This is a genomic window from Bradyrhizobium sp. R2.2-H, assembly GCF_004346455.1.
Classification (GTDB): Bacteria; Pseudomonadota; Alphaproteobacteria; order Rhizobiales; family Xanthobacteraceae; genus Bradyrhizobium; species Bradyrhizobium diversitatis.
Genome location: NZ_SMBR01000002.1, coordinates 337202 through 447600, shown reverse-complemented (window position 1 = coordinate 447600; position 110399 = coordinate 337202). Strand labels below are relative to the sequence as shown.

The 110399-nt window shown below is 65.3% G+C and carries 114 protein-coding genes and 1 tRNA gene (2 of these 115 running past the window's edge); 48 read left to right on the top strand and 67 right to left on the bottom strand.

Features of this window, described 5'->3' with window-relative positions:
• On the top strand, nt 1–175 hold the final stretch of the coding sequence (locus EDE08_RS06220; protein ID WP_131868098.1) for a Bug family tripartite tricarboxylate transporter substrate binding protein. The gene continues 827 nt to the left of window position 1, outside the view; the window shows 175 of its 1002 coding nt (coding positions 828–1002); its start codon lies off the left edge, out of view; its stop codon occupies nt 173–175.
• A 174-nt stretch (nt 176–349) separates the two neighbouring features.
• On the opposite strand, the gene EDE08_RS06215 is transcribed toward EDE08_RS06220, so the two are convergent.
• The 12 genes from EDE08_RS06215 to EDE08_RS06160 all read right to left on the bottom strand — a co-directional run bounded on the left by EDE08_RS06215 (nt 350) and on the right by EDE08_RS06160 (nt 11185).
• Nucleotides 350–2470, bottom strand: coding sequence for a sodium-translocating pyrophosphatase (locus EDE08_RS06215; protein WP_131868097.1), 2121 nt, complete (start codon nt 2468–2470; stop codon nt 350–352).
• Nucleotides 2471–2705: 235 nt separating this feature from the next.
• Nucleotides 2706–3698, bottom strand: coding sequence for a thiamine-phosphate kinase (gene thiL / locus EDE08_RS06210; protein WP_131868096.1), 993 nt, complete (start codon nt 3696–3698; stop codon nt 2706–2708).
• 194 nt (nt 3699–3892) lie between these two features.
• Nucleotides 3893–4390: a transcription antitermination factor NusB gene (nusB, locus tag EDE08_RS06205; RefSeq protein ID WP_131868095.1), complete on the bottom strand. Its 498-nt coding sequence runs from the start codon at nt 4388–4390 to the stop codon at nt 3893–3895.
• 4 nt (nt 4391–4394) lie between these two features.
• Nucleotides 4395–4886, bottom strand: coding sequence for a 6,7-dimethyl-8-ribityllumazine synthase (gene ribH, locus EDE08_RS06200; protein ID WP_131868094.1), 492 nt, complete (start codon nt 4884–4886; stop codon nt 4395–4397).
• A 176-nt stretch (nt 4887–5062) separates the two neighbouring features.
• Complete coding sequence (locus EDE08_RS06195; RefSeq protein WP_061877771.1) at nt 5063–5686, bottom strand: riboflavin synthase; 624 nt, start codon at nt 5684–5686, stop codon at nt 5063–5065.
• The gene (gene ribD, locus EDE08_RS06190) at nt 5686–6834 is read right to left on the bottom strand and encodes a bifunctional diaminohydroxyphosphoribosylaminopyrimidine deaminase/5-amino-6-(5-phosphoribosylamino)uracil reductase RibD (protein ID WP_131868093.1); all 1149 of its coding nucleotides are present in this window, start codon (nt 6832–6834) and stop codon (nt 5686–5688) included. The genes EDE08_RS06195 and ribD overlap by 1 nt, the downstream gene beginning before the upstream one ends.
• Nucleotides 6831–7313 (bottom strand): transcriptional regulator NrdR, encoded by a 483-nt coding sequence (gene nrdR / locus EDE08_RS06185; protein WP_131868092.1) that lies wholly within the window; start codon nt 7311–7313, stop codon nt 6831–6833. The genes ribD and nrdR overlap by 4 nt, the downstream gene beginning before the upstream one ends.
• 71 nt (nt 7314–7384) lie before the next feature.
• Nucleotides 7385–8683, bottom strand: coding sequence for a serine hydroxymethyltransferase (glyA, locus tag EDE08_RS06180; RefSeq protein WP_131868091.1), 1299 nt, complete (start codon nt 8681–8683; stop codon nt 7385–7387).
• A gap of 267 nt (nt 8684–8950) precedes the next feature.
• Entirely contained in the window at nt 8951–9172 is a 222-nt protein-coding gene (locus tag EDE08_RS06175) for a hypothetical protein (protein ID WP_131868090.1), read from the bottom strand.
• A gap of 37 nt (nt 9173–9209) precedes the next feature.
• Entirely contained in the window at nt 9210–9446 is a 237-nt protein-coding gene (locus EDE08_RS06170) for a hypothetical protein (RefSeq protein WP_131868327.1), read from the bottom strand.
• A gap of 200 nt (nt 9447–9646) precedes the next feature.
• Nucleotides 9647–10165 (bottom strand): transcriptional regulator LdtR, encoded by a 519-nt coding sequence (ldtR, locus tag EDE08_RS06165; protein ID WP_025036696.1) that lies wholly within the window; start codon nt 10163–10165, stop codon nt 9647–9649.
• Nucleotides 10166–10681: 516 nt separating this feature from the next.
• Nucleotides 10682–11185 (bottom strand): DUF6163 family protein, encoded by a 504-nt coding sequence (locus tag EDE08_RS06160; RefSeq protein ID WP_131868089.1) that lies wholly within the window; start codon nt 11183–11185, stop codon nt 10682–10684.
• 136 nt (nt 11186–11321) lie between these two features.
• Here EDE08_RS06160 and hemB point away from each other — a divergent pair, with 136 nt between their 5' ends.
• The 6 genes from hemB to EDE08_RS06130 all read left to right on the top strand — a co-directional run bounded on the left by hemB (nt 11322) and on the right by EDE08_RS06130 (nt 15384).
• Nucleotides 11322–12383 carry a porphobilinogen synthase gene (gene hemB, locus EDE08_RS06155; protein WP_131868088.1) on the top strand — a complete coding sequence of 354 codons (1062 nt, stop codon included), beginning with the start codon at nt 11322–11324 and terminating at the stop codon, nt 12381–12383.
• A 318-nt stretch (nt 12384–12701) separates the two neighbouring features.
• The gene (locus tag EDE08_RS06150) at nt 12702–13244 is read left to right on the top strand and encodes an RDD family protein (RefSeq protein ID WP_061877766.1); all 543 of its coding nucleotides are present in this window, start codon (nt 12702–12704) and stop codon (nt 13242–13244) included.
• A 119-nt stretch (nt 13245–13363) separates the two neighbouring features.
• Entirely contained in the window at nt 13364–14140 is a 777-nt protein-coding gene (locus EDE08_RS06145; RefSeq protein ID WP_131868087.1) for an arginyltransferase, read from the top strand.
• 6 nt (nt 14141–14146) lie between these two features.
• A complete protein-coding gene (locus tag EDE08_RS06140) occupies nt 14147–14662 on the top strand; it encodes a hypothetical protein (RefSeq protein WP_131868086.1) in 516 nt (171 codons plus the stop codon).
• A 103-nt stretch (nt 14663–14765) separates the two neighbouring features.
• Nucleotides 14766–14996: an AbrB/MazE/SpoVT family DNA-binding domain-containing protein gene (locus tag EDE08_RS06135; protein ID WP_131868085.1), complete on the top strand. Its 231-nt coding sequence runs from the start codon at nt 14766–14768 to the stop codon at nt 14994–14996.
• A complete protein-coding gene (locus EDE08_RS06130; RefSeq protein WP_131868084.1) occupies nt 14986–15384 on the top strand; it encodes a PIN domain-containing protein in 399 nt (132 codons plus the stop codon). The genes EDE08_RS06135 and EDE08_RS06130 overlap by 11 nt, the downstream gene beginning before the upstream one ends.
• A gap of 39 nt (nt 15385–15423) precedes the next feature.
• Here EDE08_RS06130 and EDE08_RS06125 read toward each other — a convergent pair whose 3' ends face one another.
• Nucleotides 15424–16776 (bottom strand): Nramp family divalent metal transporter, encoded by a 1353-nt coding sequence (locus EDE08_RS06125; protein ID WP_131868083.1) that lies wholly within the window; start codon nt 16774–16776, stop codon nt 15424–15426.
• A 170-nt stretch (nt 16777–16946) separates the two neighbouring features.
• Between EDE08_RS06125 and EDE08_RS06120 the strand changes: the two genes are divergently transcribed.
• Nucleotides 16947–18191, top strand: a complete 1245-nt coding sequence (locus tag EDE08_RS06120) for an MFS transporter (protein WP_131868082.1) — start codon at nt 16947–16949, stop codon at nt 18189–18191.
• 19 nt (nt 18192–18210) lie between these two features.
• Here the strand turns inward: EDE08_RS06120 and EDE08_RS06115 are convergent, their stop codons facing one another.
• Nucleotides 18211–19470: an adenylate/guanylate cyclase domain-containing protein gene (locus tag EDE08_RS06115; RefSeq protein ID WP_131868081.1), complete on the bottom strand. Its 1260-nt coding sequence runs from the start codon at nt 19468–19470 to the stop codon at nt 18211–18213.
• A gap of 171 nt (nt 19471–19641) precedes the next feature.
• Here EDE08_RS06115 and EDE08_RS06110 point away from each other — a divergent pair, with 171 nt between their 5' ends.
• On the top strand, nt 19642–20799 hold the full coding sequence (locus EDE08_RS06110; RefSeq protein WP_131868080.1) for an MFS transporter: 1158 nt from the start codon (nt 19642–19644) through the stop codon (nt 20797–20799).
• Nucleotides 20800–20830: 31 nt separating this feature from the next.
• Nucleotides 20831–21022 (top strand): hypothetical protein, encoded by a 192-nt coding sequence (locus EDE08_RS06105; RefSeq protein ID WP_131868079.1) that lies wholly within the window; start codon nt 20831–20833, stop codon nt 21020–21022.
• Here the strand turns inward: EDE08_RS06105 and EDE08_RS06100 are convergent.
• Nucleotides 21019–21897, bottom strand: coding sequence for a DMT family transporter (locus tag EDE08_RS06100; RefSeq protein WP_131868078.1), 879 nt, complete (start codon nt 21895–21897; stop codon nt 21019–21021). The genes EDE08_RS06105 and EDE08_RS06100 overlap by 4 nt on opposite strands.
• Nucleotides 21898–21996: 99 nt before the next feature.
• Nucleotides 21997–22971, bottom strand: coding sequence for a CDF family Co(II)/Ni(II) efflux transporter DmeF (dmeF, locus tag EDE08_RS06095; RefSeq protein WP_131868077.1), 975 nt, complete (start codon nt 22969–22971; stop codon nt 21997–21999).
• A 196-nt stretch (nt 22972–23167) separates the two neighbouring features.
• Between dmeF and EDE08_RS06090 the strand changes: the two genes are divergently transcribed.
• Nucleotides 23168–23986: a chromate resistance protein ChrB domain-containing protein gene (locus tag EDE08_RS06090; protein ID WP_131868076.1), complete on the top strand. Its 819-nt coding sequence runs from the start codon at nt 23168–23170 to the stop codon at nt 23984–23986.
• Nucleotides 23987–25372: a chromate efflux transporter gene (chrA, locus tag EDE08_RS06085; protein ID WP_131868075.1), complete on the top strand. Its 1386-nt coding sequence runs from the start codon at nt 23987–23989 to the stop codon at nt 25370–25372. It begins immediately after the preceding gene.
• A 57-nt stretch (nt 25373–25429) separates the two neighbouring features.
• On the opposite strand, the gene EDE08_RS06080 is transcribed toward chrA, so the two are convergent.
• Entirely contained in the window at nt 25430–26323 is an 894-nt protein-coding gene (locus tag EDE08_RS06080; protein ID WP_131868326.1) for an AraC family transcriptional regulator, read from the bottom strand.
• A gap of 215 nt (nt 26324–26538) precedes the next feature.
• On the opposite strand from EDE08_RS06080, the gene EDE08_RS06075 reads away from it, so the two are divergent.
• Entirely contained in the window at nt 26539–27294 is a 756-nt protein-coding gene (locus EDE08_RS06075) for an SDR family NAD(P)-dependent oxidoreductase (RefSeq protein ID WP_131868074.1), read from the top strand.
• Between the two features lie 267 nt (nt 27295–27561).
• Here the strand turns inward: EDE08_RS06075 and EDE08_RS06070 are convergent, their stop codons facing one another.
• From EDE08_RS06070 to rpoZ, 13 genes are all read right to left on the bottom strand, one after another.
• Complete coding sequence (locus EDE08_RS06070) at nt 27562–29106, bottom strand: GMC family oxidoreductase (RefSeq protein WP_131868073.1); 1545 nt, start codon at nt 29104–29106, stop codon at nt 27562–27564.
• A gap of 4 nt (nt 29107–29110) precedes the next feature.
• Nucleotides 29111–30661, bottom strand: coding sequence for an ABC transporter substrate-binding protein (locus EDE08_RS06065; RefSeq protein ID WP_131868072.1), 1551 nt, complete (start codon nt 30659–30661; stop codon nt 29111–29113).
• Between the two features lie 403 nt (nt 30662–31064).
• The gene (gene parC, locus EDE08_RS06060) at nt 31065–33323 is read right to left on the bottom strand and encodes a DNA topoisomerase IV subunit A (protein WP_061877339.1); all 2259 of its coding nucleotides are present in this window, start codon (nt 33321–33323) and stop codon (nt 31065–31067) included.
• Between the two features lie 61 nt (nt 33324–33384).
• Nucleotides 33385–33672: a hypothetical protein gene (locus EDE08_RS38995; protein WP_131868071.1), complete on the bottom strand. Its 288-nt coding sequence runs from the start codon at nt 33670–33672 to the stop codon at nt 33385–33387.
• A 99-nt stretch (nt 33673–33771) separates the two neighbouring features.
• Nucleotides 33772–34524 carry a DNA repair protein RecO gene (recO, locus tag EDE08_RS06050; protein ID WP_131868070.1) on the bottom strand — a complete coding sequence of 251 codons (753 nt, stop codon included), beginning with the start codon at nt 34522–34524 and terminating at the stop codon, nt 33772–33774.
• A 169-nt stretch (nt 34525–34693) separates the two neighbouring features.
• Nucleotides 34694–35074, bottom strand: coding sequence for a hypothetical protein (locus EDE08_RS06045; protein WP_061877336.1), 381 nt, complete (start codon nt 35072–35074; stop codon nt 34694–34696).
• A gap of 21 nt (nt 35075–35095) precedes the next feature.
• Nucleotides 35096–36022 (bottom strand): GTPase Era, encoded by a 927-nt coding sequence (gene era, locus EDE08_RS06040; protein WP_131868069.1) that lies wholly within the window; start codon nt 36020–36022, stop codon nt 35096–35098.
• Nucleotides 36012–36848 (bottom strand): ribonuclease III, encoded by an 837-nt coding sequence (gene rnc / locus EDE08_RS06035; RefSeq protein WP_131868068.1) that lies wholly within the window; start codon nt 36846–36848, stop codon nt 36012–36014. Before rnc ends, era begins: the two co-directional genes overlap by 11 nt.
• Nucleotides 36845–37609 (bottom strand): signal peptidase I, encoded by a 765-nt coding sequence (gene lepB, locus EDE08_RS06030; protein WP_061877333.1) that lies wholly within the window; start codon nt 37607–37609, stop codon nt 36845–36847. Before lepB ends, rnc begins: the two co-directional genes overlap by 4 nt.
• A 249-nt stretch (nt 37610–37858) precedes the next feature.
• Nucleotides 37859–38278, bottom strand: a complete 420-nt coding sequence (acpS, locus tag EDE08_RS06025) for a holo-ACP synthase (RefSeq protein ID WP_131868067.1) — start codon at nt 38276–38278, stop codon at nt 37859–37861.
• The gene (locus tag EDE08_RS06020; RefSeq protein ID WP_131868066.1) at nt 38275–39027 is read right to left on the bottom strand and encodes a pyridoxine 5'-phosphate synthase; all 753 of its coding nucleotides are present in this window, start codon (nt 39025–39027) and stop codon (nt 38275–38277) included. Before EDE08_RS06020 ends, acpS begins: the two co-directional genes overlap by 4 nt.
• A gap of 45 nt (nt 39028–39072) precedes the next feature.
• Complete coding sequence (locus EDE08_RS06015; protein WP_131868064.1) at nt 39073–41361, bottom strand: RelA/SpoT family protein; 2289 nt, start codon at nt 41359–41361, stop codon at nt 39073–39075.
• A 205-nt stretch (nt 41362–41566) separates the two neighbouring features.
• Nucleotides 41567–41959 carry a DNA-directed RNA polymerase subunit omega gene (rpoZ, locus tag EDE08_RS06010; protein WP_007603391.1) on the bottom strand — a complete coding sequence of 131 codons (393 nt, stop codon included), beginning with the start codon at nt 41957–41959 and terminating at the stop codon, nt 41567–41569.
• A 328-nt stretch (nt 41960–42287) separates the two neighbouring features.
• Here rpoZ and EDE08_RS06005 point away from each other — a divergent pair, with 328 nt between their 5' ends.
• Nucleotides 42288–42944 carry a LabA-like NYN domain-containing protein gene (locus tag EDE08_RS06005; protein WP_131868062.1) on the top strand — a complete coding sequence of 219 codons (657 nt, stop codon included), beginning with the start codon at nt 42288–42290 and terminating at the stop codon, nt 42942–42944.
• The gene (locus tag EDE08_RS06000; RefSeq protein ID WP_131868060.1) at nt 42925–43599 is read left to right on the top strand and encodes a uracil-DNA glycosylase; all 675 of its coding nucleotides are present in this window, start codon (nt 42925–42927) and stop codon (nt 43597–43599) included. Before EDE08_RS06005 ends, EDE08_RS06000 begins: the two co-directional genes overlap by 20 nt.
• Nucleotides 43600–43664: 65 nt before the next feature.
• Here EDE08_RS06000 and EDE08_RS05995 read toward each other — a convergent pair whose 3' ends face one another.
• From EDE08_RS05995 to dapA, 4 genes are read right to left on the bottom strand one after another with little or no spacing between them, the layout of a single operon-like run.
• On the bottom strand, nt 43665–44264 hold the full coding sequence (locus EDE08_RS05995) for a peroxiredoxin (RefSeq protein WP_131868058.1): 600 nt from the start codon (nt 44262–44264) through the stop codon (nt 43665–43667).
• A 4-nt stretch (nt 44265–44268) separates the two neighbouring features.
• On the bottom strand, nt 44269–44742 hold the full coding sequence (smpB, locus tag EDE08_RS05990) for an SsrA-binding protein SmpB (RefSeq protein ID WP_024341117.1): 474 nt from the start codon (nt 44740–44742) through the stop codon (nt 44269–44271).
• Between the two features lie 60 nt (nt 44743–44802).
• Entirely contained in the window at nt 44803–45216 is a 414-nt protein-coding gene (gene mscL / locus EDE08_RS05985; RefSeq protein WP_165935783.1) for a large conductance mechanosensitive channel protein MscL, read from the bottom strand.
• A 56-nt stretch (nt 45217–45272) separates the two neighbouring features.
• Nucleotides 45273–46163 (bottom strand): 4-hydroxy-tetrahydrodipicolinate synthase, encoded by an 891-nt coding sequence (gene dapA, locus EDE08_RS05980; protein WP_028179703.1) that lies wholly within the window; start codon nt 46161–46163, stop codon nt 45273–45275.
• A 227-nt stretch (nt 46164–46390) separates the two neighbouring features.
• Between dapA and EDE08_RS05975 the strand changes: the two genes are divergently transcribed.
• A complete protein-coding gene (locus EDE08_RS05975) occupies nt 46391–48904 on the top strand; it encodes a lytic transglycosylase domain-containing protein (RefSeq protein ID WP_131868054.1) in 2514 nt (837 codons plus the stop codon).
• 460 nt (nt 48905–49364) lie between these two features.
• Here EDE08_RS05975 and EDE08_RS05970 read toward each other — a convergent pair whose 3' ends face one another.
• A complete protein-coding gene (locus tag EDE08_RS05970) occupies nt 49365–50900 on the bottom strand; it encodes a porin (protein ID WP_131868051.1) in 1536 nt (511 codons plus the stop codon).
• Between the two features lie 833 nt (nt 50901–51733).
• Here EDE08_RS05970 and EDE08_RS05960 point away from each other — a divergent pair.
• Both EDE08_RS05960 and EDE08_RS05955 read left to right on the top strand, forming a co-directional pair.
• Nucleotides 51734–51826, top strand: a tRNA-Ser gene (locus EDE08_RS05960).
• A 168-nt stretch (nt 51827–51994) separates the two neighbouring features.
• Nucleotides 51995–52423: a VOC family protein gene (locus EDE08_RS05955; RefSeq protein WP_131868325.1), complete on the top strand. Its 429-nt coding sequence runs from the start codon at nt 51995–51997 to the stop codon at nt 52421–52423.
• A 481-nt stretch (nt 52424–52904) separates the two neighbouring features.
• Here EDE08_RS05955 and EDE08_RS05945 read toward each other — a convergent pair whose 3' ends face one another.
• The 8 genes from EDE08_RS05945 to EDE08_RS05895 form a co-directional block, all read right to left on the bottom strand.
• The gene (locus tag EDE08_RS05945; protein ID WP_061877321.1) at nt 52905–53171 is read right to left on the bottom strand and encodes a hypothetical protein; all 267 of its coding nucleotides are present in this window, start codon (nt 53169–53171) and stop codon (nt 52905–52907) included.
• 1508 nt (nt 53172–54679) lie between these two features.
• On the bottom strand, nt 54680–56158 hold the full coding sequence (gatB, locus tag EDE08_RS05925; RefSeq protein WP_131868045.1) for an Asp-tRNA(Asn)/Glu-tRNA(Gln) amidotransferase subunit GatB: 1479 nt from the start codon (nt 56156–56158) through the stop codon (nt 54680–54682).
• Complete coding sequence (locus EDE08_RS05920) at nt 56155–56457, bottom strand: hypothetical protein (protein ID WP_131868043.1); 303 nt, start codon at nt 56455–56457, stop codon at nt 56155–56157. The genes gatB and EDE08_RS05920 overlap by 4 nt, the downstream gene beginning before the upstream one ends.
• Complete coding sequence (gene gatA, locus EDE08_RS05915) at nt 56448–57923, bottom strand: Asp-tRNA(Asn)/Glu-tRNA(Gln) amidotransferase subunit GatA (protein WP_131868040.1); 1476 nt, start codon at nt 57921–57923, stop codon at nt 56448–56450. Before gatA ends, EDE08_RS05920 begins: the two co-directional genes overlap by 10 nt.
• Nucleotides 57920–58132, bottom strand: coding sequence for a hypothetical protein (locus EDE08_RS05910; RefSeq protein WP_027547180.1), 213 nt, complete (start codon nt 58130–58132; stop codon nt 57920–57922). Before EDE08_RS05910 ends, gatA begins: the two co-directional genes overlap by 4 nt.
• Before the next feature lie 18 nt (nt 58133–58150).
• On the bottom strand, nt 58151–58438 hold the full coding sequence (gene gatC / locus EDE08_RS05905) for an Asp-tRNA(Asn)/Glu-tRNA(Gln) amidotransferase subunit GatC (RefSeq protein ID WP_128265297.1): 288 nt from the start codon (nt 58436–58438) through the stop codon (nt 58151–58153).
• Between the two features lie 304 nt (nt 58439–58742).
• Nucleotides 58743–59819, bottom strand: coding sequence for an NAD(P)H-dependent flavin oxidoreductase (locus EDE08_RS05900; RefSeq protein ID WP_131868038.1), 1077 nt, complete (start codon nt 59817–59819; stop codon nt 58743–58745).
• 157 nt (nt 59820–59976) lie between these two features.
• Complete coding sequence (locus EDE08_RS05895; protein ID WP_131868036.1) at nt 59977–60999, bottom strand: NAD(P)H-dependent flavin oxidoreductase; 1023 nt, start codon at nt 60997–60999, stop codon at nt 59977–59979.
• 99 nt (nt 61000–61098) lie between these two features.
• Here EDE08_RS05895 and EDE08_RS05890 point away from each other — a divergent pair, with 99 nt between their 5' ends.
• Nucleotides 61099–61989 carry a LysR family transcriptional regulator gene (locus EDE08_RS05890; protein WP_131868034.1) on the top strand — a complete coding sequence of 297 codons (891 nt, stop codon included), beginning with the start codon at nt 61099–61101 and terminating at the stop codon, nt 61987–61989.
• Nucleotides 61990–62175: 186 nt separating this feature from the next.
• Nucleotides 62176–63111, top strand: a complete 936-nt coding sequence (locus tag EDE08_RS05885) for a cyclase family protein (RefSeq protein WP_131868032.1) — start codon at nt 62176–62178, stop codon at nt 63109–63111.
• A gap of 57 nt (nt 63112–63168) precedes the next feature.
• Here the strand turns inward: EDE08_RS05885 and EDE08_RS05880 are convergent, their stop codons facing one another.
• Nucleotides 63169–63384, bottom strand: coding sequence for a hypothetical protein (locus tag EDE08_RS05880; protein ID WP_061877313.1), 216 nt, complete (start codon nt 63382–63384; stop codon nt 63169–63171).
• 46 nt (nt 63385–63430) lie between these two features.
• On the opposite strand from EDE08_RS05880, the gene ruvX reads away from it, so the two are divergent.
• Nucleotides 63431–63922, top strand: coding sequence for a Holliday junction resolvase RuvX (gene ruvX / locus EDE08_RS05875; protein ID WP_061877351.1), 492 nt, complete (start codon nt 63431–63433; stop codon nt 63920–63922).
• A gap of 3 nt (nt 63923–63925) precedes the next feature.
• Nucleotides 63926–64846 (top strand): AEC family transporter, encoded by a 921-nt coding sequence (locus EDE08_RS05870; protein ID WP_131868030.1) that lies wholly within the window; start codon nt 63926–63928, stop codon nt 64844–64846.
• Between the two features lie 45 nt (nt 64847–64891).
• Here EDE08_RS05870 and EDE08_RS05865 read toward each other — a convergent pair whose 3' ends face one another.
• From EDE08_RS05865 to EDE08_RS05855, 3 genes are all read right to left on the bottom strand, one after another.
• Nucleotides 64892–65662 carry a CPBP family intramembrane glutamic endopeptidase gene (locus tag EDE08_RS05865; protein ID WP_131868324.1) on the bottom strand — a complete coding sequence of 257 codons (771 nt, stop codon included), beginning with the start codon at nt 65660–65662 and terminating at the stop codon, nt 64892–64894.
• 115 nt (nt 65663–65777) lie between these two features.
• Nucleotides 65778–67421 (bottom strand): isovaleryl-CoA dehydrogenase, encoded by a 1644-nt coding sequence (locus EDE08_RS05860; protein ID WP_131868027.1) that lies wholly within the window; start codon nt 67419–67421, stop codon nt 65778–65780.
• Between the two features lie 189 nt (nt 67422–67610).
• Nucleotides 67611–68336, bottom strand: a complete 726-nt coding sequence (locus tag EDE08_RS05855) for a M15 family metallopeptidase (RefSeq protein ID WP_165935749.1) — start codon at nt 68334–68336, stop codon at nt 67611–67613.
• 230 nt (nt 68337–68566) lie between these two features.
• On the opposite strand from EDE08_RS05855, the gene EDE08_RS05850 reads away from it, so the two are divergent.
• From EDE08_RS05850 to EDE08_RS05835, 4 genes are all read left to right on the top strand, one after another.
• Nucleotides 68567–69514 (top strand): aspartate carbamoyltransferase catalytic subunit, encoded by a 948-nt coding sequence (locus EDE08_RS05850; RefSeq protein ID WP_061877308.1) that lies wholly within the window; start codon nt 68567–68569, stop codon nt 69512–69514.
• A gap of 5 nt (nt 69515–69519) precedes the next feature.
• Nucleotides 69520–70821: a dihydroorotase gene (locus EDE08_RS05845; protein WP_165935784.1), complete on the top strand. Its 1302-nt coding sequence runs from the start codon at nt 69520–69522 to the stop codon at nt 70819–70821.
• Nucleotides 70822–70868: 47 nt separating this feature from the next.
• Nucleotides 70869–71465 (top strand): glycerol-3-phosphate 1-O-acyltransferase PlsY, encoded by a 597-nt coding sequence (gene plsY / locus EDE08_RS05840; protein WP_131868021.1) that lies wholly within the window; start codon nt 70869–70871, stop codon nt 71463–71465.
• Between the two features lie 313 nt (nt 71466–71778).
• Nucleotides 71779–72969 carry a patatin-like phospholipase family protein gene (locus EDE08_RS05835; RefSeq protein WP_165935750.1) on the top strand — a complete coding sequence of 397 codons (1191 nt, stop codon included), beginning with the start codon at nt 71779–71781 and terminating at the stop codon, nt 72967–72969.
• A 9-nt stretch (nt 72970–72978) separates the two neighbouring features.
• Here EDE08_RS05835 and EDE08_RS05830 read toward each other — a convergent pair whose 3' ends face one another.
• From EDE08_RS05830 to EDE08_RS05820, 3 genes are read right to left on the bottom strand one after another with little or no spacing between them, the layout of a single operon-like run.
• Nucleotides 72979–73575, bottom strand: a complete 597-nt coding sequence (locus EDE08_RS05830; RefSeq protein ID WP_131868018.1) for a cupin domain-containing protein — start codon at nt 73573–73575, stop codon at nt 72979–72981.
• 42 nt (nt 73576–73617) lie between these two features.
• Nucleotides 73618–74505: a helix-turn-helix domain-containing protein gene (locus tag EDE08_RS05825; RefSeq protein WP_131868016.1), complete on the bottom strand. Its 888-nt coding sequence runs from the start codon at nt 74503–74505 to the stop codon at nt 73618–73620.
• 40 nt (nt 74506–74545) lie between these two features.
• On the bottom strand, nt 74546–75787 hold the full coding sequence (locus EDE08_RS05820) for an amidase (RefSeq protein WP_131868014.1): 1242 nt from the start codon (nt 75785–75787) through the stop codon (nt 74546–74548).
• Nucleotides 75788–75878: 91 nt separating this feature from the next.
• Between EDE08_RS05820 and dprA the strand changes: the two genes are divergently transcribed.
• Nucleotides 75879–77021 (top strand): DNA-processing protein DprA, encoded by a 1143-nt coding sequence (dprA, locus tag EDE08_RS05815; RefSeq protein ID WP_131868012.1) that lies wholly within the window; start codon nt 75879–75881, stop codon nt 77019–77021.
• A gap of 162 nt (nt 77022–77183) precedes the next feature.
• Here dprA and EDE08_RS05810 read toward each other — a convergent pair whose 3' ends face one another.
• Nucleotides 77184–77630: a winged helix-turn-helix transcriptional regulator gene (locus EDE08_RS05810; RefSeq protein WP_131868010.1), complete on the bottom strand. Its 447-nt coding sequence runs from the start codon at nt 77628–77630 to the stop codon at nt 77184–77186.
• Nucleotides 77631–77713: 83 nt separating this feature from the next.
• Here EDE08_RS05810 and EDE08_RS05805 point away from each other — a divergent pair, with 83 nt between their 5' ends.
• The gene (locus tag EDE08_RS05805; RefSeq protein ID WP_131868008.1) at nt 77714–78322 is read left to right on the top strand and encodes an FMN-dependent NADH-azoreductase; all 609 of its coding nucleotides are present in this window, start codon (nt 77714–77716) and stop codon (nt 78320–78322) included.
• A 78-nt stretch (nt 78323–78400) separates the two neighbouring features.
• Here the strand turns inward: EDE08_RS05805 and EDE08_RS05800 are convergent, their stop codons facing one another.
• Nucleotides 78401–78568 carry a hypothetical protein gene (locus EDE08_RS05800; RefSeq protein ID WP_131868006.1) on the bottom strand — a complete coding sequence of 56 codons (168 nt, stop codon included), beginning with the start codon at nt 78566–78568 and terminating at the stop codon, nt 78401–78403.
• Between the two features lie 176 nt (nt 78569–78744).
• Nucleotides 78745–79518, bottom strand: a complete 774-nt coding sequence (locus tag EDE08_RS05795; protein WP_165935751.1) for an SDR family oxidoreductase — start codon at nt 79516–79518, stop codon at nt 78745–78747.
• A gap of 121 nt (nt 79519–79639) precedes the next feature.
• On the opposite strand from EDE08_RS05795, the gene EDE08_RS05790 reads away from it, so the two are divergent.
• Entirely contained in the window at nt 79640–80104 is a 465-nt protein-coding gene (locus tag EDE08_RS05790; protein ID WP_131868004.1) for a winged helix-turn-helix transcriptional regulator, read from the top strand.
• Nucleotides 80105–80151: 47 nt separating this feature from the next.
• Here EDE08_RS05790 and EDE08_RS05785 read toward each other — a convergent pair whose 3' ends face one another.
• Nucleotides 80152–80496: a hypothetical protein gene (locus EDE08_RS05785; protein ID WP_131868002.1), complete on the bottom strand. Its 345-nt coding sequence runs from the start codon at nt 80494–80496 to the stop codon at nt 80152–80154.
• A gap of 55 nt (nt 80497–80551) precedes the next feature.
• On the bottom strand, nt 80552–80788 hold the full coding sequence (locus tag EDE08_RS05780; protein WP_165935752.1) for a hypothetical protein: 237 nt from the start codon (nt 80786–80788) through the stop codon (nt 80552–80554).
• 230 nt (nt 80789–81018) lie between these two features.
• Between EDE08_RS05780 and topA the strand changes: the two genes are divergently transcribed.
• From topA to EDE08_RS05755, 5 genes are all read left to right on the top strand, one after another.
• Nucleotides 81019–83790, top strand: coding sequence for a type I DNA topoisomerase (topA, locus tag EDE08_RS05775; RefSeq protein WP_131867998.1), 2772 nt, complete (start codon nt 81019–81021; stop codon nt 83788–83790).
• Nucleotides 83791–83797: 7 nt separating this feature from the next.
• The gene (rnr, locus tag EDE08_RS05770; RefSeq protein WP_131867996.1) at nt 83798–86155 is read left to right on the top strand and encodes a ribonuclease R; all 2358 of its coding nucleotides are present in this window, start codon (nt 83798–83800) and stop codon (nt 86153–86155) included.
• A complete protein-coding gene (locus EDE08_RS05765; protein ID WP_131867994.1) occupies nt 86149–86589 on the top strand; it encodes a DUF983 domain-containing protein in 441 nt (146 codons plus the stop codon). Before rnr ends, EDE08_RS05765 begins: the two co-directional genes overlap by 7 nt.
• Nucleotides 86590–86620: 31 nt before the next feature.
• Nucleotides 86621–87373: an NUDIX hydrolase gene (locus tag EDE08_RS05760; protein WP_131867992.1), complete on the top strand. Its 753-nt coding sequence runs from the start codon at nt 86621–86623 to the stop codon at nt 87371–87373.
• A gap of 264 nt (nt 87374–87637) precedes the next feature.
• Complete coding sequence (locus EDE08_RS05755; protein ID WP_131867990.1) at nt 87638–88963, top strand: LLM class flavin-dependent oxidoreductase; 1326 nt, start codon at nt 87638–87640, stop codon at nt 88961–88963.
• Nucleotides 88964–88994: 31 nt separating this feature from the next.
• Here EDE08_RS05755 and EDE08_RS05750 read toward each other — a convergent pair whose 3' ends face one another.
• Both EDE08_RS05750 and EDE08_RS05745 read right to left on the bottom strand, forming a co-directional pair.
• On the bottom strand, nt 88995–89261 hold the full coding sequence (locus EDE08_RS05750; protein WP_131867988.1) for a Txe/YoeB family addiction module toxin: 267 nt from the start codon (nt 89259–89261) through the stop codon (nt 88995–88997).
• 4 nt (nt 89262–89265) lie between these two features.
• Nucleotides 89266–89532 carry a type II toxin-antitoxin system Phd/YefM family antitoxin gene (locus tag EDE08_RS05745; protein ID WP_131867986.1) on the bottom strand — a complete coding sequence of 89 codons (267 nt, stop codon included), beginning with the start codon at nt 89530–89532 and terminating at the stop codon, nt 89266–89268.
• Nucleotides 89533–89758: 226 nt separating this feature from the next.
• Here EDE08_RS05745 and rpmG point away from each other — a divergent pair, with 226 nt between their 5' ends.
• Nucleotides 89759–89926 (top strand): 50S ribosomal protein L33, encoded by a 168-nt coding sequence (gene rpmG, locus EDE08_RS05740; RefSeq protein WP_007603295.1) that lies wholly within the window; start codon nt 89759–89761, stop codon nt 89924–89926.
• A 948-nt stretch (nt 89927–90874) separates the two neighbouring features.
• Here rpmG and EDE08_RS05735 read toward each other — a convergent pair.
• Nucleotides 90875–92107 (bottom strand): MFS transporter, encoded by a 1233-nt coding sequence (locus tag EDE08_RS05735; RefSeq protein WP_131867984.1) that lies wholly within the window; start codon nt 92105–92107, stop codon nt 90875–90877.
• A 125-nt stretch (nt 92108–92232) separates the two neighbouring features.
• Here EDE08_RS05735 and EDE08_RS05730 point away from each other — a divergent pair, with 125 nt between their 5' ends.
• Nucleotides 92233–92841: a TetR/AcrR family transcriptional regulator gene (locus EDE08_RS05730; RefSeq protein ID WP_131867982.1), complete on the top strand. Its 609-nt coding sequence runs from the start codon at nt 92233–92235 to the stop codon at nt 92839–92841.
• A gap of 327 nt (nt 92842–93168) precedes the next feature.
• Here the strand turns inward: EDE08_RS05730 and EDE08_RS05725 are convergent, their stop codons facing one another.
• Together EDE08_RS05725 and EDE08_RS05720 are read right to left on the bottom strand one after the other, a co-directional pair.
• Nucleotides 93169–94542, bottom strand: coding sequence for a PleD family two-component system response regulator (locus EDE08_RS05725; protein WP_131867980.1), 1374 nt, complete (start codon nt 94540–94542; stop codon nt 93169–93171).
• Nucleotides 94543–94556: 14 nt separating this feature from the next.
• A complete protein-coding gene (locus tag EDE08_RS05720; protein WP_035709808.1) occupies nt 94557–94922 on the bottom strand; it encodes a response regulator in 366 nt (121 codons plus the stop codon).
• A gap of 238 nt (nt 94923–95160) precedes the next feature.
• Here EDE08_RS05720 and EDE08_RS05715 point away from each other — a divergent pair, with 238 nt between their 5' ends.
• Genes EDE08_RS05715 through EDE08_RS05705 form a run of 3 tightly spaced genes read left to right on the top strand, consistent with a single transcriptional unit; the run spans nt 95161 to nt 97174 of the window.
• On the top strand, nt 95161–95472 hold the full coding sequence (locus tag EDE08_RS05715; protein ID WP_061877289.1) for a DUF3572 domain-containing protein: 312 nt from the start codon (nt 95161–95163) through the stop codon (nt 95470–95472).
• A complete protein-coding gene (locus tag EDE08_RS05710; protein ID WP_131867978.1) occupies nt 95469–96758 on the top strand; it encodes a DNA polymerase IV in 1290 nt (429 codons plus the stop codon). The genes EDE08_RS05715 and EDE08_RS05710 overlap by 4 nt, the downstream gene beginning before the upstream one ends.
• Complete coding sequence (locus tag EDE08_RS05705; protein WP_131867976.1) at nt 96758–97174, top strand: ACT domain-containing protein; 417 nt, start codon at nt 96758–96760, stop codon at nt 97172–97174. The genes EDE08_RS05710 and EDE08_RS05705 overlap by 1 nt, the downstream gene beginning before the upstream one ends.
• Nucleotides 97175–97186: 12 nt before the next feature.
• Here the strand turns inward: EDE08_RS05705 and EDE08_RS05700 are convergent, their stop codons facing one another.
• Both EDE08_RS05700 and EDE08_RS05690 read right to left on the bottom strand, forming a co-directional pair.
• The gene (locus tag EDE08_RS05700; RefSeq protein ID WP_131867974.1) at nt 97187–97588 is read right to left on the bottom strand and encodes a RidA family protein; all 402 of its coding nucleotides are present in this window, start codon (nt 97586–97588) and stop codon (nt 97187–97189) included.
• A 287-nt stretch (nt 97589–97875) separates the two neighbouring features.
• Nucleotides 97876–98721 carry a cell envelope integrity EipB family protein gene (locus tag EDE08_RS05690; RefSeq protein ID WP_165935753.1) on the bottom strand — a complete coding sequence of 282 codons (846 nt, stop codon included), beginning with the start codon at nt 98719–98721 and terminating at the stop codon, nt 97876–97878.
• A 222-nt stretch (nt 98722–98943) separates the two neighbouring features.
• Between EDE08_RS05690 and EDE08_RS05685 the strand changes: the two genes are divergently transcribed.
• The 4 genes from EDE08_RS05685 to EDE08_RS05670 all read left to right on the top strand — a co-directional run bounded on the left by EDE08_RS05685 (nt 98944) and on the right by EDE08_RS05670 (nt 102104).
• The gene (locus EDE08_RS05685; protein ID WP_061021329.1) at nt 98944–99411 is read left to right on the top strand and encodes a RidA family protein; all 468 of its coding nucleotides are present in this window, start codon (nt 98944–98946) and stop codon (nt 99409–99411) included.
• 5 nt (nt 99412–99416) lie between these two features.
• A complete protein-coding gene (locus EDE08_RS05680) occupies nt 99417–100163 on the top strand; it encodes a glycerophosphodiester phosphodiesterase (RefSeq protein WP_131867970.1) in 747 nt (248 codons plus the stop codon).
• 213 nt (nt 100164–100376) lie between these two features.
• On the top strand, nt 100377–101618 hold the full coding sequence (locus EDE08_RS05675) for a GNAT family N-acetyltransferase (RefSeq protein WP_131867968.1): 1242 nt from the start codon (nt 100377–100379) through the stop codon (nt 101616–101618).
• 60 nt (nt 101619–101678) lie between these two features.
• Nucleotides 101679–102104 carry an HIT family protein gene (locus EDE08_RS05670; protein WP_131867966.1) on the top strand — a complete coding sequence of 142 codons (426 nt, stop codon included), beginning with the start codon at nt 101679–101681 and terminating at the stop codon, nt 102102–102104.
• A 3-nt stretch (nt 102105–102107) separates the two neighbouring features.
• Here EDE08_RS05670 and tsaA read toward each other — a convergent pair whose 3' ends face one another.
• From tsaA to EDE08_RS05650, 4 genes are all read right to left on the bottom strand, one after another.
• Nucleotides 102108–102599 (bottom strand): tRNA (N6-threonylcarbamoyladenosine(37)-N6)-methyltransferase TrmO, encoded by a 492-nt coding sequence (tsaA, locus tag EDE08_RS05665; protein WP_131867964.1) that lies wholly within the window; start codon nt 102597–102599, stop codon nt 102108–102110.
• Between the two features lie 30 nt (nt 102600–102629).
• On the bottom strand, nt 102630–102980 hold the full coding sequence (locus EDE08_RS05660; protein ID WP_131867962.1) for an AzlD domain-containing protein: 351 nt from the start codon (nt 102978–102980) through the stop codon (nt 102630–102632).
• The gene (locus tag EDE08_RS05655) at nt 102977–103717 is read right to left on the bottom strand and encodes an AzlC family ABC transporter permease (protein WP_131867960.1); all 741 of its coding nucleotides are present in this window, start codon (nt 103715–103717) and stop codon (nt 102977–102979) included. Before EDE08_RS05655 ends, EDE08_RS05660 begins: the two co-directional genes overlap by 4 nt.
• A gap of 261 nt (nt 103718–103978) precedes the next feature.
• Nucleotides 103979–104932, bottom strand: a complete 954-nt coding sequence (locus EDE08_RS05650; protein ID WP_131867958.1) for a lytic transglycosylase domain-containing protein — start codon at nt 104930–104932, stop codon at nt 103979–103981.
• 88 nt (nt 104933–105020) lie between these two features.
• Here EDE08_RS05650 and EDE08_RS05645 point away from each other — a divergent pair, with 88 nt between their 5' ends.
• The gene (locus EDE08_RS05645; RefSeq protein ID WP_131867956.1) at nt 105021–105659 is read left to right on the top strand and encodes an HAD family hydrolase; all 639 of its coding nucleotides are present in this window, start codon (nt 105021–105023) and stop codon (nt 105657–105659) included.
• A gap of 27 nt (nt 105660–105686) precedes the next feature.
• Here EDE08_RS05645 and EDE08_RS05640 read toward each other — a convergent pair whose 3' ends face one another.
• Entirely contained in the window at nt 105687–106703 is a 1017-nt protein-coding gene (locus EDE08_RS05640) for a carbon-nitrogen hydrolase family protein (RefSeq protein ID WP_131867954.1), read from the bottom strand.
• A 190-nt stretch (nt 106704–106893) separates the two neighbouring features.
• Here EDE08_RS05640 and EDE08_RS05635 point away from each other — a divergent pair, with 190 nt between their 5' ends.
• The 4 genes from EDE08_RS05635 to EDE08_RS05620 form a co-directional block, all read left to right on the top strand.
• A complete protein-coding gene (locus EDE08_RS05635; RefSeq protein ID WP_131867952.1) occupies nt 106894–107850 on the top strand; it encodes an AraC-like ligand-binding domain-containing protein in 957 nt (318 codons plus the stop codon).
• 148 nt (nt 107851–107998) lie between these two features.
• Nucleotides 107999–109024: an aldo/keto reductase gene (locus EDE08_RS05630; RefSeq protein ID WP_131867950.1), complete on the top strand. Its 1026-nt coding sequence runs from the start codon at nt 107999–108001 to the stop codon at nt 109022–109024.
• Nucleotides 109025–109139: 115 nt separating this feature from the next.
• Nucleotides 109140–109484: a c-type cytochrome gene (locus tag EDE08_RS05625; RefSeq protein WP_131867948.1), complete on the top strand. Its 345-nt coding sequence runs from the start codon at nt 109140–109142 to the stop codon at nt 109482–109484.
• A gap of 84 nt (nt 109485–109568) precedes the next feature.
• Nucleotides 109569–110399 carry the 5' portion of an MFS transporter gene (locus tag EDE08_RS05620; protein ID WP_131867946.1) on the top strand. 591 nt of this gene lie beyond the right edge of the window, so only the first 831 of its 1422 coding nucleotides appear in the window; its start codon is at nt 109569–109571; the stop codon falls past the right edge of the window.

Genomic DNA, 110399 nt, shown 5'->3' with positions numbered 1-110399 from the left:
CAATCTCCAGGTCAAGGCGATGCTGGAGCGCGACGACGTCAAGAAGCAGATCGCAGCAATGGGCGCCCGCGCCGACTACGGTACGCCGGAGCAGTTCGCCGCCTTCCTGGACGCCGAGACGAAGAAGTTCGCCGGCATCATCCAGAAGGAAGGGCTGCAGATGGACGTGCAGTAGGTCTCTCTTCCGTCATTGCCAGCGTAGCGAAGCAATCCAGTCTCTCTCCGTGGAAAGACCCTGGATCGCTTCGTCGCAAGAACTCTTCGCAATGACGTGGTGAGAGGGTCCGGCCACCAAAACAAAACCCCGCGGCTCGCACCGCGGGGTTCTGTTTTGCAGAGTTGGCGCCGCTCAGTGCGCCAGGATCGCCAGCAGCAGCAGGGCCACGATGTTGGTGATCTTGATCATCGGGTTCACCGCAGGGCCCGCCGTGTCCTTGTAGGGATCGCCGACGGTGTCGCCGGTGACGGCCGACTTGTGGGCGTCAGAGCCCTTGCCGCCGAAATGACCGTCCTCGATGTACTTCTTGGCATTGTCCCAGGCGCCGCCGCCCGAGGTCATCGAGATCGCGACGAACAGGCCCGTCACGATCACGCCGAGCAGCATTGCGCCCACGGCCGAGAACGCCGCCGACTTGCCGGCCGCGCCGCCGCCCGCGATCGCGTAGATCACGAAGTAGACGAAGATCGGTGACAGCACGGGCAACAGCGAGGGGATGATCATCTCCTTGATCGCCGCCTTGGTCAGCAGGTCGACCGCCTTGCCGTAGTCAGGCTTGTCGGTGCCCTGCATGATGCCCGGCTTCTCTCGGAACTGGCGTCGCACCTCCTCGACGATCGCGCTCGCCGCACGGCCCACGGCCGTCATGCCCATCGCGCCGAACAGATACGGCAAGAGGCCGCCGAACAAGAGGCCCACCACCACGTAGGGGTTGTTGAGCGAGAAGTCCGGATTGACGCCGGCGAAGTAGGGATGCTGCGCGGAGCCGGCAACGAAGAACTTGAGGTCCTGGTTGTAGGCCGCGAACAGCACCAGGGCGCCGAGACCGGCGGAGCCGATCGCGTAGCCCTTGGTCACCGCCTTGGTGGTGTTGCCGACCGCGTCGAGCGCATCGGTGGATTTGCGCACCTCCTTCGGCAGGCCCGCCATCTCGGCGATGCCGCCGGCGTTGTCGGTGACGGGACCGAAGGCGTCGAGCGCGACGATCATGCCGGCCAGCGCCAGCATGGTGGCGGTCGCGATCGCGATGCCGAACAGGCCGGCGAGGCTGTAGGTGACCAGGATGCCGGCGATGATCACGATCGCGGGCAGCGCGGTCGCTTCCATCGAGACGGCAAGGCCCTGGATCACGTTGGTGCCGTGACCGGTCACCGAGGCCTGGGCGATCGACTTCACCGGACGGTAGTCGGTGCCCGTGTAGTATTCGGTGATCCAGATGATCAGCGCGGTGACGACGAGGCCGACCACGCCGCATTCGAACAGCGCCATGCCGGTGTAGTCGACGCCCTCGAGCTTGCCGAAGCCGATCAGGTAGTAGATCACCAGCGCGATGCCGATCAGGGACAGGATGCCGGTCGCGATCAGGCCCTTGTAGAGCGCGCCCATGATCGACTGGCTCGGCCCGAGCTTGACGAAGAAGGTGCCGATGATCGAGGTGATGATGCAGATGCCGCCGATCGCGAGCGGCAGCGTCATCATGTTGGAGAGGATCGCCGTCTTGGCGAAGAAGATGGCCGCAAGGACCATGGTGGCGACCGCGGTCACCGCATAGGTCTCGAACAGGTCGGCAGCCATGCCGGCGCAGTCGCCGACATTGTCACCGACATTGTCGGCGATGGTCGCGGGGTTGCGCGGATCGTCCTCGGGAATGCCGGCCTCGACCTTGCCGACGAGGTCGCCGCCGACATCCGCACCCTTGGTGAAGATGCCGCCGCCGAGACGGGCGAAGATCGAGATCAGGGAGGCGCCGAAGCCGAGCGCCACCAGGGCATCGACCACGACGCGGCTATCGGGCGCGAGCTTCAGCGAGTGGACCAAAAAGCCGAAATAGAGGGTCACACCCAGCAGCGCGAGACCCGCCACCAGCATACCGGTGATCGCTCCGGCCTTGAAGGCGAGCTCGAGCCCGCCGGCGAGCGACTTCGTCGCGGCCTGGGCGGTACGCACATTGGCGCGGACCGAGACGTTCATGCCGATGAAGCCGGCAGCGCCGGACAGGATCGCGCCGATCGCAAAACCGATCGCGACATAGAGCCCGAGGAAATAGGCAAGCAGCACGAAGATGACGATGCCGACGAGACCGATCGTGGTGTACTGGCGCCGCAGATAGGCCTGTGCGCCTTCGCGCACGGCTCCTGCGATCTCCTGCATGCGCGGCGACCCCGCATCCGCGCTCAACACCGAAGACGTCGCCCAAATCGCGTAGACGACGGAAAGCACTCCGCAGAGCACTATCAACCATAATGCTGTCATGTGATTTTTGCCTCAGATCCTTGATGTACCCCCGGCGCCTTTTATTGTCCGTCGTGCGGTGCGGCGCCTTGATTTCGAACAAGGCCGCCCCTTGCCCAAAAGGGGCGGCCTTAGTCGGTCGCGAGCTTGCCAAAATCAAATAGAGGGTGCAACGCCGGATAAGGCCGAAACCGTCGATCTCGGCAGGTATTTAGGACCGAGTGCTGAGAACCAAGATGCCGGCTTGGAGCAATTCCTAGAAGTGGCTGTAGGACAGCCGCGTCAAGAGCAGGTCCTGGCCCTTCCCGTCCAGGAAGCGCGGCCGCTCCTGCCCCTCCACGATCATGCCGATCATGGTCACCGCAACGCCCTCGGCCCGCCCAGCGGCCATCAGCGCCTCGCTTTGCGCCGGCGGAACGGTGCACAGCACCTCGTAGTCATCGCCCCCCGCAAGCAGCGTCTCGACGCAAACGACGTTGCTTGCGAGCAGGCCGGCCGCCACGGCCGAGAGCGGCACGCTTGTCACGTCGACCGAAGCCGAGACCCCGGACGCTGCACAGAGTTTGGCCAGATCGCCAGCGAGACCGTCGGAGACGTCCATTGCTGCGGTCGCATGATCGCGCACCGCCTGCGCCAGCACGTTGCGCGGCTGTGGCACCCGATAGCGTGAGACCAGGGCTTCCCTCGCGGCAGGATCGGACGCGACCGCTGCGGCAGCGGCACCGCCTTTGAGCACGTCGAGGCCGAGCGCGGCATCGCCGATCGTTCCCGTCACGAGGATGCAATCCCCTGGCTTTGCACCGGTGCGCCCGACCATCCGCCCCTGCGGCACGCGGCCGAAGGCAGTGATCGAAATCATCTGCGGGCCCGGCGTCGACACCGTATCGCCGCCGAGCAGCGGGCATGCGAATGTCCTGGCGTCCTCGCCCAGCGCGTCCGCAAACGGACGGAGCCAGGCATCCTCATGGCTGCGCAGCGCCAGCGTCAGCACGAAGCCGGCCGGCACCGCGCCCTTGGCGGCGAGATCGGACAGGTTCACCCGCAGCGCCTTGCGCGCGATGGTGTCGGGCGGATCGTCGGCAAGATAATGCACGCCCTCGACGACGGCGTCAGTGGTGACGACGATGTCCTCGCCGGCTGACGACAGGACTGCGGCGTCATCGACGAGCCCGAATGCGCCGGGATCGGTCGCGAGCGGCTTGAAGTAGCGCGCGATGAGGGAGTCTTCGGCGGAGGGATTGTTTGCCATCAGCGCCAGCCACGTCCACCGCTGTCATCGCCCGGCCAGTGCGCAATTGCGCACTAGGACCGCGCGATCCATTATTCCAGAGACTGTCGTGTCAGCCCGATAGGCCGCAGCGTACTGGATCACCCGCCTTCGCGGGTGATGACAGCGGAGTATGGAGCAGTCGTCTCGCATCACTTCACCGCCCTCGCGGGAAACTACCCCCGCCCGAACTCGTCGCCGCGAAACTGCCGGCCGATCTGGTCGAGCACGGCGTTCACCATGCCGGTCTCCTCGCGGTCGACGAAGGCATTTGCGACGTCGACATATTCGGAGACCACCACCCGGCCCGGCACGTCCTTGCGGTGCTGGAGCTCATAGGCTCCGGCCCGCAGCACCGCCCGCAGGATCGCCTCGATCCGCTTCAGGGGCCAGCCTTTCGACAGCGCCTCGTCGATCAGCGGATCGAGCTTCTTCTGGTCGCGCACGACGCCCGAGACCACGTCGCGGAAGAAGGCGGCTTCGGCCGGCAGGTAAGTATCGCCCTCGACCTCGTTGCCGAGCCAATGGCTCTCGAACTCGGCGAAAATGTCGTTGATGCCGGCACCTGCGATATCCATCTGGTACAGCGCCTGCACGGCTGCGAGCCGCGCCGCACCGCGCCGGTTGGCCTTCTTCTCGACAGCTCCTGCCGGCTTTTTTGTGTTATCGGCCATGGCTTCAGGCCTGCGCCAGGCGGCGCTTGATGCGCAGCATCGCCAGCGCGGCGCGCGCGGCGTCGCCGCCCTTGTCGAGTTCGCTGGCGCGCGCCCGCGCCCAGGCCTGCGCCTCGGTGTTGACGGTGAGGATGCCGTTGCCGAGCGGCAGTTTTCGCGCCACTGCGAGGTCCATCAGCGCGCGCGAGGATTCCTGCGACACGATCTCGAAATGAATGGTGTCGCCGCGGATCACGCAGCCGAGCGCGATCACCGCATCATAGGGCTTGCCGTTCGCCGCCGCGGCATCGACCGCGATGGCGACAGCCGCCGGGATTTCCAGCGCACCGGGAACCGTGATCACGTCATGGGTCAGGCCGGCCGCCTTCAGTTCAGTCACCGCGCCATCCAGAAGCGCGTCCTGGAGATCGTCATAGAACCGCGCCTCGACTACAAGCGCGCGCGCGCCGGAAATGTCGGTCTGGTCCTTCAGGGGTGCGCGCCGCGCGTCTGCCATCGTTCAATCCGTTTCGAAAGGGGTCGGCGCTATGTAGTCGCCGGAAGCATGTAAGCCAAGTTAGAAACCGTCATTCCGGGGCGGCTCGAAGAGCCGAACCCGGAATCTCGAGATTCTCTGGTGCGCAATTGCGCACCAGAGTTCGCTTCGCGCCCCGGAATGACCGGCTTTGCCGGTCACTTCATCTCCGTCAGCCGGGCCGCGTAGCGAGCCATCAGGTCGACCTCGATGTTGACCTCGTCCCCCGCCTTCCAGTCGCCGATCGTCGTGACCGTCAGCGTGTGCGGGATGATCAGCACCGAAAAGCTCACGTCCTTGACCGTATTGACCGTGAGCGACACGCCGTCGAGCGTGATCGAGCCCTTGGTGGCGATGAACCGCGCCAGCTCCCGCGTGGTGGAGAGCTCGAACCGCGCCATGTCGGGCAGATCCTCGCGGCTGAGAAGCGTCGCGATGCCGTCGGCATGGCCGGCGACGATATGGCCGCCAAGCTCGTCACCGATCTTGAGCGCGCGCTCGAGATTGAGCCTCGTGCCCAGCTTCCAGTGCTTTGCCGTCGTCAGCGCCAGTGTCTCGGCGGCCGCATCGACGTCGAACCAGGTCCTTTGAGCAGAGCCCTTGCCGCCTTCCACGCCCGAGGCAACCACAGTCAGGCAGACGCCGTTGCAGGCGATCGAGGCGCCGTCGGCAATCGTGCCCTGATCGTAGCGGCAGGCGATGCGCAGGCGATGCAGCTGCCCCTGCGCCGTAGGCGTGAAGCTGACGATCTCGCCGATATCGGTGACAATGCCGGTGAACATTAGGCGCGCTCGTAGATGGTGAGAGTATCCTTACCGAAGGTCTCGCTAGCATGAACCTTGTAGGCCGGCGAATGCGTGATTTTCGACAGGGGCAATGCATCGAGCGCATCGACACCGCCGGGGCCCACCGTTTCCGCCCCGCGGAACAGCCAGATCTCGTCGACGAAATCGGCCGCAACGAAGGACGCGGCGACACGGCTGCCGCCCTCGACCATCAGCCGCGTGATCCCTTTCTCGGCCAGTGCGTGCAGCACGGCCGCAAGATCGAGCCCGGACGTGCCCTTCGGCGACACGCGAATGAGCTGCGCACCGGCCGCGCCGAGCCGCATGGCGGCGGCAGCCTCGGCGAGCTCGGACCCCACCACCCAGAGCGGCGTCTCGCGCGCGGATCGCACGAGCTGGCTCGATGCGGGAATGCGCAGGCTCTGGTCGAGCACCACGCGCACCGGCGAGCGCGCCGCCATGCCCGGCAGGCGGCAGGTGAGGAGCGGATCGTCCGCCAGCACCGTTCCGATGCCGACAAGGATCGCGTCACTGCGCGCGCGGAGGAGATGTACGCGGTCGCGCGCGGCTTCCCCCGTGATCGCGAGCGGCTTGCCGCCGGCCGCGCCGATCTTGCCGTCGGGCGAAACCGCGAGCTTGAGGATCACATGAGGGCGGTGATCCCTGATACGGCGGAAATGGCCGGCATGGTCGAAGGCAGCCTCCGCCGCGCAAAGACCCACATCCACATCGATGCCGGCGGCACGCAGACGCGCATGCCCCTGGCCTGCGACCTCAGGATTGGGATCCTCGATCGCCGCCACCACCCGCTTGATGCCGGCAGCGATCACCGCATCGGCGCAAGGCGGCGACTTGCCGAAATGCGAGCATGGCTCCAGCGTGACATAGAGCGTGGCGCCGGGCGCCGCCTCGCCTGCGCGCCGCAACGCTTCAGGCTCGCCATGCGGCCGTCCTCCCGGCTGCGTCCAGCCGCGGCCGACGATGACGCCGTCCTTGACGATGACGGCACCCACGGCCGGATTGGGCCAGGTCCGCCCCTGCCCGCGCCTGCCCAGCGCGAGCGCCAGCTCCATGAAACGGCGATCGGCGTCCTTGGCCTCGCGGGCCTTCTGCGCGAACTGGTCTTCCAGGATGCGGAAGATCATTTGCGGATCGCGGCGAGCCGCGCTTCCTCCTCACCGGAGAGCTCGCCGAGCACGTTGGCGAAATCCTTGGCTTCGCGGAAGTTGCGGTAGACTGAAGCAAAGCGCACATAGGCGACGTCGTCCAGCGTGCGCAGATGCTCCATCACGGTCTCGCCGATCACCTCCGAGGAGATCTCGGCCTCGCCCCCGGTCTCGAGCTCGCGCACGATGGTGGAGACCATCTTCTCGACCCGCTCCGGCTCGACCTGCCGCTTGCGCAACGAAATCTGCACCGAGCGCATCAGCTTGTCGCGGTCGAACGGCACGCGGCGGCCGTTGCGCTTGATCACCGTGAGCTCGCGCAGCTGCACGCGCTCGAAGGTGGTGAAGCGGAAATTGCAGGCGACGCACACGCGCCGCCTGCGGATCACGGACGAGTCCTCGGTCGGACGCGAGTCCTTTACCTGCGTATCCAGACTGTTGCAGTTCGGGCAGCGCATCCAACGAGACCTCTATTTTCGCATGATCTTTTCGGAAAACCGGAACATACTTTTCCGGATCATGCGGCGCCTTACTGGTAGATCGGGAACCGGTCGGTGAGCGCCTTGACCCGTTCCTTGATCGCAGCTTCCACCAGCGGCGCCTTGCCGTCGGAGGATTGCGCGATCGCGTTGAGGACCTCGGCGATCATGCCGCCGACCTGCTGGAATTCGGCCACCCCGAACCCGCGGCTGGTCGCGGCCGGCGTGCCGAGCCTAATCCCTGACGTGACGAAGGGCGATTCCGGGTCGAACGGAATGCCGTTCTTGTTGCAGGTGATGGCCGCGCGGACCAGTGCCTTCTCCGACACGTTGCCCTTCAGACCCTTCGGCCGGAGATCGACCAGCATCAGATGATTGTCGGTGCCGCCCGAGACGATGTCGAAGCCGTGGCTCTTCATCGCTTCCGCCAGCGCCTTGGCGTTCTCGACGACATTCTTGGCGTAGACCTTGAAGTCCGGCCGCAGCGCCTCGCCGAGAGCGACCGCCTTCGCCGCGATCACATGCATCAGCGGACCGCCCTGCAAGCCCGGGAAGATCGCCGAGTTGAACTTCTTGGTCAGCGTCTCATCATTCCACAGCATGAGGCCGCCGCGCGGACCGCGCAGCGACTTGTGTGTCGTCGTCGTGGTGACGTGCGCATACGGCACCGGCGAAGCATGCACGCCGCCGGCGACGAGGCCGGCGAAGTGGGCCATGTCGACCAGGAGGTACGCCCCGACGCTGTCCGCAATCTCGCGGAAGCGCTTGAAGTCCCAGGCGCGCGAATAGGCCGAGCCGCCGGCGACGATCAGCTTCGGCTTGACCTGCTCGGCCTGCCTGGCGACCGCATCCATGTCGATGATCTGGTCCTCGCGGCGCACGGTGTAGTGCGCGGCCTTGAACCACTTGCCGCTCATGTTGACGGGCGAGCCATGGGTGAGATGGCCGCCGGCGGCGAGATCCAGCCCCATGAAGGTGTCGCCGGGCTGCAGCAGCGCCAGGAACACCGCCTGGTTCATCTGGCTGCCGGAGTTCGGCTGCACATTGGCAAAGCCAGCGCCGAACAGCTTCTTGGCGCGATCGATCGCAAGGTTCTCGGCGACGTCGACCCACTCACAACCGCCGTAGTAGCGCGCGCCCGGATAGCCTTCCGCATACTTGTTGGTCATCACCGAGCCCTGCGCTTCCAGCACGGCCCGGCTGACGATGTTCTCGGAGGCGATCAGCTCGACCTCGTGGCGCTGCCGGCCGAGCTCGCCCTTGATGGCGGCGGCGATTTCCGGATCGGCCTGCTCGAGCGAGGCGGTGAAAAACGAATCGGGCGCGGAGGCGGTTTTGGGTGCGGTCATCTTGCGAATATCTCCACCCCCGCAGCCTTTTGGCGGGCTACGGACGGGTCTGGTGTGGCGATCGGAAGCGGCGAGCGCGATCTACCACATCGCCCGCAACAGGCCAAGTAGTTGCGGGTCGAGCCTGATATTTATGCAAGATGTGGTGGGGGATCGGAGGTTTTCGGCGCGGGAGCGGTTCTATGGAACCATTCCTCTGCAATATCTCGACAGGGCCGATGGGGCCTCATCTCACGCCAAGAGCCACCGGCCCGGCCCAGTGCCGTCTCACAGCCCCGTATAGCCCGCCTTCACCGGGTCCACGCTGCCGTCGAGCTGGCGCAGGTAGGTCAGGCCGCACACCGTCAACCTGTGGGGGTCCTTCTCGCCGGCTTCCATCAGGATGTTGAGGTAGTTCGTGACCTTGACACGCGCCTCCTCGCTGGCCGCGGCGGTGCGGTTGGCGAGCAGGTCATAGGTGTGCATGATGCGGTCGATGGCAGCTTCCATGGCATCCTCTGGTTGGTCGCGATTTTGGGAGTTTCGATCAGGCAACCGCCTTGGCCTCGATCTGCGCCTGGAACCGGGCAATCGCCTTGTTGGCCAGCCTGATCTTGTTGAATTCGCCTTGCTGGAGCAGCTTGACGATGACGCCGAGCAGGCGTTCGTCAGTGACGAGCGTGTCGGGGATCGCGCCGGAACGGCGAAGGTAATTCGCGGCGATGCCATAGGCCTCGCTGACGAGTTCCACGTTCATCGCCCGAAGCCCGCGCTCGACCAGCATCGACATCTCTCCGATCCGAAGGAGATAAGCGCCCAGCCCGGAACTGGTTCCCCACGGCCGGCACATTTTTTCGCAGGTGCGAGAACACAAAACGCACCGGTCCGGAGAATCCGGGCCGGCGCGCTTGGGGAGGTCAGGCACGTTCGGGAAGGCTGCCGGTCTTGTTGCGGGCCGGCTTGACCTTGATCCCTTCGGAAAACTCAGAGGCGATAGAGGATCTGGTCGGTCCAGAACCGCTCGAGGCGGTGCAGCGACTTGTTCAGGGTCGCAAACTCGTCGCCGGAGATGCCGCCGACCTGCTCCACCGTCTTGACGTGCTTCTGGTAGAGCGCATCGACGATGCGGCGGACTTCCTGGCCCTGCGGCGTCAGGCGGATGCGCACCGAGCGGCGATCAACGCGCGAGCGCTGATGATCGAGGAAGCCGAGCTCGACGAGCTTCTTCAGATTGTAGGAGACGTTGGAGCCGAGATAGTAACCGCGCGTGCGCAGCTCGCCCGCGGTCAGCTCCTTGTCGCCGATGTTGTAGAGCAAGAGCGCCTGGACCGAGTTGATGTCCGCACGGCCGCGGCGATCGAATTCATCCTTGATCACGTCGAGGAGCCGGCGATGCAGCCGCTCCACCAGAGTCAAAGCTTCCAGATAGAGCGACTGCACCGAACCCTGCTGGCCGGAGACGCGCTCTGCGGTATCTGCCGCAGTTGCGACGGCTTTCATCATGACACTTCCCCTGTTGTCGTTTTTATCGACACTTATTCGACGAAACTTGTGTCCCGCCTGATAGGTGCAACTTAAGGGGGCCGTTTGAAGATCGGCTTAAATAAGAGAATAAAGAGATCATGAATTTAAGACAGTGAATTGCGGATTAAGCCTGTGCCACAAGGGCTTTTCGCAACCGTCTGTTGACCCTCGCAAGGTCCTGTTCACCCTCCGTCCGCCCCTGTTGTCGCATTCCAGAACAGCCCCGCCCCGTTTCGAAACGCGCGCGTAACGGCTGTGGCGAAAGCGGCTGGTTAGCGAAAACTTACGTCGAATTTTACGCAACCAACGGTCAACCAAACGCGCACAACTCCGCAAGCGCCACTCCCGTGTCCCGGACAAGCGAAGCGAAGATCCGGACCCAGAGCTGCAAGCGAGATGTCGGAGAGATGGGCCCCGGCTCTGCAACGCAGAGCGCCGCAAGTGCGCCGCGCTGCATTGCGTCCGGCGCACGAGAATTTGCGCGCGACGCGACGCCTACGGCGGCCGTTCGCGCGCGGCCATCCAGGCGAGCGCGAGATAGGCGGCGAGCATGAAGACCTCGACGCCGACCACGACGAGGCTGCCGCCGTAGATACCGGGGAACATCAGCTCGATCACGGCCATCGACACCACGGTCGTGAGCCACACCACCGCGCCCCAGGGCGTGGCGAGCCAGAGGCCGACCGCGGCCACGAGCTCGATCACGGCGAAGTAGACGGTCGCGGCCTGCCAGGCCATCGACTGGTTCTCGAACGCCTCGTCCTCGCCGCCGACGAACCCCGTCACCTGGGCCCAGTGATAGAGACCCTTCAGGATCGAGAGCAGCGCCATCACCCGCAGGAACAGCACCAGCCGGCGCGTCCAGACATTGTCATCGGACTGGGTGCGCTCCGAGGAGATCGCCGCCACCGACAACGCGTTCTCTCTGGCATTGTCTCGGGCGGCGTCCCTGGCCTGGGCGCCGTCGCGGGCCGCATCGCGGGTGGAGATCTCGGACATGGCCCCTTCTGGCTGCTTCGCCCCGCAAAATCAATCGGCTGCCAAGTCAGTTCAATTCTGCCTTGCGGCAGGTCAAGCCGCGGTGACGGGAACCGTGCGAGCTGGTATAAGAATAATTCCAGCCGGAGGAAGAGTGATGGCGATCAAATACGGACGTCCGATCGAATTGCGCGAGGTTTCGCGCCGGGATAGCACCGCAGTGCCCCATGCCCTCGATCTGACCGTCCGTCCGCGCCGTAACCGCAAGGCCGAGTGGGCCCGGCGCATGGTGCGCGAGAACGTCCTCACCACCGACGACCTGATCTGGCCGCTGTTCCTGATCGACGGCCACAACAAGCGCGAACAGATCGCCTCGATGCCGGGCGTCGACCGCCTCAGCGTCGACCAGGCCGTGCGGGAGGCCGAGCGCGCGATGAAGTTGACCATCCCCTGCGTCGCGCTGTTTCCCTACACCGACCCCTCCTTGCGCGACGAAGAAGGCTCGGAAGCCACCAACCCGGACAACCTGGTCTGCCAGGCGGTGCGTGCGATCAAGAAGGAGTTTCCGGAGATCGGCATTCTCTGCGACGTCGCGCTCGATCCCTTCACCAGCCACGGCCATGACGGCCTGATTTCCGACGGCAAGATCCTGAACGACGAGACGGTGGCGGTGCTGGTGCGCCAGGCGCTGGTGCAGGCCGAGGCGGGCTGCGACATCATCGCCCCCTCCGACATGATGGACGGCCGTGTCGCCGCGATCCGCGAGGGGCTGGATCGCTCAGGTCTGCTCGACGTGCAGATCATGGCCTATGCAGCCAAATATGCCTCCGCCTTCTACGGCCCGTTCCGCGACGCCATCGGCTCGGCCAAGGCGCTGACCGGCGACAAGCGCACCTACCAGATGGACAGCGCCAACACCGACGAGGCGCTGCGCGAGGTCGAGCTCGATATCGCCGAAGGCGCCGACATGGTGATGGTGAAGCCCGGCATGCCCTATCTCGACGTGGTCCGCCGCGTGAAGGATACGTTTGCGATGCCGACCTTCGCCTACCAGGTCTCCGGCGAATACGCGATGATCGTGGCCGCCGCGAACAACGGCTGGCTCGACGGCGAACGTGCCATGATGGAGAGCCTGCTCGCCTTCAAGCGCGCCGGCGCGGACGGCGTGCTGAGCTATTTCGCGCCGAAGGCAGCGGAGAAGCTGCGGACGCAGGGGTAAGCTCAAGCTCCATCTTCGGTGTCGTCCCTGCGAACGCAGGGATCCATACCGCGTGATCCATCTATGGTACACACTGGTCGTACAGACGAAGGATGAACTGCGAGTCTTCGCCAAACTCCTCCCTGTGGTTATGGATCCCCGCGTTTCGCGGGGACTAGACCGAGGATGTGGCGCCGATGTCAGCCTCCGACCATCAGGCCTTCCCCGCCCCCGAATCGCCGGAATATTTCGGTTTGCTGACGCTCGCGCGCCCTTGGCACGGGCATGGTCTGCTCCCATGTCGTGACACGAGGGGTTTTCCTCCCGGGAGGACGGACGATGTCGTATGACTCGAGTGATTCAGGCGTCTGGCGCAATGACGGCGGGGTGCAGCCGCACGCCTACGACCCCTACCTGCATCCGGAACTGTTCCGCGGCGTGGCGACGCGGCGCGTTTTTGCGTTCCTGATCGACATGGTCGTGATCTCCGTTCCCGTGATCCTCGGCTACGTCTTCATCGCATTGTTCGGCGTGGTCACCCTGGGCATCGGCTGGGCCCTGTTCTGGATCGCCTGGCCCGCCTCCGTCATCTGGGCCATCGTCTATTACGGCGCCTGCATCGGCGGTCCGTCGTCGGCGACGATCGGCATGCGGGTCATGGACCTGGAATTGCGCACCTGGTACGGCGCGCCCGGCTACTTCGTGCTCGGTGCCACCCATGCCGTGCTGTTCTGGATTACGGTCTCGTTCCTGTCGCCCTTGGTGGTGCTGGTTGGCCTCTTCAACGGCCGCCGTCGCCTGCTGCACGATTTCGTGCTGGGCACGGTCGTGATCAACAATTCCGTCCGTGCTCCCGTGCCTCAAGCGGCAAGACCGTACTGATCAAGAACCTATCAACCAGGACCGACTAAGCTGAGTGATCTGACCTGCCGAGCAGACCGATTGACCAGGGGCTTTCGTAGCGCGATGCTGATGCTCAGTTCGGAGGCCCACGACGTCCCTTGACCCAGCACTCGCGCGACACCCCCCAATTTTACCTCACGGCGCCCTCGCCGTGCCCCTATTTGCCCGGCCGGCATGAGCGCAAGGTGTTCACGCACCTCGTCGGCGACCGCGCTGGCGACCTCAACGACCTCCTGACCCACGGCGGCTTCCGCCGCAGCCAGTCGATCGCCTACCGGCCGGCCTGCGACCAGTGCCGCGCCTGCGTCTCGGTCCGGGTGATCGCCAACGAGTTCCGGCCCTCCCGCAGCTTCCGGAAGGTGATGGCGCGCAACGCCGACATCATCGGCGAGCAGCGCAGCGCAGTGCCGACCTCCGAGCAATATTCGGTGTTCCGCGCCTATCTCGACGCCCGCCACCGCCACGGCGGCATGGCCGACATGACCGTGCTCGACTACGCCATGATGGTCGAGGACAGCCACGTCGAGACCCGCATCATTGAGTACCGCAAGCGCGGCCCCGACAGCGGCATCACCGGCCGCGGCGAGGAACTGATCGCGGTCGCCCTGACCGACGTGCTCAGCGATGGTTTGTCGATGGTCTATTCGTTCTTCGAGCCGGGCCAGGTGGGCCGCTCGATGGGCACCTTCATGATCCTCGACCACATCGCGCGCGCCCGCCGGCAAGGCCTGCCTTACGTCTATCTCGGCTACTGGATCGAAGGCTCCAAGAAGATGGACTACAAGGCCCGCTTCCTGCCGCAGCAGCGCCTCGCCCCCTCAGGCTGGCTGCGCATCGACGCGCAGGGGGATGCGGCGTCCGAGCCGCAGGATTAAGAAGCGGTGGTCGTCGGGGTGCCGGCAAGCACAGGCATGCGTTTCCCATCTGCACTTCCTGCCATCTTCGCACTGTCGTTGATCGTCCCGTCGAGCATCGACGCTCACGCCTGTGAAGCCGGCCGCAAAGAGTATTTTGGCCGCTGCATTGCGGTGACACCTCCGCCCCCGAAGCTTCGAACGTTCCTCAACGACTACGGCCAGCCAATCAGCAAGATCGGCGAGATCGCCGATCTCTTCGCAGCGGACGTTCCCCTGTTCGACAAGCCCGAGCCTGGCGGCAAGATCATTCACACATGGCGGCACCCGAACGCCGACGTCGAATCCGAAGCCCGGATAGACGGCGTTCTTCCCGATTTTTATCTCGTGACCGTGAGTGTGTACGAGGGCCCGACATCATGCGGGATCGAGGAGTTCAAGCAGAAGGGACCGAAGACGACGTTGCGGGGCTACGTGCCAAAAACCAGCCCCCAGGACCTGCCGTCCCTCTGGAAGTTCAAGCACATGAGCGGGCTCTGCTAGCTAGCGGCCACGCCCCGCAAGCTCCGCACGGTTGCCGGCATCAATCTTGACATCCTGCGCGCTAGATATACATATTCGTTTGCGTATATCTAACGGAGGTCACATGCAGGTCGCCAAGTGGGGAAATAGCCTTGCGGTCCGCCTTCCCGCCACCGTCGTCGAGGCGCTTCAGCTGAAGGAAGGCGACGAGATCGAGATTCACGTTGCGGGGGAGCGGGAGTTCGGCGTGGCGCGCAAGCCGGACCGTGCCGAGTTGCTAAAGCGTATTCGTGCCCTTCGCGGCAGCCTTCCTGTCGACTTCAAGTTCGACAGAGATGAAGCGAATGCCCGTTAGCTTCTTCGACACGAACGTCCTCATCTATCTCCTGTCAGGCGACGCGGCGAAGGCTGATCGAACCGAGCAAGCACTTTTGGGCGGAGGCGTGATCAGCGTTCAGGTGCTCAACGAACTTGCCAACGTAGCCCGCCGCAAAATGCGATTGTCATGGCAGGAGACCCACACCCTCCTGGACTCATTGCGCGGTCTGCTTACAGTTTATCCTGTCACGCTGGATATCCACGATACCGGCCTGGGGCTCGCCGAACGCTATGGAATGCAGACCTACGACGCGATGATCGCTGCCTCTGCGCTCCACGCGGGATGCCAGACATTGCTATCCGAAGACTTCCAGCATGGAATGGTCCTGAAGGAAGGCCTTCGCATCACCAATCCGTTCGTGTGAGACACTCTCCCAGGCCAAACCGCCCGCAAAGCGACCGTCTCACCCGAACAGCGTATCGGCGAGCAGCTTCATATTCAAAACCACAATGACGCCCGCCACGATCCAGGCGATCGCGGCGACGGATTTGGGTATCGCGAACTGACCCATCTTGCGGCGGTCGGAGACGAAGCGAACCAGCGGGATCACCGCGAAGGGCAGCTGCATCGACAGCACGACCTGGCTGAACACCAGCAGGTCTGCCGTGCCGCGCTCGCCATAGATGGCCGTGACGATGATCACGGGAATGATGGCGATGCCGCGCGTCAGCAGGCGGCGCGCCCAGCTCGGCAGGCGCAGGTCGAGGAAACCTTCCATCACGATCTGGCCGGCGAGGGTCGCGGTCACCGTCGAGTTCAGGCCGGAGGCAAGCAGCGCCACCGCGAACAGCGTCGAGGCGATGCCGAGGCCGAGCAGCGGCGACAAGAGCTCGAAGGCCTGTCCGATCTCGGCGACATCGGAATGACCGCTCTTGTGGAAGGTCGCGGCAGCGACGACGAGGATCGCGGCGTTGATGAACAGCGCAAGCATCAGGGCGATGGTGGAGTCCGTCGTCGCCCATTTGATCGCCTCGCGCCGGCCGGTGTCGTTGCGCTCGTAGGCACGCGTCTGCACGATCGAGGAGTGCAGGTAGAGATTATGCGGCATCACGGTCGCGCCGATGATGCCGATCGCGATGTAGAGCATGTCGGAATTGGTGAAGATCTCGGTCTTCGGCACGAAGCCGCGCAGAACCTCCGCCACCGGCGGGGCCGCAGCCACGATCTGGATCGCGAAGCAGACCGCGATCACCGCCAGCAGCGCGATGACGAAGGCTTCCAGGAAACGGAAGCCGCGGTTCATCAGGAGCAGCAGCAGGAAGGCATCGAGCGCGGCGAGCAAGGCGCCGCCGATCAGGGGAATGCCGAACAGCAGTTTCAGCGCGATCGCGGTGCCGATCACCTCGGCGAGATCGCAGGCGATGATCGCCGCCTCGCAGGCGATCCAGAGCAGGAAGTTCACCGCCGGTGAATAGGTGGCGCGGCAGGCCTGCGCGAGGTCGCGGTCGGTGACGATGCCGAGCCGCGCGGCCAGCGACTGCAGCAGGATCGCCATCAGGTTCGAGAGCAGGATGACCGAGAGCAGCGTGTAGCCGAACTTCGACCCGCCGGCGAGGTCGGTCGCCCAATTGCCGGGGTCCATGTAGCCGACCGAGACGAGATAGCCCGGACCGACAAAGGCGAGCAGCCGCCGCGACCAGTGGCCGGCTCGCGGAACCGCGACCGTGGCATTGACCTCGGCGAGGCTCTTGGTGGTGGGCGCGTCGGCACGCCAACCGGCGGATTCGGGGTTCAGGTGGGGCGATAGGGCATCCATGCCGGCACAATACTCAAGTTCTTTCTTATTGCAACTCATTTGCAACTGCATCTAGCCGCACCGTTCACGCCCAGGCCTGTTGCCGGTCGCGCCTGTTGTCGGGAAGCGGGTGGGCCCAGTGGTCGTCAGGGTGAACATTGGCGCCAATTCGCCTTTGCAGGATATGAGCCATGTCAACGCCCCCTCGCCTCCCTGACACCTTCAGTCGCCTCGCCTGGTCGAATCTCGCGGCGCAATCGGCCGAGCAGATCGCGCTCGCCGCGGCGCCCATCGTCGCCGTGCTGACGCTCGGGGTGGCCGAAGGCCAGACCGGCCTGCTGCAGACCGCGCTCACCCTGCCCTTCGTCCTGTTCGCCATCCCTGCCGGCGTGCTCGCCGACCGCATGTCCCGCCGCAGGCTGATGGCGAGTGCCGAGGCGTTGCGGGCCGCAGCGCTCGCCGCCATCGTGCTCCTGCTGGCGCTGGGGGCCCTCGACCTGCCGCTGCTGGCCCTGCTCGGCTTCGCTGCCGTGTGCGGCACCGTCGTCTACAGCGTCGCCGCTCCGGCGCTGGTGCCCTCGCTGGTGAGCTCGGAGCTGTTGCCCGCGGCGAATGCGCGGATCGAGCTCGCGCGCACCATCGCCTTCGCCAGCGGCCCTGCGCTCGGCGGCGCGCTGGTGGGATGGTGGGGCGCCAGCCCGGCCTTCGGCTTTGCTGCGGCACTCTCGGCGATCGCGGTCGTGCTGCTCTCCGGCATCTACGAGCCCGCGCGCGGGCCGGCGCCGCGACGCCATCCGCTCCAGGAGATCCGCGAAGGCGCGGCCTTCGTGTTCCACCATCCGCTGCTGCGGCCGGTGTTCATCACCCAGTTCATCTTCAACACCGGCTGGTTCCTGCAGATCGCCGTGTTCGTGCCCTATGCCGTGCGCCATCTCGGATTGACGGCGGCCGGTGTGGGCGCGGTGCTGACGATGTACGGTGTCGGCATGGTGATCGGCGCGCTCCTCGCCACCCGCGTGATGCAGCGCATTGCCTTCGGCACCGTGGTCGGACTCGGCCCCGTCACCGGCTTCGTCGCCGCATTGGTGATGGCGCTGACGGTGTTGCTTCCCTCGCCGTGGCTCGCGGCCTTGAGCTTCTTCCTGCTCGGCGTCGGTCCGATCCTGTGGGTGATCTCGACCACGACGCTGCGCCAGTCGGTGACGCCGCCGCGCCTCCTGGGACGCGTCTCCGCCATCAACATCATGAGCTATGGCGCCCGTCCGCTCGGCTCGGCGCTGGGCGCTATCGTCGGCGGCCTCTGGAGCGCGGAAGCGTGCCTCTATCTCGCCGCCGCCGTCTTCGGCCTGCAGGCGCTCGTGATCCTGCTGTCACCGGCGGTCGCGCTGGACCGGCAGCCGGACATGGTGGGGGACGAAGTAGCGGCGCGGTGCTAGCTAGATCGTCGCCGCGAGCTCAATTCGCCAGGTAGCGCTCGTAGCTCCCCGTCACCGGCTCGTTCGCGTCGACCTCCGGATCGAGCGTATAGAGATCCTGCGCGCGTCCGATGCCGCGCAGGGCGTAGCGGCCGGTGGAGACGAGATAGCGGCGGCCGGCGGCATCGAGGCCACCATAGAACTCGGATGAGGCCAGCAGCTCGCGGTCGACCGAGCGGCTCATCGAGGCGATGCGGCTGACCTCGTTGACGGTCGGGCCGACCACGGTGAAATCGAGCCGGTCCTCGCTGCCGATATTGCCGTAGAAGACCTCGCCGACGTGCAGGCCGACATAGGCCGACGTGGTCGGACGGCCCTCCGCCGCCCGCCGCTTGTTCAGCGCAGCGACATTCTTGCGGAACAGGTGCTCGGCCCGCAGCGCGGCCCGCCGCGCATCCGCCATATCCTCGCCCCAGAACATCGCCAGCACGCCATCGCCGATCAGTTTCAGCACGTCGCCGCCGGCGTGGTGGATCGCGTCGATCACGGTCTGCGCATAGTCGTTCAGGAACGGAATGATCTCATCGGGGCCGATGCTCTCGCTGATCCCGGTCGAGCCGCGCAGGTCCGAATACCACAGCACGGCATTGATGCGCTCGGTGACGCCGCGGGAGATGCGCCCGCGCAGCACCTGCTCGGAGGCATCGCGGCCGAGATAGACCCGGCCGAGCGTGCGCACGATGTCGACCTGCTGGGCCGACTTGATCGCGAGACCCAACACCGGCACGAGATCGCGCAGAGCCTCAAGCTCCAGTCCGGAGAACCCGCTCTCGCGGCGGGTGGTCCAGCAGGAGTAGAGGCAGTCCATCAGGCCGAGCGCGCCATTCTCGCCGAACCGATGCACGAAGGCGAGATAGTGCTTGTGGCCCTTCTCGGCGAGTTCGCTGATCTGCGAAAAATCCATCGACGGCGCATCGGCGAGATCGATCACCATCTCGTCGTGGCCATTCTCGAGCATGTGGAAGAACACCGAGCGGCGCCAGCTCCTGGCGGCGTCGCCGTCTGCGGTCGAGCCGTATTCGAAGGCATCGCTCTCGTTGCTGGGCCGGTCGCTCCAGCGAAAGCCGCGGCCCTCATAGATCGGATGCAGCGTGTCGATGACGACGAGGCCACGCGACAGTTCCAGCCCCTCGGCGCAGCAGCGCTCGCAGAAGCCGCGGAGCAGCTCGTTTTCGGGCAGGCCAGTCAGCCCCTGGCCGGTCAGCCAGTTCATCAGCCCAAGGCGGGAGGTCAATTGCATACGCCATTATGGCGTGCATTCGTGACGAGCGAAAGGCGCAGGCCCGCATGTGCACCAGGCTCCCGTCCCCCGCAGGTCGAATATGTCGCAGCGCCGGTTGACGCCCTCGCCGCGCGAACGGCAAATGTCGGCGATGATGACTTCGTCGGCCGAAATCGGAAGCCCGCGCGGATGACCCGGCGCCAGCTTCCGGTCATCCTGGCGCTCGGCACCACGCAGACGCTGGCTTGGGCCTCGAGCTATTATGTGCCGGCGCTGCTCGCCGATCCCATGGCACACGACCTCGGCGTCTCCTCCAACTGGATCTTCGGCGCGTTTTCGGCCGCGCTGGTGATCTCGGCCATGCTCGGCCCGCGCATCGGGCGGCAGATCGATCTCGTCGGCGGCCGTCAGGTGCTGTCGGCCTCGAACCTGATCATCGCTGCCGGCCTCGTGCTCCTTGGGTTCTCGCAATCGATCGCGGTGATGGCGATCGCCTGGCTCGTGCTCGGCATCGGCATGGCGATGGGGCTCTATGACGCCGCCTTCGCAGCTTTGGGGCGCATCTACGGCACCGAGGCTCGCCGGCCCATCACCGGCATCACGCTGATGGCGGGCTTCGCTTCCACCGTCGGCTGGCCGCTCACCGCCTGGGGCATCGCCCATATCGGCTGGCGCGACACCTGTTTTGCATGGGCCGCCGCCAACGTCCTGATCGGCCTGCCGCTCAATTTCTTCATGCTGCCGGCGATCAAGGGCGCGAAGCAGGCCGCGGCCACGGCCGCGAAGCCGCATTTGCCGCTCGACCGCACCATGATCCTGCTGGGCTTCATCTTCGCGGCGGTCTGGACCGTCACCGGTGCGATGGCCGCGCATTTCCCGCGCATCCTGGAGGCGACGGGGGCGACGCCGGCCGAAGCCATCGCGGCCGGCGCACTGATCGGCCCGGCGCAAGTCGGGGCGCGCATGCTCGAGGCCGGCTTCCTCAGCCGCTTCCATCCGCTGTGGTCGACGCGCCTCGCCTGCGTCACCCACCCGCTCGGGGCCGTGATCGTTGCGATCTTCGGCGGCGCTGCGGCAAGCGCGTTCGCGCTGTTTCACGGCTCCGGCAACGGCATCCTGACGATCGCGCGCGGCACGTTGCCGCTGTCGATCTTCGGCCCGAAGGATTTCGGCTATCGTCTCGGCATCATCGGCGCCCCGGCACGGATGGCGCAGGCCGTGGCGCCGCTCGCCTTCGGCCTGCTGATCGACCTCATGGGCGCCAAGGTGCTGATCGTCTCGTCTGCGCTCAGCCTCTCGGCGCTCGTGGCGCTGTTTCTGATCCGCCCCGAGCGGCCACCGGATTGACGGCGCAGCCGCTTTCGCGCAGAAGCGAGCCATGAGCGACGATGCCGGCCCGCCCCGCACATTCAAAGGCCTTCTGCGCTGGGCGACCACGCCGCCACAGGCCTGGGGCGTCTATCTCCTCGCCCTCCTACTGGTCTGGCTGCTGTCGTTCTATGCCGGCACGCTGAAACCGAAGAAGACGCCGGAGGCGAGCCCGCCGACGGCGACCGCGCCGTGGAGCTAGGCCGCTTTTGCCTCGCTGGTCGCAATCCAGATACCGGCGAACACCGCGACCAGCCCGACCAGAAGATTTCCCGTGATCGGCTCGCCGATCAGCAGCGTTGCCAGCAGAGCCGCGGCGATCGGATTGACCGTCATCGTATTGGCGACCCGGGCCGGCGTCGCCCGCGCCAGCGCCATGACCCAGAGGATGAAGGCGAGAGCGCCGCCGCCAATGCCCAGATAGACGCCGGCAATCCACTGCGCCGCCGTGAAGTGCGAGAGCGCCGCAAAGCTGCCGTTCACCAGGCCAACAAGCACCAGCATCCCGGCGCCCGCGCCCATACCGACGGTGAGAAAGCCGAGCGTGCTGGAGCGCTGCATCAGCGGACGCGACAACACGTTGTAGAACGCCATGCAGAACACGGCGCCGGTCATGATCAACTCGCCGCGCCAGGCGCCGGGCGGGCTCTGCGCGAGGCCCGCGGCAAGGGCCGCCGCCACACCGAGCACGGCGATGCCGACGCCCGTGATCTTGCGCGCGGACAGGCGCTCCACGCCGAGCAGCGCGCCGACCATCATGGTGTGGAGCGGCAACGTCGCCAGCGCGAGACTGGCGCGCGCGGCGGTCGTGTAGGAGACCGCGATGTTATAGAGGATGAAGAACAGGCCGAAGAAGCAGAAGCCAAGCAGCATCACCACCGGCCAGTCGGGCCGTTGCGGCCACCGCACGCCGAGCAGAAGCGCGCAAGGCAACAAGCAGAGGAAGCCGATCCCCCAGCGCAGGATCGCGAGCAGGATTGGATCGGCGCTGTCGACGAGATAGCGCGTAATGGCCGCAGCGCTCCCGCCGAAGCTGCTCGACGCCAGCGCGATCGCAACTCCGGCCCACTCGCCCACCGCCATCTCCCGTCACGGAGTTCCTCCGGAGCGTTAGCACGTCGCTGCTGCCAGCCTGGTGGCAGCAGCACAACGCGGCGGGTCCGTTCGCGCGGCCCGTCAATGCGGGCAGGTCTCGACCTCGACCGTGACGTGGCTGAGGCCCTTCAGCCCCGCGAGCCGCCGCTTGTAGACGGCCGGCTGCTTCGGCTTGTCCGACACCACCGAGAGCAGCACGGCACAATGGCCGGGGCCGACCTGCCAGAGATGGAGGTCGGTCACGCGGTCGTCGCCGACCTCCATGCGGGCCCGGATCACCCGCTCCAGCTTCTCGTCGGCGCGCACGTCGAGGAGCACCGCCCCCGATGACTTGATCAGGCCGAACGCCCAGCTCGCGATCACGACGCTGCCGATCAGGCCCACCGCCGGATCGGCCCAGACCCAGCCCGAATACATGGCGACGGCGAGCGCTGCGATCGCCAGCACGGAGGTCGCCGCATCGGTCATGACATGGACATAGGCTGCGCGAAGGTTGTTGTCGTGGTGATGATGATGGCCGTGATGATCGTGGTCGTGGCCATGATCGTCGTGGTCATCATGTGCATGGCTATGGTCGTGACCGTGATGGTGATGATCGTGGCTATCGCGCAGCAACCACACGCTTGCGAGATTGACGCACAGGCCGAGGGCAGCCACGGCCATGGCTTCGCCATAGACGATCGGCACCGGCGTGAACAGCCGCAGCACGCTCTCATAGGCGATCTCGACTGCGATCAGACCCAGGATGATCGCGCTGGCGAAGGCGGCAAGATCCCCGAACTTCCCGGTGCCGAAGGCGAAATGCGCATTCCCCAGGTGGCGGCGCGCGAAACGATAGGCGAAGGCGGCAATGCCGAGCGCCGCCGCATGTGTGCCCATGTGCCAGCCGTCGGCCAGCAGCGCCATCGAGCCGAACAGCGAGCCTGCCACGATCTCGCCGACCATCATGACCAGCGTCAGCACGACCACGAACCAGGTGCGGCGTTCGTTCTCGTCATGCTTCTCGCCCAGGAACGCATGGTCATGGGTCCATTGTTCGATGGAATGGGAATGCATCGAATTCTCCCGAAGATTCAGCTCAGTCGGGGCGCAATATAGACGGCGGGCACCAATTTTCTAAGGTCCAATCGTCCCGCGGATTGACAGTGCAATTTAGTTTCGCTGTAATCTGTGCCATGGGGATTTGAGCGATCTCCCCACGAGGCGACAGGCCCAAGCATCGCGTCCCGTTCGTTTCTTGCGAGGACGCATCATGTCAACATTCACGACCATCTCATCTGACAAACTGGCACGGCTGATCGGCACGGCGAACGCGCCTGCACTGATCGATGTGCGCACCGAGGAGGATTTTGCCGCCGACCGGCGGCTGATCCCCGGCTCCATCAAGCTCAGCCACGACGATGTGACGGACTGGGGCCGCGCCTTCGCGGGCCGCCGCGCCGTCGTTTCCTGCTTCCGCGGCGAGAAGCTCGCGCAAGGCACTGCGGCCTGGCTGCGCCAACTCGGCGTCGAGGCCGAGACGCTGGAGGGCGGCTTCGAGGGCTGGAAGGCGGCCGGGCTGCCGCTGGTCGATGCCCGCAAGCTGCCGCCACGCGATGCCGAGGGCCGCACCGTCTGGGTCACGCGGGCGCGTCCGAAGGTCGATCGCATCGCCTGCCCATGGCTGATCCGCCGCTTCGTCGATCCCAGCGCCGTGTTCCTGTACGTAGCGCCGTCGGAAGTGGTGGGGGTGGGCGAGCGCTTTGGTGCCGCCCCCTTCGACATCGAGAACGTGTTCTGGAGCCACCGTGGCGAGCTCTGCACCTTCGACGTGATGATCGAGGAATTCGGGATCGCAACGCCGGCCCTGCTTCGCCTCGCGACGCTGGTGCGCGGCGCCGACACCGCGCGGCCGGATCTGGCGCCGGAGGCACCGGGCCTGCTCGCGGCCTCGCTCGGGTTGTCCCGGATGTACGACGACGACATCGAACAGCTCGAAGCCGGCATGCTGCTCTACGACGCCTTCTACCGCTGGTGCCGCGACGCCACCACCGAGACGCACAACTGGCCGACCAACAAGGTGAAGGCGTAAATGGACATCCGTAACGTTCAAGCAGGAGCTGACGCCGGTCACGGCGTCAGCTTCAACGAGGCCTTTCGCGTCTGGCTGCGCGTCGCCTGTCTGAGCTTTGGCGGGCCTGCGGGCCAGATCGCGGTGATGCACCGCATCCTGGTCGAGGAGAAGAAGTGGATCTCCGAGGGCCGGTTCCTGCATGCGCTGAATTACTGCATGTTGCTGCCGGGACCTGAGGCGCAGCAGCTCGCGACCTATGTCGGCTGGCTGATGCATCGCACCGCCGGCGGCCTGATGGCGGGCGGGCTGTTCATCCTGCCCGGCATCATCGCCATCATGGGCCTCAGCTACATCTATGCCGCGTTCGGCAATGTCAGCTTCGTCGAGGCACTGTTCTTCGGCCTCAAGGCGGCCGTGCTCGCCATCGTCGTCGAGGCCGTGGTGCGCGTCGGCAAGCGCGCGCTGAAGAATCGCGTCATGATCGCGCTCGCGGCCGCGGCCTTTGTCGCGATCTTCTTCTTCGCGGTCGCCTTCCCCATCATCATCTTTGCCGCCGGCCTCATCGGCTATGCCGGCGCGCGAGCTGGCCGTCCGGAATTCGCGCCGGCCGGTCACGGCCCTGGCGGCAGCACCGCTGCGATCGACAGCATGCTCGGCGAGGCCGTGCCCGATCACGTCCGCCCCAACACGGCGCGCGCGATCCGCGTCGGTGCACTGTGGCTTGCGCTCTGGCTTGTCCCGGTGATCGCGCTGCTGCTGGCCTTCGGCCAGGCCAACGTATTTAGCCAGATCGCCTTGTTCTTCTCGAAGATGGCGCTGGTCACCTTCGGCGGCGCCTACGCCGTTCTGGCCTACGTGGCCCAGCAGGCGGTCGAGCACTATCACTGGCTGAAGCCGCACGAGATGCTGGACGGCCTCGGCATGGCCGAGACCACGCCGGGCCCGCTGATCATGGTGCTGCAATTCGTGGGCTTCATGGCGGCCTATCGCGACCCGAGCGGCCTGTCGCCGATGCTCGCGGCCACGCTCGGCGGCCTGCTCGCGACCTGGGTCACCTTCACGCCCTGCTTCCTCTGGATCTTCGTCGGCGCGCCCTATATCGAGCGCCTGCGCGGCAACACGGGCCTCGCCGGCGCGCTCAGTGCGATCACCGCCGCCGTGGTCGGCGTGATCCTCAACCTCTCGATCTGGTTCGCGCTGCACATCCTGTTCCGCGAGACCGTGCCGGTGCATGCGTTTCCGCTGAACTTCGACATGCCGGTGCTGACGAGCGTGGACATTCCCGCGCTAGTGCTGGCGATCGCGGCGGCGACGGCGATCTTCCGGTTCAAGCTGGGCATGCTGACGGTGCTGGCGGGAAGCTGCGCGGCGGGGGTGGCGCTGCGGCTGGCGGGAATGATCTAGTGAGAGGAGAGCGCCGTTACCTTGCATGTTCCGGGTGGTCGATGATCCGGCTTAGCGTCAGGCTGCGGTGTCCAGTTGACCGAGCGCGGCCTTGACATCCTTGGCAGGCGACAGCCCGAACAAGCGCCCATATTCCCTCGTGAATTGCGAGACGCTTTCGTAACCTACCCCGAAGGCCGCGCTGCTCACGTCAGAGCCCTCCGACAACATCATCCGACGCGCCTCGATGAGCCGCAACTGCTTCTGAAATTGCAGGGGACTGAGTGATGTAATCGTGCGGAAGTGCTGGTGAAACGAGGAAGGACTCATGGCAGCCGCTTCCGCCAGGCGCTCGATCCGCAGCGGCTTTGCATAGTCAGAACGAATGATCGCCACGGCGCGCGCGATGCGTTGCGCGTGGCTGTCGGCGACCCCGAGGGCCCTTATCGCCGCGCCGTGTCGCCCAGCCAGCAGCCAATAGTGGATTTCGCGAACGAACTGAGACTGCAGAACCGGCAAGGATGACGGACGTTCGAGCAGCCGCATCAAGCGAAGCGCGGCATCGGCAACCTCGGATTCGGTCGGATCGACGCGGACGGGAATGCCTTGCTGCTCGGGAGCAAGGTTCATCTCCACGATCAGGCTCGCGATCACCGCCGGGTCGAGCTCAACGACCAGGGAATAATATGGGAGCTGCGCACTGGCGCGGGTAATCTGGCTCACCGTCGGCACATCCGCCGAGATCAGGAGCGACTCTCCCGCGCCGAAATCGAAGGTATGCGCTCCCATCGTCACGCGTTTTCGGCCCTGCAGGACAAGCGCAACGAGCGGCCGATTGATTGCGTATTGGAGCTGGCCCCGCGTCGCTGCCCGTATGGCCGTAAGGCCCGGAATCGGCGTCCTGGCCGTGCCGTTCTGGTCGGAATGCAAGTCCGCATAGCGGCGAACAGTTTCGAGCAAAGTCGTCGTCATTTCCGCGAATTTATACCAGCCGCGGGCCACGGCAACCGGACATGGCCGGACTGCTTCAACTTTGGGCATGTGAATTGATCGTTCAACGCAGCGTCGGCCCCGCCTGAGCGACGCTCGCGGCCATTTGGAGGAATAGGCAAGAAGGCTCAAGGATCCGGCAACTCGAATGCTGCGGTGTCTGCCACCTTCGCCGTGTCAAACGAAGGAGACATCACATGGCAAAAATTGCAATCGTCACCGGTGCGAGCCGCGGCCTTGGCCGCAACATGGCCGTCAACATCGCGCGCAAGGGCAGCGATGTCATCATCACATACCGGAGCCGTGCGGACCTCGCGGAGAGTGCCGTTTCCGAGATCGAGGCGCTGGGACGCCGGGCCGTGGCCTTTCAATTGGACAGCGCCGACGTCGCCAAATTTCCCTCCTTCGCGCGAAGACTGGGCCAGACGCTGAAGGAGACATTTGGTCGCGAGAGCTTCGACCACCTCGTGCACAATGCCGGCGACGGCCTCTTCGCTCCGCTCGGCGAGACCACCGAGGCTCAGTTCGATCAGCAGATGAACCTGCACGTCAAAGGCGTATTCTTCCTCACCCAGGCCTTGTTGCCGCTGATGGCAGACGGTGGCTCGATCGTCACCATCGGCAGCGGCTTGACGCGTGTCACCTATCCGGGCTTCGCCGTCTACACCATGGCGAAAGCCGCCGCCGACATGATGGCGGTCTGCATGGCCAGGGAACTTGGGCCGCGTGGCATCCGCGTCAACAGCGTTGCGCCCGGCGCGATCGAAACCGACTTCGGTGGTGGCCTGGTACGTGACAATCCCGACGTGAACAAGCAATTCGCCGCCATGACTGCGCTGGGCCGCGTTGGCGTCCCGGATGATATCGGTCCGATGGTCGCGAGCTTGCTGAGTGAGGACAATCGCTGGGTTACGGGGCAACGGATCGAAGTATCAGGCGGCCAGACGATCTGAACGCCGAACATTGCCTTTGCGACATGCAAGGGTCGCTGTTTGAAGTGTGAACTGGAGAGCGATGGCCTCCCCGTTTGCGCCGTCGCTGCGAGCCAACGGGCGGACCCGTTGGCTCGCAATGACGTGGGAGCCGCTCGCCCCACACTCGGTGTCATCGCCCGGCTTGACCGGGTGATCCAGTACTCCGAGACGGGCGTGATCGAGAAGAAAGGCCGCGGCGCACTGGATGCCCCGGTCGAGCCGGGGCATGACACCGTTGTTGTCGCACTACCGCATCATCATCCGCGCGACCGCTTCGCCGATCACCACAGTGGTGAAATGCGTATTGGCGCGGCAGTCGGACGGCATGATCGAGGCGTCGGCGACGCGCAGGCCCGTGATGCCCTTCACCGTGCCATCGGGGTTGACCACGCCGTCGGGGTTGCCAACGCCGCTCATCCGGCAGCTGCCGGCGGCGTGCTGGATGTCGCCGGTCTCACGACGCAGCACCGCGTCGAGTTCGTGATCCGGCAGGCTAGCTGCCTGCGGCAGCGTCAGGTCGGTGTCGGTCAGCCGGATCCAGTCGGCGATGCCTGACAGCGCCGGCTGGGTGGTGATCACGGCGAGGCGCCTCACCGCATCCATCATCCGCAGCATGTCACGGGGATCGGCCAGCATGTTCTCCTCGACGACGGGATCGATTGTGGGATCGGTCGAGGCGAGCTTAAGCGTTCCGCGAGAATACGCGTTGAACAGCCCGGCGCCGATCGCCCCTGCTACCCCGATGCCGCGGTGATTGAACGCGATCAGGATCATGTCGCGCTTGCCGCCGTTGGCGAGGCCCGACGAGTAGGTCACGCAGCAATTGGTGTGGCGCGTATCGGGATCGGTGGGACGAAGCTCCTCCCGGAGCTGGATGGTGGCACGAAACAGCGGGTGGTCGAAGAAATGGCGGCCGACCGGCAGATCGCGCGCGACCGCGATCCCCATCGCCCGCAACTCCTCGGCGGGGCCAATGCCCGAGCGCAGCAGGATCGCCGGACTGTGAATGGCGCCGGCACACAGCACGATCTGCCGCGCGCTGATCTCGCTTGTGCCCTGCCCCTCGATATGAACGCGAACACCGGTCGCGCGGCCGTCGCTGATCAGCACGCGATCGACCAGCGCATGGCCGCGGATCTCCAGATTGGCGCGACCGCGCGCGGGCTCGAGATAGCCCTCATTGGTGGTGATGCGGCGGCTGTCGCGGCTGTTGATGGGATAGCAGGCGACGCCCTCGCCGCCCGGGCCGTTGACATCGGCACACCAGGGATACCCGGCCGCGAGCGCCGCGTCGCGCAGGCCGCGATCGATCGGGCCCCATGTCTCCGGCGGCGCGCGATAGACCGGCAACGGCCCGCCGCGTCCGTGGCCGTCGGCATCGCCGAATTCCAGATCATCCTCGATCACGGAGAACAGCGGCATCACCTCCTTCGCCGACCAGCCGATGCAGCCATTGGCCGCCCATTCGTCGAAGGCATCGGCAACGCCGCGGATGGCGATCTGGCCGTTCATCATCGATGAGCCGCCGAGCCCCTTGCCGCGCCAGTAGAAGCGAGGCTCCTGCCCCGCCACCCGGCGCGTCAGAAGGTCAGGCCATTGCCATTTCTCCTGGTATTCGCGCTTGTGGATGATCGGGATGGGATTGGGCGTCCGCACCTCCCATGGCGCCTCATCGGCGCGCCAGTCGCGCCCCGCTTCGAGCAGCAGGACGCGCCGGGCGGGATCCTCGGACAGCCGTGCCGCAACGGCGGCGCCGGCGGAGCCGCCGCCGACAACAATGACATCGTACATCGCGTTACTTCTCAACGTTCCAGAACACCGGGATGGCGGACGGTATCAGACCGCGCAACGTCGCGCGATAGGCAGCCGGCTGCGCGAACTGGCCCCAGGGAATCGCGGGTGCCTGATCGTACATGACGGCCTGGATCTCGCCCGCGATCTTCTTGCGGTCCTCCTCGGCCGGCGCCTTGGCGAAGGCTTCCAGCAACGGCGTGATGCGCGCATCGCATTGCCAGCCGGTGAAGTCGGCGCAGTTGAAGGCAACCATGACGTTGGTCAGCGGCGAACCCAGATCGAAACCGCCGGCGTGAACGCCGTAGACGCTCCAGCCCTCCTTCTTGGCGCGGCGCGCCAGCACGCTCGCCCAGTCCATCACCTGCAGATCGACGTTGAAGCCGGCTGCCTTGAGCCGTTCCGCAAGCACCTGCGCCGAGACGCGCGGGGCTTCGAGATCGTTGGCCTCCATGACGACGACGGGCTCGCCGGCATATTTGGTCGCCTTCAGCGCGGCTTTCGCCGCTTCGATCGAGGGCTTCGCCGCGGCCTCGGTGCCGGCCTTGCTTTCATAGGTGGTGCCGCACGTGAAGAACGTCGCGCAAGGCGTGGCGTATTTGGCATCGAGCCCGAGCGCATCCAGCACCTCGCGCTGGTCGACCAGCTTCCACAGCACGCGCCGGATCGCGGGATCGTCGAACGGTTTGGACGCGGCGTTGAGGCGGTAGGCGCCTGCGAACATGTTGCCGCCGGTGAAGTTGACGAGCTTGACGCGGGAGTTCTTCTCCAGCTGCGGCAACAGATCGAACGGGGCGTATTGCATGAAGTCGACTTCGCCGGCCTGCAGCGCGGAGGCTGCGGTCGCACCGTCAGGAATGACGCGGACCTCCAGCGTGTCGACATTGACTCGCTTGCCGCCGGCGAGGAAGTCAGCGGGCTCGGGGCGCGGCACATAATCGGCGAACTTCTTCAGGATCATGCGATCGCCGGTGCGGTGATCGGCCTTGCTGTAGACGAAGGGACCCGAGCCGACGATCTCGGTGATGCGCTGGTCGCCGGGCGTCTTGGCGATGCGCTCGGGCATCATGAAGGCGACGGGGCTGACGGGATTGCCGAGCGCGTCGATGACGAGACCCGACGGCTCCTTCAACGTCAGCACGAAAGTCTTGGCGTCGGTGGGCTCGAGCGACGCGGTGATCGCGAAGATGCGGCGGCCGAGCGCGCTGCGGGTGCCCCAGCGGCGCAGCGAGGCCACGCAATCGGCGGCCGTAACCGGCTGGCCGTCGTGCCACTTCAGGCCGTCGCGCAGCGTGAATGTGTAGGTCAAGTTGTCGGGCGAGACCTTCCAGTCCTGCACCATCTGCGGTTTGATGTCGCCCTTGGAATCCTTCGCAAACAGCGTATCGAACACCATGTAGCCAAACGTGCGCGTAATATAGGCCGTGGAGAAATGCGGATCGAGGGTGACGATTTCCGCCTCGAGCACCGCGACGAGATTCCCCGCCGCATGCGCCGGCGCCGCGGCCAGCGCGAGGCCGAACAGCGCGGGAATCATAGACTTGAGTTTGAACATTGGTTTCTTCTTGCCTTGGCGAAACGGTTACGGTCGCCAGCAAAAAGCAATGTTCGTGCCCACACGGCAGAAGCACGTATGCGCACACGGCTATCAGCCGCGCGTTTGCGGGATGCGCACTTCTGGGTTGGAGCGCGACTCCATCGCATCCCGTCATTGCGAGCGCAGCGACGCAATCCAGACTGCCGCCACGGCAAGACTCTGGATTGCGTCGCTGCGCTCGCAATGATGATGTGGATGCAGTTGCGCACCAATCTCGTGCCCCGGACGCAGCGCAGCGCTTCTTCAGCGGTGCGTTGCTGAGCCGGGGCCCATGCCGCCGAACATCGTCCGCGCAACATGGGTCCCGGCTCTGCGCGGCAATGCAAGCGCGTTGCAGCGCGTCCGGGACACGGGACCGTCCCTACCCGATGCCCCGGCCGAACTTGTTCGACTTCGGAAAACCCTTCGGAGGCAGGCGGCCGGCGTCAGCGCGGGTGCCTTGCCACTCGGCGAGCTCCTTCATGGTCGCGGAGAATTCGCGACCGGCGGAGTCCTTCCAGGTCAGGCCGGCCTTGGCGTCGAACACGGCAATATCCGAGAGGCCGCCATCCTTGTACTTCTGCAGGCGAACGCCGCGGCCGCGCGCCATTTCCGGCACCTGGTCGAGCGGGAAAACCAGCATCTTGCGGTTGTCGCCGATGACCGCGACGGTGTCGCCGAGCACTTCGGTGATCGCGCGCGCCTCGTTCGGCATGTCGACGTTGAGGACCTGCTTGCCCTTCTTGGTGGTGCCGACGCAATCGTCCTCGTTGACGACGAAACCCTGGCCCTCGTGGCTCGCGACCAGGAATTTGCGACCGCCCTTGTTGACGAACAGCGCGACGGGCGCCGCCTCCTGCTCGAGGTCGATGAACAGGCGGATCGGCTCGCCGTGTCCGCGGCCGCCCGGCAGCTTCGCGACGTCGAGCGAGTAGAACTTGCCGTTGGTCGCGAACAGCAGCAGCTTCGAGGTCGTCTCGGCGAAGAACGCAAAGCCGAGCTTGTCGTCCTGCTTGAAGGCAAGGCCCGAGAGATCCTCGACATGGCCCTTCATGGTGCGGATCCAGCCCTTGTCGGAGACGACGACCGTCACCGGCTCGCGCTCGACGAAGGCCTCCTCGATCGCGGCGAGATCGTGCTCGGGCGCGTCGGCAAAGGTGGTGCGGCGCTTGCCGAGCGGCGTCTTCGGCCCGAACATGTCGCGGACCTTGCCGACCTGCTCGCTGACCTTCTTCCACTGCTCAGGCTCGGAGGCCAGCACCGCATTGATGCCCTTGAGCTCGCCGCGGAGGTTCTTGTCCTCGGTGCGGATCTCCATCTCCTCGAGCTTGCGCAAGGAGCGCAGGCGCATGTTGAGGATGGCTTCGGCCTGCACCTCGGTGAGCTTGAACGCCTTCATCAGCTCGGGCTTGGGCTCATCCTCGGTGCGGATGATCTTGATCACCTTGTCGATGTTCAGATAGGCGATCAGGAACCCGCCCAGGACCTCCAGCCGGTGCTCGATCTGCGCCTTGCGATAATTGCTGCGCCGGATCAGCACGTCGCGCAGATGGTCGAGCCATTCGCGCAAGCACTCGGCCAGGCCGACCACCTTGGGCACCTTGCCCTTGATCAGCACGTTGAGGTTCAGCGGAATCTTGTTTTCGAGCTCGGTCAGCCGGAACAGCGATTCCATCATCAGCGCGGGATCGACGTTCTTCGACTTCGGCTCGATCACGATGCGGACGTCTTCGGCCGACTCGTCCCTGATGTCGCCGACCAGCGGCAGCTTCTTCTGGTCGAGCAGCTCGGCGACTTTCTCAATCAGGCGCGACTTCTGCACCAGGAACGGGATCTCGGTGACGACGACGACCCAGGTGCCGCGCGCGCCCTCCTCCTGCGTCCACCGCGCACGGACACGGAACGAGCCGCGGCCGGTGGAGTAGGCTTCGGCAATGGCCTGCTTGGAATCGACGCAGATGCCACCGGTCGGGAAGTCCGGGCCCTTCACCCACTTCATCAGCGCCTTGGATTTCGCGTCGGGCTTCTCGATCAGATGCAGCGCGGCGTCGCAAAGCTCGGCGGCGTTGTGCGGCGGGATCGAGGTCGCCATGCCGACCGCGATGCCCTGCGCGCCGTTGGCGAGCAGGTTCGGGAAGCCGCCGGGCAGCACGACGGGCTCTTTCGACTGGCCGTCATAATTGGCGCGGAATTCGACACCGTCCTCGTCGATGCCGTCGAGCAGAAGCCGCGCGACGTCGGTCATGCGCGCTTCGGTGTAGCGGTAGGCGGCGGGGTTATCGCCGTCGATATTGCCGAAATTGCCCTGGCCGTCGACCAGCGGATAGCGCGAGGAGAAATCCTGCGCGAGGCGCACCATGGCGTCGTAGATCGCCTGGTCGCCGTGCGGATGGAACGAGCCCATCACGTCGCCGACGATCTTGGCGGATTTCTTGAAGGCTGTGCCGGGGTCGAGCCTGAGCAGTCGCATGCCGTAGAGGATGCGCCGGTGCACCGGCTTCAGGCCGTCGCGTGCGTCCGGGAGCGCGCGGTGCATGATGGTGGAGAGCGCGTAGGCGAGATAACGCTCTTCCAGCGCCTCGCGCAGCGGCACCTCATGGATCTCGGCCGGTTCTTCCGGCGGAACGATTCGTTTTCCCATGCCGCCCGGTTAAACCGTGGAAGCGAATCGGGCAAGGATCGAATGGTTCCCTGTGGGCGGCCTAGTGGCCTGCCCAGCCGGCCGTGAATGTCTGGGTTTTGGCTTGACCAGGCGTTTGGGCGGGTGCCGGCGCATTGCTCACGCAGCGGCGGGCGGCCTCGATCTCAGCCTCGGTCGCGCCATGGGCCCGCGCCCATGTCTCTGCGGCGGCAGCAGAATATTTTGCCACATAATACCGGACGACCGTGCAGGAAGCCCGGCGAAACAAGCCGGGTTGCGGCTCGCCGGCCATTGCATCGGGCGCAAACGCAAACAGCGCCGCGGAGAAGGCGAATCCCCTGATCAACATTTAGGCTGTCCCCGTTATGGAACCTGAAGGCGAACTCGACCGGCCCGATTTGGTTCCTGGGAACTTCATGCCATCTGGCAATGCAGAGTCCCGATGAGCTCATGGCGCGGGAATCGCCGCCCTCGCCTGCTGCCGTATCAGGGCGTTGATGAAGCCGGCCCGCGCATCGGAATGGCCCTGCCCGCGCGGCTCCAGCACGTGACGCAGCAGGAACAGGCCGGTGAGCCGGAAGCCGTCCTGGAGATCCTGATCGGTGAGATCGCTCGCGGTCTCGCCATGGCGCAGAAAGGCCGGCAGCCGCAACAGCCGGTCGCGCCACGGCTCGCCCGCGCCGCGCGACACCGCGCCGCCGGATTTCGGCGAGACGTAGATCAGGTCCGCGGTCTCGCCGGTCACCGCGCAATTGTCCAGCGCCAGGCCGAAACCCAGCTCGGCGAGCATCGCCAGCTCGAAATGGATCAGATGCACGGCGGCGCTGCCGATGTCGTCGAAATCGTCGAGCGAATGTTCGAGCAACGCAAAGATCTCTTCGTGCGGATCGCGCTCCGGCAAGAGCCGCGCAACCGAGGCGAGATGGGTGACGCCATAGACCCCATGGGACGATGCCAGCAACGTCGCCGCACGCAGCTTCAATCCCTCGACGGCATAGGTCCCGAGATGCTCGTCGAGCCGCGCCCGCCACACCGCGCTGACGCTGTTGCCGGGCTGCAAGAGGGGTCGCATCCGCGAGCCGGCGCCGCCGCGGACGAGGCCGAGATGCCGGCCATGGGCGCGCGTCAAGAGCTCGACGATGGCGCTGCTCTCGCCATGCCGCCGCACCCCCAGCACGATGCCCTCGTCGGTCCATTCCATGGGAGAAGCCTACAGGATTCCAGAGCCACTCGCACGCACTCGTGCCCCGGACGCAACGCGGCGCGCAATCGACGCGTTGCCGAGCCGAGGTCCATTTCTCCGCACATTCCTGGGTCCCGGCTCTGCGGCACAGCGCTTGCGCGCCGTACCTTGTCCGGGACACGGCGATTCACGCGTTGAACCAGCCCTGCGCATCGCCGGTGAAGGAGAAATAAAGGCCGATCGCGGTCAGCGCGCAGGAGACGATCTCGATGGCGCTGTCGAGTTCCAGGCCCCTCTCCCCGATGATCTGGCCGAGCGAGATCACCGACAACACCAGGGCCGCCGCCAGCACCCAGCGCGGCCAGTTCTTGCGCCGATGCGCGGCCAGCCAGACGAAATAGACCAGCAGCAGGATCATGCCGCCGGCGAGCAAGGTCGCCGTCATGATCATCTGCTCGGTCATCTCGGTGTTGGGCGTGCGGTCCTGCGCCGCGACCGAGAGGGCATCCAGCATCAACGATGCATAGAGCAGCGCTTCGAAGCGCCGGACGTTGCTGGGCACGCTCATCGGATACCGATCTTTTCTTGGTTATTCCCTGGGGAAGTCCAGGCCCATCTCGCGGTAGCGATCGGGGTCGTCACCCCAGTTCTCGCGTACCTTGACGAACAGGAACAGATGCACCGGCACGTCGAGGATCTGCATCAGTTCCTTCCGCGAATCCGCGCCGATCGACTTGATGGTTGCGCCGCCCTTGCCGAGCACGATCTTGCGCTGGCTTTCGCGCTCGACGAAGATCGTCTGCTCGATCCGCACCGAATGATCCTTGCGCTCCTCCCACTTGTCGGTCTCGACCGTGGACTGGTAGGGCAATTCCTGGTGCAGCTTCTGATAGATCTTTTCGCGCGTGATCTCGGCCGCGAGTTGCCGCATCGGCGCGTCCGACATCTGGTCCTCGGGATAGAGGAACGGGCCCGGCGGCACCATTTCCGCGAGCGTCTTGCGGATGTCGTCGACGCCGTCGCCCGAGATCGCCGAGATCATGAAGGTCCGCGCGAACTTCATGCGCTCGTTGGCGGCTTGCGCCAGCGCCAGCAGCTTCTCGCGCTGGACCAGATCGACCTTGTTGATCACCAGGATCTTCTCGTGATTGACGCCGGCGGCCTTGGCGAGGATCGCCTCCGCTTCCTCGTCGATCCCGGTCTTGGCATCCAGCAGCACGCAGACGAGGTCGGCATCATGCGCCCCGCTCCAGGCGGTCGAGACCATGGCGCGGTCGAGCCGGCGCTTGGGCGAGAAGATGCCGGGCGTGTCGACCAGGATCACTTGCGCATTGTTCTCGATGACGATGCCGCGGATCAGCGCGCGCGTGGTCTGCACCTTGCGCGAGACGATCGTGACCTTGGCCCCGACCAGCGCGTTGACCAGCGTGGACTTGCCGACATTCGGCGCGCCGATCAGCGCAACGAAGCCGCAGCGCGTACCAGTGGGCGCCTCGCCGCTTGCTTCAGCCGTCATTGCCGCCGCCAACGCCTTCGCGTTCGATCATCACTGAAGCTGCCACCTTCTCTGCCGCGCGTTTGCTGCCGCCGATGCCTTCCGCCGGCGCCAGCCCCGGCAGATCGACTGCCACGCGGAACTGCGGGTCGTGATGCGGGCCGGTGCGCTCGACCTCGCGGTAAACAGGCGTCGGCAGCCCCTTCCCTTGCGCCCATTCCTGCAGCACGGTCTTGGGGTCGCGCAAGGGACGGCGCGGCTTGTGCATGCGCTCGGTCCAGTTGCGCTTGACGAATTCGGCTGCCGCCACATGGCCGCCGTCGAGGAAGATGGCGCCGATCACGGCCTCGCAGATGTCCCCCAGCACGCTCTTGCGCAGGCGCGCATCGGCGCTGGATCCGACCGATCCCAGCTTGATGTCGTCGACCAGACCGAGCGACTTGGCGACGTCGGCGCAGCTTTCCTTGCGCACGAGCTCGGCCAGACGCTTGGACAGCTCGCCTTCGTCGGCGTTCGGGAAGGCGTGATAGAGCATGTCGGAGACGACGAGCCCGAGCACGTGGTCGCCAAGGAATTCCAGCCGCTGATAGCTGTCGCCGCGCTTGCGTCCGGACTTCAGCGCCGAGACATGCGTGATCGCCTGCATCAGGAGGTTCGGGTCAGCGAAGCTGTGGCCGATGCGCGCCTCGAGCGCCGCGTTCGCATCCGTGGCCTTGGCCTTGCTGCTCCGCGCCCGCTTCTTCTTCGCAGGCGCCTTGTCTGCAGCCGTCTTGGTCGCAGCTTCCCCTTCGGGGCCCGCTTGCGCCTCGGTCGGTTGGGTCGCGATGTCCTTGGCTTCGTCTTTCATCGGACGATTTTGAAGAAACGATTCCAGCGTACCGCCCACGGCCAGCGCCAGAACATCCAGGCATGCTCGCCTTCGGCGATGGAGAAGAAGATCATCTGGGCGCGGCCGATCAGATTTTCCTGCGGCACGTAGCCGACCTGGCCGAGGAAGCGGCTGTCGGTGGAGTTGTCGCGATTGTCGCCCATCATGAAGAAGTGGCCGGGCGGCACCGTGTAGACGTTGGTGTTGTCCATGTAGCCGTTGTCGGCGCAGTCCAGCGTCTCATAGGACACGCCGTTCGGCAGCGTCTCCTTCCAGCGCTTCACCCGGGAGATGCCGCCGCCTTCCGAGCCGCAGGGGTCTTCGCCGACATATTCGCTCATGCGCTGCCGCTCGACCGGCGTGTCGTTGATGTAGAGCAGCCCGTCGCGCATCTGGACGCGGTCACCGGGAAGGCCGATCACGCGCTTGATGTAGTCCGTGGAATCGTCCTTCGGCAGGCGGAACACGACGATGTCGCCGCGATTCGGATCCGAGCCCCAGATTCTCCCCGAGAACAGCGGCGGCGAGAACGGAATCGAATAGTGACTATAGCCGTAGGAATATTTCGAGACGAACAGATAGTCGCCGACCAGCAGCGTCGCCTTCATCGAGCCCGACGGGATGTTGAAAGGCTGAAACAGGAAGGTGCGGATCACCAGCGCGATCAGGAGAGCATGAATGACGACCCGGATCGTTTCACCGACGCCGCTCTCAGTTTTCGTTCCTGAAGTCACGCTCATTGCTCTCTCAATTCCGGCCGGCGGTCACAGAGCGCCCTCCTGGCGCGAACAGCCCTTTGCTTCGCGGCCCATGGAGATTGTCCTGATTCTGATAGTGAGGGCCAATTCCGGCGTAAAGCCGAATTCGCCCAAGCTGATTTGCGACGGCGGACTTTTAGACGGTTGTCGGAGGCCACGCAATCAAGGATCGCATCAAAACTGAGTAAGATATTGATTTCACGTATGAATTATAAAATGAAGCGGATATCCTCACGGCTTCGCAGGCGGCACGGCGGAAATGATGACAAAGGCCTGCGCCAGCGGCCAGTCGTCGGTGATCGAAACGTCGATCCGCGCCTCGAATCCGTCCGGCGTCAGGGCCTGAAGCCGGGCCAGCGCGCCGCCGGTCAGCTGCATGGTCGGCCGCCCCCCCGGCAGGTTGACCACCCCCATGTCGCGCCACCAGACGCCGCGCCTGATGCCGGTGCCGAGCGCCTTGGAGCAGGCCTCCTTGGCGGCGAAGCGCTTGGCGTAGGTCGCCACCACCATCTTCTCGTTCTTGGCGCGCCGCTCCGCCTTGGCCCGCTCGGCCGCGGTGAAGATGCGGTCGAGGAAGCGCTCGCCATGACGTTCGATCACCTTGGCCACGCGGGTGATGTCGATCAGGTCGGACCCGATGCCGATGATCATGCCCGGCTCCGGCCACGGTCCATCGCCGCGCGCATGTTGCGCACGGTTTCGGCCAGACCCACGAACAGCGCCTCGCCGATCATGTAGTAGCCGATATTGAGCTCCATGATCTCAGGCAGGGCCGCGATCGTCTCCGCCGTGGCATAGTCGAGCCCGTGACCGGCATGGACCTCCAGACCGGCGGCCTTGGCCAGTTTCACCCCCGCCACGATCCGCCGCCATTCGGCCTCGGCCTTGTCGGCGTGGCCGTCGACGACGGCGTCGCACCATGCGCCAGTGTGGATCTCGATCACGGGCGCGCGCAGCCGTGCCGCCGTTTCGATCTGGGCGGGGTCGGCGGCGATGAACAGCGAGACCCGGATGCCGGCATCGTTCAGCCGCGCGATATAGGGCGCGAGCGCGTTGTGCTGGCCGACCACATCCAGCCCGCCTTCCGTCGTCACCTCCTGGCGCCGCTCCGGAACCAGGCAGACCGCATGCGGCTTGGTGGCGAGCGAGATGCGCAACATGTCGTCGGTTGCCGCCATCTCGAAATTGAGCGGCTTGGAGATCTCCGCCTTCAGCCGCGCCATGTCCTCGTCGCGGATGTGCCGGCGATCCTCGCGCAGATGCGCGGTGATGCCGTCGGCGCCGGCCTCGATCGCGAGCAGCGCCGCGCGCACCGGATCCGGATTGCGGCCACCGCGCGCGTTACGCAGAGTCGCGACATGGTCGACATTGACGCCGAGGCGGAGCGGAGTTGCGGGCATTTCAGGACTCACGAAATCAGGGCGACAGGCGCATATGCAAGGCGCCTATCCATTAACACGTTCGACTTTGGCGACGACCGCCTTCGCGCGCAACTGAGCCAGGATCGCGCTCAGGTGCTTCAGATCGTAGACTTCGAGATCGATCGTCGTCTCCGTGAAGTCCGGCGAGCGGCGCTGCATGCTGATGTTGTCGATGTTGCCGTCGTGCTCGGCGATCACGGTTGCGATCTGCGCCAGCGCGCCGGGCTCGTTGACGTTCTCGACCCTGATGCGGGCCGGGAAGCGCTGCGGCGCGGAGTCCTCGATGTCCCAGCGGACGTCGAGCCAGCGCTCCGGCTCCTCCTCGAAATCCTTCAGCGCCGGCGCCTGGATCGGATAGATCGTGATGCCCTCGCCCGGCGTGACGATGCCGACGATGCGGTCGCCGGGCACGGCGCCGCCATTGGGAGCAAACTTGATCGGCAAGTCGGAGTTGATGCCGCGGATCGGGATCGCGACCGGGCTGCGCGGCGGCTCCGAGGCGCCCTTTTCCTTGAGCTTGGCGGCGAGGCCCTTCTTGACGCCGTAGCGTGCGATGCGCTCCTCCTTGTAGTCCGGATACATCGCGCGCGCGACGTGGGAGGCCTTGATCTCGCCGCGACCGACCGCCGCCATGACGTCCTCGATCGAGGTGCGCGCGAGCCGCGGCAGCGCGCCCTTGAGCTTGTCGTCGGCATATTCGATCTTGGCGCGCTCGAACAGGCGCTCGACGATGCGCCGGCCGAGGCCGACATACTGGTCGCGCACGGCGGTGCGCGTGGCGCGGCGGATCGCGGCGCGCGCCTTGCCGGTGACTGCGAGCGTCTCCCAGGCCGACGGCGGCGCGGATTGCGCTTCCGAGGTCAGCACCTCGACCTCGTCACCGTTCTGGAGTTCCGAGGACAGCGGCGCGAACTTGCCGTTGATCTTGCAGCCCACCGCGCTGTTGCCGACGTCGGTGTGCACCGCATAGGCGAAGTCGATCACGTTGGCGTGTCGCGGCAGCGCGATCAGCTTGCCCTTCGGGGTGAAGCAGAACACCTGGTCGTGGAACAGCTCGAGCTTGGTGTGCTCGAGGAATTCCTCGGGATTGGCGCTCTCGGAGAGGATTCCGATGGTGTGGCGCAGCCAGGCGAACGCGTTGGACTCGCGCTTGAGGTATTCGGTCGGCGAGCCCACGCCTTCCTTGTAGAAGACATGCGCGGCGATGCCGCGCTCGGCGATCTGGTCCATCGCCTCGGTGCGGATCTGGAGCTCGACGCGCTGGTTGCCGGGGCCGATCACGGTGGTGTGGATCGAGCGGTAGTCGTTCTGCTTCGGCGTCGAGATGTAGTCCTTGAAGCGCCCCGGCACGACCGGCCAGGTGGTGTGGACGATCCCGAGCGCGCGATAGCAGGCCTCGATGTCGTTGACGACGAGGCGGAAGCCGAAGATGTCGGACAATTGCTCGAAGCCGACCGACTTGCGCTCCATCTTGGTCCAGATCGAGAACGGCTTCTTGCGGCGGCCATAGACCCTCGCGCCGAGGCCCCGGTGCCGCAGATTGTTGGAGAGCTGGTCCTCGATCTCGCCGATCAAATTGCGGTTGCGCTCGGCAAGCGCGTCGAGCCGCTGCATCACCACCAAATAGGCTTCGGGATCGAGGGTGCGGAAGGACAGATCCTCCAGCTCCTCGCGCATTTCCTGCATGCCCATGCGTCCCGCCAGCGGCGCGTAGATGTCGAGCGTCTCCTCGGCGATGCGCCGGCGCGATTCCGTCGGCACGAATTCCAGCGTGCGCATGTTGTGCAGGCGGTCGGCGAGCTTGACCAGAAGCACACGGACATCATCAGCAATGGCCAGCAACAATTTGCGCAGGTTCTCGGCCTGCTTGGCCTCGCGTGACACCAGCTCGAGCCGCTTCAGCTTGGTCAGGCCCTCGACCAGCGCACCGATCTCCGGCCCGAAGATCTGGTCGATCTCGGCCCGCGTCGCCTCGGTGTCCTCGATCGTATCGTGCAGCAGTGCTGCCACGATGGTGGCGTCGTCGAGCTTCAGGTCGGTGAGAATGGCCGCCACTTCGAGCGGGTGCGAGAAATACGGATCGCCCGAGGCGCGGGTCTGCGAACCATGCGCCTTCATGGCGTAGACATAGGCGCGGTTCAGCAGGTCTTCGTTGGTGTTGGGATTGTAGGATCTGACGCGCTCGACGAGGTCATATTGACGCATCATGCGCGCGCGGGGCCTGGCGGGGCGCGCGACCGGCGCAGTCGGGGCCACGGCAACCGATTCGGTTGCGGCCTGCATCTGCGTGGATCTGCGGCGCCGATATACCATTCCGTCCTGCTTTCAAACGGGCCCGAGGCGGTCCGTTGTATACATCCTAGCTCCGATCGCGCGTGTGTCCGATCAATTCAGTGACAGGCGCAGCGCCAACCGGCAACGCTATGGTAACCACGAAAACGTCAACAAAAGCAAAGGCCCGAACAAGGGTTCGGGCCTTTGATAAGATCACAAGCAGTCGATGATCACGATGGAGGAATTACTCGTCTTCCTCGGGCTGCTCCTCGGGAGGCGCGAGGCCTTCCAGGCCCTTCAGCAGCTCTTCTTCGGTCATGCGCTCCACGGCGACCTCGGTATCGTCCGCATCGACGCTCGCGCCTGCGGAACCGATCAGCGGCACCGTATCCGGCTCGGGCTCGTCCACCTCGACGAACTTCTGGAGCGAGTGCACCAGCTCCTCGCGGAGATCCTCCGGCGAGATCGTCGTCTCGGCAATTTCACGCAAAGACACAACTGGGTTCTTGTCGTTATCGCGGTCAACCGTTAGTTGTGAACCGGACGAAATCATGCGGGCTCGGTGGGCGGCCAGCAGGACCAAGTCAAACCGGTTGTCGACCTTGTCGATACAATCTTCTACGGTGACGCGAGCCATGGACTGTCGCTCCGTTGTGGGTGGGACGAAATATGTGGATGATTGGGGCTAGTTATAGGGGCCGGGACGATTTCGCAAGGCTAATTTGTGATTTGGTCTCGCCAAACGGCTCTGCTAACGCCACATTGGGGCTGGGACGGGGTTTTCTGGGCTGCCATCGAGGGCAGCCCCGGGTGTATGCAAGTCCGCCATAACTATACCTTGATTGCCCCGACTTCTCCGGACTTGCGGTTTCGACGGGTCTCAGCGGCACTTTAGAACTGCGCGGCTTGCTGTCGCCGCGCCAACAAAAAAACGATCAATCACGAACACTACGCGAGCAAACTGAATGTCACCTTCTCCTACCAACAAGATCGCGCTCTTCATCGATGGGGCCAATCTCTACGCGACCGCGAAAACGCTGGGCTTCGACATCGATTACAAGCGTCTACTGAAGGAGTTTCAGGGCCGCGGCACGTTGTTGCGGGCGTTCTATTACACCGCCATCATCGAAGACCAGGAATACTCCTCGATCCGCCCGTTGATCGACTGGCTGGATTACAACGGCTACACCGTCGTCACCAAGGCGACCAAGGAATTCATCGACGCCTCCGGCCGCCGCAAGGTCAAGGGCAACATGGACATCGAGCTTGCCGTGGACGCCATGGAGCTCGCCGAGCATATCGACCAGATGGTGCTGTTCTCGGGTGACGGCGACTTTCGCTCCCTGGTCGAGGCCGTGCAGCGCCGCGGCGTGCGGGTCACGGTGATCTCCACCATCGCCAGCCAGCCGCCGATGATCGCCGACGAGCTGCGCCGCCAGGCCGACGTCTTTACCGACCTCGTCGAGCTGCAATCCAAGCTCGGCCGCGATCCGTCCGAGCGCCCCGCCCCGCGTGACCGCGGCGAGCGCGGCGAGCGCGGCGAACGCCACCACGCCCCGCAATTCCTCCAGCGCGCAACCACGATTTCGCCGAGGGGCGGCGATGAAGACTTCGAGGAGTGAGGCGGCCCGGTCAAGCCGCCAGCCTCTCGCCGTCGTTCCCGACCGTGACTGTCCGCTCTGTCCGCGCCTGGTCGCCTTTCGCGAGGCGAACCGCACACGCGAGCCGTCGTGGCACAATGCGCCGGTTGCGCCCTTCGGCGACCTCGAAGCACGCCTCCTGATCGTGGGCCTCGCGCCTGGAATGCAGGGCGCCAACCGCACGGGACGGCCCTTCACCGGCGATTATGCCGGCGACCTGCTCTACAGCACGCTGATCGAATACGGCTTTGCCAGGGGGACCTATCAGGCGCGTCCCGACGACGGCCTGAAACTGGTCGACTGCCGGATCGCCAATGCGGTGCATTGCGTGCCGCCGCAGAACAAGCCGCTGCCGGTCGAGATCAACACCTGCCGCCAGTTTCTCGTGGCGAATCTGGCGTCGATGCCGAACCTGCGCGCGATCGTCGCGCTCGGGCGGATTGCGCACGACAGCGTGCTCAAGCCGCTGAATCTGAAGGGCTCGCAAGCCCCCTTCGGCCACGGCGCAGTGCATCAGGCAGGCCGGTTCAAGCTCTACGACAGCTATCATTGCTCGCGCTACAACACGAACACCGGCGTGCTGACGCCGGACATGTTTCGAAGCGTGTTCGCGAAGGTGAAGGCCGGTCTCGATTAGGGCCGGATGGAGTCAGGCGGTTGCGATCCCCGCAGCTGGCTCGCATCGATTCGACCGAAATCATTTCACCCTGGGCGGGCGATCTGGGACTTGGTGGGATTGGCCTTCAGCCAGCCGAGCACGTCGCCGGCGTTCCGGTCGGGCGGGAACACCGGGTAGAACACATGCGTGATCCTGGCGTCGTCGATGACAAGCGCGAGACGCTTGATCAGCGTCAGGCCCGCGACCTCCATGGTCGGCAGGTTCAAGGCGCGCGTCAGCGCCAGCTTCTCGTCCGAGAGCACCGGGAACGGCAGATGCAGCCGCGAAGCCATCTCGGTCTGGTAGGCGTTGCTCTGGGTCGAGAGGCCGAACACGTGCGCGGCGCCGGCGGCCTTGAGCTCGGCGAACAGATCGCGAAATGCGCAAGTCTGCGGCGTACAACCGCGCGCGCCGGGGATCATGTCCCAATCGTCGACCAGCGCGATTTTGCCGGGCTCGCCGGTGCGGGGATAGGCGAACACCACGGTGCGGCCGCGCAACGCCGACAGCGTGACCGACGTGTCGTCGGTCGCGAGCAGGCCGATCGCCGGCAACGTCATGCCCTCGAGATGCGCGGCGCCGCCGTCGTCGGCAGGCGCGGGAATCTGGCTCCAGTCGACCTCGAGCAGGTTCCGTTGGTTCATCTCCTCATCCCCTCGCCCGCATCAGCCGGCCCTTCTCCCGGCTCCAGTCGCGCTTCTTCTCGGACTCGCGCTTGTCGTGCAGCTTCTTTCCCTTTGCAACCGCCAGCTGCAATTTGGCGCGACCACGCTCGTTGAAATAGAGCTTGAGCGGGATCAGCGTCATGCCCTCGCGGTCGACCGCGCCCATCAGCTTGTTGATCTGACGGCGGTGCAGTAGCAGCTTCCGCGGCCGCTTGGGCTCGTGATTGAACCGGTTTCCTTGCAGATATTCGGGAATGGTGGCGTTGATCAGCCAGATCTCGCCGTTCTTGGAATCGGCATAGGATTCCGCGATCGTGCTCTTGCCGTTGCGGATCGACTTGACCTCGGTCCCCGTCAGCGCAATGCCCGCCTCGATCGTGTCCTCGATGGCGTAGTTGAAGCGGGCCTTGCGATTTTCCGCCATGACCTTGATCGGACGTTCGTTCTTGTCGGCCATGACGGATAAAACCTGATTGAGATGCGCGCGGAATCTAACAGTTCGGATGAAGCGCGCGCGTCACTTCTTGAGGAGATCGCGGATCTCGGTCAGCAGCTCGACCTCGGCCGACGGCTTCGGGGGAGCGGCCGGCGCCGCTTCTTCCTTGCGCTTCAGCGTGTTGATGGCGCGGATCACCAGGAACAGCACGAAGGCGATGATCATGAAGTTGATCGTCAGCGTGAGAAAGCTGCCCCAAGCCAGCACGGCGCCTTGCTTTTTCGCGTCAGCTAAGTTGGTGGCTGTGACCTTCGCCGACAAGGGGGTAAAGTAGTTCGAGAAGTCGAGGCCGCCGGTGACGGCACCGATGATCGGCATGATCACGTCGCCGACCAGCGAGTTGACGATGGCGCCGAAGGCCGCACCGATGATGACGCCGACCGCGAGGTCAACGACGTTGCCTTTCATGGCGAACTCGCGGAACTCCTTGAGCATCCGCCTGCCCCTTTCCTCGACCGCGCTCATGAACGCTCCCCGGACAAGCTAGCGCCTCAGTTGATCAGACCCGCGTGCACCATCGCGCTGCGCACGGCAACGCGGGTCGGCTCGGAGACCGGCACCATCGGCAGCCGCAGCGTCTCGTCCAGCTTGCCGAGCAGCGACATCGCGTACTTGATCGGCGCCGGATTGCTCTCGATGAAGAGGTTGTTGTGCAGCGGCATCAGCTTGTCGTGGATCGCGAGCGCCGCCTTGGTGTCGCCCTTCTGCCAGGCGGCGTGGAACTCCGAGCACAGGCGCGGCGCGACGTTCGAGGTCACCGAGATGCAGCCATGGCCACCATGGGCCATGTAGCCGATGATGGTGGCGTCCTCGCCCGAGAGCTGATTGAAGTCCTCGCCCATCGCAGCGCGCTGCTGCGACACGCGAACCATGCTGGCGGTGGCATCCTTGACGCCGGCGATGTTCTTCAGCTCCCACAGCCGCTTCATGGTGTCGACCGACATGTCGATCACCGAGCGCGGCGGGATGTTGTAGATGATGATCGGAATGCCGATCGCGTCGTTGATCGCCTTGAAGTGCTGGTACATCCCTTCCTGGGTCGGCTTGTTATAGTAGGGCGTGACGATCAGCACGGCGTCCGCACCCGCCTTTTCGGCGTGCTGGGAGAGCTCGATCGCTTCCTTGGTCGAGTTGGAGCCGGCGCCCGCGATGACCGGCACGCGGCCCTTGGCTTCAGCGATGCACCATTCGACGACCTTCTTGTGCTCGTCATGGCTCAGCGTCGGGCTCTCGCCGGTGGTGCCGACCGGGACCAGGCCGTTGGTCCCCTCCGAAATCTGCCAATTGACCAGGGAGCGGAACGCCGCCTCGTCCAGCGAGCCGTTTTTGAACGGTGTGACCAAGGCGGTGAACGACCCCCGGAACTTCGTCTTGGCTGCCATGGACTTCCTCCGTACGCGGCTATCTCTTGAGCAAGCCCCATTCATATCGGGTCTATACTGCCGGTAAAAGGCCCGCTTCCGGCCGAGGGCAACGTTTAGGCCGCGATTTTGCCGCGGTGATGGTGCAAATTGGCCCGAGGTAAGCGGCTGTTGGTATTTTGTCCGCATATTCAATCAAACTTAGCTAGGTCTTGAGCCACTTCACTGATTCGGGGCGACGAAACGCCGTGACCTCCTTTGCACGTGCCGCATGGCGATCCACCGGTCTGGTCGTGTGCCTGACGGCAGGGCTGTCGCTGGGTTGCGCCGCCCTCGCCAAGTCCAATGAGACGACCGCGGAGACCGGCAGCAAGGAGACCGCGAAGCCAGCCGCCAAGGACGCCGCGAAGGGACCGGCCAAGGACTTGAGCAAGGGCTCGAACAAGGGCGCGGCGAAGGAAACAACGAAGGAAACAACGAAGGAAACAACCAAGGGCACGGTCCAGGGAGCCGGCAAGGACGCAGCGAAGGGCGCGAGCAAGGGTGGCACCCCGGCCAAGGAAGGCGCGAAGACGCCTGCCAAGGATGCTGCCGCCAAGGATGCTGCCGCCAAGGAACCGGCGAAGGACAAGCCGAAACCCGCGACAGCGGTCTCCTCGCCGAAATCACACCCGGCGAGCAACGGATCGCCGCCAAAATCCGCAAAGCCCGCAAAGTCCACACCCGTGACGGCCACCGACAGGCCCACCGCTCTGGCCGCCGCCAGACCGCTCGCAGCTCCCGTCCTGGCCCCCGCGACCCGCCAGCATGCGGCGCCACGCAAGCCGGTCATCCCGGCCGCGATCGCGGCGACATCGTCGACGTCGCAAGCCGACAAGGACACGCTCGAGAGCGTCATCGAGCTCGTACGCAAACGCAAGGCCGGCGACGCCACCGATGCCGCCGCCCGCATCTCGGATCCGGTTGCGCGAAAGCTCGCCGAATGGATCATCCTGCGCAGCGAGGACAACGGCGCGACCGTGGAACGCTATCGCGCCTTCATCTCCGCCAATCCGACCTGGCCGTCGCAGACCTTCCTGCGCCGGCGCCTCGAGGCCGCGATGTGGGACGACAGGCGCGACGATTCGGTCGCGTGGTCGTGGTTCGAGAACGAGTCTCCGATCTCCGCCAAAGGCCGCTTCACGCTCGCCAAGGCGATGTTGGCGCGCGGTGACCGCGCCAATGCCGAGCGGCTGGTGCGCGAGGCCTGGCGCAGCGATCCGATGTCGGAGGACACCGAGAACAACGCGCTCGACCAGTTCGGTGCCCTGCTGACGCCGGGCGACCAGAAGGCGCGGATGGACACCCTGCTCTACGGCAGCGAGACCGAGGCGGCGCTCCGCGCCGCAAGGCGCCTCGGCGCCGGCTATGTCGCGCTCGCCAAGGCCCGCATCGCCGCCGTCAAGAAAGCGCCGAACGCGCGGGCGCTGCTCGACGCCGTGCCGCGCGAGCTGCACAATGACCCCGGCTACACCTTCAGCAAGATCCAGCTCCTGCGCCGCGAGGAGAAGTTCGCTGAAGCCGCCCAGCTGATGCTGTCGGCGCCCAAGGATCCGGGGCGCCTTCACAATCTCGACGAATGGTGGATCGAGCGGCGCCTCCTGGCGCGCAAGATGATCGACACCGAGGAATTCCGCACGGCCTATCTGATCGCGCGCGATGCCGCCCTGCCCTCGCGCGACATCTACAAGACCGAGCAGGAGTTCACCGCCGGGTGGATCGCGCTGCGATTCCTCAACGACCCCGCCACCGCCACCCAGCATTTTGCCCGCATCGGCGTCGGCAGCGTCAATCCGACCGCGCTGGCGCGCGCCGGCTATTGGCAGGGCCGCGCGGCCGAAGCGATGGGGCGTCAGCAGGAGGCGCGCAACGCCTATGCACGCGCCGCCGAACAGTCGACCAGCTATTACGGCCAGCTCGCCCGGGCCAAACTCGGCCTGCCGCAGATCGAGCTCAACAGCCAGCCGCGCGGGCGCGGCGCCGAGCGGCTTGAGATCGTGCGCGCTGCGCATCTGCTCTACGAGCTCGACGAGCGCGAGCTCGCGGTGCCCATGCTCGCCGACATGGGCGAGAACGGCGATCCCGAAGCGGTTGCGGGCCTCGGCGAGCTCGCCCAGCGCTATAGCGACGCGCGCGGCATGCTGCTGGTCGGCAAGGGTGCGCTCAACCGCGGCCTGCCGTTCGACTTCTACGCCTATCCCGTCAACGGCATTCCGCAGTTCACGCCGATCGGCCCCGACGTCGAGCGCAGCATCATCTATGCGATCGCGCGACAGGAGAGCGCGTTCAATCCGCGCGTGGTTTCGCCGGCGCAGGCCTATGGACTGATGCAGGTGACGCCGGACGCCGCCCGCTACGTCTGCAAACGCCACGGCGCGACCTACGACCTGGGGCGGCTGAAGAACGATTCGGTCTACAACGCCACGCTCGGCTCGGCCGAGCTCGGCGGATTGCTCGAGGATTATCGCGGCTCCTACATCATGACTTTCGCCGCCTACAATGCGGGCCGCGGCAGCGTGAGGAAGTGGGTCGCGCGTTACGGCGATCCGCGCGACCCGAAGGTCGACGCGGTCGACTGGGTCGAGCTGATTCCGTTCTCCGAGACGCGCAACTACGTGCAGCGGATCATGGAGAACCTTCAGGTCTACCGCGCCCGTTTCGGGGGCGGCACGCGGTTGCAGATCGAGGCCGACCTGCGGCGGGGCGTCGGAAGCGTGGAATGACGCCTCCCCTTTCCGACTCGCGGCCGAGCATGGGGGCGAGCGCCGCCCTCGTCAGGACCTGAGTCGCCGAGGCATAGCCGGCGACCGAGCACGATCCTCAGCGAGCCCTTCCGACGCGCACCGTGAGCGCTACGACGGTTGCGTCCTGGTCGGCACGCTCGCCGGTGCCGCGGCTGGCAGATGAAGGCGCTCTGGCTCCTGCTTCATGAGCCAGAGCGACGGGGCGCTTGTACGGCTGGGCCGGGCACCGGCAGGCCTTCACTGCACGCTTCTGTCGGAGACGGCTTGCAGCGCCCTCCCCTGCACAGTGGCTTCCATCAGGTCGCAATAAAGAACGACGAAATCAACGGAGAGCGGCGCACCAGCTCAGCCCAATACGCGGAGAGAACCGGCACGACAGCCAAAAGAAAAACCCCGGCGGTTGCCCGCCGGGGTTCTCTGTCAGGTCGTTAGACCGAACTTACCAGTTGCGCTGAGCGCGGAGGAGCAGGGTGAACGAGTCCTGGTCCTTCATCTCATACACTGCAGCCGGCTTGGCGACAGATGCGGTGCCCGGGGACGCAATCAGGCCCGAGTACTTCTGGTCCAGACGGGTCCAGTTGAAGTCGCCCGAGAAGGTCAGGTTCTTCACCGGGGTCCAGCGGGTGATCAAGCCCACTTGGCCAATGTTGAAGTTCGGGTCGCAATTGCCAGTCAGCCCGACCAATCCCACCATGCCAGCGCAGATGGTTGCCTTGCCCAGTGTGCCGTAGTTGACAGCCGCGTACGCACCGTAGATCGCGGTGTTCCAGTAGGGATTCCAGTTGTGGGTGTAAGCACCGCGGAAGCCCCAGGTCTTGACGCTTTCCTGCGAACCGCCGGTCACGAACACCGTATCAGGAGCATTGGCGATGCCAAGGCTCTGATAGCCGAAGCCCGAGTTGCCGTACATGGCGTAGTTCGTTGCCGCCAGGCTCTGGAAGTTGTAGCGGGTCGCACCGTCGGTGTAGACGCCCGAAATGTTGATCGTGTCACCCGCGCCGGTCGGGATGTTCTTGATCGACAGAGCGAGCTGAACCGCCCAACCCCACTTGTCGTCGGGGTGGCCAGTGACCTCGGTCGGGCCGTAATAGGCGACATGGTTGTCATGCGCAGCAACCGACGCCTGGAACAGACCCCAAGCCTGGTCGACACGGACCATACCGACGAGGTTCGGCGAACGCGAGCCGCCGATGGCGTTGGAGCCGTAGCCTCCACCAACCAGACCAGCAGCGGTAATGCCGCTCATGTTCAGATTGCCGGCCTGATAGTAGGCCGTCGCATCTTCCGCCGAGAACGACGCCGTGATGCCCTGACCGAAGTCAGCGGTGTAGGTGAACTGGTTGACACCAGTGACCGTGCCGCTGCCACCGACGAGACCGTCGAAGTTGTTGCCGGGATAGTTGGTCCAGGGCGCGTCGAACTGCGACACGGCCTTACCCATGGTGAAGCCGGCGAACTGGATGAAGGCGTAGTACACGCCGAGCGAACCGCCAGCGACGCCGCCGTCAGACGGATTGCCGACGCCACCGACGCCACCGGCTTGGCCCGCGCCGGAGTAGACCGTGCTGCCCGTGCCGGAGCCGGTGCCGGCGTAGCCGCCCGTCGTCCAGGAGAACGTCGCATCGAAGAAGGTGCGGACGACGCCGTATTCGGTCGCGGTGCGCGTGTCGATGTTGAGATCTTCACGAGCGCGCATCGTGTAGTAGTTGCTGAGGCGGTTGTGCGCCCCACCGACGCTATTGAACTGGCCGTTGTAGACGCTGTTGGTGTTCAGCGCGACTTCAGCACGCAGATAACCACCCAGCTTGATGCAGGTGTCGGTGCCCGGGATGTAGTAGAATCCGGCTCCGTACAGGGAGCAGATCTTCACGTATTCGACCGCCTTGGCCTTCACGGGGAGATCGGCTGCCTGCGCTCCGCCCACGGCGATCAGACCCGCCGCTGAGCCGAGCAAAAGGCTCTTAACCAACTTCATGTTAAACCTCCAAGTTGCTCTTCAGGGAAGGTCACTGACCGGACGGCCAATTCCCAAACCCCCTCTAAATCACCGCTTTCAGATCCCTTCGCGCCTTCGGACACACCCGCATGAACGCGAGGGACTTAAGCGAAAGACCTAAACGGGACGACCTCGGGATGCCCCCCTCCGTCGCTCAGCCACAATTACCGAACGCCCTTGCACACACAACAAGAGAACGCTCCGAAACGGGCCGATGAAGCGTGTTTTCCAACGGGTGTTGCACAAATAACACGCAGATGTGATCAAAGCGCCCTCGCAACCTATTGTTTACATTAGCATTTTTTCGACGGTTCCATCTGCCATCAAAGTTCCCCACATGAGGCGCCCAGCCGAGACGTCGGCCTGGAGGGGCTTTGACGACCTCGAATCGTGGAATCAGAAACGAGACTCAATGAGAGGGTATCGACCGCCCCGCGGCGGCCAGTCGGATGCAAGTTGGGGCACCTGCTACGCCTGAGACGGCCGGCAGACACTCTCTGTAGGGGCGGGATTATTGGGAATCGGGCCGACAGCTGGGCGAGCCAAGATGCGGGCTGCCAAGTCTCTATAGCTCCTTCTCGCGAGCCATTGAATTTGCAAGCAAATCGGCTTCCGACGTGAGCAAGGACGTTTCCATGCGGGGAACACCCTTGCAATGTGCCCGAGGTTCAAGCCTCGCGTCCGCTCTCGCAGCGCCACACTCTCGCCGCGACGACAGCCGCCTTGCGGCGAAGATCACTGGGAATATTCGAGCGAAATCACACGCTTCTAAATTGACCGGCCCAAGTAATTAGAGGCATAAGGCTCGCACCGGAGAGGTGGCCGAGTGGCTGAAGGCAACGCTTTGCTAAAGCGTCATACGGTCTCAAGCTGTATCGAGGGTTCGAATCCCTCCCTCTCCGCCACCCCGCCGATTCCCCTCTACAGCGCGATATTGCCGCATGAAACCATGTGGACTGGCGAGCAGTGTAGAAGGCGTCCTTGTCAGAGGCTGAGGAATGACCTGACCGTCATCGGCCGGACTGATGCTCAGCAATGAATTTTATCAGCCAGCTTTGACAAGGAGAGAGATCATCGAAATTCGCCAATTGCATCGAGGTCGGCTTATCGACCACATCCAGCTCGTGGTGCAGGATCTCAAGGCCAGCCGGGATTTCTACACTGCCATTCTGGCTGTGCTGGAGATTCCAGTTATCGACACCGCCGATGGATATTTCTGGGCTGACGAACTCGTCGTGTCTTCGGCAGAAAGCCCGGCGGCGCTGGGTGTTCTGACAGGACGACACCACCTTGCCTTCCAGGCGAGGGACCGCGCGACAGTGGATGCCTTCCACAACGCGGCGCTGACCCATGGCGGGCGCGACAACGGTGCGCCCGGCGAGAGAGCCTATCATCCCGGATATTATGCGGCTTTCGTGCTCGACCCTGATGGTAACAACATCGAGGCCGTTTTCCACGGCGAGGCGAAGCGCAGTGCGCCGTCGGTGGTGGTGGATTTTTAGGGTTTAGTCCGGCGCACTGCTCTGCGTTGCGGGATTGGATCGCTGCCGGATATCCTGTGATATTCAACCCGGACTGGATATACGGTGGCGAACAGCACGCCGGCGAGAGCCCGGCCCACGGACGAGCATCGGGAGTTCAGCTCGATTCGCGTGCTCCTTAATATATGTGTGCGCGCACCTAGATGCCGGATCGCCATACCCGCCAATGCGAGGGCGATATCAGCACAGCCTCGCCGGCCCAGACGTTGAACCAGACGCCGCCCTTGCGCCGGCACGGGAAGGACCAGGACACAATTCCCGTCTTGTGCAGACGCCCTAGTTCCAGATCGCACTCGTCGGGAGCGATCTGGATCGGAAGCCATCGTCCATTCGTGTCTTGGTCGCCCATGCCGTCGGGTCTTATGCGGCGGCACGACAAGCACAATTGATTCAGCGCAACCGGGCCCACCCGTGCAAACACGGGTCGGAGGCGGTTCTCATCTCAGTGCGCGGAGACCCAGGCCCTCGCCTCGCGCTGGGCGATGGAGATCTCGGCATCCGACATCTGTCCGGCGACCTCCTGGCGCAGCGCCACCGCGTCCTTGCGGCCCTTCAACGCTGCGAGGTTGAACCATTTGTGCGCGGCGACGAGATCGACGATCCCGGAGCGACCGCTCGCCCAATAGATCCCGCGCTCGAACAGCACGTCCGACAGCGCGCTCGCGTCGATCGGCGTCGCCGTCTCGAGATCGAAAGTACCCTGAAACATCACGCATCCCCTTTGTTCTTATGCCGCCTCGTCCCCCGAGCGCGGCTCCCGTCCGAAATACTGCTCAACTCTTCCCCGAGTCTTCTTGCCCATGCCGTTTGCCGGCTTGTTGGAGGTGATGATGGCGGGCAAATTTGAATGGCAGTTTAAGTATCGCGATGAAGCAGGCGTAAACGCGAGCGCGCGAGGCGCGTACGGGAAATTCAAAAAGTCGCTGATTTGCAGGCACTTCTGCAATTCGTCAGATTCGGTTTACCCTGGGATTTTGGCAGATCGATAACCATCGCGCGCGGTGGCGCGTGCTACGGCTCCAATTCATGGAGCGGCGCGCCGTCGTGGCCGCACCCACCTGTCATTCCTCGCGCAGGCGGGGAATCCGATACGCTGCGGCCCATCGTTTCAACCACGACCGTCTCGGCGTATTAAATCGCCCGGTCGGAGCCGGGCGATGACACCGCGCCTGGAGAAGCGGCACGCAGACGGCGTGCAATCATGCACGGCCCTCGCCTGCACCAAGGCGGCGCGGCCACGTCGCGGTCAGATCAGCAATGTCGGGGGGAAAGGAATGCCGGCAATACCCCGGCCTCATGAGAACGAGGGCGTCGGCGAACACGTCAGGACCAGATTCCACTTCGGCCCGAAGGCCTCTCGTGAAATTGCGGAGCTCCTTGCCGGAGAACCGCACCGAACGAAGAAAACTCGTTTCTTCTGCCGGACCGCGAAAGAGAACGGTCCGACCGTTGACCTGATGTCTCGCCGACACCCTCTATCGTCGACCAGAACCCTCTAGGAGGCGCTGATGACGTGCCGGCTATCTGGAGCCGGCAACTTCAGAAGCGAAGTTACTTCTTCTTCTTCGCGACCTTGCGGGTCTTCTTCGCAGTCTTCTTCACTGCGCTCTTCGCCTTCTTCGCCTTCGCCTTCTTCGCTTTCTTGGCCATGTTGCCCTCCGATGTGTGAGATGGCTTTAATCGCTGCGTGCACTCGGGGATCGAATGCACTTCATCCCGAATACACCAACACGAAGAAAAAAACAGCGTCTCGCTTAAAGAAGTGTTGACGGCGCAACGCGCGTGCGCTTGGCGAGCGCGACGCAAACGCACCGCACGAGGTGTACCTGCGATCGAGGAGAACACGCGTAGCGCCGACCTTCGCGACTGATGCGATTGCAGAAAAACACTATGCAGCAAGTATTTTTCTGCACGCGCGCATCGCACGCGATCGACGCGATGATGTGCATCGCCATTCCCCCCACTGTCTCGCAGAGGCACTTCGCGGACTCTGAGTCGCGAATTTTGGCAACGAAAATATTTTCATCCTTAACGGCGCAAACGCTCGTCTGAGCGAGTGCAAGCCGCCGTTTTGCGCGAATCGCGTGACGGCGATTCGGTGGCTGCGGCACTGTCGATCGGGATGAAGTTTGCCGCCGAGGATGCGCGCGAGCGTCGCACCGAGAGCAGAAAGCGAGGCGGCGAAGCATGTCCGCCACCTCGTTAGAACGCGTGAGGCTAGAGGCCGAGCTTGGACTTGAGCAGGTCGTTGACGCTCTGCGGGTTGGCCTTGCCGCCGGACGCCTTCATCACCTGGCCGACGAACCAGCCGAGCGACTGCGGCTTGTCCTTGACCTGCGCCGCCTTGTCCGGATTGGCCGCGATGATGTCGTCGACAACCTTTTCGATCGCGGAAAGATCCGTCACCTGCTTCATGCCGCGGCTTTCCACCAGCGCGCGGGGATCGCCGCCTTCCTGCCAGACGATCTCGAACAGATCCTTGGCGATCTTGCCGGAGATCGTTCCCTCGCCGATCAGGTCGATGATCGCTGCCAGCTGCTCCGCATTGACCGGAGAGCCCGTAATGTCCCGTCCTTCCTTGTTGAGACGGCCGAACAGCTCGTTGATCACCCAGTTCGCCGCCAGCTTGCCGTCGCGGGCGCGATTGGCGAGCTTGTCGAGCACCGTCTCGTAGAACACCGCACTCTCGCGCTCTGCGACCAGCACGCTCGCGTCGTAAGCCGACAGGCCGAAATCGGCGACGAAGCGCGTCTTCTTCTGGTCCGGCAGCTCCGGCAACTTCGCCTTCAACGCGTCGACGAATTCCTGGCTGAACTCCAGCGGCAGCAGGTCGGGATCGGGGAAGTAGCGGTAGTCATGCGCCTCTTCCTTCGACCGCATCGAGCGCGTCTCGCCCTTGTTGGGATCATAGAGCCGCGTTTCCTGGTCGATCCGGCCGCCGTCCTCGAGGATTTCGATCTGGCGCCGCGCTTCGTAATCGATCGCCTGGCCGATGAAGGTGATCGAGTTCATGTTCTTGATCTCGCACCGGGTGCCGAGCGGCCCACCCGGCTTGCGCACCGAGACGTTGACGTCGGCACGCAAGGAGCCCTTCTCCATGTCGCCATCACAGGTGCCGAGATAGCGCAGGATCGAGCGCAGCTTGGTGACATAGGCCTTGGCCTGCTCGGCGTCGCGGATGTCCGGCTTTGACACGATCTCCATCAGCGCCACGCCGCAGCGGTTGAGATCGACATTGGACATGGTCGGCGACCGGTCGTGCAGCAGCTTGCCGGCGTCCTGCTCCAGATGCAGCCGCTCGATGCCGATGCTGACGCTGCGGCCGCCGTCGAGCTCGACCAGCACCTCTCCCTCGCCCACGACCGGCGACTTGTACTGGCTGATCTGGTAGCCCTGCGGCGAGTCCGGATAGAAATAGTTCTTCCGGTCGAACACCGAACGCAGATTGATCTTCGCGTTGAGACCGAGCCCGGTCCGGACAGCCTGCCTGACGCATTCCTCGTTGATGACGGGCAGCATCCCCGGCATCGCGGCATCGACCAGCGACACGTGCGTGTTCGGCTCGCCGCCGAATTCCGTGGAGGCGCCGGAGAACAGCTTCGCGTTCGAGGTCACCTGGGCGTGGATCTCCATGCCGATGACCATCTCCCAGTCACCCGTGGCGCCCTTGAGAAGCTTGTGCGTGGCCGTGCTCATGTCCTGCTCCCGAGCAGCGTGGCAGCGATCCGCTCCCACTCTGCCTCCAATGAATCCTTTGCCGTGGGCTGGCCAGCCTGGCGGTACCAGTAGCCGGCATTGCCGAGGTCGCCTTCGACGCGGTGCAAGTAAGCGTGCACCCAGGCGGCGTCACGGCCATTATCGTCCTGAACGATCTTGTGCGCGCGGTCCCAGTCCCCCTTCGCAGCCCACCAGAGGCCGGCGAGCGGCGCGTTCAGATCCGGCGCGGGCGCCGCGCCGCCGAGGCTCGCGATGAAATCAGCGACATTCACCACCACCTCGCGGGCGTGAAGCGGCCGGCGGCCTGCTCGATCACCTCGCCGAGCGAGAACAGCGTCTCCTCGTCGAACGGACGGCCGATCAATTGGAGGCCGAGCGGCAGGCCCTGCGCGTCCTTGCCGGCGGGCACGGCGATGCCCGGAAGGCCCGCCATGTTCACGGTCACCGTGAAGATGTCGTTGAGGTACATCTCGACCGGATCGGCGCCGCCCTTCTCGCCGACGCCGAAGGCTGCCGACGGCGTTGCGGGGGTGAGGATCGCGTCGACGCCCCTCGCGAAGCAGTCCTCGAAATCCTTCTTGATCAGCGTCCGCACTTTTTGCGCGCGCAGATAATAGGCGTCGTAATAGCCGGCCGAGAGCACATAGGTGCCGATCATGACCCGGCGCTTCACCTCGGCGCCAAAGCCCGACGCGCGGGTATTCTCGTAGAGTTCGATGATGTTCTTGGCCGGCTCGCGCAGGCCGTAGCGGACGCCGTCATAGCGCGCGAGGTTGGAGGAGGCCTCCGCCGGCGCCACGATGTAATAGGCCGGCAGCGCATATTTGGTGTGCGGCAGCGAAACTTCGACCAGCTCGGCGCCGGCCGCCTTCAGCCAGGCCGCGCCCTCGCTCCAGAGTTTCTCGATCTCGGCCGGCATGCCGTCGAGACGATACTCCCGGGGGATGCCGATCTTCATGCCCTTCACGGACTTGCCGATCGCGGCCTCGTAATCCGGCACGGGAATGTCGACTGACGTCGTATCCATGGGGTCATGGCCGGCCATCGAGCGCAGCAGCATCGCGGCATCGCGCACGCTGCGCGCGATCGGACCGGCCTGGTCGAGCGACGACGCGAAGGCGACGATGCCCCAACGCGAGCAGCGGCCATAGGTCGGCTTGATGCCGACGGTCGCGGTGAACGCCGCCGGCTGGCGGATCGAGCCGCCGGTGTCGGTCGCGGTCGCGCCCATGCACAGCAGCGCCGCCACGGCCGAGGCCGAGCCGCCGGACGAGCCGCCCGGCACCAGCGTGGTGTTGCTGCCGTCGCGCCGCCAGGGATTGCCGACGGGGCCGAAGCAGGAGGTCTCGTTCGACGAGCCCATCGCGAACTCGTCATTGTTGAGCTTGCCGAGCATCACCGCGCCGTCGCGCCAGAGCTGCGAGGTGACGGTGGACTCATAAGTCGGCACGAAATTGCCGAGGATCTTCGAGCACGCCGTGGTGCGCACGCCCTTGGTCGCGAACAGGTCCTTGATGCCGAGCGGGATGCCCGCGAGCGGGCCGCCCTCCCCCTTGGCGATCTTCTCGTCCACGGCCTTCGCCATGTCGCGCGCGCGATCCGGCGTCTCCATCACGAAGGCGTTGAGCACGCGCGCGGCTTCGATCGCGGAAAGATGCGCGTCGGTCAGCTCGAGCGACGTGAAAGTCTTGTCGGCGAGACCCTTGCGGGCCTCGGCGAGCGTCAGCGATGTCAAATCGGTCATTTATTGATCGGGCTGCAGAAGAACGGAGACAGGGTCTTGTCGTTGGCCGGGTCGTCTTTCTTGGCGGCGGCTTTCGCAGCGGCCTCGATCTCGTCGAGCACGGCATTGACGGCGACATTGGGGTCGGCGGCCTTGCCCTGCCGCTCCATCTTGTCGAGATAATTCATGTAGGCCTGATAGGCCTTCTCATCGTCGCATAGCAGGCACATCGGACAAGGTCCTAAAAGTTACTCGACAACCTTCGGCACCAGGAAGAAGTGCCCCTCGGTCGCGGGCGCGTTGGCAACGATATCGTCGGCGATCTCGCCGTCATCGACCACGTCCTGCCGCTTCTTCATCTGCATCGGGGTGACCGAGGTCATCGGCTCCACGCCCTCGACATTGACCTCCGAGAGCTGCTCGACGAAAGCGAGCATGGCGTTGAGTTCGCCCTGCAGATGCGGAACCTCGTCCTCGGAAACCGCAATGCGCGCCAGATGCGCGATGCGGCGGACGGTAGCGGCGTCGACGGACATTATATAAGGCCTCTCACGGCAAAACCCAGCACGGTAAAACCTGAGTGCCGTATAGCAGAGGCCGGTTTTGCGCCGCAACCGGCGAAGGCCGGGATGGGCATTGGTTGAATCGGTGCGCGCCCAGAACCCGACTCACCTCTCCCGTAGGGAGAGGTCGGATCGCATCGAAGATGCGAGCCGGGTGAGGGGCTTAGGTCTCACTGAGCGCCGCGGCCCCTCACCCGGATTGCTGCGCAATCCGACCTCTCCCCGTTGGGGAGAGGTGAACCACGGTCCAGCCGGCTCGCCTGATTTCACGCCCGCTTCAGCCGGCCAGCGCTTTCAGGCGAGCCAAGGCCGATTTGGCGAGATCCCGGGTCAACTCGGCGGCGGGGACCTCGCGGCCGAGCGCGATGGCCTGCCCCGCCCAGAGATTGGTAAAATCCACCCTGCCCTGCTTTTCGGCAGCCGCCTTCAGCGGCCCAAGCGCGGTCGCGGCATGGGGAAACGGCGGCGCATCCGGCGAGACCGGGCCGGCCTCGCGCATCAGGCGGTTCTGGACGCCGCGCGCCGGCCGGCCGGTCATGACATTGGTGATGACGGTGGAATCGTCCCGCGCCTCCGCGAGCGCCTTGCGGCCGCCCGCGCTGACCCTGGATTCCGGACAGCGCAGATAAGCGCTGCCGATCTGCACGCCGGATGCGCCGAGTGCGAAGGCCGCGGCGATGCCGCGTCCATCGGCGATGCCGCCCGCCGCGATCACCGGCACCTTCACGGCATCGGCAACCTGCGGCACCAGCGCGAACGTGCCGGGCTGTTCTGCGATCCTGTCGGTGAGGAACATGCCACGATGACCGCCCGCCTCGGCGCCTTGCGCGATCACGGCGTCGACGCCGCGCTCCTCCAGCCAGACCGCTTCCTTCACCGTCGTGGCGGAGGAGATGACGCGGCAGCCGGCCGCCTTGACGCGCTTGAGCAGCGCCTGCTCCGGCAGGCCGAAATGGAAGCTGACGACCTCCGGCTTCAGCTCCTCGACAACCTCGCAGAACGCCGCGTCGAATGGCGCGCGGTTGGCCGCGGCGATCGGTGCTGCGGGATCGAGACCATGCTCGGTGTAATAGCTCGCGAGCCGCTGCTTCCAGCGCGCTTCGGCCTCGGCTGTCAGCTCGACCGGCGTGTGGCAGAAGAAGTTCATGTTGACCGGCGCCTTCACGCGCTGGCGGATGAGACCGACCTGCTCGCGCGCCTTCTCGGCCGACAGCATCGCGCATGGCAGCGAGCCCAGCGCGCCGCCTTGCGCGGCCGCAATCACCAGCTCCGCATCCATGGCGCCGGCCATCGGCGCCAGCACGATCGGGAATTCGGTCTTGAACAGATCGATCAGTCGACGGTCAGGCCACATGGTTTGTTCTCCCGCGTTCTTTCTTACCCTCCCCTGGAGGGACCCTGGAGGGGGAGGGTCGATCGCGCAAAGCGCGAGCGGGGTGGGGTGACAGTCCCTCCACGGAGAAGCTGCCCGTGTGGAGAGATCACCCCACCCCGCTCCGCATTTCGCTTCGCTACATGCGCAGCGACCCTCCCCCTCCAGTGGAGGGTGAGGAATTCCGGGCCGCTGTCACCGAATTGCGTTTTCCCTCTAGCAACTGCTCGGTCTCCACGACAATCCGCTCGACGATCTCGGCCGCCGGTGGGATATCATGAATCAGCCCCACGGCCTCGCCCGCGATCACGGCCGCGGTGTCGAAGTCGCCGGCGGCTTTTGCCGCGGCATAGTCCACCGCAACTGCGGCGACATTCTGCATCAGCTCGACCTCGCGGCCGATCCAGCGCCGGGCGTGATCATTGATCAGGCACCGCCCGGTGAAGGGCGCCGGCCAGACATTGTTGCGCGAGAGATCGAAGATGATGCCGCGCACCGTGGAGCCGCTGTTCGCCGCACAGATGCGCCGCTTCGCCTCCTCAGCGCCGTCGGCCTCCCGGCTCGCATAGAAGCGCGTGCCGAGCAGCACGCCGCTCGCGCCCAGCATCATCATGGCGGCGAGCCCGCGCCCGTCGGCGATGCCGCCGGCCGCGACCACCGGCACGCGGCCGGCGGCAAGATCGACGATCGCCGGCACGAGATCGACGGTGGTGCGCGAGGAACCATGCCCGCCCGCCTCCGTTCCCTGCGCGATCAGGACATCGGCGCCGGCATCGAGCGCCTGTCGCGCCATCGCCTCGTCCTGGACCTGGCAGATCAGGCGTGCACCGGCGGACTTGATCTTCGCTGCGAACGGCGCGGGATCGCCGAACGACAACATGATCGCATCTGGTTTTGCAGCGAGCGCGACATCGAGAAGCTCGGGCCGCTTGGCGAGGCTCCAGGTGATGAAGCCGATCCCGAACGGCGCCCGCAGTTCGGCGAGCTTCGCAGTCTCCTGCTCCAGCCACGCTCGCTCGCCATAGCCACCGCCGAGAATGCCGAACCCGCCGGCGCGGCTCACAGCCGCGACCAGGCGACTGCCGGCGACGACATCCATCGGCGCCAGCAAGATCGGATGCGCGATCTCCAGCAGCGTGGTTAGCGACGTCGTCATCGGCATGGCTTCTCCCCGATCTCTGGACAGCGAGACTAGGCGCGACTAGCATTCTCCAGAAATGAATTGTTGCGAACGCTGCCATCTCGAAAGCGGAACGGCGCCATGGAACTCAGCGATATCAAGACCTTCGCCGCCGTCGCCCGCACGGGCGGCATCACCCGCGCCGCCGAAGAGCTCAACACGGTGCAGTCGAACGTCACCCAGCGCGTGAAGGCGCTGGAGGCGGAGATCGGCACGGCGCTGTTCGAGCGCCACAGCCGCGGCATGACGCTGACCGGCGCCGGCAAGCGCTTTCTCCCCTACGCGCAAAAGATGGCAGCGCTCTCGCGCGAGGCCTTGCTCGCCGCTCGCGACGATGGCGCGCCGAAAGGACCGCTCGCGATCGGATCGATGGAGACGACGGCGGCCGTGCGTCTGCCGCCGCTGCTCGCCGACTTCCACCGCCGCTTCCCCGCCGTGCGCCTTTCCTTGCGTACCGCGCCGACGGCCGACCTCGTCACCGGCGTGCTTGAAGGCTCGCTCGACGGCGCCTTCGTCGCGGGTCCCATCACGCATGCCGATCTCATCGCGACGAGCGCCTTCCGCGAGGAGCTGGTGCTGGTCAGCGCACGGCGCTGGGCCTCGATGACCGAGCTGCGCGCGGGAACGCCGGAGTCCGGGCCGACCGCGCTGGTTTTCCGCACCGGCTGCACCTACCGCCAGCGGCTCGAACAGGTATTCGTCGAGTACGGCTGGCCATCGGCCGCGCGCTTCGAGCTCGGCACGCTCGACGGCATGATCGGCTGCGTCGCCGCCGACATGGGCGTAACGTTGCTGCCGCGCGCGGTCGTCGAGCGCAGCGCGATGAACGGCAGCATCGCGATCCACGCGCTGAGCCCGGCGCACGCGCGCGTCGAGACACTTTTCATCCACCGCCGCGCGGGCCATCAAACCAGCGCGCTGAGCGGCTTTGCCGACTGCCTGAAGAAGGACGACGACGTCATCGCGGCCTGACGCGACGCAGCGTTCCACTGCACGAAATTCGTCACAAATCCATCGCGTTTCCACGCTGCCCTACGCGGCAACGCAGCACATCAAAAAGCTTTGAAGCCCGCGATCATTCTACGTTAGGATGACTGACTGGCCAGCGCAAAACCATAACGAAGCCAAACATCGGCAAGAACATCGGGAGGACTATCGATGCGCAATACGCTCGTGTTGTGCTGTGTCGCTGTGTTGTCGGCGATATCAGGAACTGCAAGCGCACAGGACTGGACCAAATCGAAATGGGGGCCGAACGACGAGGTCGGCGCCGCCAACTACATGACGCCCGAGCTCGTGATGAAGGCGGCATCGCTGGTGAAGACCGGCAAGACCTACGCCCTCGGCATTCCCGTCACGCCGCAGACGCCCGCCTATCCGCCGCGCGCATTCAAGCTCACCATCGTGCAGCCCGGACAGGCCGGCAGCCCGGGTCTCGGTCCCAACAAGGCCACCTACAACGATGACATCCTCGACAGCTGGGTCGGCATCGGCAGCCAGCTCGACGGGCTCGGCCATCTCGGCATCGAACACGTCTATTACAACGGCAACAAGCTCGCCGACTTCGCCGATCCCAACGGTCTGAGGAAGCTCGGCATCGAGAAGGTGCCGCCGATGGTCACCCGCGGCGTGCTGCTCGACATGGCCGCCTATTTCAAGACCGACGTGGTCAAGGAAGGCACCGCCTTCAACGTCAAGGAGATCGAGGAAGCCGCCAAGCAGCAGAATGTCGAGATCCGCCAGGGCGACGTCGTCATCTTCCACACCGGCTGGCTCAGCCTGATCGGCAAGGACGACAAGCGCTACTCGGCCGGCGAGCCCGGGCTCGGCGTCGAGGGTGCAAAATATCTGACTGGCAAGGGTGTCGTCGCGGTCGGTGCCGACACCTGGGGACTCGAGGTGCTGCCGTTCGAATCCAAGAACGTGTTCGAGGTGCACCAGATCCTGCTCGCGATGAACGGGACCTACATCCTCGAAAACATGGATACCGCCGCGCTGGCCCGCGACAAGGGCTATGAGTTCCTATTCGTGCTGGGACAGCCGCGCTGGACCGGCGGCGTGCAGGCGATGATCAACCCGATTGCGATCCGCTGAGTTGAGATCGGGCGAGGAGCCGCTTGCCGCGCGGCAGGCCCCTCGCCCACCCCTCCGTCACCGCGGCTTCAAATGCCACCGCCGCAATGCCACCACCGCCCAGATCGCCTCGACGAGGCCGAACGGCCAGGCGCCTTGCAGGAAGCCATAGGCCGACCCCAGTGCGCAGGACGCCGCGAACAGCAGCACGAACCAGTGGCTGCGATCCTCCAGGGCATAGCAGACCAGCATCGCCGTCACGGCAAACAGGCCGAATAGTGTCAGTGCATCCATGGTTACCAGTTCACCCCCCAGCGCGACGCGTGATATGCGCTAAGCCATGCCGGCTCTTATCCTGTCCCTCGTCGATGCTGCAACCCACTGGCCCGCGCGCGGCGCGCTGGTCGGGCTCGATCTCGGCACCAAGACCATCGGTGTTGCCGTGTCCGATCCGGACCGGCGGCTGGCGACCGGCGTCGAGACGATCCAGCGCAAGCAGTTCAAGCAGGATGCCGCCAGGCTGCTGGCCATCGCCACCGAGCGCAAGGCGGTCGGCTTCGTGCTCGGCCTGCCCATCAACATGGACGGCAGCGAGGGCCCGCGCGCGCAATCCACCCGCGCCTTCGCCCGCAATCTCGCCGGACTGACTCAGCTGCCCATCGGCCTCTGGGACGAGCGCCTCTCGACCGCGGCGGTCGAGCGCGAGCTGATCGGCATGGACGTCAGCCGCGCCAAGCGCGCCGAGGTGATCGACGAGCATGCCGCGATCTTCATCCTGCAGGGCGCGCTCGACCGTCTGGCAAATCTGCGCTCGGCGCCGGGGACGGACTGATCCATGCCGGTCGTGATCGCGGCGCTGCTGCCGGTCTTCATCCTCATCGTGCTCGGTGTCGTGCTGAAGCACAGCCTGATGCGTCTCGACACGCAATGGCACGGGCTGGAGCAGCTGACCTATTTCGTGCTGTTCCCGATGCTGCTGATCCAGACCCTGGTCAAGGCCGACCTCTCCAGGGTGCCGGTCGCCGGCGTCGGCGGCGCGCTGCTGCTGTCGGCGCTCGCGATGTCGCTGCTCTGTCTCGCGCTGCGGCCGGCGCTGGCGCGGCTCGGTATCGATGGCCCCGCCTTCACCTCGATCTTCCAGGGCGCAACGCGCTGGCAGACCTTCGTTGCGCTGTCGATCGCCGCCAACATGTTCGGCGATCTCGGGCTGGCGCTCGCCTCCGTGGCCATGGTCGCGATCATCCCGCTCGTCAACGTGTTCAGCGTCTCGGTGCTCGCTCGTTACGCCGCACAGGAGAAGCGATCCCCGCGCACCATCGCCATGACGGTGATCCGCAATCCACTGATCTGGGCCTGCGCGATCGGCCTTGCCGTCAATCTGATGCACCTGCCGCTGCCAAAAATCTGGCACGAGGTGGCGGACGCGCTGAGCCGGTCCTCGCTCGCCATCGGCCTGCTCGTCACCGGCGCGGGCCTGCATCTGAAGGGCCTGTTGCGCCCCAGCCTGGGCGCAGCCATCGGCGTCGGCCTGAAGCTGGTGCTGATGCCCGCGCTCGCGCTGGGGCTCGCGGCCTGGTTCGGCATTACCGGCAACAGCCTCGCAATCGTCGCGATCTGCGCGGCCGTGCCGACCTCGCCCAGCGCCTATGTGCTGGCCCGCCAGATGGGCGGCGACGCGCCGCTGCTCGCGCAGATCATCACGCTGCAGACCATCCTGGCGGCAATCACGATGCCGATCGCGATCGCGCTGGCCTAGGATTCTGGGTTGCTTTGCTGCCCTCGCAACGACGGAGTATGAGGCCTAGCTCCCCAGCCACATCGTCAGCACCACCGCGGTCAGATTGTTCAGCGCGTGGAGCACGATGGTGAGCCAGAGCGAGCCGGAGCGATAGCGCATGTAGCCGAACCACAGGCCGATGGCGAGGACTTCGGTGAGGAAGTACAGGTCGTATTGCAGATGCACGACCGTCCAGATCAGCGACGACAGCAGGATCGCGCCGGGCACGCGCAGGAAGCTCGCCGACCAGCCGCGATAGAGGAAGCCTCGCGCCAGAATCTCTTCCGACATCGGCGCGGCCACGCTGAAGGCGAACAGGAGCAACAGGGCAGCGCCCTTGTCGCGTCCCGATTTCAACAGATCGGTCATGAAGCCTGGCGTCGCCTCGCGGCCCAGCGCGCGCGACATCGTCTCCCAGACCAGCACGATCAGGATGAGGCCGACGGCGCCGAAAAGCAGCTGCTTCCAGGACGGCCAATGCAGCGCGAGATAGTCGACAAAGGACGCCTTCTTGATGCGAATGGCGAGCCAGACCGCAAGAAGCGTCGCGGGCAGCCCCATGATGACCGAGAGCGCGAGTGTCTGGGGCTCGCGGCCGATGATTTGGAGCGAAGACAGGTCCATCGGAAGACCGCGCTGCAACGCCAGCAGAACGACGGCGCCGATCTGCCCGACGAACATCGCGACGAAGATGAAGACGCCCCACAGCGCGGTTCCCCAGAACTTCCAGACACGTGGCGCGAGGTCCGCAGGCGCCGCTGTGATCGGCGGATGGTCGGGATTGAGGGAGTCCATCAGGAGGCTTTCGTTGGAGAGCACCGTCATTCCGGGGCGGTCCGAAGGACCGAACCCGGAATCTCGAGATTCCGAGGTCGCCCTTCGGACCGTCCCGGAATGACGGAATAAACAATCACGGCAGCGCCCGCTCCAGCAGCGCGCGCACGTCGCCGCTCTTCAGCTCCACCGCGCCGTACATGCTGGCGTGATTGGCGGCAAGACGCGTGCTCGCGAACAATTCGGCATTGTGCGGCGACACGCCACTGAGGGCCGCGGCGGCGGCAAGCAGCGCCAGCTTCTCGACGGCAAGGCGCGCGACGCGCTCGCCGTCGGCGCGACGGAAGGTCTGGCCGATGAAGGTGGCCGCCTCACCGGCCCCCGGCAGGCCCTTGGTCTCCGCCGCAAGCGCTTGCAGCACCGCCATCGCCGCCTCCGGCTCGCGTGAGAGCGCGCGGAGCACGTCGAGGCACATGACGTTGCCCGAACCTTCCCAGATCGCGTTGACCGGCGACTCCCGATAGTGGCGGGCCAGGATGCCGTCCTCGACATAGCCATTGCCGCCCAGGCACTCCATCGCCTCGTAGAGAAACGGCGGCGCGCTCTTGCAGGTCCAGTATTTGATCGCGGGCGTCAGCAGCCGCATATAGGCCGCCTCCGCCGCATCATGCGGCGTGCGGTCGAAGGCGCGGCAGAGCCGCATCACCAGCGCCGTGCTCGCCTCGACATGCAGCGCCATATCCGACAGCACGGCCTGCATCAGGGGCTGATCGGCAAGATGCTTCTGGAACACGCTGCGGTGCCGCGCGTGATGCAGCGCATGTGCGAGCCCCGAGCGCATCAGGCCGACGGAGGCAATCGCGCAATCCTGCCGCGTCAGCTGCACCATCTGGATGATGGTGCGGATGCCCTTGCCCTCCTCGCCGACCCTTTCGGCATAGGCGCCGACGAACTCGACCTCGGACGAGGCATTGGAGCGGTTGCCGAGCTTGTCCTTCAGCCGCTGGAACTGGATGGCGTTGACCGAGCCGTCCGGCGCAAAGCGCGGCATGAAGAAGCAGGTCAGCCCGCCATCCGCCTGCGCCAGCACCAGGAACGCGTCGCACATCGGCGCCGACATGAACCATTTGTGACCGGTGATGCGATAGCCGTCCCCGTCACGCACGGCCCGCGTCATGTTGGCACGCACGTCGGTGCCGCCCTGCTTCTCGGTCATGCCCATGCCGAGCGTCATGCCGCGCTTCTGCCACCACGGCGCAAAGCTGGGATCATAGCTCTTCGTCGACAGCACCGGCATCACGCGCGCGAGCAAGTCAGGCTGCATCGCCAGCGCACCGACCGAGGCGCGCGTCATCGTGATCGGACAGAGATGGCCGGTCTCGACCTGCGCGGCCATGTAGAATTTCGCGGCACGAATGACCTCGGCGGCATCGCCCGCTGGCCTTCCGTCCGCCGTCCAGGTCGAATTGTGCACGCCCGCATGCGCACTGTGCGCCATCAGCTCGTGATAGGCGGGATGAAACTCGACCTGGTCGCGGCGATTGCCTTTGGCATCGAAGCTGCGCAGCTTCGGTGTGTTCTCGTTCGCGAGGCGCCCGCGATCGGCCATCGCGGCCGAGCCCCATTGCTTGCCGAACGCCGACAGCTCGCACTCCGCCGCCGCGCCGCCATTGGCCCTGACCGCTTCCACCAGCGGCCGGTCCGTGGCGAACAGGTCGACGTCCTCGAACGGCGGCGACTGGTTGAAGACCTCGTGGGTCGCAAAGCTCGGCTGGGTCATGGCGCTTCCATCGAATTTATCTCGGCTCGGGCGGTGCCACCTCTCCCGAACGGGAGAGGTCGCGCCGGAGGCGCGGGTGAGGGATTACGCTCCACCGAGGGACCTGATCCCCTCACCCGGCGCTTCGCGCCGACCTCTCCCCTCGGGAGAGGTAACTCTGCTCGCGGCTGCTTCCGTTCCAATCGAACTCTACCTTATCCGCGGCTGGATCGGGAAATCATAGGCCGCCCCGCCCGCCCCCGGCAGGGAAAAATGCCACCACTCCTTCGAATAGTTCACAAAGCCTTGCCTGGCCATCGCAGCGACCAGCCGCTTGCGCCAGGTGCGTTGCTCCGGATTGATCGACGTTACAGCGGTATGCCCCTTCGCGTCGGTACAGTCGTAGCCTGTGCCCATGTCGACGCTGCCCTCCGGCGCGCGCATCGCGACCGGCGCCGTGCAGTCGGCATAGGTCTTCGATGGATCGTATTTGGCGGAGTTGTCGGCCTTGAGATCGACCAGCGTGAGGTCGAGCGCTGCGCCCGTGGAATGCTGCGATCGGCTCGCAATATAGCCGAGGCGGAACAGCTCGGTCTTCGGAATGTTCGGGTTGTAGCGCCGCTCGGCCGCCGTCTCGTGACCGTTCTGCGACCACTTGACCATGTCGAGCGAGGCCCGCGCAGGCCGGTAGCAGTCGAACATTTTCAGCGACAGGTTCTGCGCGGCCAGTTCCTGCTGGACCGCCTTCAGCCGCAGCCCGACCTCGCGCTTCACCACGCATTCGCCCGCGCCATAGCCGGCGAGCGGACGGCCGACGAAATTGTTCGACGTGGCGTAGCGGATGTCCTGGATGATGCTGGGATCGATATCGCGCAGGTACACGAAGCCGCCGGGGAGCGATTGGGCGTGGGCCGGTGAGATTATGGTTATGGCCATGGCTATGGCCGCAATTGGAATTGACTTCACGAGATGCCTCCGCGTCGTCATGGCCGGGCTTGTCCCGGCCATCCACGCCCCTTTTTCCGGCGAGCGTGCAAGAACGTGGATGCCCGGGACAAGCCCGGGCATGACGGTGATGAGCCACCATCGACAGATCGGGGGATAACTCCCATCCCCGCCTTTGCCCCTTGCTCCCCCCGCCATCCGCCCCTATAGCTCTGCTTTTAATGACATCGAAATCGACCTTCGTCCTCGGCCACCGGCATTTGCTGGGCATCGAGGGCCTTTCCGCGGCCGACATCAGCGGCCTCCTCGACCTGTCCGAAGAATATGTCGAGGTCAACCGCCAGGTTGACAAGAAGCGCACCGTCCTGCGTGGACGGACGCAGGTGAACCTCTTCTTCGAGGCGTCCACCCGGACCCAGTCCTCGTTCGAGCTCGCAGGCAAGCGGCTCGGCGCCGACGTCATGAACATGTCGGTATCCTCGTCCTCGATCCGCAAGGGCGAGACCCTGATCGACACTGCCGTGACGCTGAATGCGATGCACCCGGACATCCTGGTGGTGCGCCATCACGCCTCCGGCGCGGTGGAACTACTGGCGCGGAAGGTTGACGGTTCCGTGATCAATGCCGGCGACGGCGCACACGAGCATCCGACGCAGGCGCTGCTCGACGCGCTCACCATCCGCCGCAACAAGGGCCGTATCGAGGGCCTCGTGGTCGCGATCTGCGGCGACGTGCTGCATTCGCGCGTCGCCCGCTCCAACATCATCCTGCTCAACACCATGGGCGCCCGCGTCCGCGTCGTCGGGCCTTCCACGCTGCTGCCGACCGGGATCGAGCGGATGGGCGTCGAGGTCGCGCGCGACATGCGCGAGGGCCTCGAGGGCGCCGACATCGTCATGATGCTGCGGCTGCAGCGCGAGCGCATGAACGGCTCCTTCGTGCCCTCGTCATCGGAGTATTTCCATTATTTCGGGCTCGACCAGAAGAAGCTCGCCTACGCCAAGCCGGATGCCCTCGTGATGCATCCGGGTCCCATGAACCGCGGCGTGGAGATCGACTCGATCGTGGCCGACGGCGCCCAGTCCCTGATCCGCGAACAGGTGGAAATGGGCGTCGCCGTGCGCATGGCCGTACTGGAAGCGCTCGCCCGCAACCTGCCGAACGCGTGATGCCGATGCTGACCGATCGCCGCCCCATCCTGCTCGCCAATGCCCGCGTCGTCGATCCCTCCAGGGATTTCGACGGCGTCGGCGACGTTCTCATTGCGGACGGCACCATCCGCGAGACGCGCCGCGGCATCGGCGCGGCCGGCGTCCCCGAGGGCACCGACATCGTCAACTGCTCCGGCAAGATCGTGGCGCCGGGCCTGATCGACATGCGCGCCTTCGTCGGCGAGCCCGGCCTCAGCCATCGCGAGACCTTTGCCTCCGCGAGCCAGGCCGCCGCGACCGGCGGCATCACCACCATCATCTGCCAGCCGGCCACCTCTCCCGTCATCGACAACTCGGCAACCGTCGACTTCGTGATGCGCCGCGCCCGCGACACCGCGATCGTCAACATCCAGCCGATGGCGGCGCTGACCAAGGGCATGCACGGCGAGGAGATGACCGAGTTCGGCCTCCTGAAAGCCGCCGGCGCGGTCGCCTTCAGCGACGGCGACAAGAGCGTGACCAACGCCCAGGTCATGCGCCGCGCGCTGACCTACGCCCGCGACTTCGACGCGTTGATCGTGCATCACACCGAGGACCCCAATCTGGTCGGCGAAGGCGTGATGAACGAGGGCGAGTTCGCGACCCGGCTCGGCTTGATGGGCATCCCCAATGCCGCCGAAGCCGTGATGCTGGAGCGCGACCTGCGCCTCGTCGCACTCACCGGCGGCCGCTACCACGCGGCTTCGCTCACCTGCATCGACTCCCTCGACATCCTCCAGCGCGCCCGCGACGCCGGGCTCGCGGTCAGCGCCTCGGTCTCGATCAACCATCTGGCGCTGAACGAGAACGACATCGGCCCCTACCGTTCGTTCCTGAAGCTGTCGCCGCCGCTGCGGACCGAGGACGACCGCCGCGCGCTGGTGGCGGCAATCGCCTCCGGCCTCCTCGACGTCATCATGTCCGACCACAATCCGCAGGACGTCGAGGTCAAGCGCCTGCCGTTCGCGGAAGCCGCACCTGGAGCCGTGGGGCTCGAGACCATGCTGCCCGCCGGCCTGCGGCTGGTTCACAACGGCGAACTGGAACTGAAGACGCTGATCCGCGCGATGTCGACCCGTCCGGCCGAGCTGCTCGGGCTAGCAGGCGGAACCCTGCGCGCCGGCAGCCCCGCCGACGTCATGGTGATCGATCCCGACACGCCCTGGGTGGTCGATCCCGCCGACCTCAAATCACCCTGCAAGAACACCCCGTTCGACGAGGCCCGCTTTACAGGCCGCGTGGTGCGCACCATTGTCGGCGGCCGGACGGTCTATGAGCATGTCTGACGTATCCGATCGTTCGACATGGAATTCCTGCCTTTGGAGCTGCCGCCATGGCGCTTGAAGCATTTCTGCCGGTGGCCTTCCTCATCGGCTACCTGTTCGGCTCGATTCCGTTCGGGCTGATCCTGACCAGGCTCGCCGGCACCCAGGACATCCGCTCGATCGGCTCCGGCAGCATCGGCGCCACCAATGTGCTGCGCACGGGACGGAAGAGCCTCGCCGCGGGCACCCTGCTGTTCGATGCGCTCAAGGGCACCGTGGCCGTGGTGATCGCCGGCTACATCGCAGGACCCAATGCCGCCATGGTGGCCGGGCTCGGCGCCTTCCTCGGCCACCTCTTCCCGGTCTGGCTCAAGTTCAAGGGCGGCAAGGGCGTCGCCGTCTATATCGGCGTCCTGCTTGGCCTGTTCTGGCCGGGCGCCGTCGTGTTCTGCGTGCTGTGGCTGGCGACCGCCTTCACCACCCGCTATTCCTCGCTGTCCGCGCTGGTGGCGGCGTTCATCACGCCCATGTTCCTGTGGTGGTTCGGCCACCTCGCATTGTCGGCGCTGACGGCGGTGCTGACGCTGCTCTTGTTCTACGCGCATCGCGAGAACATCAGGCGCCTGCAAACCGGCAAGGAAAGCCGGATCGGCGAAAAGGCCTGAAGCATGATCCGGAAAAGTGCGAGGCGGTTTTCCGGAAAGATCATGCGGAAACAACGACCTGAAGCGCGATGACGATTCATCCAAATCTCATCGCGCTTTAGAGCGTTTTCGAGCGAAGTGGATGCCGGTTCGCGTCAAGAGAACGCGTCAAACAGGAATCTGAAGCCGGAAAAAGTACGGATATCGCCGCACACCCTCCGCATTATATGCCAAATCCTGTTCGCAACTTTGGCACCGCTCGCTGCAGACAGTAGCGAACGGGTTCCATGCCTGTCATCCTGACACAGGAAACGGCGTTACGCGGTTGCTCAGAATGAGCGAGATGATTGTCGGCGCACATGACGGGGTTGGTTCGCTCAGCGCTTCCGGCAGCGCGGCAAGCCGGCTGCTCTCTGCGACCAATATCTGGTCCGATGCGCCGCCGCCCGCCCCCGCGCCCGATTCGCCGCAAGCGCCGTGGCCTGAGCCCATCGTGCAGGCCGACGCTCCGCGCGACGTCGTGGTCCCCAGGGCTGCACCGGTCGCACTCCCGCCAGCGTGTTCCGGCCAATGGCCGCCGCGAAAACTGTCGCTGGCGCTCCAGGGCGGCGGCACCTTTGCCGCCTTCACCTGGGGCGTGCTAGAGCGGCTGCTGGAAGAGCCCGACATCGCGATCGACACCGTCAGCGGCGCCAGCGCCGGCGCCATCAATGCGCTGCTGCTCGCCTGCGGCCTTGCCGAAGGCGGCCGCGAAGGCGCCCGCAGCCGGCTGAACCGGTTCTGGGTCCGGCTGATGCACGAGGCCTCGTTCCGCTCGCTGATGCTGGTCGGCGGCTTTTCGCCGGCGGGAAGCTCGGTCGCGTTCGGCCCGACTCTGCGCTCCGGGCAGTTCGATCCGTTCGATCTCGATCCGCTGCGGCAGGCGCTGGCGCGCGACATCAACTTTTCCATCTTGCACGACGCGCGCTGCCCGAAGCTGCTGATCGCGGCGACGCGGATCCGCGACGGGCAGCAGCAGATCTTCGCCAACGACGCCATCTCCGCGGACGTCGCGCTGGCCTCGACCTGTCCACCGCTGGTTCACTGCGCCGTCGAGATCGACGGCGAGGCCTATTGGGACGGTGGCTTCGGCGGCAATCCGCCGCTGCTGCGGCTGGTCCAGGAAACCGCAGCGACGGATCTGCTGCTCGTCCAGGTCACCCCGACGCGTGACAGCTATGTGCCGATCACGCTCGCCGCGATCGACCGCAGGCTCGACCAAATCGTGGCCAACGCCGCCCTCAATGCCGAGATCGCGGCGATCGCATGGGCGCAGTCCCACGAAGCCTCTTCGCTGCGCCTCACCAGGATCGCGGCGGAAGACTCCATTGACGGTCTGGCGCAGCGCTCATCGACCGATCTCGGCCGCGGCTTCATTCGCCTGCTGCACCGGAGCGGTCGCGAGGCTGCCGCGCGCTGGCTCAGGCAAGATGCGGGGGCGACGCAGGGAGCCGCGCCCGCGGCAGCCGAGCCGGCACTGGTCTGATCCCTCGCCTCACGCTGCAGGGCCTGACCTGGCCGGCGCCTCACGCAACGGCTCGATCGCCAACCGATAGCCGGAAAGGCGCGCCATCGGCGCAAGCACGGCGAACAGCAGTTTTTGTAGCCAGATCGGCACGCCGGCCAGATACATGTGATTGCGATAGGCGTGTAGCACCAGTGCGATCAGCAGGAAGTTCGGATCGCCGGCGCTGGAGAACCATTTGGGCTGCTTCGCCGTGAGCGTGACGAAATTGGCGAAGAAGCGCAGATGCTGCTGCGCCGGCGTGAACGAGACCTCGAGCTCGGCATTGCCCTCGCCGACGTTGGCGAAGTAGTGCGGTCGGCCGCGGGGCACGGTCACACCGCCGCCCGCCTCCACCACTTGCTCACGTCCGTCGACGACGATCTTGACGCGACCGCTCCTCACCGCGAAATGTTCGTCCGCGCCGGGATGGACATGCACCAGCGCATTGCCGCCGCCCGAGCCGCCCTTTTCGAGAATCACGCCGAACCGCGCGACGTCGAGATTGTCGAGCGGGCCGGAGAAGACGAACGTCTCCTTGTTGAAGGCATTGCGCAGCCGCATGCCGCGGGCGATCTCGGTCAGCATGTTATGTCTCCTTGCAGGTTCAGGAGACGCGCTGGTAGCGGCCTAGGCGATGAACGTATTGTAAAAATCCGACGCAGCGAGTTCCGTATTCCAGGCCTGCATGCGCTCGGCCGCGGCACGCCGGCAGAATGCTTCCGGCGGCACACCTGCGAGCGCGCGGAAATCGTGGATCAGGTGCGCCTGGTCGGTGAAGCCGCTCGCATGCGCGACTCCGGCCCAATCAAGACCGGCGCGATGTGCGGCGACCGCCTGCTGCATCCGCTCGATCCGCGCAAACTGCTTTGCGCTCGCGCCGGTCTCCGCCTTGAAGCGCCGTTGCAGGCTGCGCTCGCCGATGTCGAGAAGTCCGGCAAGCCTGCGCATGGAGATTGACGGATTGCGCTGGATCGCGCGCATCGCCTGCGCTGCCAGCGGATCGAGGCGGCCCGGCCCTGTCCTCGTTCGGAGAAAATCCCGCATGCAGGCAACGCGCGCAGCTGCGCTGCCGGCCTCGGCCAGTTGCTCCTCGAGCCGCGCGGCGGCGCCGGTGCCAAAAATGTCCGACAGCTCGATGCTGGCATCGAGCAAGTCGGCAGGCCTCACCCCGAGCACGCGGTCGGCCGCGTCGGCCTTGAGCCGAACCAGCACGGCGCCGACCGGGCCGCACGGCTTCAGCGTCACGGCACGGGTGTGCATGCCGTTGATGGTGCGCTTGTAGGTGCCGCGCTGCGAGGCCATCGGCGCGCGGTAGTGCACGATGACGACTGGCGACGTCGTCGGCAGCACGTTGATGGTGCACGCACGCGCGAACGCGGCGTCGGCGAGATCGACATCGCAAAACGACTCGACGATGCCGTCGAGGTCTTCGCCGGCGGCGAAGAACTGCGAGCCGGCTGTGCAGTGTGGGTTCGGCAGGATCATGCGTTCAATTGGTCGGCCCAGATGCGGCACGGCTGCATCCGCAGTGCTCACATAAAATTGAGGCGCACACTCACGCCCGCGCCAGCGCGTCCTCCAGAAACCAGGCCGCCGCAAGCGCGAGCGGATCGTTCCCGAAGCGGGCGATCACCTGCACGCCGATCGGCAGGCCGCCGACCTTCAGCACCGGCACGTTGACGCAGGGATTGCCCATCAGCGTCCAGAGCCGGTTGTAGCGGGGATCGCCTGTGGTCGCGAGCTCCTTGGCCGGCGCGGTGCCCGGCGCCGAATAGGTCAAGAGCACGTCGACGCCCTCGAACAATTCGCCGAGCTCGCGGCGGCCGCGACGGCTGATCCGGCGCGCCTCGTCATATTCCTTCGGCGTCAGATGGGCCGTCGCGTCGAGGCTTGCCCGCAGCATCGGCGCGATCTCGTCGTGACGCTCGGAAAACTCCCAGGCCAGCGCGCGATGCGCCTCGAAATCCTGGACGATGGGGTGGATACGCCAGGCCTCCTGCACAGCTTCGGGCAGATCCATGGCCTGCACGCTGGCACCGGCGCGCTCCGCGGCCTTGATCGCGGCCAGCAAGCCCTCTTCGGCCGCCGGCTCCACGCTGCCTGCGAACTCCTGCCTGACCACGCCGATCCGCGGCGCCTTCGCCGGGACGATGCCGGAAAACTCGGTGCGGCCCGTCATCGCCAGGAGTCCGCGCGCGAGATCTTCCGCGCGGGCGCCGAACAGGCCGACCGTGTCGAGCGCCCACGAATAGCACTTCACGCCGACCGTCGGCAGCATGCGGAACGACGGCTTGATCGCAGCAGTCCCGCAATAGGCCGCGGGCCGGATCACCGAGCCGCCGGTCTGAGTGCCCAGCGCCAGCGGGATCGTGCCGGCGCCGACCGCCGCCGCCGAGCCCGCGGAGGAGCCGCCCGGCGAATGGCCGGGATTGTGCGGATTGAGCGTCGGCGTCGGATCGCGCGAGGCGAACGCGGTCGTGGTGGTCTTGCCGATGATGGTGGCCCCCGCCCGCTTCAGCATCATCACCACAGGCGCGTCGGCGCGCGGCTGCCAGCCGCGATAGATCTCCGAGCCCATCTCGGTCGGCATGTTGGCGGTGTCGATGATGTCCTTGATCCCGACTGCGATGCCGCGCAGCGGCCCGGAGCCTTGCGCCTTCGCCGACTTGTCGTGGCGGACGAAGGCGTGGACGTCCTTCTCCCTGGCCTCGATCGCCGCATGCGATTGCGCAATGGCGGCGTCAGGCGAAAGCTCGCCCGCTTCGATGCGGCGCTGGAGGTCGGCAAGTGAAATCATGGCAAAACCCTTCTTATTGGGATCGCTTTTAGCATCGCAGCAAGGCCGCGCAAGCGCACGTCCCTGTTGCGCAACGCCCTCAGGTTGTTCCATGTTGCCCCTGCAAGGAGACGCCGTGGACGCCATCAATCCGAGCGTGGAGCTGACCGAGCTGGAGCGGATCGACCGCCTGCGGCTGATCCGTTCCGACAATGTCGGGCCGCGCACCTTCCGCTCGCTGGTCGATCATTTCGGCAGCCCGCGCGCCGCGCTGGAGCGACTGCCGGATCTCGCCCGCCGCGGCGGTGCGCAGCGAACGGGTCGCATCTGTAGTGCCGATGAGGCGAAGGCCGAGCTTGCCGTGAGCCGCAAGTTCGGCATCGCCTGGCTGGCGCCCGGCGAGGACGGCTATCCGGCGCGGCTGGCGATGATCGACGATGCGCCGCCGCTGCTCGCCGTACGCGGCGACACGAAAACCCTGATGCGGCCGATGATCGCCATCGTCGGCTCGCGCAACGCCTCCGGCGCGGGCCTGAAATTCGCCGGCCAGCTCGCGCGCGAACTTGGCGAAGCCGGCTTCGTCGTCATCTCGGGCCTCGCCCGCGGCGTCGATCAGGCCGCGCATCGCGCGAGCGTTGAGAACGGCACGATCGCCGTGCTCGCGGGCGGCCATGATTGCATCTATCCGCCCGAGCATGGCGACCTGCTCGCCGCGATCCTCGACCACGCAGGTGCGGCGATCTCCGAGATGCCGCTCGGCCACGAGCCGCGCGCCCGCGACTTTCCCCGCCGCAACCGGCTGATCTCGGGCGCCTCGCTCGGCGTCGTCGTGGTGGAAGCGGCGCACCGCTCGGGCTCGCTGATCACCGCGCGCATGGCGGCCGAACAGGGCCGCGAGGTGTTCGCGGTGCCCGGCTCGCCGCTCGATCCGCGCGCGGCAGGCGCCAACGATCTGATCAAGCAGGGCGCGACGCTCGTCACCGAGGCCGCCGACATCATCAACGCGGTTCAGCCGATCATGGAGCGGCCGCTGATGCATCCCGCAGGCGAGCCCGACAGCGAGCCGTTCGAGAGCGATCCGCAGGGCCATGACCGCGACCAGATCACCAACCTGCTCGGTCCGGCGCCAATCTCGATCGACGATCTCGTGCGAATGTCCGGCGCCTCGCCCGCGATCGTGCGCACCGTGCTGTTGGAGCTCGAACTGGCAAGCCGGCTCGAACGCCACGGCGGCGGATTGGTGTCGCTGCTTTAGTGGTGTGCCTTCGACGTCGTTGACTGGAAAGGCGTCATTCCGGGGCGGCTCGGAGAGCCGAACCCGGAATCCATGCGTCCACCTGGCCTGCGGCTAAATGGATTCCGGGCTCCCGCTTCGCGCGGGCCCCGGAATGACGGCATGAGCTGTCGAGTCGCAACGCTAACCCTCGTTGCGCGCATCGAACCGCGTGCGTGCTGCCGCGATCTGCACCTGATGTTCGATCGCCCACTCGCCGAGGGCCTTCACCGGCTGCTGCAAACCGCGGCCGAGATCGGTGAGCTCGTAATCGACGCGCGGCGGAATGGTCGGGAAGATCGTGCGCGTGACGAGGCCGTCGCGCTCGAGGCCGCGCAGCGTCAAGGTCAGCATCCGCTGCGAGATGCCGTTGATCATTCGCTTCAGCTCGTTGAAGCGCTTCGGCCCGTCGCTGAGCATCATGATGACGAACACGCTCCATTTGTCGCCGACGCGGGACAGGATGGAGGCGACCCCGCGGCAGTCCGCATGGTTGGGATCCGGCAACGGATCAGGCCTCATGTCCGGCCTTGGATTTGGCCTCGGCGGAGCAGGCAAATCGGTGTTCTCAGGTTTCAATGATGTGCCCATGGCTCAAAAAAGTGCGTTCTTGCGGGGATTTTGACAGTCACTCATGTAGCGCTGGTTACAAACTTATACCAGGGTGACCCCAAATGAAACTGCTCCATATCGACTCCAGCGTCCTCGGCCCCCACTCCGTCAGCCGGCAGGTCTCCGCCGCCATCGTCGACCGGCTCCGGCAGGCGACGCCCGGTCTCGACGTAACCTATCGCGACCTGACCCACACCCCGCTTGCCCATCTCTCCGGCTCCCATCTCGCGGCCGCGCAGGGCGCCCCCGCGCCGGTGGAACTCGCGCCCGATCTCGCCGCAAGCGCGGCCGTGCTGGACGAGTTCCTGGGCGCCGAAATCGTCGTCGTTGGTGCCCCCATGTACAACTTCACCATTCCGAGCCAGCTCAAGGCCTGGATCGATCGCATCCTGGTGGTGGGGAAGACCTTTAAGTATGGCGCGGCCGGGCCTGAGGGGCTTGCCGGGGGCAAGCGCGTGATCGTCGCGATCTCGCGCGGCGGCTATTACGGCGCGGGCTCGCCCGTCGCGGCGCTGGAGCACCTCGAAAGCTATCTGCGCGGCGTGTTCGGCTTCATCGGCATCCACAATGCTGAATTCATCATCGCCGACGGCATCCAGGTCGGACCGGATCACCGCGAGAAAGCGCTCGCGAGCGCGCTTCAAGCGGCCACCAGCCTCCGGGCAGCCTGACGCCGCGCCGAGATCGGCCGCCGCCGAAATGCGCGGCGGCTGACGGCTGCACGATCTGCAAAGCTGGAACCAGACGCCCTAAATGCCCAGGATCACGGCAACGAGCGAGACGAACAGGCCGATCCCGCAAAACAACGCGATGGCGACGAACTCGGACGTGTCGGAGCGCTTGGCCGGAACGGCGGATCTTTCGGTGAAGATGCGCGGCGATGAAAGCGACGAGAAAAAGCGGGCTGCTTTCGGCATGCTAGACTCCTTATAAATAGTGAGTCTGCCCCGCCCCATAAGAGGGTCTTTCCAGCTCGCGCGAAGGTTCAACACCCCGCGCAAAGGTTGGGTTCAGTCAATGATCCCGCAGGACGTCGGAACCGGTCGGCGCAACCGATAGACTGCGCCGGCCAGTTCGATTGCGCCTGGCTTGATCAGCCGCGATAGATCGGCGCGCCGCTCGGGGAGGCGACCGCGCCGCCATCGACGAAGATTTCCTGGCCCTGCACATGCGCGGAATCGTCGGAGGCGAGGAACAGCACCGTCTTCGCGACGTGATCCGTTTCACCGATGCGGCCGAGCGGCGTCGTTAGCGCGATCCGCTTCTCGAACGCCTTCTCGGCTTCGGGTGTCGCGGTCGCGGGCCCCCAGATCGGGGTGCGGATCGCGCCGGGCGCCACGACATTGACGCGGATTCCGCGCGGTGACAGTTCCGAGGCCATGATCCGCGCCATCGCCCGCACGCCGGCCTTCGCGGCACCGTAAGCGGAGTAACCGGGAATGCCGAGCACTGAGATCACCGAACCGTTGAGGACGATCGAGGCGTTGTCGTTGAGATGAGGCAGCGCCGCCTGCACGGTGAAGAACACGCCGGTCAGATTGGTGCTGATGACCTTCTCGAAGACCTCAGGCGTCGCCGAGCCCAGCGGCGTGCCGCCCGCGATGCCGGCATTGGCAAACACGATGTCGAACTTGCCGAACTTCTCCGCGCCCTGCTTGATGGCGGCTTCGGTCGCGGCGATGTCGGTGGCATCGGCGGCGAGTGCGAGCGCGTTCGGCCCCAGTTCCTTCGCGGCAGCCTCCAGCGTCTGCTTGTTGCGCCCGGTGACCACAACCCTGGCGCCCTCGGCCACGAACAGCTTTGCCGTTGCAAGTCCGATGCCGCTGTTGCCGCCCGTAATCAATGCCGTCTTGTCTTTCAGTCTCACGCTCGCCTCCATTAGTTTTATGATGAAACTAGGTTGCCATCTAGGGCATATGGTTTTATGATGCAACCACACAAGCGCGTGATGGGCGCCGGCGCCGTGCGAATGCGATAGGACGAAGGTGATGGTGAAACGAACCAGCTTCGAAGGCGATGCCTGCCCCATCGCGCGCTCGCTGGAGGCGCTCGGCGACTGGTGGTCGCTGCTGATCATCCGCGAGGCGCTGTTGGGCGTCCGCCGCTTCGGCGAATTCCAGAGCAGGCTCGGCATGGCCAAGAACATCCTGTCGGCCCGCCTGCGATCGCTGGTCGACCATGGCATTCTCGAGACCGCCCCCGCCTCCGACGGCAGCGCCTATCAGGAATATCTGCTGACGCCGAAGGGCCGCGGCACCTTCCCGATCCTGGTCGCGCTGCGGCAATGGAGCGAGGCGTTCGACGACCACCCCGAGGAGATCGCGACCATCCTGGTCGATCGTGCGAAAGGCCGCCCGGTGAAGAAGCTGGAAATGCGCGCCGAGGACGGCAGGCTGCTCAGTCCCGCCGACACCACGCTGAAGCCGCGGCCGGCGCGACGGCGGTCGGCCTGATTGCGGCGACGAGCTGCCACCACACCGTCAATGCGCGCGAACTCTGGCTAGCATCCGACCAGGGTAGCCCTGCGAACCATTTTCAGGCGATCGGCGCGTTGGCGCCGGCCGAACTCGGCCTCGTAGTTCAGATCATAGACGCAGCCGACCTTCATGGCGGCAAAGTCCGCATTCCGCTCGATCGTGTAATGACCGAAAGGCTCCGTCTTGAGATGGACGCGACCGGGCTCGAACCAGGCTTGATCGACGCCGCGATAGGTCACCCGATCGGTCCAGCCCACGGTCGCAAACCAAAGGATCAAGCCTCCGATCAATGCCACCATGATCACGAGGCTACGAACATCGTTGCGGAGCTTGTCCGCAAGGCTCGAGAGATTGGACGCGTTCTTCACATTGGCTTTGTCGTCGCCAGAACGCGATAGTTCACGCCAAACCCATCCAGCCTCGTCACGACAGCTTGCGCTTGGTCCGCAGCCGCAGATGCTCGTCGGCCTCCAGCTTGGTCATGCCCAGGAGATAATGCAGCACGGCGAGCTTGTGGCGCTCGGCGAGCTTGCGCAATGCTCCGGTCTGCTCGGCGATGAAGGCCACCGCCTCGTCCGCGCCGCCCTCCCCTGGTTCCTCGGGACGCGAGCCTCCCCGCGCGCCCGATGCGGCACGCTTCCGTTTCTTTGGCTTAGTCACCAAGACCCCACCCGAATCCATGGCCCCAGCAGCAACATTACGCCCACATCGACCGCAACTCCAAGGTGGTATTCTGCAACTTTCTCGATATGAAACTTTTCCCATCGAGGCGGCTTTCAACACCCCTCGATTTGACAGCGGAGGCCGCACCACCCATGTTCGGGTCGAAACGGCCGACCCGAGTCCTTTCGTTTTCGGCCCAAGATTTCCCCGTAAGTTACTGGAACTACATGAATATCGTCATCGTGGAGTCGCCGGCGAAAGCCAAGACGATCAACAAATATTTGGGCTCGTCCTATGAGGTTCTGGCCTCGTTCGGCCATGTCCGCGACCTGCCCGCGAAGAACGGCTCCGTCGATCCCGATGCCAATTTCAAGATGATCTGGGAGGTCGATCCCAAGGCGGCCGGCCGGCTCAACGAGATCGCCCGGTCCCTGAAGGGCGCCGACCGCCTGATTCTCGCCACCGACCCTGATCGCGAGGGCGAGGCCATCTCCTGGCACGTGCTGGAGGTGCTGAAGGAAAAGCGCGCACTGAAGGACCAGAAGATCGAGCGGGTGGTGTTCAACGCCATCACCAAGCAGGCGGTCTCCGACGCGATGAAGCATCCGCGCCAGATCGACGGCGCGCTGGTCGACGCCTACATGGCACGCCGCGCGCTCGACTACCTGGTCGGCTTCACCCTTTCCCCCGTGCTGTGGCGCAAGCTGCCGGGCGCGCGCTCGGCCGGCCGCGTGCAATCGGTGGCGCTGCGCCTCGTCTGCGACCGCGAGCTCGAGATCGAGAAGTTCGTGCCGCGCGAATATTGGTCGCTGATCGCGACCCTGCTCACCCCCCGCGGCGACGCCTTCGAGGCCCGCCTCGTCGGTGCCGACGGCAAGAAGATCCAGCGTCTCGACATCGGCACGGGTGCCGAAGCCGAAGACTTCAAGAAGGCGCTGGAGGCAGCCAGCTACACCGTGACCGCGGTCGATGCCAAGCCGGCCCGGCGCAATCCGCAGGCGCCCTTCACCACCTCGACGCTGCAGCAGGAAGCCAGCCGCAAATACGGCTTTGCGCCGGCGCACACGATGCGCATCGCCCAGCGGCTCTATGAGGGCATCGACATCGGCGGCGAGACCACCGGACTCATTACTTATATGCGTACCGACGGCGTGCAGATCGATCCGTCCGCGATCACCCAGGCGCGCAAGGTGATCGGCGAGGATTACGGCAACGCCTATGTGCCGGATAGCCCCCGCCAGTACCAGGCCAAGGCCAAGAACGCCCAGGAAGCGCACGAAGCGATCCGCCCGACCGACCTCTCCCGCCGCCCCGACAGCATGAGCCGCAGGCTCGATGCCGATCAGGCGAAGCTTTATGAGCTGATCTGGAAGCGTACCATCGCGAGCCAGATGGAATCTGCAGAGCTCGAGCGCACCACCGTGGACATCACGGCCAAGGCAGACTCCCGCACGCTGGAGCTGCGCGCCACCGGCCAGGTCGTCAAGTTCGACGGCTTCCTGGCGCTGTACCAGGAAGGCCGCGACGACGAGGAAGACGAGGATTCCCGCCGCCTGCCCGCGATGAGCCCGAACGACGCCCTGAAGCGGCAGAGCCTGTCCGTCACCCAGCACTTCACCGAGCCGCCGCCGCGCTTCTCGGAAGCATCCCTGGTCAAGCGCATGGAAGAGCTCGGCATCGGCCGGCCCTCGACCTATGCCTCCATCCTCCAGGTCCTGAAGGACCGCGGCTACGTCAAGCTGGAGAAGAAGCGCCTGCACGGCGAGGACAAAGGCCGCGTCGTGGTCGCCTTCCTCGAAAGCTTCTTTGCCCGCTATGTCGAATACGACTTTACGGCAAGCCTCGAAGAGCAGCTCGACCGCATCTCCAACAACGAGATCTCCTGGCAGCAGGTTCTGAAGGACTTTTGGACTGGCTTCATCGGTGCCGTCGACGACATCAAGGAGCTGCGCGTCGCACAGGTGCTCGACGTGCTCGACGACATGCTGGGCCAGCACATCTATCCGCCGCGGGCGGACGGTGGCGATATCAGGCAGTGCCCGAACTGCGGCACCGGCCGGCTGAACCTCAAGGCCGGCAAGTTTGGCGCCTTCGTCGGCTGCTCGAACTATCCGGAATGCCGCTACACCCGTCAGCTCGCCGCCGACGGCGAGGCGACTGCTGACCGTTCGCTCGGTCAGGATCCTGATACGGGTCGCGATGTCTGGGTCAAGGCCGGCCGCTTCGGCCCCTACATCCAGCTCGGCGAGCAGAAGGACTATGCGGAAGGCGAGAAGCCCAAGCGCGCGGGCATTCCGAAGGGCACCTCGCCCGGCGATGTCGACCTCGAGCTCGCGCTGAAACTGCTGTCGCTGCCGCGTGAGATCGGCAAGCATCCGGAAAGCGGTCTTCCGATCACCGCCGGCCTCGGCCGCTTCGGACCGTTCGTGAAGCACGACAAGACTTACGCCAGCCTGGAAGCCGGCGACGAGGTGTTCGACATCGGCCTCAACCGCGCGGTGACGTTGATCGCCGAAAAGGTCGCCAAGGGCCCGAGCCGCCGCTTCGGCGCGGATCCCGGCAAAGCGCTCGGCGATCATCCGACGCTCGGCACCGTCACCGTCAAGAGCGGGCGCTACGGCGCCTATGTCACGGCCGGCGGCGTCAACGCGACGATCCCGGCCGAGTTCGAGAAGGATACGATCACCCTGCCACAGGCGATCGCGCTGATCGACGAGCGCGCGGCCAAGGGCGGCGGCAAGAAGACCACCAAGGCGGCGAAGAAAGCGGCCAAGCCGGCCAAGGCCAAGAAGACTGCAGAGAAAACGGCGGACGGCGAAGATTCCGCGCCAAAACCGAAGAAGCCGGCCGCGAAGAAAGCCGCGGCCAAAACCAAATCCGAATCCACCAGCAAGGCGCGCGCCGCCGTGCCGTCGACCGCCAAGACGTCGCCGACCAAGGCCGCTGCCACCAAGAATCCTGCAAATACTCCGGCCAAGAAGAGTGCCGGCAAGAGTTAGAGGCTAAGTGAAACGCAAGAATGACCATGGCTTTCCCGACAGGAACGCCATCGTCGCCTTCATCAAGGCAAATCAGGGAAATGTCGGGACCCGCGAAATTGCACGCGAGTTCGGCCTGAAGAACGCCGATCGCGCCGAGCTCAGGCGCATGCTGCGCGAGCTCGCCGACGACGGCATCGTCAAGAAAAAGCGCCACAAGATCTCGGAGCCGGATACGCTTCCGCCGACGCTGCTCGCGGACATCACCGGCCGCGACTCCGACGGCGAATTGATCGCCTCCCCCGCCGAATGGGACGAGGTCGAGAGCGGCGAGCCGCCGAAGATCCTCATCGAGATGCCGCGCCGGCCAAAACCCGGCACCGCCGCCGGTGTCGGCGACCGTGCGCTGCTGCGCGTCGAGCGCTCGGAGGAGACCGAAGGCCCGGCCTGGCGCGGCCGCATCATCAAGGTCATCGACAAGGCCAAGAGTCGCATCCTCGGCGTGTTCCGCGAGCTTCCCGAGGGCGGCGGACGGCTCGTTCCCGTCGACAAGAAATTCGCCGACCGCGAGCTGAACATCGCCAAGGCCGATACAGGTGGCGCGCAGGATGGCGACCTCGTCAGCGTCGACATCGTGCGCTCGCGCGGCTTCGGCCTCGCCTCAGGCCGAGTCAAGGAGAAGCTCGGCTCGGTCAAGTCGGAGAAGGCGATCAGCCTGATCGCGATCTACGCCCATGATATCCCGCTGCAATTCTCCGCCGCCGCCGAGCGCGAGGCGGAGGCGGCCGAGCCCGCCAGTCTCAGGGGCCGCGAGGACTGGCGCGACGTCCCGCTGGTCACCATAGACCCGCCGGACGCCAAAGATCACGACGATGCGGTCCACGCGCAGCCCGACGACGATCCCAACAACAAGGGCGGCTTCATCGTCAACGTCGCCATTGCCGATGTGAGCTTCTACGTCCGGCCGGGCACCGCGCTCGACCGCGATGCGCTCGACCGCGGCAACTCGGTCTATTTCCCCGACCGCGTCGTACCGATGCTGCCCGAGCGCATCTCCAACAATCTCTGTTCGCTGGTGCCCGGCGAGCCGCGCGGCGCGCTCGCGGTTCGCATGGTGCTCGGTCCCGATGGGCGCAAGCGCTCGCACAGCTTCCACCGCATCCTGATGCGCTCGGCGGCCAAGCTGAGCTATGCGCAGGCCCAGGCCGCGATCGACGGGCGGCCGGACGACACGACCGGCCCCCTGCTCGATCCGATCCTGAAGCCGCTCTATGCCGCCTATGCCTGCGCCAAGCGCGCTCGCGACGAGCGCGATCCGCTCAATCTCGATCTGCCCGAGCGCAAGATCCTCTTGAAGAGCGACGGCACGGTCGATCGCGTCGTGGTCCCCGAGCGGCTCGACGCGCACAAGCTGATCGAGGAGTTCATGATCCTCGCCAACGTCGCGGCAGCCGAGATGCTGGAGAAGAAATCGCTGCCGCTGATCTACCGCGTGCATGACGAGCCGACGCTGGAGAAGGTCCACGCGCTCGCGGAATTTCTGGAGACGCTCGACGTCCCCTTCACGAAATCAGGCGCGCTGCGCCCGACGCTGTTCAACCGCGTGCTGGCCCAGCTCGAAGGCCATGACTACTATCCGCTGGTGAGCGAGGTCGTGCTGCGCGCCCAGGCGCAAGCCGAATATTCCTCCGAGAATTACGGCCATTTCGGCCTGAACCTGCGCCGCTACGCGCATTTCACCTCACCGATCCGCCGCTATGCCGACCTCGTCGTGCACCGCGCGCTGGTCCGTGCGCTCGGCCTCGGTGAAGGCGCCCTGCCCGACAGCGAGACGCCCGAGAGCTTGAGCGAGGTCGCCGCCCACATCTCTCTGACCGAACGGCGCGCGATGAAGGCCGAGCGCGAGACTGTCGACCGCCTGATCGCCCATCATCTCGCCGATCGTATCGGCGCAAGTTTCCAGGGCCGCGTCTCCGGCGTCACGCGCGCCGGCTTGTTCGTCAAGCTGAGCGAGACCGGCGCCGACGGATTGATCCCGATCCGATCCCTCGGCACGGAATATTTCAACTATGACGAGAGCCGTCACGCGCTGGTCGGCGCCCGCAGCCGCACCATGTACCAGTTGGGCGATGTGGTTGATGTCCGCCTGATAGAGGCTGCCCCCATCGCAGGCGCGTTACGCTTCGAGCTGCTGTCGTCCTCCGGTGAGACCGCGCCGCGCGACCGCAGGTCACCCGGTCCGCAACGCCGTCCCTCGTTCAAGGCGCAGCCCGGACGCAGCCCGGACAGAAAACGCAAGCCGGCGAAGCCGAAATCCGGCAAGCCGAAGAAGGGCAAAGGCAAGAACAAGGGAAAAGGCAAGGGACAGAAGGGCAAGGCATGGTGACGATGAGCACGGCCCCGAAGATCTGGACGCGCGAGAGCGGCCTCGTCGAGAAGCGCGACGTCTGGACGGCAATGAAGCGCGGCTTTCGCGGCCGCTGCCCGCGCTGCGGCGAGGGAAAGCTGTTCCGCGCCTTCCTGAAGACGGCGGACAATTGCGCGACATGCGGCCTCGATTTCACGCCGCATCGCGCCGACGATCTGCCCGCCTATCTCGTCATCGTCATCGTCGGCCACGTCGTGGTGCCGGGCGTTTTGTGGATCGAGACCAATTACACCACGCCGGTCTGGATCAGCTTTGCGGCCTACCTGCCCTTCACCTTCATCGCCTCGCTCGCGCTGCTGCAGCCGGTGAAGGGAGCTGTGGTCGGCTTGCAATGGGCTCTGCGCATGCACGGGTTTGACGAGAACCCGCCGGATGGTATTCCGCCTGTGTAAGCAACAAGCAAGAAACAGTTTGGGTGAGGACATGACGGATATTGCGCCGGCAGCGGAAAAGACCAGGGTCCATGAGGAGAAAGAAGCCGACCAGCATCCCTATTTCCGCCCACGGGATGCGGCGACACTGATCCTGGTCGATCGCAGCGGTGCCATTCCGAAAGTGCTGGTCGGCAAGCGCCACGACAAGGTGGTGTTCATGCCCGGAAAATTCGTCTTCCCGGGCGGCCGCGTCGACAAGGCCGACTATCGTGTGCCATGTGCTGCGCCGATCACCGCGGAGCTGGAGGCCAATCTCGCCAAGGGCAGCCCGAAGACGCCGGCCTCGCGCGCGAAATCGCTTGCCATTGCCGCGATCCGCGAGGCCTGTGAGGAAACCGGCCTGTGCCTCGGCCGCAAGGCTGAGGGAAAGGTGACGAGGCTCGACGGTCCCTGGCGGCCCTTTGCGGATGCGGGCTTGCTGCCCGATCCCTCCGGCCTGTTCCTGATCGCGCGCGCGATCACCCCGCCCGGCCGCGTCAAGCGGTTCGACACGCGCTTCTTCACCGCCGATGCCTCCGCGATCACCCACCGCGTCGAGGGCGTGATCCATGCCGATGCGGAGCTGGTCGAGCTGGTCTGGGTCGAACTCGGCTCGAAACCGCTCGCCGACCTCCATCCGATGACGCGTAACGTGCTCAACGAGCTCGACACCCGCCTTGCCACCGGCCCGCTCCGCCACGACGCGCCGGTGCCGTTCTTCCATTTCTACGGCGGCAGGATGCAGAAGGATATTTTGAGCTAGGTCCGGCGCCAAGCCCTCGTTCGTCACTACGGGACACAGCTCTCTCCTCTCGTCATTCCGGGGCGCGCGTCGCGCGAACCCGGAATCCATTCATCCACCGTCTCTGCGGTCCGATGGATTCCGGGCTCGCCGCTCCGCGGCGCCCCGGAATGACGTGCTGAGAGATCTGCAAAAAACAAAATAATCTTCCCGCCGCCCGCCAATGGCGGAGCTCCGCCGCGTCCCTATGTCTTCCCGAGCGTCACCAAGAACGGACCCCCGGCGATGGCACAACGGCAACTCAAGCTTGGCGCGTTCATGCGCCCGATCAGCATCCACACCGCCGCCTGGCGCTATCCCGGGGCTTGGCCCGACGCCAATTTCAACTTTTCGCACATCAAGACGCTGATCCGGAAGCTCGAAGCCGGCAGGTTCGACGCCTTCTTCATGGCCGATCACCTCGCCGTCCTCAACATGCCGATCAATGCGCTCAAGCGCAGCCACACCGTGACCTCGTTCGAACCATTCACGCTGCTGTCGGCGCTCTCGGCGGTCACCGAGCGCATCGGCCTGATCGCGACGGGCTCGACCACGTTCGACGAGCCCTATCACGTCGCACGCCGCTTCGCCTCGCTCGATCACATCAGCGGTGGCCGCGCCGGCTGGAACATCGTCACCACCTCGAATCCTGACGCCGCACTCAACTTCGGCCTCGACGACCACATGGAGCACGCCGAGCGCTACAAGCGCGCCCGCGAATTCTACGACGTCGTCACCGGCCTGTGGGATTCCTTCGCCGACGATGCCTTCGTGCGCGATGTCGAGAGCGGGCTGTTCTTCGATCCCCAGAAGATGCACACGCTCGACCACCACGGCAAATACCTGAAGGTGCGCGGCCCCCTCAACATCGCCCGGCCCGTGCAGGGCTGGCCGGTGATCGTGCAGGCCGGCGCGTCCGAAGACGGCAGGCAGCTGGCGGCCGAGACCGCGGAAGCCGTGTTCACCGGCGGCGGCAGCCTCGCCGACGGACAGAAACTCTACGCCGACATCAAGGGCCGCATGGAGAAGGTCGGCCGCGATCCCGAGCACCTCAAGATCCTGCCCGGCGCCTTCGTCGTGGTCGGTGACAGCGTCGACGAGGCCAGGGAGAAGCGCGCGCTGCTCGACAGCCGCGTGCATTACGACAGCGCCATCGCCTCGCTCTCCGTCATCCTCGGCACCGATGCTTCCGGCTTCGATCCCGACGGCCCGCTGCCGGAGATCCCCGAGACCAACGCCAGCAAGAGCGGCCGTCAGCGCATGGTCGATCTCGCCGCGCGCGAAAAGCTCACCGTGCGCCAGCTCGCCCAGCGCGTCGGCGGCTATGGCGGCCTGTCCTTCGTCGGGACCGCAAAGACCATCGCCGACCAGATGGAGGAGTGGCTGGTCGGGCGCGGCTCCGATGGCTTCAACATCATGTTCCCGTTCCTGCCCGCCGGCCTCGACGATTTCGTCGACAAGGTCGTCCCGGAGCTCCAGAAGCGCGGGATCTTCCGCAAAGAGTATGAAGGGGCCACCTTGAGGGAGAATCTGGGCCTGCCGCGGCCGAAAAACCGGTTCTTTGAGGGGTGATGTCTTCAGCACCACCGACAGAGAAAAGTTCTCAATAGTGGTATCGACATTGCGCGATCACAAGCTGCTGCGCGTCATCCTTCCCCTGCATGCGGTACACGAGCCGATGCTCGCCCGTGATGCGGCGAGACCACCAGCCGCGCAGATCATGTTTGAGGGGCTCCGGTTTCCCGATCCCCCTGAACGGATCTCTCTTGATGTCCTTGATGAGATCGTTGATGGCCGCGAGGATTTTTTGGTCCTCTTGCTGCCATCGGAGGTAGTCTTGCCAGGCAAGCTCGGTCCAGGCGATCAACATCTCGCTAGCCCGTCGAGTTGGGCTCGATCAGTTCATGCTCGACGAGCTTGCCTTCCTCGGCTTCCTTGATGGCGCGCAGAAGGCGCGCGGCGTTGGCCGGGCTCTTCAGAAGATGAACCGTCTCCAGAAGGCCCTCGTATTCTTCCTCTGAGATCATCACCACGCTGCGGGCGTTCTGGCGCGTCACCAAGAGGGGGGCTCGGTCATCACAGACCTGGTCCATGTAAGCCGCAAGATTTCCCCGCAGCTCCGAGTAAGAAACAGATGCCATGGCTTTCGTCTCCTCCCCACGCATTGTACAGATAATCGTACATAATATCGTACAGAAATTCGTACAAGAGCGACGATGAAGCGGCGGCGCTTTGACGCCCGATAGGCCCGATTTGAGTGGCTTTCCTGCCCTAAAACCTTGACATCGGATCGTTTCTGGCTAGGTTGCCGGCCAACGCGGGCCGTTTGGCCGGCTCCAGATTCCCCGATATTCTGAGGTTCAGAACATGGCCAAAGCGGTCACCATCAAGGTCAAGCTCGTGTCCTCGGCCGACACCGGCTTCTACTACGTCGCCAAGAAGAACTCGCGCACCATGACCGACAAGCTGGTCAAGAAGAAGTACGACCCGGTCGCGCGCAAGCACGTCGAATTCCGCGAAGCCAAGATCAAGTAAGATCGCGGGACGTTGAAGACTTTGACGGGGCCCTCACGGGCCCCGTTTTCATTTTCTCCGCGACATGTCCCGGCGAAACCAGGCGCAAAAGAGATGTGAGCTAGCCCACAGATTTTCGTTTCGAAGTATGTCAAGCTGGTGGACAGGTTTGGCAATTGAGGTGGGTAGCATTCATGGAAACGGTGAAACATTGTCGAGCCCAGTCCATTGAATGCCTCAACTTGATGCAATCAGCGCGCGACGAGACTGAAGCAAGGCTCCTCAAGTCTCTGTCGCAAAGCTGGGTCCGCCTCGCAAACCAGATTGATCGGTACAAATCGTTTCGTTCGACGCGTGACAAGCGGCCTACCGCTTAGCTACACGCGCCGCTGCACGATCCACTCCGAGCCAGGAAATCCGCGAGGCGATAGGCGTGAAGCGCCCGGCGTCAGACTTCGGAGATGACCGTCGTCCAGCTCGAGGACAAGCTTGCTCGGCGACGAGTTCACCACCCGGGTGCTGATGACAGTTGCATCACCGAGTATGATCGGCAGGTCGGTTCCTGCCGGTGGATAATCGTGCAACCCGGAATTGGTCCTCAGCCACACCTTAGCTCCGGTCTCAAGTGTCCAATGTGTCGTATGGCCCGCCCATTCCATGTCTTAGTCCCTGTGGCGAGGGGCGTGCTAGCGGTTTTGTGATCAGTCAACTTGACGTCCGACAACTCCTGGCAAGGCAGACTGCGACATGGCGTCCGATTGGGCTACGCTGGGGCGCCATTCCTGGTCATCCATGAGCCTTTCCCGTTCTGATGGAATCGGAACGGCTCTGCATTCTGGCCTTGACGCGTCTTCTTGACGCGAAGCGGTGTGCGCTTCGCTCGACAACGCAGACCTCAGCCGAAGCCCTGGACGTCCGCTCCTAACAGCGCGGCGTCCGCCAAGCTGACGAATGCGACCAGTCGCCCTGCTACGCCGTCCGCAACACCGGCGGCTGCGACGGGCGGATCAGTGCGAACGCGACCTGCACGATGCCGCCGGCGAGGCCGAGCGCGACGCCGATGCGCCAGGCCATGGTGTAGGAACCGAGCGCGTCGTAAAGCACCCCTCCCCCATAGGCGCCGAGGAAACTGCCGATCTGGTGGCTCATGAAGGCGAGGCCCTGGATCATCGCCTGCCAGCGCAGGCCGAACATCTCGGCGACCGCGCCCGCGACCAGCGGGCCGACGCCCATCCACAAAAAGCCCATGATCGCGCCGAACAGCAGCGTCGAGAACGGCGTCGCCGGCAGCGTGAAGTACCAGGCGAGCGCCAGCGAGCGCAGGATGTAGATGCCGCCGAGCAGTGCCAGCTTGTTCCAGCGCTGGCCGGCCCAGCCAAAGAACAGCGAGCCCAGCACGTTGAAGCCGCCGATCATGCCGAGCGTCTGCGCGCTCAGCATCGGATCGAGGCCGCAGATCGCCAGATACGACGGCAGATGCGTGGTGAGGAACACGAGCTGCATGCCGCAGACCAGATAGGCGCAGGTCATCACCACGAAGGAGGCATTGCCGAATGCGGTCCTCGCCGCTGCCGCCGCCGTGGCATCGTCGATCTCGTCGGCGGCCGGCTTCGGCAGCGGTATCCTATCGACGCGGCCCGCATACCAGGCAGCGGGGATCATCAGGACCGACATAATGACGAATCCGGCAAGGCCGATGCGCCAGCCGAAACCCTCGTTGAGCATCTGCCCGATCGGCGCCGACAACAGTGCGCCGAGCGAGCCCGCGCCGGAGACGATGCCGAGCACGGTGGAGCGCACCGTTTCCGGCACCGCACGCGCCGCCACCGACATCGCAATCGCCGCCGCGGTGCAGGCCAGCGACGTCCCGATCAGCACGCCCGCTCCGATCATGATGCTGACGAGCCCGTTCGCGGTTGCCATCAGCGCGAGCCCCGCAATGTACATCAGCGCGCCCGCGATCATGATCGGACGGAAGCCGTAGCGCGCGGTGAGCGCGCCGGCGGGCGGCTGCAGAAAGCCCCAGGCGAGGTTCTGCACGGCCAGCGCGAGCGTGAAATCCGAGATCGAAATGTGGATGTCATGCGTCAGCGGCTGCATGAAGATCCCCAGGCTCTGCCGCAGCCCCATGCTCAGCGTCAGCATGATCGAGGCCCCGATCAGGATCGGCAATGTCGGACGCAGGACCTGCAGCAGGGGCATTTTCTTCTCCCTCGTCGGCACGGCGCAAATGCCGTCGTCTGCTTTGTTGATTTTGGGTACACAGACCTGTTTACATAGGCTATGGATGACAGGTGCTGTCAAGCGAACAGGACGCTTAGCTCCGCATGGCTCCCCCGCCCAAACAACAGACGATGAAGGAGCGGATCCTCGAGACCGCCGACAAGCTGTTCTATCTGCAAGGCATTCGCGCCATCGGCGTCGACACCATCGCGGCCGAGATCGGCATCTCCAAGCGCACGCTCTACAACCACTTCCCCTCCAAGGACGCACTGATCGCGGCCTATCTCGAGCGCCGCTTCGTCAGCGCACGTCCCTCCGACAAGCCGCCCGCCGAGCAGATCCTCGCCACCTTCGATTCGCTGGAGCGGCGATTTGCGGCGAAAGATTTTCGCGGCTGCCCGTTCGTCAATGCCGTCGCCGAGCTGGGACCTGCGGACCGCGCCGTGAAGAAGATCGCGATTGCCTTCAAGGAAAGCCGCCGCATCTGGTTTCGCGAGCGGCTGACCGAGCTCGGCGTTGCCGATGCGGATACGCTGGCGACGCAGCTCGTACTGCTGGTCGACGGCTCCATCGCCCAGGACCTCGTGCGCGACGATCCCGCGATGGCGCGCGCCGCGAAGGAAGCGGCGAAGGTGCTGCTGCGCAATGCGGGGGTGGACGTGGGTGGTGGTGCGGAGGCGGCGGAGAAACGTCGCAAGCGCGCGCCAGACTAACCGCTGTCGCTGTATCGCTCGGTGTCATCACCCGCGAAAGCGGGTGATCCAGTATTCCAGAGACAGTGAGGCTAACCCGAGAAGCTGCGGCGTACTGGATTCCCCGCTTACGCGGGGAATGACAACGGAAATTGTGGAGGAAGCGCGGACGCCTGACTACTCGTCAGGCCCATTTCGCGACCTTACCAATATGCTCCTGTTTTGCCCGACGAGTCAAATGACGCTGCCGCCGACGCAAGCCGGTCCGCCGCCCGCGCAAGCCATTGATCCAGCTGGCGCCGGCTACTGTGCATGGGGTTGTTTTCGCAATTTGTGTCGCAGCGGCCCTCACGCCGCGTGCGACACCACGCGATTGCGGCCGTCGTGCTTGGCGCGATAGAGCGCAGTGTCGGCGCGCTTGAGGACGTCGGCAACCGCCTCGCCCTTCCGCTCCAGCGTGGTGAGGCCGATCGAGATCGTGACCTCGATGCGCTTGGTGCCCTTGTGGATCGCGAACGGCTCGCCTGCGATCGAGCGGCGCAGGCGCTCGGCGACCATGCCGGCGACGTGCAGATCGGTCTCCGGCATCACGATGACGAACTCCTCGCCGCCGTAGCGGCAGGCGAGATCGATGCCGCGGATCGACTTGCGCACCCGCACCGCGAACTCGCGCAGCACGTCGTCGCCGGCGTCGTGGCCGTAATTGTCGTTGATCGACTTGAAGTAGTCGATGTCGAGGATCATCAGCGCCAGGGGCTTGCCGCGGATCGAGGCCTGCTCGGCGAGGGTCGCGAGATGGCTCTCCATGTAGCGGCGATTGTGCAGGCCGGTAAGCGCGTCGGTGATCGCCATCTCGATCGAGTTCTGCACGTTGTCGCGCAGATGATCGGTGTAGCGGCGGCGGCGGATCTGGGTGCGGGCGCGGGCCAAGAGCTCGGTCTTGTCGATCGGGCGCAGCAGGTAGTCGTTGACGCCGATCTCAAGGCCGCGGAGCAGCCGCGTCGAATTCTCGGGGTCGGCGATGGCCAGGATCGGCACATGCCGCGTGCGCTCCAGCGAGCGTGCCTGGCTGCACAGCCTGAGGCCGTCGAAATTGTTGAGGTCGAGCGAGACGATCAGGAGGTCGTAATTGCCCTCGGCGGCGTGGAACAGCGCCTCCGTCGGGTTCGGCTCGACGTCGATGGTGTGCTCGGCCGCGAGGATGGTCGCCAGCCGCTCGTAGGAGGACTCGCGGTCGTCCACCAGCAGGATGCGGCCGCCCTTGCCGGTGTCGGCCACGGCGCTGCGCTCCGGCGTCTGCATGCCGATCTCGAGCGAGGTGATGGCGCGCATGCGCAGCTCGTCGGTCATCATCTTCAGCCGGGTCAGCGAGCGCACGCGCGCGATCAGCACGACGTCGGAGACGGGCTTGGTGAGGAAGTCGTCGGCGCCGGCTTCCAGGCCGCGGTTGCGGTCGGCGGGGCTGTCGAGCGCTGTCACCATGACGACGGGAATGTGGTGCGTGGCGGGATCGGTCTTGAGGCGGCGGCAGACTTCAAAGCCATCCATGTCGGGCATCATCACGTCGAGCAGGATGATGTCGCATTCGGCGCGCCGGCTGATCGCCAGCGCCTCGGTGCCGTTCGAAGCGGTCATCACGTCGAAATATTCGGCGGACAGGCGGGCTTCGAGGAGTTTGACGTTGGCAGGAACGTCATCGACAACCAGGATACGCGCGGACACTTTGAACTCACTTCCTATCCGATAAAACGCCGGACCGTCTCAATGAATTTGCCGACCGAGATCGGCTTGGACAAATAGGCCTCGCAGCCGCCCTCGCGGATGCGCTCTTCGTCGCCCTTCATCGCGAATGCCGTGACCGCGACGATGGGAATGGTGCGCAGCTCCGGATCGTCCTTGATCCAGCGCGTCACCTCGAGGCCGGAGACCTGCGGCAACTGGATATCCATCAGCACGAGGTCGGGCCGCATCTTGCGAACGAGATCGAGCGCCTCGTAACCGTTGCTGGTGCCCGAAGTCTGATAACCATGCGCCTCCAACAGGTCGCGGAAGAGCTTCATGTTGAGCTCGTTGTCTTCCACGATCAGGACGGTCTTAGCCATCCCGTCCTCCTGATTGGCACGAAGCCGGATACATGTGACGCCTCAGGCGCCGCTTTCCGGCGCTTCGAAAACTGGATTCAAACTAGCCTCAGATTCGCTCTAGTTTCGTTAAAGCCGAGGGGCCACTTTCTGCGATGTGGTTTCCGGTTGCTTGCCCCGGGGTCGCAAGACTCAGGCACGAGACTCGGGCATGATGCAAAGTAGACACCGAAAGTTAACGGAAAGGCAAATCGTCCCTTTGAAAAAGCCTGTTCACAACCCCCGCGAAGTCGCTGAAATCGTTGCGATTCAGGCGTTGTCCTTCGTCGCGAGCGAGCCCGAGCGGCTGGGCCTGTTCCTGGCTGAGACAGGTGTGGGCCCGGAGACCCTCCGGAACGCCGCCTCGGACCCGAATTTCCTCCTCAACGTGCTCGATTTCGTGCTGCGCGATGACGCCACCGTGAAGGCCTTCGCGAGCGCCTCGGAGCTGCATCCGACCAACGTTGCGGCAGCGCGCCAGGTCCTCGGGGACGCGCTTGGCGACCCCTCCTGGGAGCGCGACGTGCCGTGACGGCCGCCGACCCGGCCGGGCCCCGCTGCTTCTGCCGGGATTGTCTGGCCGAACTGGATATGGAGGTGCGGCGTTGCGCGGCCTGCGGTTCCCCTCGCCTCGTCCGCCACGGCGCGCTGGCTGGCCTGACCATCGCCCACATCGACTGCGACGCCTTCTACGCGACGGTCGAGAAGCGCGACAATCCTGACATCGCCGACAGGCCCGTCATCATCGGCGGGGGAAAACGCGGCGTGGTGTCGGCCGCCTGCTACATCGCCCGCACCTATGGCGTTCGTTCGGCGATGCCGATGTTCAAGGCGCTGGAGGCCTGCCCGCACGCGACCGTGGTCCGGCCGGACATGGCCAAATATGTCCGGGTCGGCCGCGAGGTGCGCCAGGCCATGCAGGCGCTGACGCCGCTGGTCGAGCCGCTCTCGATCGACGAAGCCTTCCTCGATCTCTCCGGCACCGAGCGGGTGCACGGCATGATCCCGGCAAAGGTGCTGGCCCGCTTTGCCCGCGACGTCGAGCGTGACATCGGCATCACCGTCTCGGTCGGCCTGTCCTGCAACAAGTTCCTGGCCAAGATCGCCTCCGACCTCGACAAGCCGCGCGGCTTTGCCGCACTCGACCAGGAGGAAGCCCGTCTGATGCTGGCTTCGAGGCCGGTCGGCTTCATCTTCGGCGTGGGACCAGCGACGCAGGAGCGCCTCGTGCAGCGCGGTTTCCGCATCATCGCCGACCTGCAGAAGGCCGACGAGATCGAGATGATGCGGCAGTTTCCGAGCGACGGCCGCCGGCTGTGGCGACTCGCGCGCGGCATCGACGACCGCCGCGTCGAGCCGGATCGGGGCGCCAAGACGATTTCCAGCGAAACCACCTTCGAGACCGACATCCGCGATTTCGCGACGCTGGAGAAGATCCTGTGGCGGCTGTGCGAGAAGACGTCGTCGCGCCTGAAAAGCAGCGAACTCGCCGGCTCCACCGTGACGCTGAAGCTGAAGACCGCCGACTTCCGCCAGCGTACCCGCTCGCAGTCCATTGCGGCCCCGACCCAGCTCGCCGCGAAGATCTTCTCGATTTGCCGCGAGATGCTGGCCAGGGAGATCGACGGCACCGCCTTCCGCCTGATGGGCGCCGGCGTCAGCGCGCTGCGCGAAGGCTCAGCGAGCGACGATACCGACATGCTCGACCGCCGCGCCGCGCACGCCGAGCGCGCGGTGGACAGCCTGCGCAAGAAGTTCGGCAGCGCCGCGGTGATCCGCGGCATCGCCTATGACGGGCCGGAGAAGGCGCAGGAGTGATGACGGGTGAACGCGATCTCGACGCGCTGCTGAGTAACATGAAGCCGGAGATCCTGGACGGCATCTTCGTGTTCTGCACGCTTGCGCCCAACGTGAGCATTCCAGCCACCATCAGCCCGAAGCTGACGTTCCGCGAACGCGAAGGAACAACGCTGGTGATGCTGCACGAGCAGGCCGAGCGTGCCGGACTACGCCATGAATTTCCCTCGCGCCTGATCACCTTGACAGTTCGCTCAGCGCTTGATGCGGTGGGCTTTCTGGCGGCAATCACGGCGCGTCTGGCCGAAGCCGGCATCAGCGTGAACGCCGTGTCGGCCTTCCACCACGACCATCTCTTCGTGCCCGCCGACAGGGCCGACGAGGCGATGGCTGTTCTGCGGGAGATGTCCAAGGCGACGCACTCGTCGCCCAGATAGAGCGCAGCGAAATCAATCCGTGACTGCGATCGCCTCGATCTCGATCAGCCATTCCGGCGCGGCGAGCGCGGAGACGCCGACCAGCGTCGAGGCCGGCGGCTCCATGCCTTCGAAGAAGGCGGAGCGGGCCTTGCCGATGATCGGGCGCAGCTCCGGCTTGTAGTTCACGACGAACGTCGTGATCTTGACGATGTTGGCGTAGGTGGCCCCCGCCGCCTTCAGGGCGTGGCCGAGATTCTGCATCACCTGCGTGGTCTGCGCGGCGATATCGCCCTCGCCGACGATCCGCCCCTCCTCGTCCACCGAGACCTGACCGGAGATGTAGATGGTGCGCGCACCGGAAGCGGTGACGACGTGGGAATAAGCGGGATTGTGATGCAGGCCGCTGGGGCGGAGATGGTCGAGCTTGGGCATGGGCTGGCTCCCCGAGTTTGTGGTTGGGAGAAGCGTAGCTGGAGAGTGTGACGAGAGCTAGATGCAACGCGCAACGCTATTGCTCCGTCATCCCCGCGCGACGGCAAAGCCGTCGTCGCTGGAGGTGCGAGTGATGGGGTGCAAAGCGCCCCATCGTGAGCCTCGAAGGATGTACGGCCCCGCTGCCGCGGCCGGGCCGTCGCCCTTCGAGGGCCACTGAAGAAGCGGCCACCTCAGGGTGACGGTGATGGTGCGGAATGCGTCTTATGCAGCTGCGGCACCAGCCCTCAATTGCAGGGCTTGCTGTCCTTGACGTCGAACTTGCCCATCGCGCCGGAGATCACGAAGTCGTTGTAATCGAGCACGAGCTGGCGCGAGACGCCGTTCTCGTAGAGCTCGAACGACATCGCATAGACCGGCGTCTGCTCGCCTTCCTTCTGCTGGGCGTCGCGGTCGAAATAGCTGACAGTGACCGGCCAGCGCTTCAGCGACTTCATATGCTCGTCGGACGTGGATGGATCGGACGCGGTAGCGCGGTCGGCGGGGATCGGCTGGCCGATCACGGTCAGCGTGTTGTAGACCTTCTGGCCGTCATCGGAGCCGTCATAGACGGAGAGCTCGAGCAGCGATTTTCCTTCTTTCGCAGCGGCGATGATGCGCTGGATCTGCTCGGTCGGGAACACGATCTTGCCGTCGAGTGTGAAGCTCTTCGGCGCCGGCAGCTTCAGCTTGACGTTGATGTGGTCGCCGTCGCGCTCGGCCGAGCCGTCGACGCGGCCGGCATCCGCCTCGTTCATGCGCGTCTCGATCTTGAAGCGGTAGCTCTTGCCGGCGGCGTCCTCCCAGGAATTGGAGCGGAGATCGCTGAGCGTGACCTTGCCCTCGCCGCTGTCGAGCTCGGAGACCTGGCGGAATTCCGAGGTATAGCCCTCGCAGGCGTTCCCCGTGAAATTGTAGAGGATGCGGCCGCGGGCGCTGTTGACCGAATTGGAGCGCGATTTGACGAGGTTGAGGTCATACAGCGCCTGGTGGGCGAGGAACGGACCATTGGCGGCCAGCGCCCCGCCGCCGGGGCCAAAAGCGGCCGCCGCGAGCGCCATCACACCGAGCGAAGTCCGGAAAAGGTGCACCATGTCTGTTCCCTGAGGAAAGCGCAGATTCGACATTTTAATGACCGTTCCATTGCGTCGCAACTGAGGCCGTTTCACGTAAAGTTGCCCCTTCACGTTGGCCTGCCACAACAAAATGCGCCCCCTTCCGGTTGCTTGCATGTGACGGCACGATGGGCGAAACAGGGCGCGCCCGGCCTTCAAACGGACGCGCCGGGGCAATGATTTTGGACAACGAGGTCGGACATGGCGGGCACGGTCGAGCAGAAACTGGCAGAACAGGGCATCAAGCTGCATGAGGCCCCCACCCCCGTCGCCAACTACGTCCCGTTCGTGCGCACCGGCAATCTGCTGTTCGTCTCCGGTCAGGTCTGCTTCGACCCCGCCGGCAAGCTGATCGCCAAGGGCAAGCTCGGCGCTGGTGTCTCCATCGAAGAGGGGGCGGCGGCCGCACGCGGCTGCGCGGTGAACCTGCTGGCCCAGGTCAAGGCAGCGCTCGGCGATCTCGACAAGGTCGTGCGGGTGGTCCGCCTCGGCGGCTTCATCAACTCGGCGCCGGATTTCCTGGACGGACCGAAGGTGCTCAACGGCGCCTCCGACCTGATGGTCGCGGCCTTCGGTGACAAGGGCCGCCATGCCCGCACCACCGTCGGTGTGGCCTCCCTCCCCGCCGATGCGGCGGTCGAGGTCGACGGCGTGTTCGAGGTCGCCTGAGGCGCATGCGCGCTCCGGATTGGCTGACAGCCCGGCCGGTCGCCCACCGCGGCCTGCACGACATTTCGCGCGGCATCGTCGAGAACATGCCGGGTGCGGTGCAGGCCGCCATTGCGGGCAATTTCACGATCGAGGTCGATATCCAGCTCTCGTCCGACGGCGAGGCCATGGTGCATCACGATCACGCGCTGGGCCGTCTCACCGAGGCCACCGGGGACGTCATCTCGAAGACCGCGGCGGAGCTGAGGGCGGTCAGGTTCAGGGACACCGACGAGCGGATGATGTCGCTCAGCGACCTCTGCGCCATGGTCGCCGGCCGCGTGCCGCTGGTGATCGAGGTGAAGAGTCATTTTGGCGGCGACCGCAAGCTGGTGAAGCGGATGGCCGAGGTGCTGGCATCCTATGACGGCCCCGCGGTCGGCATGTCGTTCGATCCCGACCAGGTGCTGGCGCTGCGCGAGCTATTGCCCTCCCGCCCGCGCGGCATCGTCGCGCAACGGACCTATGGGGACGAGTACTGGGCTGACCTGACGCAGCAGCAGCGCGACAGCATGCTGTACCTTCGCCATGGCTTCCGGACCCAGCCCCACTTCGTCGCTTTCAAGGTCGATCACCTCCCGGCGCCCGCCCCCTGGATCGCCCGCAACGTCTTCGGCTGCGCCCTGCTCGGCTGGACCGTCCGCACCCCGGAGCAGCGGACGCGGGCCGGCCAATATGCGGACCAGATGATTTTCGAGGGGTTCGTGCCGTAGGGCACGGCCTGCGAATCTAGCGGTCGTGTCCCGGACAAGCTGCAACGCTTCAGCGTTGCGGCGCAGAGCCGGGACCCATCTCTCCGCGAGCGCGCTGCCACATGGGCCCCGGCTCTGCAGCGCACCGCTGAAGGAGCGCTGCGCTGCGTCCGGGGCACGCTGTGTTTTCCCACCCCTTGAACTCGCTGCTGCAATGCACGATCTTGGGGCACGATGGTATCATCCGAAATCACGCTCGAAGCCGTACCTTCGATTGGCGAGGTGCCCGCGGAGGATTGGGACGCCTGCGCCAATCCCGGCGGAAGATGCAAGGGGGCCGGCAACGGAACCTCATCCACCCTTCCAGGCGATTCCCTCGGCCTCTCAAGTCCTGCCTATAACCCGTTCGTCTCGCACGCATTTCTTTCCGCCGCCGAGAAATCGGGTTCGGCGACCATCCGCACCGGCTGGGGTCCGCGGCATCTGGTGGCCAAGGTCGACGCCCGCGTCGTCGGCGTCGTGCCCTGCTATCTGAAATCGCACTCGCAAGGCGAATACGTCTTCGACCGCGGCTGGGCAGACGCTTATGAGCGCGCGGGCGGGCGCTACTATCCAAAGCTCCAGGTCTCGGTTCCCTTCACGCCGGCAACGGGGCCGCGGCTGCTGGTCCGCGAAGGCGTCGACCGTGCGCAGATCACCGACGCCCTGGCGAGCGGCCTGGTGGCGCTGTGCGGCGTCAGCAAGGCGTCCTCGGTCCACGTCACCTTCGCGCGCGAGGCCGAATGGAAGCTGCTCGCAGAGCACGGCTTCCTCCAGCGCACCGACCAGCAGTTCCACTGGCACAACGAGGGGTTTGCGAGCTTCGACGATTTCCTGGCGACACTGAACTCCCGCCACCGCAAATCGATCAAGCGCGAGCGGCGCGACGCACTGGCCGCGGGGATCACGATCCACTGCCTCACGGGCAAGGACATCACCGAGGATGCCTGGGATGCGTTCTTCCAATTCTACATGGAGACCGGCTCGCGCAAATGGGGCCGGCCTTACCTGACGCGCGAGTTCTTCTCACTGATCGGCGAGACCATGAGCGAGGACGTGCTGCTGGTGATGGCCCGCCGCAACGGCCGCTGGATCGCGGGCGCGATCAACTTCATCGGCTCGGACACGCTGTTCGGCCGCAACTGGGGCGCGGTCGAGCATCATCCGTTCCTGCATTTCGAGGTCTGCTACTATCAGGCGATCGACTTCGCGATCAGACGCGGCCTGAAGCATGTCGAGGCCGGCGCGCAGGGCGAGCACAAGATCGCGCGCGGCTACCTGCCGCGCACCACCTACTCCGCCCACTTCATCGCCGATCCGGGACTACGCCGCGCCATCGACGATTACCTCAAGCGCGAGCGCGCCTATGTCGCGGAGGCCGGACGGGAACTCGCCGAGCTCGGCCCGTTCCGCAAGGGCGCCGATGAGGTGCCTTGACGCCTCGCCGCTGCTGGTGACAGTAAGTGCAAAATCTCGAGGAGCCGCCGAGGAGCTACCATGACCGCCTACGACACCAACAACATCTTCGCAAAGATTCTGCGCGGCGAGCTGCCCTGCTACAAGGTCTACGAGGACGAGCACGTGTTGGCCTTCCTCGACATCATGCCGCGCACGCCCGGCCACACCCTGGTGATCCCCAAGGCCCCTGCCCGTAACATCCTCGACATCAAGCCGGACGACTATGCCCATGTCGCCCGCGGCGCGCACAAGATCGCGGCCGCCGCGATGAAGGCATTCGAGGCCGACGGCATCACCGTGCAGCAATTCAACGAGCCGGCCGGAGGACAGGTGGTGTTTCACCTGCACATGCATGTGATGCCACGCCACGACGGCGTCGCCATGCTGCCGCCGGCGAGCCGCAAGGAAGACGACAAGGTGCTGCAAGAGCACTCGGCCAAGCTGATCGCGGCGTTGAAGGGTTGATCGTCACTCCATCTCGAAATCACCCTTCTGCGGCGCGGCCAGTGGCGTGAACTCGCAGCGGTCGGGCTTGAGATCGATCAGCGGTGTGTTGTCGAGGCAATCGAGCCCACGCACCAGGATCGCATTGCCCTCGATGCCGACCAGCTTCACGATCGACGTGCCGATCGGGTTGGGCCGAACCGGAGAGCGCAGCGAGAACGTGCCGCGGGTCTTCTCGTTGTTCTTCGGGCTTTGCAGGATGATGTCGCGGCGCGACTGGTCGAGCCAGTAGAGCACTTCGAGATTGCTGTAGAAATCGACGCCCTTGATCGCCGGCACGAACGGTTCGAAGATCTCGAGCCGGCATATCGGGCCATCCTGACGCCCCTGCCGCGGCGTCTCCAGGCGCGACGTCCAGGGCGTGCGGATACGGCCGATGAAGACGAGGCCGGCATCTTGCGTCGGCGGCAGCTCGATGGCGACCTCGCCTTCGCGTAACTCCTGTTCGCGAACCATATTTCAGTTCCTTGCTGTTCGCCGGCGGTTTTAGCCCAACCACCACTTGCCGGCCAGCATGAAGACTTCGCCCGTGACCACGCCGGCGAAGATCGAGCGGCGGGTCAGCAGGAAGACGACGAGCCCGGCGCCGACCGCGCCATAGCGCAGCACATCAGGTACAGTCGCAAGCGCCCCTGGCGGCTCCACCACGATCTGGGCGATGACACCGGCCAGGATCGCGGTCGCGACCGCCCGCACCCAGACCAGGGGCTCCGAGCCCTCGTCAATGCCACCGCCGAACCACAGGCCCAGCATGCGCCAGATCTGGTTCGGAACGACGCCGGCGACGAACAGCACGGCGAGCGCGTGCCAGTCGCCGATGAGCTGCGCAAAGCTCATCCGCGCACCTCCCGCCACCAATGCACGCCATAAGCGATTGTGCCGGCCACCACGCCGCTGACGAGGATGTCGAGGCCGGAGTTCATCCTTGCGGCCAGCGGATAGAGCACGATCCCGAGCGCCAGCGCGACGACGTCGGCGACCTCGCGGCTGTTGCGCGCGGTCGAGAACAGGAAGGACAGCGGCGTCAGCAGCAGGATCGCCGCTCCCAGCGTCTGGGTCAGATTGGCGGCGAGGAAATAGCCGACGGTGTTGGCGACGAGGCAAACCGAAACGAGGCCACAGCCGAGCCCGTGGACGAAGGCGATGCGCCGCTCCCGCGGCACAAGCGGCAGGAAGCGGTGGCACTCGACCCACAACGTCACCGCCGTCAGATGCGCGGCGAAGACCAGCTCGCGCCGTTTCGTGGTCGGCGTCCGCATCAGCGGCAGCACCGACACGACCATCGGAAACAGCCGAATGGCGCTGACCGTCACCGCGATCGCGGACTGGATGATGGTCGCGCCCGAGCCGAGCGTCGTGATGAGAATGATCTGCGCGGGACCGGCCCAGACGAACAGCGTCGAGGCGAGCGCCCAGACCAGGCTGAAATGGGTGTCGTGGGCAAGCGCGCCGATGCCGAGATAGGTCACGAACAGCACGATGGTGAGGATCGTCTGCGTGATCGAACGCAGTCCCCACGCAAACGCGCGCCACGGACTTTGCCATTGAGGGGAATCGAGCGGAGGAAGCGCCACGGGAGGTTTGGCCGGGTTGCGGAATCGGGCCTGCATAACGGGTGATGCAGTGACTTGCGTCAAGAAAACACGCGGCGGGGCTGGCATGCGTGCGTACGGCGCAGACCCTACCGCCGTCATTCCGGGGCACGCGAAGCGCGAACCCGGAATCCATCGGGCCGGAGAGACTGCCATGCGATGGATTCTCAGGTGCGCAATTGCGCACCATAGCTCGCGCCAAGAGGGCGCGCCCCGGAATGACGAGCGGAGAGAGACGCGCCCCTACCCCGCCACACCGCGGTTCTTCAGCACGAAGCAGGCGCCGCCTGCCTTGCGGATGCGGTTGCACAGACCATCGGCCTCGGCTCGGGTATCCGCGCCGATACGGACCTGGTAGAAGGCGCGCGTGCCGCGGCTGCGCATCACCGAGCTTAGCAGGCTCGGGTCACGCTCGCCGATCACGGCGCTCAGTTTCGTGACCGCCCTGGAATACATCGCCAGCGCCTTGTTGCGATCGAAGCCGGCCGCGAGCTGCACGCCCCAGCTCTTTGCGGCGGCAAGCTCCACATGCTGCTCGAGCTCCGCGACGAACGGGTTCGGCGCGCGCTTGAGCAGCGCCATCAGATCACGGCAGCTCGTCGGCGGCGAACTCGGCGGCCCCTTGCCGGTGCTGCCTGCCTTGGCCCAGGCATCGACGCTGGTGCCGGTGATGGCGAAGACGTAGTTGCGGGTTTGCTCCGGCATCGGGCCGGTGCCGGCAAGCCATTCCTGCACGCGGCGCGGACCGGCATTGTAGGCCGCCGCGGCGAGGCCGAGATTGCCGAACTGGTTGCGCAGCTCGTTCAAGAACTCGGCCGACTTCGGCAATGCCTGCACCGGATTGAATGGATTGAGCAGCCCGCGCTCGCTTGCAGTGCCCGGCATGAACTGCGCGATCCCTTGTGCGTGCTCGCCGTTGCGCGTCATGGGGCCGACCGCATCGGCCTGGAAGCGGCTCTCCTGCCAGATCACCCGGGCGAAGAATTCGAGCGGGAGACTGGCGTCGCGCGCAGCCGCCTCCACGATCAGGCAGATCGACTCCCGCGTGTCGCTCTCGCGCGCATCCGCGGGTTTCTCCGCAGGCTTCGCGGGTTCCTCGGCATTGGAAGGCACGACGGGGGCCGGCGTTTCCTCCGCGAGCACCGGCGACAGCACGACGGCGTGGCACAAGACTGCGATGACCCGAGCTATTCGCATGGCATTGCCGCTATCGGACAAATCGGACCTTGACTTGGAACCCCAGCCAACTAGCACAAGCGGCAGTATCAACGCAGGTTTCGCCCGAATGGTGACAATCTTTTTTGATCTCGACGGCACGCTGACCAATCCCAAGCCGGGGATCACGCGATCCATCCAATACGCGCTGGAGCGGCTCAACCAGCCTGTCCCGAGCGAGGACGAGCTGACCTGGTGCATCGGGCCGCCGCTGCATGCCAGCTTGAAAAAGCTCACCGGAACCGACGAACTCGCCGACCGCGCGCTGCTGCTCTATCGGGAGCGCTTCAGCGATATCGGCCTGTTCGAGAACGAAGCCTATGCCGGCATCATGGACACCCTCACGAGGCTTACTGCGACAACACCGCGCATGTTCGTCGCAACCAGCAAGCCTGCGGTCTACGCCACCCGCATCGTCGATCATTTCGGCCTGAAGCCGTATTTCGAGCGCGTGTTCGGCTCCGAGCTCGACGGCACCCGCGTCGACAAGCGCGAGCTGCTCCGCTATGCGCTCGACGAGGCCAGGGTCGACGCGAACAACGCGATCATGATCGGCGACCGCAGCCATGACGTGGTGGGAGCCAGGACCAACGGCATGACCGCAATCGGCGTGCTCTATGGCTATGGCAGCGAGGCCGAGCTGCGCGATGCCGGCGCGCACCATATCTGCGCCGCACATCCCGAACTGCTAGGACATTGTGTGGCTTGACGTAAGCCCGTCTTCGCGCGGCGACGCTCAGCTTGCCGCCGCCGCGATCTCCGTAGGCTCGACGGTGTCGACCGGCAGCGCGAACTGCTCGACACGCTGGTACCGCTTCTTGTTGAGCAGCAGCCGCGTCACGTCGGGCCGCGAATAGTGGCCGGCGGGGTCAGCGGCGTTCTTGGCAACGCCGATGGCGCCAAGGTCGATCTCGGCGATCAGCAGCCCTTCCCGGTCCGGCGCCAGCTTCTCGCCGATCTGGCTGCCGTCGGGGCCGTAGATCGCGGCAAACCCGCCTCCGGCATGCAGCAGCGCATGCTTGTCCGGTCGGTCGCAGAGCTCGTCGATCATGGCCTGCGACACCGTCGCGCAAGGCGCCAGCACGAAGCAGGAGCCCTCCACCGCATAGACGCGCGAGGCGGCGTTATTGACCTCGGCACCCAGCGCCGGCGCGAAGGGATCGTAGAGCGAGAAGCTCGGCCAGGCCGCGACATGCACCTGCTCGTTCTGGGCGTACATCGCGTATTTCGACAGCGGCTGCAGATGCTCCCAGCAGCACAGTGCGCCGAGACGGCCGATGTCGGACCGCGCATGCACGGCAAGGTCGCTGCCGTCGCCCTCGCCATAGACGGTGCGCTCGGCATGGGTCGGCCGCAGCTTGCGGCGCTTTGCGATGGTCTCGCCGTCGGGCCCGATCAGCCATTGCGCCAGATAGAGGCTGCCGCCATCGCGTTCGGACAGGCCTATCACGGCGGTGAGCTTTGCCTTGCGGACGGCCTCGCGCAACTTCTCGGCTTGCGAGCCGTCGTAGGACAGCGAATTGTCGAAATAGCGCTGCACGAAGCCGCGGCCGATCGCCCAGGCCGGCGAGTCCATCCAGATATGCCAGGGGTAACCGGGGATGAAGGCCTCGGGAAAGGCGATCAGCTTGGCGCCCTTTTCCGCGGCCTCCCTGATCAGGGCGATCGACTTGTCGATCGAGGCCTCGAGGTCAAGCCAGGCCGGCGCCGCCTGCACCACCGCGACTTTGTATTTCGGATGCTCGATGCCCATTCCCGCCTCCATTGCCGGTTGATCGGAAACCACGTCCGATGCAGTCTATTTGGCCAAGCCGGGCGGCCGGGCGCTCGACCACGGCGGAACAAAAACTCGACTGGGAAGGGACCGTCGGTCGGTACGGGATTTGCCTCCGGCAGGCTGGATCCCCGGCGATTTTGCGGGATGTGAAAGGGAGGCTGTCCAGATGACAATCCAGTTCACGACAGACGGCAGCCCCGGCTATCGGCGGCTCGCCCTCTGGCAGGACATCGTCTGCGACGTCTTCGTCGGCCTCGACTGCAAGTCCGACCTCGGCAGCGCCTTTCGCGGCTCGGTCACGCAGGCTTCGCTCGGCAAGGCTGCATGCTCCGAAGTCTGCTCGGACCGCCAGCACGTGTTCCGCACGCCCTCTCGCATCGCGCGCTCGGGCCAGGATTTTGTTCTCATTGCCCTCGGCAATCGCGGCAGCGGCGGCGTTGTGCAGGACGGCCGGGAGACCGTGATCCATCCCGGCGAGTTCGCGCTCTATGACACCACGCGTCCGTATGAGCTGAAGTTCAACGACGCCTTCACGCAGACCATCTTCAAGGTGCCGCGCGAGATGCTGCGGCGCCGGCTCGGCGGCACCGAAACGCTGACTGCGACGTCGTTCGGGGCCGACGCGCCGCTCGAGCGGCTCGCCTATGATTTCATCTTTCGGCTTTGCCAGAGCGCCGACGGGCTCGCCCCGGACACCGCCGCCGCGCTGTCGGAGCAGGCGGTCGATCTGCTCGCCATGGCTTTGAGCGAGCGGCTCGGCAGGACATCGCTGCCGTCCTCGACCCACCGCTCGGCCCTGCTCTACCGGTTGAAGGCGCACATCCGCGCGCATCTCTCCGATCCCGACCTCTCGCTCCCGGAGACCGCCGGCGCACTCGGAATCTCGCCGCGCTACGTTAACGATCTTCTCGCCGACGAGGACACCTCGTTCCAGCGCCATGTTCTCGCCGAACGCCTCGCCCGATGCCGGCGCGACCTCGCTTCGCCTGTGCTCGCCCACCGCCACATCAGCGAGATCGCCTTTGGCTGGGGCTTCAACGACCTCTCACATTTCGGCCGCGTCTTCCGCGAGCATTTCGGAATGTCGCCGCGCGACTTCCGGCAGAGCCAGTTGCGGCATTGAGATCCCTTTCAGTCAGCGATCCCCTGCACGACCGGGCCATCCCGAAGCAAGGCCGGTATGTGAGCGCGTGATAGGACGTAGCGCCTGCTTGCATTACCATCCGCCCGCAAGGCCGCATCGATCAACAGGCCAGCCGAGGAGCACATCGATGGAATACCGACGTTTGGGCAGTTCAGGCCTCATGGTGCCCGCCCTCAGTCTTGGCACCGGCACCTTCGGCGGCGTCGGCCGCCTTGCGGCTTGGGGCACGACCGACGCGACCGAAGCGCGGCGCCTTCTGGACATCTGCCTCGAGGCCGGCGTGTCGATGTTCGACACCGCGAATGTCTACTCTCTCGGCGAGTCCGAGCGGGTGCTCGGCGAAGCGATCAAGGGCCGCCGCGACAAGGTTCTGATCTCGACCAAGGCGACCTTCCGCTTCGGCGAGGGCCCCAACGATATCGGCTCGTCGCGGCAGCATCTGCTCGCGGCCGTCGACGGTTCGCTCAGCCGGCTCGGCACTGACTACATCGACCTGTTCCAGCTGCACGGCTTCGACGCCTTCACCCCGCCTGAAGAGGTGCTCGCAACACTCGACGTGCTCGTGCGCGCCGGCAAGATCCGCTACGTCGGCGTCTCGAATTTCTCGGGCTGGCACCTGATGAAATCGCTCGCCGCCGCCGACAAGCACGGCTTTCCGCGCTACGTCGCCAACCAGACCTACTATTCGCTGATCGGGCGCGATTACGAATGGGAGTTGATGCCGCTCGGGCTCGACCAGGGGTTAGGTGCCGTGGTCTGGTCGCCGCTCGGATGGGGACGCCTCACCGGAAAAATCCGCCGTGGCCAGCCGAAGCCGGAGGTCAGCCGACTGCCCAAGACGGCCGAGTTCGGACCGCCCGTGCCGGACGAGCATGTCTACCGTGTCGTCGAGGCCATCGACGAAATCGCGAAGGAGACGGGCAAGAGCGTCTCGCAGATCGCACTCAACTGGCTGCTCCAGCGTCCGACCGTTTCGACGCTGATCATCGGCGCGCGCAACGAGACCCAGCTGCGCGAAAATCTCGGTGCGGTCGGCTGGTCCTTGACCAAGGACCAGGTCGCAAAGCTCGATGCCGCGAGCGCGGTGACGCTGCCCTATCCCTATTGGCACCAGCGCGTGACCTTCACCGAGCGGAATCCGCCGGCGGTGTAGGACAGTTGAGCTGCATCAAGCCCGCCTGCGTCGGCCGTGACACGCTGCGGCACTCGCGAGGCTGCCGCGCCGATTTGCCATGAAGGCCGTGCGCTGGGAATGATGGACATGAGCGATGAATAGGATCGCGCCAGCGCTGCTGGCCGTTGGCGTTCTGTGGAGCACGGCAAGTCAAGCGCTGGATCTCGAACAGCGACGCGCGGAAGCATTGCTGCAACGGATGTGCGCTGAGTGCCACGCGGTCGGCAGGACGGGCAAGAGCCGGAACGAACTGGCACCGCCCTTCCGGAACCTCGGCGAGAACAAACTCTACGACCCCGACTTCATGCAGCGCCTCCAGGACGGCTACAGCAGCATCCACCGCGCCATGCCCACGGCTCGATTCGGCCGAGACGACGCCGAGGCCGTGGTAAGCTACCTCAAGACGATTCAGGAGCCACGGAAGCCGAAACAGGACTGAAACCGCGCAGGCTTTGGCTGGAACCATCCCGGGTCGGATAAGGTTGCGGACCAGCAACCGCGTCTCGAGCAAGCACGCTTCACGATGTCATCGACCACCATCGAGCATGCCGACGGCCTGCCGCAGCCACAGCGCAACCAGGCGGTGCTGACGATTGCGCTCGGCATCATCATGGCGGTGGTCGACAGTGCCATCGCCAACGTCGCGCTGCCGACGATCGCGGCCGACCTCGATGCAAGCCCGGCCTTCTCGATCTGGATCGTCAACGGCTACCAGCTCGCGATCACGATCTCACTGCTGCCACTGGCTTCGCTCGGCGAGATCGTCGGCTATCGCCGCGTCTATCTGGTCGGACTGGTGCTGTTCACGCTGGCCTCCGCATTATGCGCGCTGGCGCACACGCTGCCGCTGCTGACGGCCGCGCGCATCCTCCAGGGCTTTGGCGCGGCCGGCATCATGAGCGTCAACGCGGCGCTGGTGCGCTTCACCTATCCGCGCAGCCAGCTCGGCCGCGGCATCGGGCTCAACGCGCTCGTGGTCGCCTTCTCGGCTGCGGCCGGACCGACGCTCGCGGCCGGCATCCTGGCCGTCGGAAGCTGGCCCTGGCTGTTCGCCATCAACGTGCCCCTCGGGGCGGTGACGTTGCTGATCGGCCTGCGCAGCCTGCCGCACACCAAGCCTGCAAGCCGATCCTTTGACTGGCAGAGCGCGGGCCTGTCCGCGATCACGTTCGGTGTCGGCATCGCCGCTGTCGACAGCGTCGGTCATGGCGAGGCCGCCATCACCTGCCTCGTGCAATTCGCCATCGCCATCGTCGCCGGCGTGCTGCTGATCTATCGCGAAACCCACATGAGCTCGCCGCTCTTGCCGGTCGATCTGTTGCGCATTCCGGTGTTCGCGCTGTCGATAGCAACC

Bases quoted from the DNA above. Each gene is read 5' to 3' on its own strand.
- dapA (WP_028179703.1), bottom strand. From the start codon at position 46,163: ATGGCAGCCAAGACGAAGTTCCGGGGGTCGTTCACCGCCTTGGTCACA.
- EDE08_RS06135 (WP_131868085.1), top strand. From the start codon at position 14,766: ATGCAGGTCGCCAAGTGGGGAAATAGCCTTGCGGTCCGCCTTCCCGCC.
- EDE08_RS05650 (WP_131867958.1), bottom strand. From the start codon at position 104,932: ATGCGAATAGCTCGGGTCATCGCAGTCTTGTGCCACGCCGTCGTGCTG.
- EDE08_RS05645 (WP_131867956.1), top strand. From the start codon at position 105,021: ATGGTGACAATCTTTTTTGATCTCGACGGCACGCTGACCAATCCCAAG.
- smpB (WP_024341117.1), bottom strand. From the start codon at position 44,742: ATGGCCGACAAGAACGAACGTCCGATCAAGGTCATGGCGGAAAATCGC.
- EDE08_RS06000 (WP_131868060.1), top strand. From the start codon at position 42,925: ATGAAGACTTCGAGGAGTGAGGCGGCCCGGTCAAGCCGCCAGCCTCTC.
- EDE08_RS05720 (WP_035709808.1), bottom strand. From the start codon at position 94,922: ATGGCTAAGACCGTCCTGATCGTGGAAGACAACGAGCTCAACATGAAG.
- EDE08_RS05805 (WP_131868008.1), top strand. From the start codon at position 77,714: ATGAAACTGCTCCATATCGACTCCAGCGTCCTCGGCCCCCACTCCGTC.
- EDE08_RS06115 (WP_131868081.1), bottom strand. From the start codon at position 19,470: ATGCAATTGACCTCCCGCCTTGGGCTGATGAACTGGCTGACCGGCCAG.
- EDE08_RS06075 (WP_131868074.1), top strand. From the start codon at position 26,539: ATGGCAAAAATTGCAATCGTCACCGGTGCGAGCCGCGGCCTTGGCCGC.
- EDE08_RS05895 (WP_131868036.1), bottom strand. From the start codon at position 60,999: ATGCCGATGACGACGTCGCTAACCACGCTGCTGGAGATCGCGCATCCG.
- ribH (WP_131868094.1), bottom strand. From the start codon at position 4,886: ATGGCAGACGCGCGGCGCGCACCCCTGAAGGACCAGACCGACATTTCC.
- rpmG (WP_007603295.1), top strand. From the start codon at position 89,759: ATGGCCAAAGCGGTCACCATCAAGGTCAAGCTCGTGTCCTCGGCCGAC.
- EDE08_RS05625 (WP_131867948.1), top strand. From the start codon at position 109,140: ATGAATAGGATCGCGCCAGCGCTGCTGGCCGTTGGCGTTCTGTGGAGC.
- EDE08_RS05880 (WP_061877313.1), bottom strand. From the start codon at position 63,384: ATGGATGCACTGACACTATTCGGCCTGTTTGCCGTGACGGCGATGCTG.
- gatB (WP_131868045.1), bottom strand. From the start codon at position 56,158: ATGAGCACGGCCACGCACAAGCTTCTCAAGGGCGCCACGGGTGACTGG.
- EDE08_RS05865 (WP_131868324.1), bottom strand. From the start codon at position 65,662: ATGGACTCCCTCAATCCCGACCATCCGCCGATCACAGCGGCGCCTGCG.
- EDE08_RS05890 (WP_131868034.1), top strand. From the start codon at position 61,099: ATGGAACTCAGCGATATCAAGACCTTCGCCGCCGTCGCCCGCACGGGC.
- rnc (WP_131868068.1), bottom strand. From the start codon at position 36,848: ATGAAAGACGAAGCCAAGGACATCGCGACCCAACCGACCGAGGCGCAA.
- EDE08_RS05635 (WP_131867952.1), top strand. From the start codon at position 106,894: ATGACAATCCAGTTCACGACAGACGGCAGCCCCGGCTATCGGCGGCTC.
- EDE08_RS06080 (WP_131868326.1), bottom strand. From the start codon at position 26,323: ATGACGACGACTTTGCTCGAAACTGTTCGCCGCTATGCGGACTTGCAT.
- rpoZ (WP_007603391.1), bottom strand. From the start codon at position 41,959: ATGGCTCGCGTCACCGTAGAAGATTGTATCGACAAGGTCGACAACCGG.
- EDE08_RS05855 (WP_165935749.1), bottom strand. From the start codon at position 68,336: ATGGCCATAACCATAATCTCACCGGCCCACGCCCAATCGCTCCCCGGC.
- EDE08_RS05640 (WP_131867954.1), bottom strand. From the start codon at position 106,703: ATGGGCATCGAGCATCCGAAATACAAAGTCGCGGTGGTGCAGGCGGCG.
- EDE08_RS05705 (WP_131867976.1), top strand. From the start codon at position 96,758: ATGACGGGTGAACGCGATCTCGACGCGCTGCTGAGTAACATGAAGCCG.
- EDE08_RS05700 (WP_131867974.1), bottom strand. From the start codon at position 97,588: ATGCCCAAGCTCGACCATCTCCGCCCCAGCGGCCTGCATCACAATCCC.
- EDE08_RS06150 (WP_061877766.1), top strand. From the start codon at position 12,702: ATGTCGTATGACTCGAGTGATTCAGGCGTCTGGCGCAATGACGGCGGG.
- gatC (WP_128265297.1), bottom strand. From the start codon at position 58,438: ATGTCCGTCGACGCCGCTACCGTCCGCCGCATCGCGCATCTGGCGCGC.
- dmeF (WP_131868077.1), bottom strand. From the start codon at position 22,971: ATGCATTCCCATTCCATCGAACAATGGACCCATGACCATGCGTTCCTG.
- EDE08_RS06160 (WP_131868089.1), bottom strand. From the start codon at position 11,185: ATGTCCGAGATCTCCACCCGCGATGCGGCCCGCGACGGCGCCCAGGCC.
- EDE08_RS05910 (WP_027547180.1), bottom strand. From the start codon at position 58,132: ATGTGCCTGCTATGCGACGATGAGAAGGCCTATCAGGCCTACATGAAT.
- EDE08_RS05850 (WP_061877308.1), top strand. From the start codon at position 68,567: ATGACATCGAAATCGACCTTCGTCCTCGGCCACCGGCATTTGCTGGGC.
- EDE08_RS05870 (WP_131868030.1), top strand. From the start codon at position 63,926: ATGCCGGTCGTGATCGCGGCGCTGCTGCCGGTCTTCATCCTCATCGTG.
- hemB (WP_131868088.1), top strand. From the start codon at position 11,322: ATGGCGATCAAATACGGACGTCCGATCGAATTGCGCGAGGTTTCGCGC.
- EDE08_RS05760 (WP_131867992.1), top strand. From the start codon at position 86,621: ATGACGGATATTGCGCCGGCAGCGGAAAAGACCAGGGTCCATGAGGAG.
- EDE08_RS05995 (WP_131868058.1), bottom strand. From the start codon at position 44,264: ATGAACCAACGGAACCTGCTCGAGGTCGACTGGAGCCAGATTCCCGCG.
- EDE08_RS05830 (WP_131868018.1), bottom strand. From the start codon at position 73,575: ATGCTGACCGAGATCGCCCGCGGCATGCGGCTGCGCAATGCCTTCAAC.
- topA (WP_131867998.1), top strand. From the start codon at position 81,019: ATGAATATCGTCATCGTGGAGTCGCCGGCGAAAGCCAAGACGATCAAC.
- EDE08_RS05900 (WP_131868038.1), bottom strand. From the start codon at position 59,819: ATGTGGCCTGACCGTCGACTGATCGATCTGTTCAAGACCGAATTCCCG.
- EDE08_RS05800 (WP_131868006.1), bottom strand. From the start codon at position 78,568: ATGCCGAAAGCAGCCCGCTTTTTCTCGTCGCTTTCATCGCCGCGCATC.
- thiL (WP_131868096.1), bottom strand. From the start codon at position 3,698: ATGGCAAACAATCCCTCCGCCGAAGACTCCCTCATCGCGCGCTACTTC.
- EDE08_RS05945 (WP_061877321.1), bottom strand. From the start codon at position 53,171: ATGTTTCAGGGTACTTTCGATCTCGAGACGGCGACGCCGATCGACGCG.
- ldtR (WP_025036696.1), bottom strand. From the start codon at position 10,165: ATGATGAAAGCCGTCGCAACTGCGGCAGATACCGCAGAGCGCGTCTCC.
- EDE08_RS05765 (WP_131867994.1), top strand. From the start codon at position 86,149: ATGGTGACGATGAGCACGGCCCCGAAGATCTGGACGCGCGAGAGCGGC.
- chrA (WP_131868075.1), top strand. From the start codon at position 23,987: ATGGACATCCGTAACGTTCAAGCAGGAGCTGACGCCGGTCACGGCGTC.
- gatA (WP_131868040.1), bottom strand. From the start codon at position 57,923: ATGACCGATTTGACATCGCTGACGCTCGCCGAGGCCCGCAAGGGTCTC.
- era (WP_131868069.1), bottom strand. From the start codon at position 36,022: ATGACGGCTGAAGCAAGCGGCGAGGCGCCCACTGGTACGCGCTGCGGC.
- EDE08_RS06125 (WP_131868083.1), bottom strand. From the start codon at position 16,776: ATGGATGCCCTATCGCCCCACCTGAACCCCGAATCCGCCGGTTGGCGT.
- recO (WP_131868070.1), bottom strand. From the start codon at position 34,524: ATGGAATGGACCGACGAGGGCATCGTGCTGGGGGTGCGGCGGCATGGC.
- EDE08_RS06195 (WP_061877771.1), bottom strand. From the start codon at position 5,686: ATGTTCACCGGCATTGTCACCGATATCGGCGAGATCGTCAGCTTCACG.
- dprA (WP_131868012.1), top strand. From the start codon at position 75,879: ATGTTGCCCCTGCAAGGAGACGCCGTGGACGCCATCAATCCGAGCGTG.
- EDE08_RS06045 (WP_061877336.1), bottom strand. From the start codon at position 35,074: ATGAGCGTGCCCAGCAACGTCCGGCGCTTCGAAGCGCTGCTCTATGCA.
- EDE08_RS06175 (WP_131868090.1), bottom strand. From the start codon at position 9,172: ATGGAAGCTGCCATCGACCGCATCATGCACACCTATGACCTGCTCGCC.
- nusB (WP_131868095.1), bottom strand. From the start codon at position 4,390: ATGGCCGATAACACAAAAAAGCCGGCAGGAGCTGTCGAGAAGAAGGCC.
- EDE08_RS06170 (WP_131868327.1), bottom strand. From the start codon at position 9,446: ATGCTGGTCGAGCGCGGGCTTCGGGCGATGAACGTGGAACTCGTCAGC.
- EDE08_RS05755 (WP_131867990.1), top strand. From the start codon at position 87,638: ATGGCACAACGGCAACTCAAGCTTGGCGCGTTCATGCGCCCGATCAGC.
- EDE08_RS05670 (WP_131867966.1), top strand. From the start codon at position 101,679: ATGACCGCCTACGACACCAACAACATCTTCGCAAAGATTCTGCGCGGC.
- EDE08_RS06005 (WP_131868062.1), top strand. From the start codon at position 42,288: ATGTCACCTTCTCCTACCAACAAGATCGCGCTCTTCATCGATGGGGCC.
- parC (WP_061877339.1), bottom strand. From the start codon at position 33,323: ATGGGAAAACGAATCGTTCCGCCGGAAGAACCGGCCGAGATCCATGAG.
- EDE08_RS06110 (WP_131868080.1), top strand. From the start codon at position 19,642: ATGACCCGGCGCCAGCTTCCGGTCATCCTGGCGCTCGGCACCACGCAG.
- EDE08_RS05730 (WP_131867982.1), top strand. From the start codon at position 92,233: ATGGCTCCCCCGCCCAAACAACAGACGATGAAGGAGCGGATCCTCGAG.
- EDE08_RS06015 (WP_131868064.1), bottom strand. From the start codon at position 41,361: ATGGTATATCGGCGCCGCAGATCCACGCAGATGCAGGCCGCAACCGAA.
- EDE08_RS05685 (WP_061021329.1), top strand. From the start codon at position 98,944: ATGGCGGGCACGGTCGAGCAGAAACTGGCAGAACAGGGCATCAAGCTG.
- tsaA (WP_131867964.1), bottom strand. From the start codon at position 102,599: ATGGTTCGCGAACAGGAGTTACGCGAAGGCGAGGTCGCCATCGAGCTG.
- EDE08_RS05810 (WP_131868010.1), bottom strand. From the start codon at position 77,630: ATGGGCACATCATTGAAACCTGAGAACACCGATTTGCCTGCTCCGCCG.
- EDE08_RS06065 (WP_131868072.1), bottom strand. From the start codon at position 30,661: ATGTTCAAACTCAAGTCTATGATTCCCGCGCTGTTCGGCCTCGCGCTG.
- EDE08_RS06105 (WP_131868079.1), top strand. From the start codon at position 20,831: ATGAGCGACGATGCCGGCCCGCCCCGCACATTCAAAGGCCTTCTGCGC.
- ruvX (WP_061877351.1), top strand. From the start codon at position 63,431: ATGCCGGCTCTTATCCTGTCCCTCGTCGATGCTGCAACCCACTGGCCC.
- mscL (WP_165935783.1), bottom strand. From the start codon at position 45,216: ATGCTCAAGGAGTTCCGCGAGTTCGCCATGAAAGGCAACGTCGTTGAC.
- EDE08_RS06120 (WP_131868082.1), top strand. From the start codon at position 16,947: ATGTCAACGCCCCCTCGCCTCCCTGACACCTTCAGTCGCCTCGCCTGG.
- EDE08_RS05745 (WP_131867986.1), bottom strand. From the start codon at position 89,532: ATGGCATCTGTTTCTTACTCGGAGCTGCGGGGAAATCTTGCGGCTTAC.
- EDE08_RS05735 (WP_131867984.1), bottom strand. From the start codon at position 92,107: ATGCCCCTGCTGCAGGTCCTGCGTCCGACATTGCCGATCCTGATCGGG.
- ribD (WP_131868093.1), bottom strand. From the start codon at position 6,834: ATGATCTTCCGCATCCTGGAAGACCAGTTCGCGCAGAAGGCCCGCGAG.
- EDE08_RS05970 (WP_131868051.1), bottom strand. From the start codon at position 50,900: ATGAAGTTGGTTAAGAGCCTTTTGCTCGGCTCAGCGGCGGGTCTGATC.
- lepB (WP_061877333.1), bottom strand. From the start codon at position 37,609: ATGAGCGTGACTTCAGGAACGAAAACTGAGAGCGGCGTCGGTGAAACG.
- EDE08_RS05660 (WP_131867962.1), bottom strand. From the start codon at position 102,980: ATGAGCTTTGCGCAGCTCATCGGCGACTGGCACGCGCTCGCCGTGCTG.
- EDE08_RS05885 (WP_131868032.1), top strand. From the start codon at position 62,176: ATGCGCAATACGCTCGTGTTGTGCTGTGTCGCTGTGTTGTCGGCGATA.
- EDE08_RS05860 (WP_131868027.1), bottom strand. From the start codon at position 67,421: ATGACCCAGCCGAGCTTTGCGACCCACGAGGTCTTCAACCAGTCGCCG.
- nrdR (WP_131868092.1), bottom strand. From the start codon at position 7,313: ATGCGCTGCCCGAACTGCAACAGTCTGGATACGCAGGTAAAGGACTCG.
- EDE08_RS05790 (WP_131868004.1), top strand. From the start codon at position 79,640: ATGGTGAAACGAACCAGCTTCGAAGGCGATGCCTGCCCCATCGCGCGC.
- EDE08_RS06090 (WP_131868076.1), top strand. From the start codon at position 23,168: ATGTCAACATTCACGACCATCTCATCTGACAAACTGGCACGGCTGATC.
- EDE08_RS06130 (WP_131868084.1), top strand. From the start codon at position 14,986: ATGCCCGTTAGCTTCTTCGACACGAACGTCCTCATCTATCTCCTGTCA.
- EDE08_RS05835 (WP_165935750.1), top strand. From the start codon at position 71,779: ATGAGCGAGATGATTGTCGGCGCACATGACGGGGTTGGTTCGCTCAGC.
- EDE08_RS05750 (WP_131867988.1), bottom strand. From the start codon at position 89,261: ATGTTGATCGCCTGGACCGAGCTTGCCTGGCAAGACTACCTCCGATGG.
- EDE08_RS05845 (WP_165935784.1), top strand. From the start codon at position 69,520: ATGCTGACCGATCGCCGCCCCATCCTGCTCGCCAATGCCCGCGTCGTC.
- EDE08_RS05690 (WP_165935753.1), bottom strand. From the start codon at position 98,721: ATGGTGCACCTTTTCCGGACTTCGCTCGGTGTGATGGCGCTCGCGGCG.
- EDE08_RS06215 (WP_131868097.1), bottom strand. From the start codon at position 2,470: ATGACAGCATTATGGTTGATAGTGCTCTGCGGAGTGCTTTCCGTCGTC.
- EDE08_RS05820 (WP_131868014.1), bottom strand. From the start codon at position 75,787: ATGATTTCACTTGCCGACCTCCAGCGCCGCATCGAAGCGGGCGAGCTT.
- plsY (WP_131868021.1), top strand. From the start codon at position 70,869: ATGGCGCTTGAAGCATTTCTGCCGGTGGCCTTCCTCATCGGCTACCTG.
- acpS (WP_131868067.1), bottom strand. From the start codon at position 38,278: ATGATCATCGGCATCGGGTCCGACCTGATCGACATCACCCGCGTGGCC.
- EDE08_RS05630 (WP_131867950.1), top strand. From the start codon at position 107,999: ATGGAATACCGACGTTTGGGCAGTTCAGGCCTCATGGTGCCCGCCCTC.
- EDE08_RS38995 (WP_131868071.1), bottom strand. From the start codon at position 33,672: ATGTTGATCAGGGGATTCGCCTTCTCCGCGGCGCTGTTTGCGTTTGCG.
- EDE08_RS06020 (WP_131868066.1), bottom strand. From the start codon at position 39,027: ATGCCCGCAACTCCGCTCCGCCTCGGCGTCAATGTCGACCATGTCGCG.
- EDE08_RS05680 (WP_131867970.1), top strand. From the start codon at position 99,417: ATGCGCGCTCCGGATTGGCTGACAGCCCGGCCGGTCGCCCACCGCGGC.
- glyA (WP_131868091.1), bottom strand. From the start codon at position 8,683: ATGACCGCACCCAAAACCGCCTCCGCGCCCGATTCGTTTTTCACCGCC.
- EDE08_RS06070 (WP_131868073.1), bottom strand. From the start codon at position 29,106: ATGTACGATGTCATTGTTGTCGGCGGCGGCTCCGCCGGCGCCGCCGTT.
- EDE08_RS05675 (WP_131867968.1), top strand. From the start codon at position 100,377: ATGGTATCATCCGAAATCACGCTCGAAGCCGTACCTTCGATTGGCGAG.